This is a genomic window from Microbacterium sp. C7(2022), assembly GCF_028823665.1.
GTDB lineage: Bacteria > Actinomycetota > Actinomycetes > Actinomycetales > Microbacteriaceae > Microbacterium.
The window spans coordinates 285,848-397,829 of sequence record NZ_JAPEHV010000006.1; the positions used below are offsets into that span (position 1 = coordinate 285,848).

The 111,982-nt window shown below is 66.3% G+C and carries 97 protein-coding genes and 3 pseudogenes (1 of these 100 only partly in view); 54 read left to right on the plus strand and 46 right to left on the minus strand.

What is annotated here, in order from left to right:
- Positions 1 to 1,427: the 3' portion of an acyltransferase family protein gene (locus tag ON062_RS11715; protein ID WP_274647318.1), read on the plus strand. It extends 616 nt beyond the left edge of the window; 1,427 of the gene's 2,043 nt are visible here — the last part of the coding sequence; its start codon lies beyond the left edge, outside the window; it ends in the stop codon at positions 1,425 to 1,427.
- Between the two features lie 9 nt (positions 1,428 to 1,436).
- On the opposite strand, the gene ON062_RS11720 is transcribed toward ON062_RS11715, so the two are convergent.
- Positions 1,437 to 2,231 (minus strand): acyltransferase, encoded by a 795-nt coding sequence (locus tag ON062_RS11720; protein WP_274647319.1) that lies wholly within the window; start codon positions 2,229 to 2,231, stop codon positions 1,437 to 1,439.
- A 10-nt stretch (positions 2,232 to 2,241) separates the two neighbouring features.
- The gene (locus ON062_RS11725) at positions 2,242 to 4,950 is read right to left on the minus strand and encodes a CDP-glycerol glycerophosphotransferase family protein (RefSeq protein WP_274647423.1); all 2,709 of its coding nucleotides are present in this window, start codon (positions 4,948 to 4,950) and stop codon (positions 2,242 to 2,244) included.
- 147 nt (positions 4,951 to 5,097) lie between these two features.
- Between ON062_RS11725 and ON062_RS11730 the strand changes: the two genes are divergently transcribed.
- Complete coding sequence (locus tag ON062_RS11730) at positions 5,098 to 7,479, plus strand: CDP-glycerol glycerophosphotransferase family protein (RefSeq protein ID WP_274647320.1); 2,382 nt, start codon at positions 5,098 to 5,100, stop codon at positions 7,477 to 7,479.
- Here the strand turns inward: ON062_RS11730 and ON062_RS11735 are convergent, their stop codons facing one another.
- Positions 7,480 to 8,940 carry a glycosyltransferase family 2 protein gene (locus ON062_RS11735; protein WP_274647321.1) on the minus strand — a complete coding sequence of 487 codons (1,461 nt, stop codon included), beginning with the start codon at positions 8,938 to 8,940 and terminating at the stop codon, positions 7,480 to 7,482.
- A 116-nt stretch (positions 8,941 to 9,056) separates the two neighbouring features.
- On the opposite strand from ON062_RS11735, the gene ON062_RS11740 reads away from it, so the two are divergent.
- Positions 9,057 to 10,454, plus strand: a complete 1,398-nt coding sequence (locus tag ON062_RS11740; RefSeq protein WP_274647322.1) for a bifunctional cytidylyltransferase/SDR family oxidoreductase — start codon at positions 9,057 to 9,059, stop codon at positions 10,452 to 10,454.
- 8 nt (positions 10,455 to 10,462) lie between these two features.
- Here the strand turns inward: ON062_RS11740 and ON062_RS11745 are convergent, their stop codons facing one another.
- From ON062_RS11745 to ON062_RS11785, 9 genes are all read right to left on the minus strand, one after another.
- Complete coding sequence (locus tag ON062_RS11745; protein ID WP_274647323.1) at positions 10,463 to 11,206, minus strand: ABC transporter ATP-binding protein; 744 nt, start codon at positions 11,204 to 11,206, stop codon at positions 10,463 to 10,465.
- Positions 11,206 to 12,096: an ABC transporter permease gene (locus ON062_RS11750; RefSeq protein WP_274647324.1), complete on the minus strand. Its 891-nt coding sequence runs from the start codon at positions 12,094 to 12,096 to the stop codon at positions 11,206 to 11,208. Before ON062_RS11750 ends, ON062_RS11745 begins: the two co-directional genes overlap by 1 nt.
- Positions 12,097 to 12,219: 123 nt before the next feature.
- On the minus strand, positions 12,220 to 14,262 hold the full coding sequence (locus tag ON062_RS11755) for an SH3 domain-containing protein (RefSeq protein ID WP_274647325.1): 2,043 nt from the start codon (positions 14,260 to 14,262) through the stop codon (positions 12,220 to 12,222).
- A gap of 86 nt (positions 14,263 to 14,348) precedes the next feature.
- Complete coding sequence (locus tag ON062_RS11760) at positions 14,349 to 15,470, minus strand: glycosyltransferase (protein ID WP_274647326.1); 1,122 nt, start codon at positions 15,468 to 15,470, stop codon at positions 14,349 to 14,351.
- Between the two features lie 2 nt (positions 15,471 to 15,472).
- Positions 15,473 to 16,918, minus strand: coding sequence for an LCP family protein (locus tag ON062_RS11765; RefSeq protein ID WP_274647327.1), 1,446 nt, complete (start codon positions 16,916 to 16,918; stop codon positions 15,473 to 15,475).
- Complete coding sequence (gene purE, locus ON062_RS11770; protein ID WP_274647424.1) at positions 16,915 to 17,382, minus strand: 5-(carboxyamino)imidazole ribonucleotide mutase; 468 nt, start codon at positions 17,380 to 17,382, stop codon at positions 16,915 to 16,917. Before purE ends, ON062_RS11765 begins: the two co-directional genes overlap by 4 nt.
- Before the next feature lie 112 nt (positions 17,383 to 17,494).
- Positions 17,495 to 18,631, minus strand: a complete 1,137-nt coding sequence (locus ON062_RS11775) for a 5-(carboxyamino)imidazole ribonucleotide synthase (RefSeq protein ID WP_274647328.1) — start codon at positions 18,629 to 18,631, stop codon at positions 17,495 to 17,497.
- Positions 18,632 to 18,678: 47 nt separating this feature from the next.
- On the minus strand, positions 18,679 to 19,269 hold the full coding sequence (locus ON062_RS11780; RefSeq protein ID WP_274647329.1) for a PH domain-containing protein: 591 nt from the start codon (positions 19,267 to 19,269) through the stop codon (positions 18,679 to 18,681).
- Between the two features lie 77 nt (positions 19,270 to 19,346).
- On the minus strand, positions 19,347 to 20,135 hold the full coding sequence (locus ON062_RS11785) for a biotin--[acetyl-CoA-carboxylase] ligase (protein WP_274647330.1): 789 nt from the start codon (positions 20,133 to 20,135) through the stop codon (positions 19,347 to 19,349).
- Between the two features lie 100 nt (positions 20,136 to 20,235).
- Between ON062_RS11785 and ON062_RS11790 the strand changes: the two genes are divergently transcribed.
- A complete protein-coding gene (locus ON062_RS11790) occupies positions 20,236 to 21,825 on the plus strand; it encodes an acyl-CoA carboxylase subunit beta (RefSeq protein ID WP_274647331.1) in 1,590 nt (529 codons plus the stop codon).
- Positions 21,822 to 22,040 (plus strand): acyl-CoA carboxylase subunit epsilon, encoded by a 219-nt coding sequence (locus ON062_RS11795; protein WP_274647332.1) that lies wholly within the window; start codon positions 21,822 to 21,824, stop codon positions 22,038 to 22,040. The genes ON062_RS11790 and ON062_RS11795 overlap by 4 nt, the downstream gene beginning before the upstream one ends.
- Positions 22,041 to 22,297: 257 nt before the next feature.
- Here the strand turns inward: ON062_RS11795 and ON062_RS11800 are convergent, their stop codons facing one another.
- Genes ON062_RS11800 through ON062_RS11815 form a run of 4 tightly spaced genes read right to left on the minus strand, consistent with a single transcriptional unit; the run spans position 22,298 to position 26,565 of the window.
- Entirely contained in the window at positions 22,298 to 23,338 is a 1,041-nt protein-coding gene (locus tag ON062_RS11800; protein WP_274647333.1) for a hypothetical protein, read from the minus strand.
- Complete coding sequence (locus ON062_RS11805) at positions 23,335 to 24,576, minus strand: sensor histidine kinase (protein WP_274647334.1); 1,242 nt, start codon at positions 24,574 to 24,576, stop codon at positions 23,335 to 23,337. Before ON062_RS11805 ends, ON062_RS11800 begins: the two co-directional genes overlap by 4 nt.
- Positions 24,566 to 25,243: a response regulator transcription factor gene (locus ON062_RS11810; RefSeq protein ID WP_274647335.1), complete on the minus strand. Its 678-nt coding sequence runs from the start codon at positions 25,241 to 25,243 to the stop codon at positions 24,566 to 24,568. The genes ON062_RS11805 and ON062_RS11810 overlap by 11 nt, the downstream gene beginning before the upstream one ends.
- Positions 25,240 to 26,565, minus strand: coding sequence for a class I SAM-dependent RNA methyltransferase (locus tag ON062_RS11815; RefSeq protein ID WP_274647425.1), 1,326 nt, complete (start codon positions 26,563 to 26,565; stop codon positions 25,240 to 25,242). The genes ON062_RS11810 and ON062_RS11815 overlap by 4 nt, the downstream gene beginning before the upstream one ends.
- 35 nt (positions 26,566 to 26,600) lie before the next feature.
- On the opposite strand from ON062_RS11815, the gene ON062_RS11820 reads away from it, so the two are divergent.
- Both ON062_RS11820 and ON062_RS11825 read left to right on the plus strand, forming a co-directional pair.
- Positions 26,601 to 27,287: a nucleoside triphosphate pyrophosphatase gene (locus tag ON062_RS11820; protein WP_274647336.1), complete on the plus strand. Its 687-nt coding sequence runs from the start codon at positions 26,601 to 26,603 to the stop codon at positions 27,285 to 27,287.
- A 78-nt stretch (positions 27,288 to 27,365) separates the two neighbouring features.
- Positions 27,366 to 29,132, plus strand: a complete 1,767-nt coding sequence (locus ON062_RS11825; RefSeq protein ID WP_274647337.1) for a biotin carboxylase N-terminal domain-containing protein — start codon at positions 27,366 to 27,368, stop codon at positions 29,130 to 29,132.
- 48 nt (positions 29,133 to 29,180) lie between these two features.
- Here the strand turns inward: ON062_RS11825 and ON062_RS11830 are convergent, their stop codons facing one another.
- Positions 29,181 to 30,629, minus strand: coding sequence for an NAD(P)H-quinone dehydrogenase (locus ON062_RS11830; protein ID WP_274647338.1), 1,449 nt, complete (start codon positions 30,627 to 30,629; stop codon positions 29,181 to 29,183).
- Positions 30,630 to 30,684: 55 nt separating this feature from the next.
- Between ON062_RS11830 and ON062_RS11835 the strand changes: the two genes are divergently transcribed.
- Genes ON062_RS11835 through ON062_RS11850 form a run of 4 tightly spaced genes read left to right on the plus strand, consistent with a single transcriptional unit; the run spans position 30,685 to position 35,293 of the window.
- Complete coding sequence (locus ON062_RS11835; RefSeq protein WP_274647339.1) at positions 30,685 to 31,518, plus strand: purine-nucleoside phosphorylase; 834 nt, start codon at positions 30,685 to 30,687, stop codon at positions 31,516 to 31,518.
- Positions 31,515 to 33,236, plus strand: a complete 1,722-nt coding sequence (locus ON062_RS11840) for a phospho-sugar mutase (protein WP_274647340.1) — start codon at positions 31,515 to 31,517, stop codon at positions 33,234 to 33,236. Before ON062_RS11835 ends, ON062_RS11840 begins: the two co-directional genes overlap by 4 nt.
- Before the next feature lie 56 nt (positions 33,237 to 33,292).
- On the plus strand, positions 33,293 to 34,699 hold the full coding sequence (locus tag ON062_RS11845; RefSeq protein ID WP_274647341.1) for an MFS transporter: 1,407 nt from the start codon (positions 33,293 to 33,295) through the stop codon (positions 34,697 to 34,699).
- Positions 34,700 to 34,708: 9 nt separating this feature from the next.
- A complete protein-coding gene (locus ON062_RS11850; RefSeq protein ID WP_274647342.1) occupies positions 34,709 to 35,293 on the plus strand; it encodes a GNAT family N-acetyltransferase in 585 nt (194 codons plus the stop codon).
- A gap of 9 nt (positions 35,294 to 35,302) precedes the next feature.
- On the opposite strand, the gene ON062_RS11855 is transcribed toward ON062_RS11850, so the two are convergent.
- Complete coding sequence (locus ON062_RS11855) at positions 35,303 to 37,225, minus strand: transcription antiterminator (protein ID WP_274647343.1); 1,923 nt, start codon at positions 37,223 to 37,225, stop codon at positions 35,303 to 35,305.
- 147 nt (positions 37,226 to 37,372) lie between these two features.
- Between ON062_RS11855 and ON062_RS11860 the strand changes: the two genes are divergently transcribed.
- From ON062_RS11860 to ON062_RS11910, 11 genes are all read left to right on the plus strand, one after another.
- The gene (locus ON062_RS11860; RefSeq protein WP_274647344.1) at positions 37,373 to 37,723 is read left to right on the plus strand and encodes a PTS sugar transporter subunit IIB; all 351 of its coding nucleotides are present in this window, start codon (positions 37,373 to 37,375) and stop codon (positions 37,721 to 37,723) included.
- Positions 37,724 to 37,763: 40 nt separating this feature from the next.
- A complete protein-coding gene (locus ON062_RS11865) occupies positions 37,764 to 38,039 on the plus strand; it encodes an HPr family phosphocarrier protein (protein WP_274647345.1) in 276 nt (91 codons plus the stop codon).
- A gap of 4 nt (positions 38,040 to 38,043) precedes the next feature.
- Positions 38,044 to 39,717 (plus strand): phosphoenolpyruvate--protein phosphotransferase, encoded by a 1,674-nt coding sequence (gene ptsP, locus ON062_RS11870; RefSeq protein WP_274647346.1) that lies wholly within the window; start codon positions 38,044 to 38,046, stop codon positions 39,715 to 39,717.
- Positions 39,714 to 41,267, plus strand: a complete 1,554-nt coding sequence (locus ON062_RS11875) for a PTS mannitol transporter subunit IICB (RefSeq protein ID WP_274647347.1) — start codon at positions 39,714 to 39,716, stop codon at positions 41,265 to 41,267. Before ptsP ends, ON062_RS11875 begins: the two co-directional genes overlap by 4 nt.
- Positions 41,268 to 41,342: 75 nt before the next feature.
- Positions 41,343 to 41,780 (plus strand): PTS sugar transporter subunit IIA, encoded by a 438-nt coding sequence (locus ON062_RS11880; RefSeq protein ID WP_274647348.1) that lies wholly within the window; start codon positions 41,343 to 41,345, stop codon positions 41,778 to 41,780.
- Positions 41,780 to 42,934: a mannitol-1-phosphate 5-dehydrogenase gene (locus ON062_RS11885; RefSeq protein WP_274647426.1), complete on the plus strand. Its 1,155-nt coding sequence runs from the start codon at positions 41,780 to 41,782 to the stop codon at positions 42,932 to 42,934. Before ON062_RS11880 ends, ON062_RS11885 begins: the two co-directional genes overlap by 1 nt.
- A 58-nt stretch (positions 42,935 to 42,992) precedes the next feature.
- On the plus strand, positions 42,993 to 43,715 hold the full coding sequence (locus ON062_RS11890; protein ID WP_274647349.1) for a sulfite exporter TauE/SafE family protein: 723 nt from the start codon (positions 42,993 to 42,995) through the stop codon (positions 43,713 to 43,715).
- Between the two features lie 109 nt (positions 43,716 to 43,824).
- Positions 43,825 to 45,216, plus strand: a complete 1,392-nt coding sequence (locus ON062_RS11895) for an NAD(P)/FAD-dependent oxidoreductase (RefSeq protein WP_274647350.1) — start codon at positions 43,825 to 43,827, stop codon at positions 45,214 to 45,216.
- Positions 45,213 to 46,187: a bile acid:sodium symporter family protein gene (locus ON062_RS11900; RefSeq protein ID WP_274647351.1), complete on the plus strand. Its 975-nt coding sequence runs from the start codon at positions 45,213 to 45,215 to the stop codon at positions 46,185 to 46,187. Before ON062_RS11895 ends, ON062_RS11900 begins: the two co-directional genes overlap by 4 nt.
- Positions 46,184 to 47,143, plus strand: a complete 960-nt coding sequence (locus ON062_RS11905; protein ID WP_274647352.1) for an SDR family oxidoreductase — start codon at positions 46,184 to 46,186, stop codon at positions 47,141 to 47,143. The genes ON062_RS11900 and ON062_RS11905 overlap by 4 nt, the downstream gene beginning before the upstream one ends.
- 586 nt (positions 47,144 to 47,729) lie before the next feature.
- The gene (locus ON062_RS11910; protein WP_274647353.1) at positions 47,730 to 48,365 is read left to right on the plus strand and encodes an endonuclease domain-containing protein; all 636 of its coding nucleotides are present in this window, start codon (positions 47,730 to 47,732) and stop codon (positions 48,363 to 48,365) included.
- A gap of 369 nt (positions 48,366 to 48,734) precedes the next feature.
- Here ON062_RS11910 and ON062_RS11915 read toward each other — a convergent pair whose 3' ends face one another.
- From ON062_RS11915 to ON062_RS11950, 8 genes are all read right to left on the minus strand, one after another.
- Positions 48,735 to 49,850 (minus strand): adenosine deaminase, encoded by a 1,116-nt coding sequence (locus ON062_RS11915; RefSeq protein ID WP_274647354.1) that lies wholly within the window; start codon positions 49,848 to 49,850, stop codon positions 48,735 to 48,737.
- A 50-nt stretch (positions 49,851 to 49,900) separates the two neighbouring features.
- Positions 49,901 to 51,190, minus strand: a complete 1,290-nt coding sequence (locus ON062_RS11920; protein WP_274647355.1) for a thymidine phosphorylase — start codon at positions 51,188 to 51,190, stop codon at positions 49,901 to 49,903.
- The gene (locus tag ON062_RS11925; protein ID WP_368859985.1) at positions 51,187 to 51,627 is read right to left on the minus strand and encodes a cytidine deaminase; all 441 of its coding nucleotides are present in this window, start codon (positions 51,625 to 51,627) and stop codon (positions 51,187 to 51,189) included. The genes ON062_RS11920 and ON062_RS11925 overlap by 4 nt, the downstream gene beginning before the upstream one ends.
- 6 nt (positions 51,628 to 51,633) lie before the next feature.
- Complete coding sequence (locus tag ON062_RS11930) at positions 51,634 to 52,920, minus strand: ABC transporter permease (RefSeq protein WP_274647357.1); 1,287 nt, start codon at positions 52,918 to 52,920, stop codon at positions 51,634 to 51,636.
- Complete coding sequence (locus ON062_RS11935; RefSeq protein WP_274647427.1) at positions 52,917 to 54,200, minus strand: ABC transporter permease; 1,284 nt, start codon at positions 54,198 to 54,200, stop codon at positions 52,917 to 52,919. The genes ON062_RS11930 and ON062_RS11935 overlap by 4 nt, the downstream gene beginning before the upstream one ends.
- Before the next feature lie 23 nt (positions 54,201 to 54,223).
- A complete protein-coding gene (locus ON062_RS11940) occupies positions 54,224 to 55,741 on the minus strand; it encodes an ABC transporter ATP-binding protein (protein ID WP_274647358.1) in 1,518 nt (505 codons plus the stop codon).
- 103 nt (positions 55,742 to 55,844) lie between these two features.
- The gene (locus ON062_RS11945) at positions 55,845 to 56,951 is read right to left on the minus strand and encodes a BMP family protein (protein ID WP_274647359.1); all 1,107 of its coding nucleotides are present in this window, start codon (positions 56,949 to 56,951) and stop codon (positions 55,845 to 55,847) included.
- A 142-nt stretch (positions 56,952 to 57,093) separates the two neighbouring features.
- On the minus strand, positions 57,094 to 58,209 hold the full coding sequence (locus ON062_RS11950; protein ID WP_274647360.1) for a mannose-1-phosphate guanylyltransferase: 1,116 nt from the start codon (positions 58,207 to 58,209) through the stop codon (positions 57,094 to 57,096).
- A 237-nt stretch (positions 58,210 to 58,446) separates the two neighbouring features.
- On the opposite strand from ON062_RS11950, the gene sdhC reads away from it, so the two are divergent.
- The 10 genes from sdhC to ON062_RS12000 all read left to right on the plus strand — a co-directional run bounded on the left by sdhC (position 58,447) and on the right by ON062_RS12000 (position 67,924).
- The gene (gene sdhC, locus ON062_RS11955) at positions 58,447 to 58,881 is read left to right on the plus strand and encodes a succinate dehydrogenase, cytochrome b556 subunit (RefSeq protein ID WP_274647361.1); all 435 of its coding nucleotides are present in this window, start codon (positions 58,447 to 58,449) and stop codon (positions 58,879 to 58,881) included.
- A complete protein-coding gene (locus ON062_RS11960) occupies positions 58,881 to 59,330 on the plus strand; it encodes a succinate dehydrogenase hydrophobic membrane anchor subunit (protein ID WP_274647362.1) in 450 nt (149 codons plus the stop codon). The genes sdhC and ON062_RS11960 overlap by 1 nt, the downstream gene beginning before the upstream one ends.
- A 49-nt stretch (positions 59,331 to 59,379) precedes the next feature.
- The gene (gene sdhA / locus ON062_RS11965; RefSeq protein ID WP_274647363.1) at positions 59,380 to 61,206 is read left to right on the plus strand and encodes a succinate dehydrogenase flavoprotein subunit; all 1,827 of its coding nucleotides are present in this window, start codon (positions 59,380 to 59,382) and stop codon (positions 61,204 to 61,206) included.
- Positions 61,206 to 61,994 carry a succinate dehydrogenase iron-sulfur subunit gene (locus ON062_RS11970; RefSeq protein ID WP_274647364.1) on the plus strand — a complete coding sequence of 263 codons (789 nt, stop codon included), beginning with the start codon at positions 61,206 to 61,208 and terminating at the stop codon, positions 61,992 to 61,994. Before sdhA ends, ON062_RS11970 begins: the two co-directional genes overlap by 1 nt.
- 11 nt (positions 61,995 to 62,005) lie before the next feature.
- A complete protein-coding gene (locus ON062_RS11975; protein ID WP_274647365.1) occupies positions 62,006 to 63,235 on the plus strand; it encodes an MFS transporter in 1,230 nt (409 codons plus the stop codon).
- A 9-nt stretch (positions 63,236 to 63,244) separates the two neighbouring features.
- The gene (locus ON062_RS11980) at positions 63,245 to 64,471 is read left to right on the plus strand and encodes a YihY/virulence factor BrkB family protein (RefSeq protein ID WP_274647366.1); all 1,227 of its coding nucleotides are present in this window, start codon (positions 63,245 to 63,247) and stop codon (positions 64,469 to 64,471) included.
- A gap of 51 nt (positions 64,472 to 64,522) precedes the next feature.
- Positions 64,523 to 65,365: an exodeoxyribonuclease III gene (locus ON062_RS11985; protein ID WP_274647367.1), complete on the plus strand. Its 843-nt coding sequence runs from the start codon at positions 64,523 to 64,525 to the stop codon at positions 65,363 to 65,365.
- Positions 65,366 to 65,435: 70 nt separating this feature from the next.
- Positions 65,436 to 66,440 carry a tryptophan--tRNA ligase gene (trpS, locus tag ON062_RS11990; protein WP_274647368.1) on the plus strand — a complete coding sequence of 335 codons (1,005 nt, stop codon included), beginning with the start codon at positions 65,436 to 65,438 and terminating at the stop codon, positions 66,438 to 66,440.
- Positions 66,441 to 66,456: 16 nt separating this feature from the next.
- The gene (locus ON062_RS11995; RefSeq protein ID WP_274647369.1) at positions 66,457 to 67,020 is read left to right on the plus strand and encodes a GNAT family N-acetyltransferase; all 564 of its coding nucleotides are present in this window, start codon (positions 66,457 to 66,459) and stop codon (positions 67,018 to 67,020) included.
- A 31-nt stretch (positions 67,021 to 67,051) separates the two neighbouring features.
- Entirely contained in the window at positions 67,052 to 67,924 is an 873-nt protein-coding gene (locus ON062_RS12000; protein WP_274647370.1) for an Fpg/Nei family DNA glycosylase, read from the plus strand.
- Here the strand turns inward: ON062_RS12000 and glpK are convergent, their stop codons facing one another.
- Together glpK and ON062_RS12010 are read right to left on the minus strand one after the other, a co-directional pair.
- On the minus strand, positions 67,925 to 69,472 hold the full coding sequence (gene glpK, locus ON062_RS12005) for a glycerol kinase GlpK (protein ID WP_274647371.1): 1,548 nt from the start codon (positions 69,470 to 69,472) through the stop codon (positions 67,925 to 67,927).
- Positions 69,473 to 69,538: 66 nt separating this feature from the next.
- Positions 69,539 to 71,326: a glycerol-3-phosphate dehydrogenase/oxidase gene (locus ON062_RS12010; RefSeq protein WP_274647372.1), complete on the minus strand. Its 1,788-nt coding sequence runs from the start codon at positions 71,324 to 71,326 to the stop codon at positions 69,539 to 69,541.
- Positions 71,327 to 71,434: 108 nt separating this feature from the next.
- On the opposite strand from ON062_RS12010, the gene ON062_RS12015 reads away from it, so the two are divergent.
- The 6 genes from ON062_RS12015 to ON062_RS12040 all read left to right on the plus strand — a co-directional run bounded on the left by ON062_RS12015 (position 71,435) and on the right by ON062_RS12040 (position 76,604).
- Positions 71,435 to 72,394 carry a sugar-binding transcriptional regulator gene (locus tag ON062_RS12015; protein WP_274647373.1) on the plus strand — a complete coding sequence of 320 codons (960 nt, stop codon included), beginning with the start codon at positions 71,435 to 71,437 and terminating at the stop codon, positions 72,392 to 72,394.
- A gap of 287 nt (positions 72,395 to 72,681) precedes the next feature.
- Positions 72,682 to 73,707 carry a bifunctional diaminohydroxyphosphoribosylaminopyrimidine deaminase/5-amino-6-(5-phosphoribosylamino)uracil reductase RibD gene (gene ribD, locus ON062_RS12020; RefSeq protein ID WP_274647374.1) on the plus strand — a complete coding sequence of 342 codons (1,026 nt, stop codon included), beginning with the start codon at positions 72,682 to 72,684 and terminating at the stop codon, positions 73,705 to 73,707.
- Positions 73,707 to 74,357: a riboflavin synthase gene (locus tag ON062_RS12025; RefSeq protein WP_274647375.1), complete on the plus strand. Its 651-nt coding sequence runs from the start codon at positions 73,707 to 73,709 to the stop codon at positions 74,355 to 74,357. Before ribD ends, ON062_RS12025 begins: the two co-directional genes overlap by 1 nt.
- On the plus strand, positions 74,354 to 75,631 hold the full coding sequence (gene ribA, locus ON062_RS12030; protein WP_274647376.1) for a GTP cyclohydrolase II: 1,278 nt from the start codon (positions 74,354 to 74,356) through the stop codon (positions 75,629 to 75,631). The genes ON062_RS12025 and ribA overlap by 4 nt, the downstream gene beginning before the upstream one ends.
- Entirely contained in the window at positions 75,628 to 76,104 is a 477-nt protein-coding gene (gene ribH, locus ON062_RS12035) for a 6,7-dimethyl-8-ribityllumazine synthase (RefSeq protein WP_274647377.1), read from the plus strand. Before ribA ends, ribH begins: the two co-directional genes overlap by 4 nt.
- A 146-nt stretch (positions 76,105 to 76,250) precedes the next feature.
- Positions 76,251 to 76,604 (plus strand): Fe-S protein, encoded by a 354-nt coding sequence (locus ON062_RS12040; RefSeq protein ID WP_274647378.1) that lies wholly within the window; start codon positions 76,251 to 76,253, stop codon positions 76,602 to 76,604.
- Positions 76,605 to 76,665: 61 nt separating this feature from the next.
- On the opposite strand, the gene ON062_RS12045 is transcribed toward ON062_RS12040, so the two are convergent.
- The 3 genes from ON062_RS12045 to ON062_RS12055 are packed head-to-tail and all read right to left on the minus strand — an operon-like array spanning position 76,666 to position 79,288.
- Entirely contained in the window at positions 76,666 to 77,493 is an 828-nt protein-coding gene (locus tag ON062_RS12045) for an ABC transporter permease (RefSeq protein WP_274647379.1), read from the minus strand.
- The gene (locus ON062_RS12050; protein ID WP_274647380.1) at positions 77,490 to 78,350 is read right to left on the minus strand and encodes an ABC transporter permease; all 861 of its coding nucleotides are present in this window, start codon (positions 78,348 to 78,350) and stop codon (positions 77,490 to 77,492) included. The genes ON062_RS12045 and ON062_RS12050 overlap by 4 nt, the downstream gene beginning before the upstream one ends.
- Positions 78,347 to 79,288, minus strand: a complete 942-nt coding sequence (locus ON062_RS12055) for an ABC transporter ATP-binding protein (protein WP_274647381.1) — start codon at positions 79,286 to 79,288, stop codon at positions 78,347 to 78,349. Before ON062_RS12055 ends, ON062_RS12050 begins: the two co-directional genes overlap by 4 nt.
- 77 nt (positions 79,289 to 79,365) lie before the next feature.
- Between ON062_RS12055 and ON062_RS12060 the strand changes: the two genes are divergently transcribed.
- Both ON062_RS12060 and ON062_RS12065 read left to right on the plus strand, forming a co-directional pair.
- Positions 79,366 to 80,775, plus strand: coding sequence for an ion channel protein (locus ON062_RS12060; RefSeq protein ID WP_274647382.1), 1,410 nt, complete (start codon positions 79,366 to 79,368; stop codon positions 80,773 to 80,775).
- A gap of 89 nt (positions 80,776 to 80,864) precedes the next feature.
- Complete coding sequence (locus tag ON062_RS12065; protein ID WP_274647383.1) at positions 80,865 to 82,937, plus strand: ABC transporter ATP-binding protein; 2,073 nt, start codon at positions 80,865 to 80,867, stop codon at positions 82,935 to 82,937.
- A 539-nt stretch (positions 82,938 to 83,476) separates the two neighbouring features.
- On the opposite strand, the gene ON062_RS12070 is transcribed toward ON062_RS12065, so the two are convergent.
- Positions 83,477 to 85,348 carry a phosphoenolpyruvate carboxykinase (GTP) gene (locus tag ON062_RS12070; protein WP_274647384.1) on the minus strand — a complete coding sequence of 624 codons (1,872 nt, stop codon included), beginning with the start codon at positions 85,346 to 85,348 and terminating at the stop codon, positions 83,477 to 83,479.
- Between the two features lie 116 nt (positions 85,349 to 85,464).
- On the opposite strand from ON062_RS12070, the gene ON062_RS12075 reads away from it, so the two are divergent.
- On the plus strand, positions 85,465 to 86,901 hold the full coding sequence (locus ON062_RS12075) for an XRE family transcriptional regulator (RefSeq protein ID WP_274647385.1): 1,437 nt from the start codon (positions 85,465 to 85,467) through the stop codon (positions 86,899 to 86,901).
- Positions 86,902 to 87,094: 193 nt separating this feature from the next.
- Here ON062_RS12075 and ON062_RS12080 read toward each other — a convergent pair whose 3' ends face one another.
- The 3 genes from ON062_RS12080 to ON062_RS12090 form a co-directional block, all read right to left on the minus strand.
- A complete protein-coding gene (locus tag ON062_RS12080; RefSeq protein ID WP_274647428.1) occupies positions 87,095 to 88,579 on the minus strand; it encodes an NAD-dependent succinate-semialdehyde dehydrogenase in 1,485 nt (494 codons plus the stop codon).
- 166 nt (positions 88,580 to 88,745) lie between these two features.
- Positions 88,746 to 90,644, minus strand: coding sequence for an FAD-binding monooxygenase (locus ON062_RS12085; RefSeq protein ID WP_274647386.1), 1,899 nt, complete (start codon positions 90,642 to 90,644; stop codon positions 88,746 to 88,748).
- 11 nt (positions 90,645 to 90,655) lie between these two features.
- Entirely contained in the window at positions 90,656 to 92,047 is a 1,392-nt protein-coding gene (locus ON062_RS12090; protein ID WP_274647387.1) for an MFS transporter, read from the minus strand.
- A 116-nt stretch (positions 92,048 to 92,163) separates the two neighbouring features.
- Here ON062_RS12090 and ON062_RS12095 point away from each other — a divergent pair, with 116 nt between their 5' ends.
- From ON062_RS12095 to ON062_RS12120, 6 genes are read left to right on the plus strand one after another with little or no spacing between them, the layout of a single operon-like run.
- On the plus strand, positions 92,164 to 93,663 hold the full coding sequence (locus ON062_RS12095; protein ID WP_274647388.1) for a fumarylacetoacetate hydrolase family protein: 1,500 nt from the start codon (positions 92,164 to 92,166) through the stop codon (positions 93,661 to 93,663).
- On the plus strand, positions 93,660 to 94,358 hold the full coding sequence (locus ON062_RS12100) for a GntR family transcriptional regulator (RefSeq protein WP_274647389.1): 699 nt from the start codon (positions 93,660 to 93,662) through the stop codon (positions 94,356 to 94,358). Before ON062_RS12095 ends, ON062_RS12100 begins: the two co-directional genes overlap by 4 nt.
- 32 nt (positions 94,359 to 94,390) lie before the next feature.
- Complete coding sequence (gene hpaE, locus ON062_RS12105) at positions 94,391 to 95,923, plus strand: 5-carboxymethyl-2-hydroxymuconate semialdehyde dehydrogenase (protein ID WP_274647390.1); 1,533 nt, start codon at positions 94,391 to 94,393, stop codon at positions 95,921 to 95,923.
- A gap of 57 nt (positions 95,924 to 95,980) precedes the next feature.
- Positions 95,981 to 97,144, plus strand: a complete 1,164-nt coding sequence (gene hpaD / locus ON062_RS12110; protein WP_274647391.1) for a 3,4-dihydroxyphenylacetate 2,3-dioxygenase — start codon at positions 95,981 to 95,983, stop codon at positions 97,142 to 97,144.
- Positions 97,145 to 97,180: 36 nt separating this feature from the next.
- Complete coding sequence (locus ON062_RS12115; RefSeq protein ID WP_274647392.1) at positions 97,181 to 97,966, plus strand: fumarylacetoacetate hydrolase family protein; 786 nt, start codon at positions 97,181 to 97,183, stop codon at positions 97,964 to 97,966.
- Positions 97,951 to 98,763 carry an HpcH/HpaI aldolase/citrate lyase family protein gene (locus ON062_RS12120; protein WP_274647393.1) on the plus strand — a complete coding sequence of 271 codons (813 nt, stop codon included), beginning with the start codon at positions 97,951 to 97,953 and terminating at the stop codon, positions 98,761 to 98,763. Before ON062_RS12115 ends, ON062_RS12120 begins: the two co-directional genes overlap by 16 nt.
- A 23-nt stretch (positions 98,764 to 98,786) precedes the next feature.
- On the opposite strand, the gene ON062_RS12125 is transcribed toward ON062_RS12120, so the two are convergent.
- Complete coding sequence (locus tag ON062_RS12125) at positions 98,787 to 99,089, minus strand: hypothetical protein (RefSeq protein WP_274647394.1); 303 nt, start codon at positions 99,087 to 99,089, stop codon at positions 98,787 to 98,789.
- 161 nt (positions 99,090 to 99,250) lie between these two features.
- Here ON062_RS12125 and ON062_RS12130 point away from each other — a divergent pair, with 161 nt between their 5' ends.
- The 4 genes from ON062_RS12130 to ON062_RS12145 are packed head-to-tail and all read left to right on the plus strand — an operon-like array spanning position 99,251 to position 102,665.
- Entirely contained in the window at positions 99,251 to 100,903 is a 1,653-nt protein-coding gene (locus tag ON062_RS12130; RefSeq protein WP_274647395.1) for a thiamine pyrophosphate-binding protein, read from the plus strand.
- Between the two features lie 53 nt (positions 100,904 to 100,956).
- On the plus strand, positions 100,957 to 101,403 hold the full coding sequence (locus ON062_RS12135; RefSeq protein ID WP_274647396.1) for a MarR family winged helix-turn-helix transcriptional regulator: 447 nt from the start codon (positions 100,957 to 100,959) through the stop codon (positions 101,401 to 101,403).
- Positions 101,400 to 102,050 (plus strand): NAD(P)H-dependent oxidoreductase, encoded by a 651-nt coding sequence (locus tag ON062_RS12140; RefSeq protein WP_274647397.1) that lies wholly within the window; start codon positions 101,400 to 101,402, stop codon positions 102,048 to 102,050. Before ON062_RS12135 ends, ON062_RS12140 begins: the two co-directional genes overlap by 4 nt.
- A 39-nt stretch (positions 102,051 to 102,089) precedes the next feature.
- The gene (locus ON062_RS12145) at positions 102,090 to 102,665 is read left to right on the plus strand and encodes a hypothetical protein (RefSeq protein WP_274647398.1); all 576 of its coding nucleotides are present in this window, start codon (positions 102,090 to 102,092) and stop codon (positions 102,663 to 102,665) included.
- A gap of 354 nt (positions 102,666 to 103,019) precedes the next feature.
- Here the strand turns inward: ON062_RS12145 and ON062_RS12150 are convergent.
- Positions 103,020 to 103,279, minus strand: a pseudogene (locus tag ON062_RS12150) (transposase); the annotation flags it as partial.
- Between the two features lie 276 nt (positions 103,280 to 103,555).
- Between ON062_RS12150 and ON062_RS12155 the strand changes: the two are divergent.
- A pseudogene (locus ON062_RS12155) lies at positions 103,556 to 104,961 on the plus strand (IS1380 family transposase).
- 144 nt (positions 104,962 to 105,105) lie between these two features.
- Positions 105,106 to 105,249 (plus strand): annotated as a pseudogene (locus ON062_RS13880) (RstR family transcriptional regulator); the annotation flags it as partial.
- A 5-nt stretch (positions 105,250 to 105,254) separates the two neighbouring features.
- Here the strand turns inward: ON062_RS13880 and ON062_RS12160 are convergent.
- From ON062_RS12160 to ON062_RS12190, 7 genes are all read right to left on the minus strand, one after another.
- On the minus strand, positions 105,255 to 105,857 hold the full coding sequence (locus ON062_RS12160) for a hypothetical protein (RefSeq protein ID WP_274647399.1): 603 nt from the start codon (positions 105,855 to 105,857) through the stop codon (positions 105,255 to 105,257).
- 109 nt (positions 105,858 to 105,966) lie between these two features.
- Complete coding sequence (locus ON062_RS12165; RefSeq protein WP_274647400.1) at positions 105,967 to 106,263, minus strand: hypothetical protein; 297 nt, start codon at positions 106,261 to 106,263, stop codon at positions 105,967 to 105,969.
- Between the two features lie 214 nt (positions 106,264 to 106,477).
- The gene (locus tag ON062_RS12170) at positions 106,478 to 106,930 is read right to left on the minus strand and encodes a hypothetical protein (protein ID WP_274647401.1); all 453 of its coding nucleotides are present in this window, start codon (positions 106,928 to 106,930) and stop codon (positions 106,478 to 106,480) included.
- A complete protein-coding gene (locus ON062_RS12175; RefSeq protein WP_274647402.1) occupies positions 106,927 to 107,244 on the minus strand; it encodes a hypothetical protein in 318 nt (105 codons plus the stop codon). The genes ON062_RS12170 and ON062_RS12175 overlap by 4 nt, the downstream gene beginning before the upstream one ends.
- 30 nt (positions 107,245 to 107,274) lie before the next feature.
- Positions 107,275 to 107,499 carry a hypothetical protein gene (locus tag ON062_RS12180; RefSeq protein ID WP_274647403.1) on the minus strand — a complete coding sequence of 75 codons (225 nt, stop codon included), beginning with the start codon at positions 107,497 to 107,499 and terminating at the stop codon, positions 107,275 to 107,277.
- A gap of 249 nt (positions 107,500 to 107,748) precedes the next feature.
- On the minus strand, positions 107,749 to 108,198 hold the full coding sequence (locus ON062_RS12185) for a hypothetical protein (protein ID WP_274647404.1): 450 nt from the start codon (positions 108,196 to 108,198) through the stop codon (positions 107,749 to 107,751).
- A gap of 1 nt (position 108,199) precedes the next feature.
- On the minus strand, positions 108,200 to 109,978 hold the full coding sequence (locus tag ON062_RS12190; protein WP_274647405.1) for an RHS repeat-associated core domain-containing protein: 1,779 nt from the start codon (positions 109,976 to 109,978) through the stop codon (positions 108,200 to 108,202).
- Between ON062_RS12190 and ON062_RS12195 the strand changes: the two genes are divergently transcribed.
- Positions 109,978 to 110,604: a transposase gene (locus tag ON062_RS12195; protein WP_274647406.1), complete on the plus strand. Its 627-nt coding sequence runs from the start codon at positions 109,978 to 109,980 to the stop codon at positions 110,602 to 110,604. The two genes, ON062_RS12190 and ON062_RS12195, sit on opposite strands and share 1 nt — an antisense overlap.
- A gap of 145 nt (positions 110,605 to 110,749) precedes the next feature.
- Here the strand turns inward: ON062_RS12195 and ON062_RS12200 are convergent, their stop codons facing one another.
- Both ON062_RS12200 and ON062_RS12205 read right to left on the minus strand, forming a co-directional pair.
- Positions 110,750 to 111,019, minus strand: a complete 270-nt coding sequence (locus ON062_RS12200) for a hypothetical protein (RefSeq protein ID WP_274647407.1) — start codon at positions 111,017 to 111,019, stop codon at positions 110,750 to 110,752.
- The coding region (locus tag ON062_RS12205; RefSeq protein WP_274647408.1) for a hypothetical protein at positions 111,009 to 111,982 on the minus strand (974 nt) is incomplete at its 5' end. The genes ON062_RS12200 and ON062_RS12205, both read right to left, overlap by 11 nt.

Sequence of the window (111,982 nt, forward strand, 5' to 3'; positions counted from 1 at the left end):
ACTTCAGTTCCTTCAGCCGCTTTTGGGAGCTCGGCGCGGGCGCCCTCCTCGCGCTAATGCCGGCTCTCGCACTCCCCGCCCTCGCGCGAATGGTACTGGGCTGGGTTGGGTTGCTCCTCATCGTCAGTTGCGGGTTCGTGATAGACGGAGCCCACGCGTTCCCCGGTCCCTGGACGTTGTGGCCACTCATCGGTATTGCGCTCATCATTCTCGGTTCAGGCGCCGCTACTCGGTGGGGGCCGGACCGAGTATTGCAGTGGCGACCCCTCACCTTCCTCGCGCGGGTGTCCTATCCGCTGTACCTTTGGCACTGGCCGATTCTCATTTTCTACATTCAGTTCAGGCATCAGGAAAAGGTGGGCATCGCCGGCGCGACCGTCGTCTTCCTCACCTCCTTGGCGGCAGCCTGGCTGACGCAGCGCTGGGTGGCGGAGCCTGTCCTCACCCGTGGACTGAAGTACCCCAGCCCGCGGGTCATCGCCGTGACGTGTAGCGCGCTCCTCGTTGTTTCACTCACAACAGCGGCTGCCGTGTGGCGAATCGATGAGGCGCAAGCGGAGGCACTCGCGGCGGCCAACGCGCCGTCCCCGGATCATCCGGGTGCACTTGCGCTCACGACGCCGGCGATGACCTGGGATGAGTCAGTGCCTTTCCGGCCCTCAGCAGAGACGGCGAACGCCGACCTCCCACCGATCTACGATCAAGGTTGCGTTCAGAACTGGCGAAGCGAACCTGGCATGGACGAGGTCCTCATCTGTCCCGACGAGTCGACGGATTCGCCCGCGAAGACGATCGTGATGTCGGGTGGATCGCACGTTCTCCACTGGTATCCGGCCCTGCGCGCGATCGCGGATGAATTGAACTGGGCCGTCGTCGTGGTCGACAAGGACGGCTGCCGCCTCACTACGCGCACAGAAGACGCGGATGGCCTGTCTGAGACATGCCACCGATGGAATGATGAGGCGATTCCCACGATCATCGATCTTCACCCCGATGCCGTCTTCACCGTGGCAACGAAAACGCCCGAAGAACCCGGAGCGGTAGAAATCGCCTACCCCGGCCAAGTGGCGGCCTGGGCTGAGCTTCAAGCGGCGGGCGTGCCGGTCATCGCGGTACGCGACACGCCCCGGTTCTTCGACCGCGTTCCCGAGTGCATAGAACTCAGCGGCGGCGATCCCGCGGAGTGCGGCCGAAACCGAGACGACATTTTCGCGCCAGTCTCGCCTGTCGAGTTCGAGTCCGTTCCCGACGGTACGGCACTGCCCGACCTAACGGACGCGTTCTGCACACCGCAAGTGTGCGAGGCGGTGGTCGGCAACGTGCTGGTCTACCGCGACCAAGACCACATGACTGCGACGTACTCCGCTACCCTCGCCACCCCTCTCAGGGACGCACTGGAGAGCACCGCCGCTTGGCTGTTTGAGTAGGCGGGCGTTTCAGCGGCGCCACCAGGTGCGAGCGGAGGTTGACTTCGACTTCGCTCGCTCCTCTTCCAGTCGAGGAGAATCACTTTCGACCGTGCGGCTCGAAACCCCGCGGGCTACGGGAACAGCCTCGTCGTCGCTCATTGCCCACCAGCGCGTTTTCTCCACCGTGGAAGCATCCGGCTTGTAGTACGGCTCCACCAAGGAAAGGTGCGGTCGCTCCCAGGCAATGTCTCGCCGCACGATGCGCGCCGGGTTGCCAGCTGCGACGGAGTTGTTTGGCACCGCCTTGGTGACAATGGACCCAAACCCAATCACGGCGCCCGAACCAATCGATACGCCTCCGAGCACCGTGCTGTTGTACCCGAGCCATACGTGATCTCCCACAACGATGTCTCGCGAGACGTTGACACGATGGCCAGTCGCGACGTCGAAAATGGGATGCCCGTCGTCCGCTCGGAGCTGGACTCCAATCGCAAACATGCAGTCCTCGCCGATCGAAACGGTGGTTCCTTCGGTCGCTGAGATACCGAGCGATCCGGTCGTCGAAACGTTCGGACCGATCACCACAGTTGAGTCCTGTCCGACCCGAATCGTCGCGATGAACGCGGGCACACCCACGCTCGAAGAGATCTCGACCACACCGTTGTCACAATCGAACTGAATCGCAACTCGGCCGAACTTGACGGGCGAATGAACGACCAGGCGGTTACCGCTTCCGCGAAAAGTCACCTCGGTGTTCGCGATGGGCTCACCGGACCACTCGATCCGATTCCCGCGTGAGTCGCTGTATTGCTCGATCTGCATGCACCGCAGTCTATGGGTGAGCGGCCGTCAACGACTCCCAAGAATCCAGCGCGGCTCGTGTCGATCGTTGTGCGACGGTGTGCACACTCCGAGCCTCGATCATCGCCTCGAACACACGTTTAGAGTTCGCGCCATCCCTGACAGGAAAAGTCTCCCTGGCGCGCTCGCGATACTTGAATGCAACTGCTTCGTCCGCGAGCAGTGCTTTGACCGCGGATTCTGCCTGTTCCACAGTCGTTGCTACCGGCCCGAAGCCATGCTCGCGGTAGTCGAAGTACCCCGGCCGCTCCGTGTGGTTCTGGTAGAACTCCTCTTGATCAAACTGGAAGTAGACGGTCGGGCGGTACAGATAAGCAAAGTTGAAGGCCACCGAGGAGTAGTCGGTGATCAGCATCTGCGCCCGCGCGATCAGACTTCGAACATCGACATCCGCGTAACTCTGCACTGTGATCCAATCTGGAACGTCGAAGTCATCCAGATAAATCCGCATGTTCGGATGCGGCATAAACACAGGCTCCAGGCCATGAGTGTCGCAGAGCTCGCGGAGTCGGGCAGATGCGAGCAGGCCCTGTATGTTCCGCCGATACGGAGAATCAAAGAACGCTTCGCTCTTGTTTCGGTCGGCGGATGTCGACTGCATGTCGCCCATCAAATAGTCCCGCCACGTGGGCATTATCAACAGTATCCGGCGCTGTTCGGCGCTCACAGCCTCCGACTGCGCCAGCAGGTCGTCAAATCGCGGCAATCCCGTCAGTCGCACCTCCTTCGCGCCGAAACGATAGGGCGACGGGCCACTCAAATAGTCGTACTCAGCTTGCGTTGATGCGACGAACACGTCGATCTGCTTTGAGTTGAGCCAGTTCGAGATGTCACTCTTGATCACCCCGTGTTGCAGAAAGGTAAATGTGAACTGAGGTTTGCCGAAGACTTTCGGAAGCGGGTTGCTGACGAATCGGTCAGCGTGACTCGAAGCGACATGTATCGCGCTCAAGAAAAGTAGATTTGCCTGGATCGTTCCGTATCCGACGACGCGCACCCCCTCCTTCCGCAATCTGCGCCAGTCATCCGTACCTCTTCGCACGACGAAGAACGCGTTTACCTCCGGGCGGTTTCGTGCTACCCATTTGTAGAGAACTTCAGCGCTGTCGTTCGCGTCGACGTCCCGGTCGAGGAATACCCACGCGTCGCGGTAGTGGCGCGAGATGAAGGGCACGTGCTGCAGAAGATACGTAATGAGCTTTCGGAGTCCATCCGGGTTCGCGTTCCGCTTCCAGAAACGTTGTCGCTTTCGGACGCGTAGTGTGCGCTTGTCGACGCGTTCGCGTGTGGTGTCGCTGGACGATGCCGGCGTTCGGGGCACCGGGATCCGATGGGCGTTGGGAAGCTCCGCCGCCTCCTGCTGCGTATTGGGGATGATGCCGCTCGATGGCGCTTCCGCAACGACACCAGGCGTTGGACGTTCCGCGCGCCAGCCGAAGATGCCTTGCTCCACGTCGTCGAACCACACGCGGACGTCCTGGTCGGTTGGCACCCAGATGGACCTCAGCCAGGCGATCACCAGGCCCGCGTACTCGAGCGCATACTCCTTGTCGTACCGTGGGCGCCCGACGTGACCGTTGATGCGAAGACGTTCGGTGGGCGGCTGCGCGCCATGGACATACGCCAGGCGAGTAAGTCCACGATCATGATCGATCGCGCGCTGCTCGAGGCGTCCGTAGCCAGAGCCGTTCTTGAACACGCATAGCGCTTCGCGCATCCACCGAGAGGTCCGCATGACGCTGAACTCGAGGATCGCTTCGTCGTCCATCTCGCTCAGGATCTGAGGTAGCAACTCTCGCAGTTCTGCGTGCATCTCAGGCGAGAACACCGCGGCGCGGGTCGGCTTTCTCTGCGAAGAACGAAGGATCCAGAAGATGTCATACAAGATCAGGTTCTGCGCCCAACGCGGGAGGTCAGTTCCGTGGGCGTGTGAGAACTTCGCGATCTCGAGATATCCGTACCGGATCGTGTCCGTGTATTTGCGACTGTCGGCCACGCTGGACTGAATCGTCGATGAGCCATCCTTCCGCTGCCGGTATCGATAGATCGCGCTGGCCACCATCCCAACCTGCCTGCGTTCCTGCCCCAGCAGGTAACTCGTGACGAATTTACCGTCCTCAAAACGCAGTCGAAGTCGCTCATCGAAAGCAATTCCTTCGTCACGGATGACGGCAGTACGCATGAAGCCTGTGGTGACGTGCGCCTGGACGTAGTCCGGCCACTCATCGAGATCGATCACGCGCGTGCCCTGCCAGAATCGGAAAGCGAGAGCGTGCCGGTCGGTAATCCGGTCTTCAGCCTCCCACCACATCTCGATTCGTGCGGTCACCATGGCCAAGGAGGCGCCTTGATCGGATTCGATCAGAGCCGCCACATCCGCGAGGTAGGTCTTCCCGAGAGTGTCGTCGGGATCGGGAAACGTTACCCAGTCGCCGTGCGCATGCGAAAGGCCCTCATTTCGAGCGCTCGCCTGCCCACCGTTCTGCTTCGAGATGACGACGACGTTCTGGGGATGACGACTCGCGAACCGTTTCGCCCGATTGAGCGTGTCATCGGTCGAGCCATCGTCGACCAACACGATTTGGACGCGGTCGAGACCGAACGTCTGCGCTTCCAGCGATGCAAAGTAGTCGTCGAGATACTCTCCCACGTTGTACATCGGAGACACGACAGAAAACATGAACGCCAAGAGATCCTCCAGAGTCGCACGCAGACGGTGCACCGATGATCAGTTTACGTGCGGACGCTTGCGCCACTCACAGGCAGCGCTCATCTCGGTGGCGCGCCCTACGACTCGCGTAGAATGCAACGTTCCGGTGTTTCCTAGATGTCTGCGAGCCACATGTTGCGCGAGTTCCTCCGGCGAAGCCGAGTGCTTCGAGCACTACGGTTCCTTCCTTACGCGATCCCCTACCGGCTGTGGTCACTCTTGCTGCCTGTCCGCCGCGACCGATTCCTCTTCCTCTCCGACTCGCACGACGGCTACTCCGGGAATTTCCGTTTCTTGCGCACGGAACTCCTCCGCCAGATGCCGCACGCGGACGTACGCGGCATCTTCAAGCCGTCGCTCCGGGCTCCCCGCCGAGTCCGAGACATGGTGCGGCTACCGCACCTACTCGCGACGAGCGGCACGATCATCCTCGACGACTTCTATCCCCTGATCTACCCTCTCCGGATCCGCAAGAAGAGTCGCCTCGTGCAGGTATGGCACGCTGCCGGGGCGTTCAAGCAAGTCGGCCACAGCCGGTCCGGGTTACCCGGGGGTCCCACGCCGTCGAGCAACATCCACCGAAACTACACAGACGCGGTCGTCAGCGCAGAAAGCATTCGCGCTGACTACGCCGAGGCGTTCGGTATTGATGTGGCGAACGTGCGCGCCTTGGGCGTGCCCCGTACCGATTCGTTCTTCGACACGGGCCATGCGGATCGCGTTCGCACCCGCGTTCGTTCGGAGCTCGGCATCGGACCCGGACAACGGCTCGTCCTATTCGCCCCGACATTTCGCGGCAACGGGCAGCTGAGTGCCTCGGTCGACCAAAGCGCAGACTGGGCTCGAATCGCGGACGAGCTCGGCGACGACTATCGCGTTGTCATCCGCATGCATCCGTTCACAGCCAAGAGCGCTCCCCCGCTGCCGTCGAATGTGCTGAGCGGCTCTGAACCCGATATGAATGACCTGCTCATGGCGGCCGACGTGTTAATCACGGACTACTCTTCGTCGATCTTCGAGTTCGCGCTGCTCCGGCGCCCCATCGTCTTCTTTGTCCCCGACTTGGAAGAGTACACAGCCGCTCGATCCTTCTACCGGGAGTTCGACCATTACGCCGTCGGACCCGTCGTTCAGAATGAAGCCGAACTGGCCACAGCAATCCAGACAGCCGCGGTAGATGACGACCGACTCAACGGCTTTCTGGATGAGTTCTGCGGCGCACTCGATGGGCGATCGTCAGAAAGAATCGTGCGTGAGCTGTTTCTGACGCCTCCTCGACCCTCTCGCAGTGCCAGGCTGACGACATCGGTCGCCCCCGGCGGGCCGGATCCTGCACCCACCCAGGCGTCTGGCGCTATGGTCCTGCGCCTGGTCGCCGCGCACACTGCGCGGACAGCGTTACGACTTGTCTACGCTCCACTCAAACTGCTCCCCCAGCGACGCAAAGTCGTAATGATCAGTCGGGAGCATCGTGATGTGCCCGCTGACTTCATCGACCTACGGGCGGCGATCAAGCGGGCAGATGAAGCCGTTGAGGTCGTGATACTCGTTCGAATGGTGCCGCCGGGGCTGGTGGGAAAGATCGGCTACGCTGCGCACCTACTACGCCAGCTGTACGAGGTAGCGACTGCACAGGTGCTGATTGTCGACACCTACTCGATGGTGGCGAGCATGCTGACGCACAAGCCATCGCTGAGCGTTATCCAAATGTGGCATGCCCTCGGCGCGTTCAAGAAGTTTGGAATGAGCATCTTGGGCCAACAGGAGGGCCGCGACCGACGTCTCGCACGCGCCATGCGCATGCACGAGGGCTACGACCTCGTACTCGCTAGCGGCCCGTCAGCCCAGGCGCCCTTCGCCGAGGCGTTGAACACAGATGTTTCGCGCGTGGTCGTTGCACCATTGCCTCGAGTGGATCGGCTCAGGGACCGCGCGGCGCGAGGGTCCATTCGGGAGCGCTTCTTTGAGGAGTACCCGCATCTCGAGGGCACCCGGATCGCACTTTTCGCGCCCACGTTCAGGCTCGACGGACGCGTCGCGATTTCAGCAGAAGATTTGCACTCGGCTCTTGCCGACCAGGGCATCGTCACTTTGGTGAAAGTTCACCCGCTGATGAGTTCAACATTCGGCCAGGCAGTGCTGACCGCACCCGGTTACAGCACCCAGGACCTGATGCATGTGGCCGACATGTTCATCACCGACTACTCATCAGCGTTGTTCGAAGCCGCCGTTGTCGGACTGGACACGTACTTCCTCGCCCCGGACCTCGAAGAGTATTTGGCGCACCGCGATCTGTACGTGAATTACCGCGCAGATCTCCCGGGCCCCGTCGTGGAGAGCATCGAAGAACTTGCCTCGCACATCACGGCGGCGCACTCGGCCAGCGAACAAGTACGCCGATTCGCTGAGCAATGGGTGGCCACTCCCGACGACGACCAGTCTTCCGCGCCCTGCGCCGATCACATCGCGGCGCTGGTTATCGCACGCCTCACGCGCTGATTAGGGTCCGCCACGACGCCAACGTTTCCACCGGCGGCGCGCGAGCCGCACCTCTCTCATCACCCGAGTCCGGATCGATGCGTTCGGACCGACAACCGGCTTCCACACTCGCACCTCTCCGGTCTTCGCTGGGAGGGCGCGTGGAGTACTGCTCGTCGCCGCACGGCGATGTTCGTCCAACAACTGGCTCTCCGTGTATCGCCCCCGCCCTTTGAATTCGCGGCGGCGCACTCCGTCGACAACGAGATCCGGCTCTCCGGCTACACCTACGAACACCTTCGACAAGACGCGTTGACCAAAGTAGTCCGGATAGTCGGCATTCCAATCACGCGAGGATATCGGCCTTCCTCGCGCGTCCGAGATCACCGATGGCTCTCCCAGCGAGTAGGTGAATCGCTTCCCCCCAGCATGGTTCGCTGCGCGATAGGCTCCGAGCCACTCTGGAAGCGCGCGCCCCGTGATCGCAAGGAGCAGCAGTCGGGACTCCATCGGCAAGGCCGTCGCATCGTACTCGAACAGACGCGTACGTGTGACGTGCCGGGCACACATCGCGAGCGCTCCCAGCGCCTCCTTCTGAAGTGCTTCGGTGAGGACGACAGCGCGACGGGACTCGTCCAATTGAACGGGAAGAATCCACTGCGTTTCGTACAAGAACATCGATTGGAGCCAGTCAGGCACCGTTCCACTTCGAGCTGTGCGCTCGAGCAGGGGCGCATACCCGTCACGGAAACGGTCGATGTAGGTACGAGGGTTCTCCCGAAATTGGTCTACCGCTGAGTCTGCGGCCGCCCGTCGTCGGTATACGTAGGACGTACTCGCGACCAGACCCAAAGACGGCTCACGTTGCGTCAGGAGAAACGCTGCCGTGAACAGGGCATCCTCTGACGCGTGAAGCCCTGCCGCGAAGCGGAGCCCATAGCGGCGCACTTCCGCTGTGCGGAAGAACGCTGACGCCACGTTGAGCTGAAAGAAGTCCGGGTACTTCTCCATCGGCACCACACGATTTCCCCCGGCGAATCGAAAGCTCAGCGCGTGCACATTCTGTGGCGTGGGCGCAGGCTCCATCAGTCGCAGCAACCGAGCCGACACGATGGTTGCCTTCTCGCCGTGGACGCGAATGAACTGAGCAATCTCGAAGAAATAGTCATCCGCGAGATAGTCATCAGAATCCGGGAACGTCACCCACTCCTCGTGCGCAGCGTCGATTCCTGCGTTCCTCGCGGCGCTCACGCCCGCGTTTTCTTGCACGATGACCGTGCCAGCATGATCGGACGCGGCAAGCCAATCACGCGCGAGGGCCGCGCAGTCATCCGGTGAGCCGTCGTCGACAAACACAATCTGGAGACGGTAGCCACCGACCCGCTGGCGGCTCATCGAACGCAAGAGGTCGGGAAGATACTCGGCGACACGGTACATCGGGATGACGACGCTGATTCCGATGTCAATGAAGTCAGAGCGCACGGGCGCAGTCTACGCGCCGACTTTGAGGAGCGCGTCCCGGTAGTCCGAAGCTCGGCGGATAACATAGTGACGCACTCGGGCATCGCTCGCCGGAGTTTTGCGGGAGGAACACCGACTTGAGTAGCAACACCCATACCGTCGCCGTGGTGCTCGCCGGAGGCATCGGCGTGCGCGTCGGGCTCGGCATCCCCAAACAGCTCATCAAGATCGCTGGCAAGGCGATCGTGGAGCACACGCTGGAAGCCCTCAACGACAGCGCGCACATCGACGAAGTCATCATCATGATGAACGAGGCTTCAATCTCCGAACTCGATCATCTACGAACGAGTGGACGTTTTCACAAGCTCAGTCGCATCCTCCCCGGCGGCGACACGCGCAACGAGACGACGCAGAAGGCCATTGCCGCGATCGAAGGGGAGGACACCAAGGTCCTCTTTCATGACGCCGTCCGCCCGTTCATCGACGAGAGAATCATCAAGGAGTGCGTCGACGCCCTCGATCGATTCGACGCCGTTGATACAGCGATACCCTCTGCGGACACGATCATCCAGATCAACGAAGAACGCCACATTACGGGAATACCGGATCGCTCGACGTTACGCCGCGGCCAGACCCCCCAGGGCTTTCGATTGGCCACGATTCGTCGGGCATACGAGATCGCCAAAGGGGACCCCGCGTTCAAGGCGACTGATGACTGCGGCGTCGTGTTCACCTACCTGCCAGAGGTGCCCATCTACGTCGTGGAGGGCACCCCTGAGAACATGAAGGTCACGGAGCCCATCGATGTGCACATCGCTGACAAGCTCTTTCAATTGCAGTCGGCGAGCCTCACTTTGAGTGCCGCCTCAGGTCGCGTAGATCTCACTGGCAAGACAGTGGTCGTCTTCGGCGGCAGCTACGGCATCGGGCACAGCATCGCGCGACAGGCGGCGGACGCTGGTGCTCACGTCCGCGAGTTCAGCCGATCGACCACCGGCACGGATGTGCGTTCACACAAAGCGGTGCGCGCCGCACTCGCAGAAGTGGCGGCTGACACGGGGCGAATCGACGCTGTGATCGTCACCGCGGGGATACTGCGCATCGCTCCGCTCATGGAGACCACGAAACGCGAACTCAAGGACACAATTCACACGAACTTGATTGCCCCTGCGGCCATTGCGCGGGAATCGTATCCCTACTTGCAGCGAACCGGAGGCCAAGTCGTCCTCTTCACCTCAAGTTCCTACACCCGGGGTCGAGCGAACTACAGCACCTACTCTGCGACAAAGGCTGGGGTGGTGAATCTGACGCAGGCCCTTTCGGAGGAGTGGGCAGACTCAGGAGTGCGTATCAACTGCATCAATCCCCAGCGCACCGCAACTCCGATGCGAACCTCCGCATTTGGAGATGAACCCCCAGAAACGTTGCTCGATCCCGAGGATGTCGCCCAGGTGACCCTGGAAGTTGTGGGGTCGGATTTCACGGGCCAAATCGTCACCGTGAATGTCGAAGCCATGCGCTCCGGACGTCCGTAGCGGGCGCGTTAGCCTTCCAACACCTTCAGCGCATCATCGATGGGCCCGTCGAAGACGACGTTACCCTTCTTGATGACGATGCCACGGCTGCAGAGCTCCTTAACCTGACCCTTGCTGTGGCTCACCACCATCATCGTGACGCCCCGAGCCGATAGCTCTTTCAGCTTCGCGTTGCACTTGGCGCGGAAAGGCGCATCTCCCACAGCGAGCACCTCGTCAACCAAGAGAACGTCGAGCTCGACATGGATAGCGACACTGAACGCCAGGCGCATGAACATACCCGATGAGTAGTGTTTGACCTCTTGCTCGATGAAGTCGCCGATCTCGCTGAACGCGACGATTTCGTCGAATCGTTCTTTCGTCTCCTTCTCACTCATCCCGAGGATCGCGGCATTGAGGAACACGTTCTCACGTCCTGTCAGGTCGGGGTGAAAGCCCGCGCCCACCTCGATCAGGCCCGCCACTCTGCCGCGTGTCAGTACGCGTCCTTCGTCAGGCTCGAGCACACCAGAAACGAGCTTGAGCGTCGTCGACTTTCCGGAACCGTTCAATCCCATGACGGCAACCGACTCACCCTCGGCGATGGTGAAAGATACGTCGTTCAGTGCTTGAAACTGACGTGATCTCACCGGCTTGCGGCGCACCCCGTTGATGAGAGCATCCTTCATCGATCGAGTCGTGCGCTTGTTGAACCATTTGGACACGTGGTCCACGACGATCCGAGGGGTAGCGATCACTGTATCGGTAGACATCACAGGTCCTGAGCGAAAGAGCGTTCGAGGCGGCGGAAGACGTACTGACCAATGGCCAAGATGCACGCACACAACGCGACCGCGACCGTCGCGTAGATGCCGAAGTACTCCGGCCACGCCAAATTCTCGGGGGCCGGGCTCGCTGCGGCAACATCAGGCAAGCGCGCCCAGAAGGCGTGGTGGAAGAGTTCAACGGCCACGGCCAAAGGGTTGGACATGTACACGTGGAACAGCCAAGGAATGTTCTCGGTGACGTCCTTGACCATCACCCACGTATAGAGAATCGGCACCGACCACGTTGCAATGGTTCTGACAATCTCAACGAGGTTCTGAGCATCTCGGAACCGGACATTCACTGCGGAGAAGAATAGCCCGGCAGCAAGCACAGAAACCAACACAATCGCCATGCCCGCGAGCATCAATCCGATCGATGCGAGGTCAGGCAGCCATCCGAACAGGAGGCTGGCAACCACGAGGATCGCCAGTTGTGGCAGGAAGTGGATGAACGAGCCCACGACTGCAGCGATCGGGAAGAGTTCGCGTGGGAGGTAGATCTTTCGCACAAGTGCCTTGTTGTCCACGACGGAACGCGTGGCCGCACCGAACGCCTCGTTGAAGAGATTCACGAGAACAATGCCGCTAAACAAGTACAGGGGAAACGACGGCACGTTCTTGTGCATCCCGAGAACCTGACCAACAACCAGGTAGTACACGAGGAACTGCACCGCCGGCCGCACGTACGACCAGAACCAACCGAGCACCGAGTTGCGGTAGCGCAGCGATGTACTCTTCCCGATGAGCAGCCTCAGCAGATAGCGATACCGGAAGACATCGAGCAGTCCGCGCCCGCGCCCTGGCGTGTCGAAGGCGCTGTAGTCGATCGTGGTCACAGAGAGATCCTTGCGGCCGCCGGATTCCCTACCCGTGACTGGCCATCGGCAATCCTAACGGACTCTGTCCTGCGAACCGGCTGAGCAACGCGGAAGTTCAATGCCCGTTTCCTTCGGCGCGCATCACTTGAGGTACGCGGAGTGCAGCCACCCCGTGCGAGAGCCGAACGTCACCTTGCGCCACACGCCGGCGGACGACACCACCTTGACCTTCGATCCCTTGGGCACCACGGTGATAATCCAGCTCTTGGTCGACGCAGCCGATCGTAAATTCACGGCGGCCGTCGTTGTCTTCGTGGTTGACGACGTCGATGTGGTGGTCGCCTTCTTCAGGTAGTCCCCGTGAATGTATCCGGTACGAGAGCCGACCGTGGCCTTCTTCCACGCACCGGAACTTCCAATCACCGTGACCTTCGTGCCCTTGGCGAGGAGTGCCAGCGGCGAGCTCGACGTCGTCGCCTTCGAGCGGAAGTAGACCGCAGCAGTCGTCACCATCGACGTCTTCGTCGGCGTACTTGTGGACGGCGCACTCGTCGACGGCTTGGTGAGATACGCACCGTGGATGTACCCGGTACGGGTGCCGACCACCGCCTTCTTCCAGTCTCCTGAAGTGCCAATCACCGACACCTTGGTCCCCTTTGCGAGTAGCTTGATCGCCGAGCTCGACGTCGATGGGGAGGTGCGGAAGTACACGGCAACGGTGGTCACCATGGCGGTCGCCGTCACCTCCGGCTCGGGCGTCGGCGCGGGCTCCGGTTCCGGCTCGGGCTCGGGCTCGGGCTCGGGCTCCGGCTCAGGAGTGGGTTCCGGCTCGGGCGCGGGCTCCGGAGCCTTCACCTCTGCCACATAGTCGCCGTGCACCCAATAGGTCGTCCCCGAGCGCGTCACGCGCACCCAGTCGCCGTAGATTCCGGTTCGGGTCACCTCGGTGCCCTGCGTGAACTGGATGACGCCCGAACTGCACGAGGTCGCCGGTGCCTGCCGCGCATTAAGCAACGCAGTAGTGACCGTGAGCGTTCCCCCGGCCGACGCAATGCTCGACTCTGCGGGCTGCGCACACGCGCTCACACTGCCAGCCGGAGCACCCGTAGTGGGCACATCAAGGTAGGTCGAGTACATCCACACGGTCTTGCCGCTCACGCTCGCGCGCGTCCACGCACCATAGGCGCCGGTAACGGTCACCTTCGCGCCTTTGTCGAGCTGTGTGATTCCCGCGCTGCACTTCAGTGTCGGCGCCGTCCGGACATTGAGGTTGTCGATCTTGACGGTCGCCGTGCCCGCGCGGCTGGCCACATCCGCGGTCAGCGGTAGCTGGCACGCCGCCGTTTGCGCGGGCGCACCCGACGACGACGACGCCGAAGGCTCGAACCAGTCGACGTAGTAGTTGTAGAAGTTGCGGTTGCCGTAGCTCGAGCACGCATCGCCCGTCCCGTAGCCGGCAGCCAGAGCCGCGACGTTCGGGCGATACGGCGTGTAGATGTAGAGGTTCGCCGTCGCACGGTTCTGGATGTAGACCTTCGACGTGCCGCACGAGCTCTTGGGGTGCCACTTGATGGTGTTCACCTGGCCCGGCTTGTAGCTGAATGAGCTCGGGTTCAGCGTGTACACCTGCATCTGTCGTGCCGCGCCGTACATCTGGTTGAAGAAGCCGGCGTAGCGCGGGTCGCACGCGGCCGTGTCAGGGCACGATTGCCCCATAGCCTTGCCGTAGCGCGACTCCGATGGAGAGGTCGAGGTCACGAGCCCCTGCTCCTTCTGCAACATCACCAGCAGCACTTTCGGGCTGATTCCGCACGCCCGCGCGACCTGATTGATGATGGATGCCGCGCTCACGCTCTTCTGAGCGGAGAGGGCCGAGCAGTAGCGATCAGCCGACTTCGCCGCGATGTCGGCCTTGTAGGACTTCAGGCACGTATACCCCGTCGTGCATGTCTTCACACGCTCGTTCAAAAACGACTGGATCTGTGCCGTCGTCATCGCGTCGCCGTCGAAGAACGCTTCGTCACTAATGATGTAGCCGCCCTCGAGAATCGATGGCGGGAGTTCCGCGGCATCCGCACGGGAGACCGGAACCACCGCGAGCATGGCCACCGTGAGGACCCCGACCAACACGAGGGCAAGGGCCCGGAAACGAGATGGGCGCGCGCCTGCGGTGGGGGAACTCATGTGGCCATTGTGGCGGATGTGACTGGCGATTACCACACGTGTGTCGATTCAGTCGTCACGACGCGCGTGTCGCGGCGAACCAGAAGCTACAGGTCAGCGTGCAATTGCCACACGCGCTCGGCAGCCTCGTTCCACGAGAACGCCCGCCCTCGGTCAGCCGCAAGCACGGCCGCGCGATCGGCCGACTGCGTTGACTCCAGCACTGCCGAGAGTGCATCGCCGAGACCATCGCGCAAGGTCGTGGCATCCTGCCCTTCGACCACCGCTCCGCCGTCTGCGATCACTTCCGCGTGACCGGCGGAACTCGCGGCAACCACGGGCACGCCGAGGGTGAGCGCGTCGACGACGCGCCACGGGAAAGCGGCCCGCCTCGACGGCGCGACAAAGGCGAGCGCCGCACCGTACACAGCGGCGCGATCATGGGCCTCGAGGGCACCGCGCACGTGCAGGCGATGCTCGGGCACACCTGCCGACGAAGCAAGGTCGGCGACGGCAGGCTCGAGGCCTTCCTCGCAACCGATGACAACGACCGGAAGGTCGACGCCGGATGCCGCGATCGCACCGAATCCGGTCTCGAGCGCGTGGGACGGCATCGGCCCGCCAGCGAGCAGTACAAAGCCTTCGGGAAGCCCCAGTTCGCGCCGGCGCCCGATCTCGTCGGACGGCACGCGGAACCCCTGCGGCGATGCCCCCGAGATCACCCGGATTCGACGCCCGAACGCTGCGATGTCACCGAGTCGCGCGGCGAGCGCGTGAGTGGGCACCACCACGGCATCCGCATGCTTCACGGCCCGTTTGAGCATAGCCCGGTGCCATGAGACGGTACTGCGCGAGTACTCGTCGGGTGATTCCCACGGGCCCAGGTCCCATACCGTGACCACCGTCTGGTCGTTGTCGTGCACGCGATCATGCTTGACCAAGGGGGCGAACAGGCTCGGCGAGTGGATCATCCCCCCGCCGATGCCAGTGCCCACACCCAATTGCAGGGCTGCGGCCAACTCGCGCCGCGCCAGTGCCGTGCGCCGCACACCGCCCAACCCCGCGATCGCGTCGAGGTCTCCCCCGCCAGCCGGCGCAATGCCTTCGACGACGCAATGCTCGGGTGCGCGGCGGATCAGCGCCCGCGCGAGTTCTGACGAGGCCTCGGCAAGGTCGGCATCGATCGGCGAGACCACCTGATCGAGCATCACGCGCAGCGTGGCAACCATGTTTACTCCTCCGCGGACGGTGACGGTGTCGGCGGATGCAACGACTGATTCACCAGTTCACGTACGTACTCGTAGTCAGGGTTCGTCTCGTCGATGCCACCCTCGGGGGTGAGTTCGATCGTGTCCACCGGCTGCTCCTGGGCTTTCAGCGCCAGATCGGCCAGGAAGGGAATGAGCGACTGCGGCAGGTCGGTCTCGACGATGTCGGCACCGGCCGCAGCGACGTCCTGGAACCGCGTCAGCACCGTCTGCGGCGTGAACTGCGCAAGAATCGCTTCTTGCAGCTGACGCTGACGCTTCATGCGGTCGAAGTCACTTGTCGTATACCGCGAGCGGGCGTACCACTGGGCCGTCTCGCCGTCCATGTGCTGCTCGCCGGCTTCGATCCATCCCGTTGCCCATTCTGAGGCGGGCTGGCCGTCGTAGCTCGGGCCGCCTCCTTCGGGCAAACGCTCCGCGACAGTGATGTCGACGCCGCCGAGCGCATCGATGAGCGAGGCGAACCCGTGCATGTCGATGAACACGTAGTACGGGATCTCGATCCCCATGATGCCTTCTGCGGCATCCTTTGTCGCCTCAATGCCCGGGGCAGAGCCGTTCGCGACAGCGTCGGGGTACAAAAGATCGCCGTCCTGGCAGACTTCGACTTCGGTACGCAGTTGGTTGATGCCGCTCCCCCATCCGCAGTTCGGGTCGGCGTGGCCGGCGTGTCCGTCCGGGTACTTCTCCTGCATCGGGCCTTCCGAGAACGGGAAGTGCGGCATGTCTCGAGGGATGCCGGTGATCGTCGTCGCCCCGGTTTCGGCGTTCACCGAGACCACCGAAATGCTGTCGAAGCGCATCGAGTCGCGACCCTCGCCGCTGTCGGCACCCAAGAGCAGGATGTTGTAGTAACCGTCTGAGGGAGGAACAGACGGACCACTCGCACCGAAGATGGCTCCCAACGTGTCGCGCGTGGTTCCTGCGACGGATGCCGCGTAGACCGCGCCACCACTCGACAGAACCAGCAACGCGGTGGCGAGCACGGCGGTGCCGATGCGAGCGAACGGACGCATCTTCACCAGCCGCGAGAGGCGCAGGGTGTCGACCGTCAACACGATCCACAGCCCGGCATAGGCGAGAAAGACGCCCTGCGCGAGAAGCAGCACGAACCAGTTCGTGGCGATGGCGAAGAAGACCTGTTGCCACAGCAGCGCGGTCACGCCCGCGAGGATGACGATCACCCACATTGCGAGGGTCGCGCCGAGTCCGATGCGGCCCAGGCGCCGGTTACCCGCCAGTACTTGCGCAGACCCGGGAACCAAGAAGTTCATGAGGACCAGCCACCACCCGCGCTTACTCATGAAGTCCGGGGACGACGCATCCGGGTACCGGAGCGGCCGCTCTTCGACGATGCCCCGGCGGGCCGCAGCAGACGCGGTGGTGCGGGGCGGGCTGAGGACGCTCACAGCGACTCCTTGAGCCGCCGGTTCTTTTCTTCGACCTGGCTCTCCAGCGAGCGAGCGTACGCTTCCACAGCGTCACCGATCGCGGGGTCGGCGGCACCCAGCATCCGCACCGCCAGCAACCCGGCGTTCTTCGCACCATTAATCGATACGGTGGCCACGGGAATGCCGGCGGGCATCTGCACGATACTCAGCAGCGAGTCCATTCCGTCCAGGGTCGCCAGCTGCACCGGCACCCCGATCACAGGTAGAGCGGTGAGAGAAGCCAGCATTCCCGGCAGGTGTGCGGCGCCTCCCGCTCCGGCGATGATCGCTCGCAGTCCGCGCCCGCGCGCCTCACGCCCGTACTGCAGCAGCTTGTCCGGCGTGCGGTGGGCCGAGACGACCTCAACCTCGTGCGGGATGCCGAAGTCTGTCAGCGCCTGCGACGCGTCGCTCATCACGCGCCAGTCGGAGTCCGAGCCCATGACCACGCCCACGAGCGGGGCGTCAGAAGAATGCAGTGGCGTTGTCACTCGTCAAGGGTAGGGCGAGAGACTGGAAGAACCCCGCAACGGCGCGCTCGGGCAGCGCCCACAATCAGTCTTCGAAGTGGGATGCAGCCGCCCGCGCCTGGTAGGCGACGTCGTCGAGATCCGAACCCGAAACGTTGATGTGGCCGACCTTGCGGCCTGGCCGGGGCGCCTTGCCGTAGGTGTGCACCTTGGCCGCGGGGTGCTCGTCCATCACCGAAGCGAAGCGGGATTCGAGGGATGCCTCGGCCGGCCCGCCGAGGATGTTGACCATCATCGACCACGGCGCGCGCGGCGACGTGTCACCCAGCGGAAGGTCGAGCACCGCGCGCAGGTGCTGCTCGAACTGGCTCGTGACCGCGCCATCCTGCGACCAGTGTCCGCTGTTGTGGGGGCGCATGGCGAGTTCGTTGATGAGAAGGCGCTCGTCGGTGGTTTCGAAGAGCTCAACAGCAAGCATGCCCGTGACGCCCAAGCCCTCCGCGACGGCGGTGCCGATGGAGGCGGCGACCTCGGCGAGCCGTTCACCCGCGCGCGGCGCGGGCGCGATGACCTCGGCGCACACTCCGCCGCGCTGGACGGTCTCGACCACCGGGTACACCGCCATCTGCCCCGAGGGCCGGCGAGCAACCTGCTGGGCGAGTTCGCGCGAGAAGTCGACGAGTTCTTCCACGAGAAGCGCACCGCCGTTGCCATCCTCGGCGAGGGTCGTGAACCAGTCGTCCGCCTCGGTGGCTGCCGACACGACGCGCACGCCCTTGCCGTCGTAGCCGCCGCGCGGAGTCTTCACGACCGCCCGTCCGCCGTGGTCGTCGAGAAACGCCTGCAGCTCGTCGCGCCCGGTCACGGCAGCCCAGTCCGGTTGCGGCATCCCAAGTTCCTCCATGCGGGCGCGCATGACGAGCTTGTCCTGCGCGACGCCGAGCGCATGCGGCCCGGGGTGCACGGAAACTCCGGCATCGACGAGGGCTGCGAGCACGTCCTGCGGCACGTGCTCGTGGTCGAATGTGATGACATCGACGTCGCGCGCGAAGGCGAGCACCGTTTCGGCGTCGCGATAGTCACCGACGGCGCTGGCGGCAAGCGAGGCCGACATGCCCTCGGCTTCGGCCAGCACGCGAATGTGAGCACCCAGCTCGACGGCGGGTGCGATCATCATGCGGGCGAGCTGGCCGCCCCCGACAACTCCGACTTTCAGCGACATGCCTCCATCTTCCCCTACCGACGAGGGAGGGCGAATCACGAGCCTCGTCAGACCACCGGAGCTGGCGGCGCGGGCGGACGCGGCGGGATTTCAGGTTCGTCGGGTGCGGACTGCGCATCACGATGGGCGAGAATCTGGCTCACCTCGACCTGATCGACCAACGTCTCGTGCACGAGCATCACGTGCGGGATGTTGGTCATGCGCAGCGGCTCGTCGACGCCGTTCGAGAGTGTGAGGGTCCCCGCGCCCCACATCCGCTGCAGAAGGCCGCGGCGCACCGCGATCGTGTAGCCGCGTACGTGACGCAGCTCGCGGCGCCGCACACGCAAGACGCCGGATCGGGCGAGCACGCGCTCGGTGGTGACCGTCCACGACTTTGATCGCCAACGCACGAACGGGATGACGACGAGGAGCAGCACGACGGCGCCTGCGGCGGAGAACAGCATCCAATCCTCGAGACCGGCGGGCAGATTGTCATAGAAGTAGCCGCACGCGCCGGCGACAGCGATCAGGATCAGCGCCGACCAGAACAGGCGGCGCGCGTGCGCACGAATCGTCGCGATGCGCATCTCAGCCGCGGCGGGCATGCCGGGCGCCGGTAGCAGCGGCCTGCCCCCTACGCCCACCGGTTCGGTCATGGTCCCATTCTGGCGCGAGGTGACGACATCGACGGATGCCACGCCCCGGCGCGCTGACTCGGGTGTGCGCGGCCGCGTCAGCGCACGTGCACCACGTCACCCGCTGAGACAGCAACCTCGCGGTCGCCGGTTGCGACCACCAGGCGCCCGTCTGTTTCGATCCGCTGCCCGACTCCGCGCAATACCGTGCCGTCAGGAAGGGAGACGGTGAGGTCGCGCCCGAGGGTGGCGCACAACGACTCGATATCTCGCACGAGTGCCTCGACGTTGCCGTCTGCCCCGCGCAGTGCGCCGATCTGCGCACGGAGGTGTGTCAGATATGACGCCACGAGAGCATCGACGTCGCAGGTCACGCCGAGGACGGCGAACGACGTCGCTGTCGGGACCGGCAACTGGTCGCGCGTCATTGCGGTGTTGACGCCCGAGCCCACCACGACGACATCCGGATTCCCGGGGACCACTTCGGCGAGGATTCCGCACAGCTTCGCGCCATCGACGAGTACGTCGTTGGGCCACTTCAGCCGGACCCGCTCCCCTTCGCCGGGCAGTTGCTCAGATACCGCGCGGGTCATCGCGGCGCCAGCAAGAAGTGGCACCCACCCTCGCACCGCCATCGGGATCCCGGTGCAGTCGACGACGACGGATGCCGCAAGAGCCGTCCCGGCCGGGGCCGTCCACACGCGGTCGAGCCTTCCCCGCCCCGCACGCTGATCTGTCGTGAGGATCACCGACAGATCCGGCCACGTGCCCGGATCTCCCGCGACAGCCCGCAGCAGGTCAGCGTTCGTTGATGCGGTCGAGGCGAGGGTTTCCAGGCGCGGGCTGAGCGCCGACGCACGAGGGAAGCTCTGCAGAGGATCTGACACACCACAGAACCTACTGGTTGGACGATTCCACAGCACAGCCTCGAAGCCCTTGTGCGTTCTCTCCAACGAACCGAACCTCACCGCCGATAGTGTGGAACGCGTGACCGACCAGCCCGATCTCTCCACCACCGCCGGCAAGATCGCCGACCTCCGCGCCCGATACCAAGAGGCCGTCGTCGACGCCGAGAAGACGGCCCTCGAGAAGCAGCACGCCAAGGGCAAGCTCACCGCCCGCGAGCGCATCGAACTCCTCGTCGATCCGGGCAGCTTCGTCGAACTCGACGAGTACGTGCGTCACCGCACGACCGCGTTCGGAATGGACCGCTCGCGCCCCTATGGCGACTCCGTCGTCAGCGGCGTCGGGACCATCCACGGTCGCACCGTCGCCGTCTACTCGCAGGATTTCTCCACCTTCGGCGGCTCGCTCGGCGAGGTCGCTGGCGAGAAGATCATCAAGGTCATGGAATTCGCACTGCGTAGCGGCATCCCGATCATCGGGATCCTCGATTCGGGTGGCGCGCGCATCCAGGAGGGCGTCGTTGCCCTCGGCAAGTACGGCGAGATCTTCCGGCTGAACACGCAGGCCTCGGGTGTGATCCCGCAGATCTCGATCATCATGGGCCCGGCCGCGGGCGGCGCCGTGTACTCCCCCGCCCTCACCGACTTCGTCGTAATGGTCGACAAGACCAGCCAGATGTTCGTCACCGGCCCCGACGTCATCAAGACCGTCACCGGTGAAGACGTCGGGATGGAAGAGCTCGGCGGCGCGTACACGCACAACACCCGGTCGGGTGTCGCGCACTACCTCGCCGACGACGAAGACGACGCGATCGACTACGTGCGCACGATGCTCGGCTTCTTGCCCGACAACAACATGGCCGAACTTCCGATCTACGAGAGCGGCTTCGAGTTCGAGACCACCGACGCCGACCGCGCGCTGAACACGATCATTCCCGACTCCCCCAACCAGCCGTATGACATCCACACCGTCATCCGCGGCATCGTGGACGCCGAGGAATTCCTCGAGGTCCAGCCGCTGTTCGCCCCGAACATCGTGATCGGCTTCGGCCGCATCGAAGGGCGCAGCGTGGGCATCATCGCCAACCAGCCCTCTCAGATGGCCGGAACCCTCAACATCGAGGCCGGCGAGAAGGCCAGCCGATTCGTGCGGTTCTGCGACGCCTTCTCGATTCCCATCGTGACGCTCGTCGATGTGCCGGGCTATCTTCCCGGCACCGACCAGGAATGGACCGGCGTGATTCGTCGCGGCGCCAAGCTGCTGTACGCGTACGCCGAAGCCACGGTCCCCCTGGTGACCGTCATTCTGCGCAAGGCCTACGGCGGCGCCTACATCGTCATGGGTTCGAAGCAGCTGGGCGCAGACATCAACCTGGCGTGGCCCACGGCCGAGATCGCGGTGATGGGCGGACAGGGCGCGGTGAACATCCTGTACCGCGGCGAGATCAAGCGCGCCGAAGCCGCCGGCGAGGACGTCGCTGCCGTTCGCACTCGGTTGGCGAACGAGTACACCTACAACGTCGCTTCCCCCTTCCTGGCGGCCGAGCGCGGCGAGCTGGACGGAATCATCGAGCCCGCGCAGACGCGCGTCTCGATCGCCAAGGCGCTGCGAGCACTACGTGGCAAGCGCGCGAGCCTGCCGCCGAAGAAGCATGGGAACATCCCACTGTGAGTGACGACCAGCCTGCTCCGGTGCACATCGAGGTCCTCCGCGGCGCACCGACCGAGGAAGAACTCGCCGCGCTCATCGCTGTCGTGCGCGAAGCCTATGTCGCCGAGGCAGAGTCGGCCGTTGTGGAGGACACCCCCGCCCGCAGCGCGTGGTCGCACGCACAGCGCGGGCTGCGTCAGCCGCTCCGCCGCGAACGCGGCTGGGTGCACGGCTGACATCGAGACTCGGGGAGGAAATTTGTCCCCCAAAATACCTACATACAAACCCGTTGACGCCCGGCAGACTACTTATTGCTGGAACGCTTCTGCGTTCGGCTGACCTGCTTTCTCGCACTGACGAAAGCTCAGGTTCGGCCCCGCGGACGGTTTTCGGGTAACCGTCCGCATGGCGAGGGGCGGGCGGCTTCGCCGCCCCTCGCCTCTCTCACCCCTCGCGTCTTCCCACGCTGGGTGATTCCCGTCTCCGCGATACGTCAGCTGGTGGCGTGAGGAATCTCGTGCCAGAGGTCCACTGAGTCCTCGTCGCTGAGCCCCGCCGATGCGCCCGAACGACCCACCACTGTGACGGCCACGGCCGGATTGGTGGACGTGCGAATGTACAGTCGGTCGGAGGTGGCGCGTTGCAGAACAGTCGCGAGCTGGCCGCGGATCGCCCTCAAGGATGCATCATCGAGACCATCAAGGCCGCCCTCGTCGAGCACCGTCACGGTCGCCCCGCGGCGGCGCGCCTTCTCGAGTTCCGCCTGCACCGCGTCATCGATCAGCCGCGGTCCGCGCATCTCGTCCCGCAGCCGCCCCTCGGCGACACGCGCTTCTAGACGGTCCGCTTCGTCGAGGTTGCCACCATTGGCTACCGTGCGAGAAAGCACGGGCCCGGCGACGGCGAGCGCGCGCTGCACCTGCACACGCCGTTCGCGCTGGCGCACGACATGCGTGGTTTGCCATGCCGTGGCGGCGCGCTGCAGTTGTGTGAGCCTGTCGGTGTCGCGCGCCGCGCGATCGATCGAACGAACGAGTAGCTGCGCGACAAGCACCCACACCATGGAGCCGAGCAGGCCCAGGGCGAAGGCACGGGTGAGGCCCAGCCACGCGATGGACGAGACGGCGAGCAGCCCGATTCCCGTCCATGCGGTGGCCGGGCGGTGACGAATCATCACCACGACCATGAGCGCGCCGATGCCCCCGAGGTACCAGGTGGCGAACGACGCGGCGCGCAGATCCGGCCCGGCGGCGATCTCAACGGCGGACGGCACAACCGCGGCGCTGCCGAGCGCCATGACCTGGGCGGTCAGAGGCAGTCGGTCCGGCGAAATGGGGCGCCCATCCCGCGAGAGCGTCGGCGCCGTGCGCGGAGTCCACAGAATGCACATGAGCACCGTGGTCAGGTACAGCGCCAGTGCGCACAGGCTGAGCCACGGCAGAGCGGGTTGCTCGGTCCACCAGAGTCCGCGAACAGCCAGGTACACCGAGAACGCCAGCCCGAGGGCGATGAGCACGTTTCTTACGCTGATCACGAGGCATCCTCTCCCCACGACAGCACGACGAGCGTGCCGTGCGGCCCTGAGTCGACAGAGGCACGACCACCGACGGCCGCGACGCGGGCGATGATGGATGCCTTGATTCCCAAGCGATCATCCGGAACCGCGTGCACGTCGAAGCCACTTCCGGCATCCGACACCGTGATCTCGATCCTCGTCGGTGTCGTCGACACGGCGACGCGCAATCCCTCTCCCCCGGCGTGTTGCAGAGAGTTGGCGATCGCCTGCGTCGCGGCGAGCGTCAGCGCGCGTCCGATTCGACCGGGCAGAATCAGTCCGCTCGATGCCCCGCCCTCGACCTCGACAGGGCGCCCCAGGTCGCGTGCGGCGGCTTCGAGGTCGTGCGCCACGGTCGCGGCATCCGAGGGGTCATCGCTGCCCTCGCGCGGATCGTTCTCCGCGTTCGCAAGCCGGGTGAGCGCATCCCGCGCCATCGCGGTGGCGAGGGTACGCTCGCGGTCGGTACGCGCGCGCTCTGCGGCGATCAGCGCGGCGAGAACACTGTCGTGCATGAGGGCGGCAACCTCAGCGCGCTCGTGTTCGGCGGCATCGGCGGCAGCCGCGTCGCCATAGGACGTCACCGCCCGGGCGCGGGTCCCGTCGACGTTCGCTGCCATGGAGCGAAACAGCCACCCGAGCGTGAGAATGACCCCACCCAGGATGAGCGCGAATGACACATCGAGCGCGGTGGCGAAGATCGTCTCCCGAGCGAACTCGCCCTGGATCACGCGCACGATTCCGTACCAGAGCGGAACGATGATCGTCCACACCACCTGCAGAGGCATCGGGAATGCCAGCACCGCGGCGAGCGTGGCGATGTTGACGAGGAACCAGATCCATGGCTGGTGGGTGCTCGTCGGGATGAGCCCCTGGGTGGCGATCGGCCACACGGTGAGCACGAGCACATAGGACACGGCGAACGCGCCTGCTCCGAGCCGGACGCCACGGCCCACGAAACACGCCAACACCATCACCGCCAGCGTGCCGAACGCGACGAGCATCAGCGGAAGCTGCCAGGCCGGCAACGCATCGGTGGAGCCGATCGCTTCGACGAATGCCTGCGTGCCCAGCGCGAGCGAACCGAGCCCTGCGGCGAGCGAGATGATGCGCTCCACGCGCGTTCTCGTGAACGAACCGATCCCCTGGGTCGATTCCCTCGTGGAGGGAATGTGATCCCACGCCCTCTCGAGCAGGGTCTGCTCGTCAGCGCTCACGAGCCGCCTCCGCCGAGTTCGTACCGGCTTCCGCCAGGATTCCGTCCTCCAGCGCGCGTCGCATGAGATCGACCTTGGTCGGGGCTGGTCGCCCGACCTCGACGTACTTCACGCGCACGCGGGTGATGTTCTCCTTCGCCGTCGAGTAGGCAATCCCGAGCCGATCGGCGACAGCCTTCAACGGCAAACCAGCCGCATACAGACGCAGAACGTCGCGCTCCCTCGCCGAAAGCTGCGCATCCGCGAAGTCGCGGTCGCCATCGATCGCGCTCGCCCATTCGACGTTGTTGAGCAGCTCCCCCCGCGCGACGGCGCGGATCGCGCCGATCACATCGTCGATCGGCGATGCTTTGCTCACCACTCCGGCAGCACCTGAGGTGAGCGCTTCGCGCACAGCCGCGGGGCGATCAGCGACGCTATGGATGATCACGCTCGAACCATCCGACACGAGGCGCGTGACGTTCTCCGACACGGTCGTTCCGTCGCCCAGCGTGAGATCGAGCACGACAACATCGGCCGGTGCGCCCCCGCCAGTTCGACGCCAGCGCAGATACTCGATCACAGAGCTGCCCGAAAAGACGACCTGCTTTCCGTCGCTGCGCGCGCAGGCCGCCTCGAGTCCGAGCCGCACGGACTCGTGGTCATCGATCAGCGCAATACGGGTCATCGCGCCGGGCCCTCGCCGTCGCCGACTCGGGTGAGGGCGGCGACCGCTTCAACATGGTGCGAATTCGGGAAGAGATCGAATGCGTCCACGCGCGCCGGCTCGTACCCCCGGGCACGAAAGGTTGCGAGGTCCCGCGCGAGGGCGACGGGGTCGCATGCGACATAGACGACGGCCGATGGCGCAAGCGATGCGACGGCGTCGACGACTCGCTGCCCCGCGCCCGCCCGGGGCGGATCCAGCAGCACTACTCCGCGGGCCAGCCGCTCGCGCTCACGGGCGGTCGCATCACTGGCGAGTGTTTCGAGCCAACGATCGACCCGAGCCGTCTCGGCGCGCGCTCCCACCCATTCGGCGAGGTTTTCACCGGCGTGTTCGGTCGCTCGTGGATCGCTCTCGACACTGGTCACCCGGGTGGACGGCCCGCCGAGCTCACCGAGCGTGGCGGCGAAGAGCCCGACACCCCCATACAGATCCAGGTGCCAGCCGTCGGGATCGACGCCTGGCAAATCAGAGCGGATGCCGCGCAGCGCGTCGCGCACTGCGCCGGTCAGAGTGTGCGCCGCGAGGCGATGAACCTGCCAGAAGCCCGTGGCATCCACTCTGAAGTCGCGCCCAGCGACAGACTCGATCACGACCTCGGGAGTACGCGAGCGCATTCCGGGCTTCGATCGCGGTCGTTCTTCAGGTCGCGCGAGCACGCGGACACGTCCATCGGACGGTTGAACCAAATCGATGCGTCCGGGCGCACCGGAGCGAATCTCGCGGGCGACGGCAGCGATCTCAGAAGTCGCGAGGGGCAGATCATCGACTTCGATGACGCGGTGGCTGCGCGCCGCGTAGGGCCCCACGCGCCCGTCGGGGTCGACGTGGAGGCTCACGCGCGTGCGCCACCGAGTTCCCTCGGCGTTCTCTGAGTCGATCGTGCCGCCCTCGCCCGAGGCAGAGGTGACCGGGGAGATGTCCACCGGCACGTCGAGCCCACCAAAGCGTCGCAGCGCGTCGATGACTACCTCGCGCTTGAGCGCACGCTGGTGCCCGAGCTCGATGTGCCCGAAGTCTGCCCCGCCCGGGCGATCTTCCGGAGCGACATGCACGTCAGCGGCAGACCACACGTGTGGGCGACGGTGCGGCGAGGCATCGAGGATCTCGACGGTGTCTGCGCGCCAGAACGACTTCTTGCGCGTATCGGTTAGGCGGACGCGCACCCGTTCGCCGGGGATCGCGTCCGAGACGAACACGACGCGGCCCTCGTGCCGTGCGACGAAGATGCCGCCGTGCGCCACCGCCGACACATCGAGTTCGACGCTGTCGCCCGGGTTCATCGAATCATCCACGCATAGAGCCTACGGTGGGAGGCATGCGCGTGTGCCTCGCTTCGACATCCCCCGCCCGCCTCATGCTGCTCGACCAGTTCGGGATCCGCCCACTGACTCTCGCCCCGGATGTCGATGAAGAAGCGGTCGTCGCGGCGGTGGAGGCCGCGGAACAGCGCACTCTGTCGCCAGAAGAGCACGTGCTCCTGCTTGCTCGGCGCAAGGCCGGAGATGTGGCTGCCCGATTGGTGGACGACATCCCCGATTTCGACGGCATCGTCATCGGCGGCGACTCGATGTTCGCCATCGACCGTCAGGTGCTCGGCAAGCCCCACACTCCCGAGAACGCCCGGCGCCGGTGGCTCGAGATGCGCGGCGAGACCGGAGTGCTTCACTCGGGCCACGCCGTCGTCAGGCTCATCCCCGGGCAACCGCCGCGTGAGGTGCACGCCGTCGCCGCGGCATCCGTCACCTTTGCCTCCGACATCACCGACGACGAGATCGATGCGTACGTCGCCACCGGCGAACCGCTGCACGTCGCGGGGGCGTTCACCGTCGACAGTTTGGGCGGGGCGTTCATCACCCGCATCGACGGCGACCCCTCGACCGTGGTGGGGATGTCGCTGTCGACCCTGCGGACGCTGATCCGCGAACTCGGGGTCGAATGGACGGGACTGTGGGGCAGTGTCGATCCCTCACTTACCGAGCACGGCACGACCGCCGCGTTGTAGGCGGTGGCAGATGTTTTCGCGAGGTTCTTGTAGGGAGCGCTCAAAAGCGCGCGCGGGGTGCTCGATAGGCTGACAACCATGCCTCAGATCGCCAAGGTGCTCATCGCAAACCGCGGCGAGATCGCCGTCCGTGTCATCCGCGCCGCTCGCGACGCGGGAAAGTCGTCCGTCGCGGTCTATGCCGATCAGGATCGGGATGCCATGCATGCCCGCCTCGCCGACGAGGCGTACGCGCTCGAAGGCTCGACGAGCGCCGAGACGTACCTGTCGATCGAGAAGATCCTCTCGGTCGCCCGCCGCTCGGGCGCCGACGCGGTGCACCCCGGGTACGGGTTCTTGGCCGAGAACGCCGACTTCGCGCGCGCGGTCATCGCTGCGGGCCTGGTCTGGATCGGCCCCTCGCCCGAGGCGATCGAAGCCCTGGGTGACAAGGTCACCGCGCGGCACGTCGCTGAAAAGGTCGGCGCGCCCCTCGCCCCGGGCACTCCCGGGCCAGTGGACGGCACCGACGATGTCTTGGCCTTCGTCGCAGAGCACGGCCTGCCAATCGCCATCAAGGCCGCCTACGGTGGCGGCGGACGCGGCCTGAAGGTCGCTCGCACCATCGAAGAGGTGCCCGAACTGTTCGAGTCCGCGACGCGCGAGGCGATCACCGCTTTCGGGCGCGGCGAATGCTTCGTGGAGAAGTACCTCGACAAGCCGCGTCACGTCGAGACTCAGTGCTTGGCGGATGCCGCCGGCAACGTCGTGGTGATCTCCACGCGCGACTGCTCACTGCAGCGTCGGCACCAGAAGCTCGTCGAAGAGGCACCCGCTCCGTTCCTCACCGACGAGCAGAACGCCCTGCTGTACTCCTCGTCGAAGGCGATCTTGCGCGAAGTGGGCTACGTCGGTGCGGGCACGTGCGAGTTCCTGATCGGCGCTGATGGCACCGTGTCGTTCCTCGAGGTGAACACGCGCCTGCAGGTGGAGCACCCGGTCTCCGAAGAAGTCACCGGCATCGATCTGGTTCGCGAGCAGTTCCGCATCGCCGAAGGCGAAGAGATCGGCTACGACGACCCTCAGCCCGACGGCCACTCGATCGAGTTCCGCATCAACGGCGAAGACCCCGGTCGCGGATTCCTCCCGCAGCCCGGCCCCATTCACGTGTTCAAGACGTTCGGCGGCCCCGGCATCCGACTCGACTCCGGCGTGACCGCAGGCGACTCGGTCAGTGGCGCGTTCGACTCACTGCTGGGCAAGATCATCGTCACCGGTCGCACACGCGACGAAGCGCTCGAACGGTCGCGGCGGGCTCTGGACGAGTTCGAAGTCGCCGGAATGCCGACGGTGCTGCCCTTCCACCGCAAGGTGGTGCGCGACCCGGCCTTCGCCGCAGAAGACGGCACGTTCGGCGTGTACACGCGGTGGATCGAGACCGAGTTCGTCAACGACATTCCCGCGTGGGATGGCGAGGCCGAGGCTCCCAAGCCCACCGAGTCGCGGCACACAGTAGTCGTCGAGGTGAGCGGAAAGCGCCTCGAGGTGAGCCTGCCCGATCGCGTCGTCACCACGACCCCCACGCAGGGTCGCCCTGTCGCTGTTCCCCCGTCGCGTCGATCGCACGCCACCACCGTGGTCGCCGGCGCGTCGGGTGACGCGGTGAAGTCGCCGATGCAGGCCACCATCGTCAAGGTCGCCGTCGCCGAGGGCCAGCAGGTCGTCAAGGGCGACCTGGTCGTCGTGCTCGAGGCGATGAAGATGGAGCAGCCCATCCAGGCTCATAAGGACGGCATCATCGGCAGCATCAACGCTGACCCCGGCACCACGGTGTCAGCCGGTCACCAGCTGCTCACCATCTCGTGATCTGCGGTTGCGGCATCCCCTCATCGGTGCCGCAACCGCCACCGGGGGTCAGGCCCCGTAGATCTGGTGGTCTACGACGTGCATCGCGCGTGCCGCGTCGGTGATGCTGCCCGCCAGCGACGGATACACCGCGAACACGCGTGAGACCTGGTCGACGGTCAGGCGACGCTCGACGGCGATCGCGATCGGGTAGATCAACTCGGAGGCACGTGGCCCCACGATCACACCTCCCACGACACTTCCCGATCCGCGGCGAGCGATCAGCTTGACGAAGCCGTCTTTGATGCCCATCATCTTCGCGCGTGGGTTGGCCGCCAGTGGCAGCTTGTGGACCACAGCATTGATCAGCCCGTCCTCGATGTCCTTCTCCTGCCATCCGACAGTGGCGATCTCGGGGGCGGTGAAGATGTTCGAGGTGATGCGCCGACGTTCGAGGGGGATGACAGTGTCGCCCAGCGCATGGAAGACCGCGGTGCGGCCCTGCATCGACGCGACGGAAGCGAGCGGCACGAACGTCGTACAGTCACCGGCGGCGTAGATGTTCGGGACCGACGTGCGCGCGACGCGGTTGACCTGAATGTGTCCGGAATCCGTCATCTGGACGCCCGCCTCCTCGAGACCGATGCCGGCGGTGTTCGGGATCGAGCCGACCGCCATGAGGCAGTGGCTGCCTTCGATCTCGCGGCCATCGCTGAGGGTGACGACCACGCCGTCGCCGACGCGCTCGACTTTGTCGGCGCGGGCCTTCGACAGCAGTTGCATACCGCCGCGCTTGAACACACGCTCGAGCACGGCCGCGGCATCCTTGTCTTCACCGGGAAGCACCTGATCGCGGCTAGAAACCAGCGTGACCTTCGCCCCCAGGTTCATGTACGCGCCGGCGAACTCGGCGCCGGTGACACCCGACCCGACGACGATGAGGTGCTCGGGGAGCGACTTCATGTCGTAGAGCTGAGTCCAGGTGAGGATGCGTTCACCATCGGGCTTCGCGCTGGCGAGCTCGCGCGGGGACGCTCCCACCGAAATGACGAACGTGTCCGCCTCGATGCGGTCGAAGTCGGTGCCGCCGGGCTCAGTCGAGACCACCACGGCGTTCTCCCCCTCCAGACGCCCATAACCCGAGACGATGCGCACTCCCGCTTCAGCAAGCGAGGCGCGCATATCGTCCGACTGCTGGCGAGCGAGCGAAAGCAGACGCTTGTTGATCGCCGACAGGTTGATGGCGATCTCGGGCTTGAGGGGCTTGCCGTCCTTGCCCTTCGCGAACAACTGCACGCCCAAGTCGCTCGCACCCGCGATCGCCACCGCCGCGTCGGCTGTGGCGATGAGCGTCTTCGACGGCACCACATCGGTGATCACCGCCGATCCACCGATACCGGCGCGTTCGACGACAGTCACCTCCGCGCCGAGCTGTGCGGCGGCCAACGCCGCCTCGTAGCCGCCGGGTCCGCCGCCGATGATGGCGACGCTCTGAGTGCGCTCGAAGCTCAAGGACATGATGTCTATTCTCCCCCTACTGGCCCCCGCGTCGTGCAGTTCCTAAAGTGGGGGTATGTCCGACACCTCATCACACCCCCTCGACGACCCTCGCACTGACCCGTTCGGGGTCGCTGCGACGGCCGCCGCCGATATCGCCCGCATCACCGGAGTAGAGCGCCACGACATCGCGCTGACCCTCGGTAGCGGCTGGGGAAAGGCCGCCGACCTCATCGGCGAGACCACCGCATCGTTCCCTGCGACTGAGGTCACCGGCTTCAGTGCGCCCGCGCTCGCCGGGCACGTCGGCACGCTGCGCAGCGTGAAGACTCCGAAGGGGAAGAACGTCCTGGTGATCGGGGCGCGCACTCACTATTACGAAGGTCACGGCGTGCGCCGCGTCGTCCACAGTGTGCGCACGGCCGCGGCATCCGGAGCGCGAACGATGGTGCTCACCAACGGCGCCGGGGGCATCAAGGCCCAGTGGAACCCGGGGCAGCCGGTGCTGATCAGCGACCACATCAACTTGACCGGCGACTCACCCCTCGAGGGCGCCACGTTCATCGATCTGACCGATCTGTACTCGACTCGGCTTCGCGATATCGCCCGGCGTGTCGACCCGACCCTCGACGAGGGTGTGTACTGCCAGTTCCGCGGGCCGCAGTACGAGACCCCGGCCGAGGTACGCATGGCGAAGACGATCGGCGGGCACATCGTCGGCATGTCGACCGCGCTGGAGGCAATCGCGGCGCGGCAGGCCGGCATGGAGATTCTCGGGTTCTCGCTCATCACGAACATGGCCGCGGGCATCCAGACCACACCGCTCAGCCACCAGGAAGTGATCGACGCTGGCCGCGAGGCCGAGCCCGTGATCTCGTCGCTGCTGGCCCGAGTGATCGGCGAACTGTGAGCGACGAGGAAGCCCAGGGAGCGGATGCCACCCCCGGCGTGATCGCCGAGGCTCAGGCGTGGCTGGCGCAAGACCCCGACGGGCAGACGCGGGCGGAACTGCGCGAGCTCATTGCCGCAGCGGAATCCGGTGACGTTGCGGCGATTGCCGACCTGACGGACCGCTTCGACGGCCGCCTGGCGTTCGGTACCGCCGGACTGCGCGGGGAACTCGGGGCGGGCAGCAACCGCATGAATCGGGTGCTGGTCGCGCAGGCAGCGGCGGGCCTGGCCGCCTACGTGCTCGACCACGCCTCCACGGAGACAGATGACGACGCACCCCTGGTGGTGATCGGCTACGACGGACGGCGCAACTCCGACGTGTTCGCGCGGGATTCCGCCGAACTGTTCGCCGGTGCCGGGCTACGCGCGGTGCTGCTGCCCCGACTGTTGCCGACGCCGGTGCTCGCCTTTGCCGTCCGCCATCTGGGCGCGGCGGCGGGCGTCATGGTGACCGCCAGCCACAACCCGCCGAACGACAACGGCTACAAGGTCTACCTCGGCGGGTCAGACGGCGGCTCGCAGATCGTTTCTCCGGCGGATGCCGAGATCGCCTCGCACATCCAGCGCGTGGCCGACCAGGGTGATGTCACGACGCTCCCCCGTTCGCTTGCCTTCTCGGTCGCACCGGAATCCGTCGTTGATGCCTACGTCGCCGCCACCGCGGCCGTCGCTCCGGCGCCCGAGGGCGCCGAGGGCCTGCGCTGGGTGTACACGGCGATGCACGGCGTCGGCGGGGAGACCTTCTCGCGCGTGCTCGACGAGGCGGGGTATCCCGCACCGACGCCCGTGAGCGCCCAGATCGCGCCGGACGGCGCGTTCCCCACCGTGGCGTTCCCGAACCCGGAAGAACCCGGTGCGATGGATCTCGCGTTCGAGACCGCGCGCGAAAGCGACGCCGAGATCATCATCGCCCACGACCCCGACGCCGACCGACTGGCTGTCGCCATTCCCGACTCCGAGAGCGCTCAAGGATGGCGTCGGCTCACGGGAAACCAGATCGGGTTGCTCCTGGGCTGGCGCGCAGCGCAGCTCGTGGCCGCGCGCGGCGACGCCGACAGTGCGTCGTTGGCGTGCTCGCTCGTATCGTCGCCGGGGCTTGCTGCCGTGGCATCCCACTACGGACTGCACTTTCACGCGACCCTTACGGGGTTCAAGTGGATCTCGCGCGCACCCAACCTCGCGTTCGGTTTCGAAGAGGCCCTCGGCTACCTGGTGAACCCCGAGACCGTGCGCGACAAGGACGGAATCTCGGCGGCCGTCGCCATGCTCGGACTGGTCACGGAAGCGCGCGGCCGCGGGCAGACTGTCGCCGACCTGCTCACAGAGTTCGACGAAACGTTCGGCGCCTTCGCCAGCGACCAGATCTCGTTGCGTGTCGATGACGTCTCGACAATCGGACGCATCATGGCGTCACTGCGTGCCCAGCCGCCGACAGCGATCGGCGAGGTCGCGGTGGATCGCATCGACGATCTCCTCGACGGGGCCGACGGTCTTCCGCCCGGCGACGTACTGCGGGTGTGGCTCGAAGACGGGTCGCGTCTGATCGTGCGCCCCAGCGGCACGGAGCCGAAGCTCAAGCTATACCTCGACGTGCGTGGCGACTCGGCAGATCTCGCCCAGGAGCGCATTGCAGCGCTGAGCGCGGGCGCGCGGGCTCTTCTCGAGCAACACGGCTAGTCACACGGTGTCGGTCGGTCGTGCGAGAATCTGGTGGCCGATCAGAGAGAGACACCATGAGCGATAGCAGTCCGCAGCCGATGAGCGACGCGCCCTCCCCCGAGGGGTCGTCGCGCTGGCTGACGAAGGTCGTGCTCTTCTTGAGCGGCCAGACTGTCAGCCTGTTCGGCTCGATGCTCGTGCAGTACGCGGTGTTCTGGTACCTCACGATCACGTACCAGTCGGGCTGGATCATGACGCTCGCCGCCCTCTTCGGCTTCCTGCCACAGGCCGTCATCTCGATTTTCGGCGGCGTGTGGGCGGATCGTCATAACCGGAAGCTGCTGATCATGGGGGCGGATGCCGCCATCGCGGCCACGACGCTCATCTTGGCGCTCATCATGCTCACCGGGTACGACGCGGTGTGGGTCATCTTCGCCGCGCTCGCGATCCGGTCGGCGGGAGCCGGCATCCAGATGCCCGCCGTCTCGGCGCTGATCCCGCAGATCACACCGTCCGCGCACCTCATGCGCATCAACGGAATCAACGGTTCGATCCAGTCGGCGATGGCATTGCTCGCACCCGCCGCTGCCGGAGCGATCTATGCCTGGGCGTCGGCGGCGAACGGCGGATCGTCCGCCTCGCTCGTCCCGATCTTCTTCATCGATGTGGTCACCGCGCTGATCGGTATCGGGATCCTCGCTGGCATCGCGGTACCCACTATCCGCCGCGCTGCCGACGCGCACACGCCTTACTTCGCCGACCTCGTGGATGGCGTGCGCTACGTCGCGCACCACGCGTTCGTGCGGTGGCTACTGGTGCTGTTCGCGATCATCTTCCTGCTCACGGTCGCGCCGAGCAACCTCACCCCGCTGATGCTCGTCCGCTCGTTCCCCGCCGGCGAGCAGCAGGATGTCATCAACCTCGCCATCCTCGAAATCTCGTTCAGCGTGGGCATGATGCTCGGCGGAATCGTGGTGGCGTCGTTCTTCGCCTCGCGCAGCCGCATCGGCATGATCATCTCGTCCTCACTGGTCTTCGGAGTGCTGTCGATCGGCCTGGGCCTGTCCCCCAACATGTGGGTGTTCTTCGCCTTCATGTTCCTGGTGGGCCTCGCGGTACCGTTCTTCTCGACGCCGTCGATGACGCTGCTGCAAGAAACGGTCGAACCCGAGCGCCAAGGGCGCGTGTTCGGCTTCGTCGGGATCGTCATGGCCGTGGCCATGCCGATCGGCATGGTGGTGTTCGGGCCACTTGCCGACCTCGTCCCGATCGAGACGCTACTCGTGGCCGCTGGCGTGCTCACATTTGTCGTGATCGCCGGCGCAGTGTTCCTCCCGGCAGGGCGGCGGGCGTTCGCCGCCGCGCGCGCCGCGTCACAGATGACGTCGCATGATCCGGCAGTCGCGGCCGCCACGGTCGCCGCGGTCATGGACGACGATGCACCCACGCCGGACGACACGCGCGACGGCGACGCACTCTAGGCTCAAAAGATGCTGCTGACCGAGCAAGTGACGCTCGAGAACGAACACGTGCGCCTCGAGCCGCTCAGCCATGATCACGCCGAGGACCTCGCGCGCGCCTGCGTGGGTCTCGAGCACGCGTGGTACACCGCCGCGCCGTCCCCCGACACGATGTACGACGAGATCGAGACGCGAAAACGGCGACACGATGCCGGGGTCATGAACCCCTGGGCGGTGCGCCGCCTCGACACGGGCGACGCCGTCGGCATGACGACCTTCTGCAACATCGACCAAGCAAACCGCCACGTCGAGATCGGGTACACGTGGCTCGGCCCGAGTGCGCAGCGCACCGCGGTGAACACCGCGGCCAAGCTGCTTCTGCTGGGCCATGCCTTTGAGGATTGCGATGCGATCGCGGTGGAGTTCCGCACGCACTGGCACAATCGGCAGTCACGCGCGGCAATCGCACGCCTGGGCGCGAAGCAGGACGGCGTACTGCGCAACGACCGCATCGGCCCCGACGGCACGCTGCGCGACACGGTGGTGTTCTCGATCCTCCCGCACGAGTGGCCCGCAGTCCGGCTGGGCCTCACCGAGCGATTGCGCCGCGCCTGAAGGCGCCACTCAGCCGTCGATGACGGCGACGAGCTCGTCGAGGAAGCCCCCGAAGTCGGTGCTGCGGCGCACGATGCGCTGCACGCTCTCCCGCTCGGAGAACACCTCGACGAACTGCTCGAACACGGTTTGGAAAGCTTCTCGGTCGCTTTCTGAAAAAGCGACCAGGGCGACCACCTGCACACGCCCGTCACCCCAGGTCATCGACGGTTCGGCGATACCTACCGCGATCGCGGTGCGGGTCGCGGTCATCCCCATCGCATGCGGCACGGCGAGCGCGTCGGTGAACGCGGTTGACGACAGTTCCTCTCGCTCAATCGCCTGCGACACGTACTCGTCGTCGATCACGCCCTCACGCACCAAGTGACTTCCCAGTTCGCGAATGACTCCGTGCACGCCGGCTGCGGCATCCACTCCCCGCACGAATGCCTCGGGAACGAAGTAGCGCTCGAGTTCGGTGCGCAGCCTTGCCAGGCGCCGCGCGCGCCGGATGCGCCCCACGGCCGCCTGCACCCGTTCAATGTCGGCTTCGGTGAGGAACGGCTGAATCCGAACGATCCGATCGCTCGGCACAGGCGGGTCCATCGTGGTGAGCACGAGGTCGGTCTGCATGCTCGCGAAGTCGGGATCGACGCGTGTCTCGACAGACACCACGTCGATGGCCTGCCCGAGAGAGCGGTCGACGCTCGAGCGCAGCAGTTCGTGCAGTTCGTAGAACCCTGGGCACACGATCGTTGCCGTGAGGTGGTGATCGGGTCGGCGACTGCGCTCCAGGCGCCCGCCGATGTGCATCGCGATGTACGCGACCTCGTCGTCGAGAAGGGGAATCCCGAGGCGCTCGTGCAGCGCGCTGGCAATAAACACCGCGACGTCGAAGATCATCGGGAAGGTGGACTTCAGCGAACGCGTCAATGGGTTGCGCGACCACGCTTGCTCTCGCGAACGATGCAAGAGGTTCTCGATGTGGACGGTCAGCCGCCGGACGAAATCTTCGTGCGCGATGTCGACCAGGTACTGCTCGGCCGCCTGAGCGACGACATCGCGCACGGCGTCTTCGACACGGGAGTCGACGGATGCCGCGTCCGCCACATCACTCGCATGCGAGTCCGGGGCGACGACGCGCGTCAGCACGAGCGTTGCAAGGTGGTGCTGGTCGCCTGCCCCGAGTTGCACCCCGAGGTGTTGCTCGGCGAGCTCGGCGATGATGTCGGCGATCTCCTGGCGGCGCGCAGAAGGCTCTGCCACAACGGCATCGAGCGGACGACCGCGCGACACCCGGTCCGCGGCGATCGCGAAGCCGGTCACCACGTCGGTGATGCCGAATTCGTTGACGAACCAGCCGCGCCCTCCCAGGCGGTCGACGAGATCGGTCTTGAACGCTCCCAGCGACTGCGCGCCAGCAGAATCTTCGCCGAGGGTGCGGCGCAACGCGGCGATATCGAAGGAGCCGTCGTCCATCTCGTCGTGGATGAGTCTGCTGAGCAGCCGCCGTTGCGCGGCCTCGGTTCCTTGCAACCGTGCGCGTGGGCCGACGCGCTCGAGAGTGAGCTCGGTCCCACCGAGCAGAGAGCGCACGCGCGCGAGGTCTGACTCGACCGTCGCCGACGACACGAACATCTCGTCCGCGATAGCGAAGACGTCGATTCCGTCGGGTGAGTCCAACAGCGCGCGAACCACCTGGTGCAGGCGGTCTCGCGGCGTGCCGCCGTCGTTGCCGCTGCGCAGGGCGGCGGCCGCTGCCGGGCCGGCACGGTAGCCCTGCGGCCCCGATTCGACGGCGACCCCGTCCGCGACACGCGCGTTGATCGCGGTGACATACGAGCGAACGCTTCGCGGCGTCACACCAAGAACGTCGGCGAGGGCCGCGGCCGTCATCCACTCGTCGGCGCGAACGAGCAGACCGAGAACGCGGTCTTGCCTCGCCCGGGTCATGGCACTCTCCTCCGCCCGACGTCGCATTCGGGTCCACCCCCAGTCAACCACGCGTTCCGCGGGGAACGGCGGCTTTCCGCCCCTGCGGAAAGAGGACTGGTTGTCCGCCTCCCAGCCCCCGCGCACAATGAATTCTGGAGGCGATCGATGAAGATTCTCGTGGTGTGCGGTGCTGGTGCGTCCAGCACCTTCGTGGCGCAGCGTTTGCGTCATGCTGCGGCATCACACGGGTTCTCGTACACCGCCTTCGCCGGCACCGAGCAGTCGCTCCCCATCGACCTCGATGCCGCTGATGTCGTGCTGGTGGGTCCCCACCTCGTTCACGTGCTCGATCAGATCGAACACGCGGCCGAGTCCCGCGGCACGACGGTGGTGTTGTTGCCGCCCGACATCTTCACGGATCGGGACGGCTCGCGCACGCTTCGGCTCGTGCGCGATGCGGTCGGGACGACCGGGGGGCTCTCCCCGACCGCCGACACCACCCCGACGTCCGGCTGACACGAACGAATACCGCACGACACGACAGAGAGGTCACCCCATGTCCGCCATCTCCCGCACGGTCCACATCGGATCGTCACACGGTCTGCACGCGCGCCCCGCGAAGCTGTTCGCGCAAGCGGCAAAGGATTCCGGTATTCCCGTGACGATCGCCAAGGGCTCGGGCGCGCCCGTGAATGCGGCCAGCATTCTCGGTGTGATCTCACTGGGCGTCGAACACGGCGACTACGTGACTCTCACGGCCGACGGCGACGGTGCCGAGACCACGCTCGACCTTCTCAGCGAGCTGCTCACCACCGATCACGATGCGGAGTAGCACCATGCCCGAAATCCGTGGAGTAGGGATCGGCCTGGGCGTGGCCCAGGGTCCCGTCGCGCGCATGTCAGAGCCGCTCGCGGCGCCGACCGACGAGCCGTCAGAACTCTCCGTCGACGAAGAAACCTCCCGCGTCGCCGCAGCCGTCGAGGCCGTCGCGCGCGAACTCGAGCAGCGAGGCGAGCAAGCCGGCGGCGCCGCGCGCGACGTGCTCGAGGCACAGGCGATGATGGCTGAAGATCCGATGCTCGCCGACGAGGTCGCGGCCCGCATCGCACAAGGCAAGAACGGCGAATGGGCGGTGCACGACGCGTTCGCCGCGTTCCGTGACCAGCTCACGGCGATCGGCGGGTACCTCGGCGAGCGCGCCGCCGACCTCGATGATGTCGCACAGCGGGTCATCGCTCATCTGCGCGGTGTTCCCGCCCCCGGTGTGCCCGACCCGGGGCATCCGTTCGTCCTCATCGCGAAAGACCTCGCCCCGGCCGACACCGCCTTGCTCGACCTCGACAAGGTCCTGGCACTGGTCACCACCGAGGGTGGGCCCACGTCGCACACGGCCATCCTCGCGCGCGAGAAGTCGATCGTCGCCGTTGTCGGCGCCGGGGGTGCTTCACAGCTGAGCGACGGTGAGACAGTGATCGTGGATGCCGCGGCCGGCGTCGTCGTCACCTCACCGAGCGACGACGAACTCACGCGCGCCGAGCGTCGCGCTGCCGAGCGTGCCGAAGCCGCATCGGCGCCGATCACCGACGGCGCCCTGGCCGACGGCACCGCGATCCCGTTGCTGGCGAACCTCGGAAACCCCAAGGGCGCCGCCGATGCTGTCGCTCTCGGCGCCGAGGGCGTGGGCCTGTTCCGCACCGAGTTCCTCTTCCTCAGCTCGAGCCAGGCCCCGACGATCGAGCAGCAGCGTGAGGCGTACATCGAACTGTTGCAGGCGTTTCCCGGGAAAAAGGTGGTCGTGCGCGTGCTCGACGCCGGTGCTGACAAGCCTCTCGCGTTCCTCAACGACGCGCACGAAGAGAACCCGGCGCTCGGGCTACGCGGCATCCGTGCGCTTCAAGCCAGCGAAGACATCCTGCGCGAACAGCTCACGGCGTTGGCCGAGGCGGATGCCGCCACGAGCGCCGATCTGTGGGTGATGGCGCCCATGGTCGCCACGGTCGATGAAGCCGCCTACTTCACCGATCTCGCTCGCGACTACGGCATCAAGACGGCCGGCGTCATGGTCGAGGTTCCCGCGGCGGCACTCCTGGCCGACCGCGTGCTCGCCGTTTCCGACTTCGCCTCTATCGGCACGAACGACCTGACGCAGTACACGATGGCCGCCGATCGGTTGCTCGGTTCGGTCGCGGGCTTCCAAGATCCGTGGCATCCGGCTGTCCTACGGCTGATCAAGGACGTCGGGTCCGCCGGAGCGACCCTCGGCAAACCGGTCGGCATCTGCGGCGAAGCCGCAGCCGATCCCCTGCTCGCGGTCGTCCTGGTCGGCCTCGGGGCCACCAGCCTGTCGATGGCTCCCACCGCGCTCGCCGACGTGCGCGCCACTCTGCTCGATCACACCTTCGACGATGCCCGAAAGATCGCCGAAGCGGCCCTGTCCGCCGCGGACGCGGCATCCGCACGAACCGCAGCCCACCAGGCCGCGGCCCACACAAAGGAGACACAGCAATGACAACGGCGTCTACGCCCACCTCGGGCGGCAGCACGGTACGAGTCGGGGTCCAGCGCTTCGGAACGTATCTCTCCGGCATGATCATGCCGAATATCCCGGCGCTCATCGCGTGGGGTATCTTCACCGCGTTCTTCATCTCCGACGGCTTCACCCCGAACGAAGACCTGGCGACGATCGTCGGGCCGTTCATCCACTATCTGCTGCCGATCATCATCGGCTACACCGGTGGAACCATCGTCTATGGAGTCCGAGGCGGCGTCGTCGCCTCGATCGCCACGATGGGCGCGATCGCCGGGTCGGACTTGCTGATCGCGCAGGTCAATGCTGACCTGCCGGCCGACAACCAGCTCGGCCAGGTGCACATGTTCATTGGTGCGATGATCATGGCGCCGCTCGCCGCGTACACGATGAAGTGGCTCGACAGCCTGTGGGACGGCAAGATCAAGGCGGGCTTCGAGATGCTCGTCAACATGTTCTCCGCCGGCATTTGGGGCTTCGTCATGGCTGTCGTCGGGTTCTACCCGATCGCGTGGCTGGTCAACGGACTCATGGAGACGCTGAGCAACGCGGTGAACTGGCTCGTCGAGGCGAACCTGCTGCCGCTCACCAGCATCCTGATCGAGCCTGCGAAGGTGCTGTTCCTCAACAACGCCATCAACCACGGTGTGTTGACCCCGCTGGGCATTCAGCAGGCCGCGGACGAGGGCTCGTCGATCCTGTTCCTGCTCGAAGCCAACCCCGGCCCCGGCCTCGGGCTGCTGCTCGCATTCGCGATCTTCGGGATCGGCGCGGCACGGGCCTCGGCCCCCGGTGCGGCGCTCATCCAGTTCGTCGGCGGCATCCACGAGGTGTACTTCCCATACGCGCTGATGAAGCCGCTCACCATTCTGGCGCTGATCGCGGGTGGAATGACCGGTGTCACCACGAACATGCTCCTCGGCGGCGCCCTGCGCGCACCGGCCGCCCCCGGCAGCATCCTCGCGGTGCTCGCACAGACCGCGACCGGCGCGTACTTCGCCGTCATCTTGTCGGTGGTGCTGTCGGCAACCGTGACGTTCCTGATCGCGGGCGTCATCCTCCGGGCATCCCGCAAGCGCGATCTTGCCGCCATGGGCGCGACCGACGACGCCTTCGGCGCGGCGATCACGCAGACCGAGGCAGCCAAGGGTAAGTCTTCGGACGCACTGTCGGGCCTCCGCGGCGGCGCCGCGACGGCCGCAGACGGGGGCGTGGAGCCTGCCACGATGACCGAGCGCACGATCACGAACATCGTGTTCGCGTGCGACGCCGGAATGGGATCGTCGGCGATGGGTGCAAGCGTCCTACGCAACAAGATCAAGAAGGCGGGCTTCGACGACGTCTCGGTCACCAACAAGGCGATCGCGAACCTCGACTCGTCGGCCGACCTGGTCATCACACAGAACCAGCTCACCGACCGCGCGCGTCAGCAGACGCCCGAGGCGATCCACATCTCGGTCGACAACTTCATGAACTCTCCGCGATATGAAGAGGTCGTGCAGATGGTCGCCGACCAGCACGAGAACAAGTAGCATCCCACGACCGCTGCAGGGTCGGACGGCGAGAGGCCTCCGGCCCTGCAGCCCCATCGAGAGAAGGGCAAGAAGATGGCAGATGAAGTACTCACCGCCGCGCAGGTACGCATTCACGCCGACGGTGCCACCCAGCAGGAAGCGATGAAAGAAGCCGCCGACATCCTCGAGGCTGCCGGTGCTGTCACCAGCGCCTACTACGAAGCGATGCAGCTGCGCGAGCAGACCGTGTCGACGTACATGGGCATGGAACTCGCCATCCCGCACGGGACGAACGAGACGAAGGACGCGATCCTCGACTCTGCGCTCTCCGTCGTCCGCTATGACGGCGGCGTCGACTGGGACGGCGAGCACGTGACCTTCGTCGTCGGCATCGCGGGCAAGGGCGACGAGCACCTCGAGATCCTGTCGAAGATCGCGGTGCTGTTCTCTGACGAGGACGAAGTGGCCGCGCTGAAGTCGGCCACGACCGCAGACGAGCTGTTCGCCCTGGTGTCACAGGCCGGCGTGTGATGAAGGCCGTCCACTTCGGCGCCGGCAACATCGGACGCGGATTCGTCGGTCTTCTGCTGCACGAAGGCGGCTACGATCTGGTCTTCTCCGACGTTGCCGCGCCGCTCGTCGACGCGATCAACGCCGTCGACAGCTACACCGTGCACGAGGTCGGCGACGGCGGGCGCGACACTGTGGTCACCGGGTTCCGCGCGCTCAACTCCGCCACCGACCCCGATGCCGTTGTCGCCGAAGTGGCAGCGGCAGATGTCGTGACCACCGCCGTCGGCCCGACCGTGCTGAAATTCATTGCGCCGCACATCCTCGCGGGGCTCCGGAGCCGGGATGCCGCGCGCAGCCCCCTACAGGTGATGGCATGCGAGAACGCCATCGGCGCGACCGATCTGCTGCGCGATGAGATTGCCGCCGCGGCTGGCGCGGAGTGGGAGGCTCTGTCCTCACGCGCCGTGTTCGCCAACACCGCGGTGGACCGCATCGTGCCGGGGCAACCTGCCGGTGGTGGCGTGGATGTCACGGTCGAGCCGTTCTACGAGTGGGCGATCGAGAAGGGACCGTTCGGCGACGACCTGCCGTCGATCCCCGGCGCACACTTCGTCGACGACCTCGAGCCGTACATCGAGCGCAAGCTGTTTACCGTGAACACCGGTCACGCCACGACGGCCTACTTCGGCGCGCGGGCCGGCGTCGAGAAGATCTCCGACGCGCTCGCCGACGACGCCATCGCTGCCCAGGTCGAAGCGGTGCTCGAAGAGACATCGGCATTGCTCGTGCAGAAGCACGGCCTCGATCCGGCCACTCAGGCCGAGTACCGCGCGACGATCCTGCAGCGGTTCCGCAACCCCGAGCTCCCCGACACTGTCTGGCGAGTCGGGCGGCAGCCGCTGCGCAAACTCTCGCGCCACGAGCGTTTCATCGGGCCTGCCGCCGAGGCCGTCGACAGCGGCCTCCGCGCCGATGCGCTCGTCTCGGCGATCGGCGCCGCGCTCGCCTTCAATGATCCCGAAGACGTGCAATCGGTCGAGATGCAGCAGCGGTTGCGCGAAGAAGACGCCACGGAGTTCACCGCCTCGGTGACGGGCCTCTCGGCGCAGCATCCACTGTTCTCCGCCGTTGTCGACGTGGTCACCGCACGTCAGCAGACTCTGCGGACCTGACGACCCGCGCGCCGAACCGATTCGGATCGGTCACGGCGGGCACGTAGACTCTCCCGCCGTGACCGTCCTCTTCGCGTGCCTGGCCGCGTTCATCGCTGCCGTCATCCAGCGCATCACCGGCTTGGGTTTCGTGCTCGTGTTGCTCGGCCCCATCGTCCTGCTCTACGGACCGCTGGAGGGCGTGACGATCGGCGTGCTGCTGGCACTGGTCGCCTCGATGACGGCCGTGCCGCTCGTCTGGCGAGACGTCGAATGGCGACGCGCGTGGTGGCTCATCTGGCCGGGCCTTCTTGCGGCTCCCTTCGGCGCGATGCTCGTCGCGGCGTTGCCCGAAGCCGCCCTGCTCATCCTTATCGCGGCCATGGCCTACTTCGCGCTGGTCGCGGGTTGGATCCCGCTGCTTGCCGCTTCGTTGCGGGGCAAGACCGGGGCTATCGTCGCCGGGTCTGCCGCGGGATTCATGCATGTGGCGAGCGGATTGTCCGGTCCGCCGCTGGCAGCGTACGCGGTGGGCGACAAATGGGAGCAGCGCCGATTCGCGGCGAGTGTGCAAGTGATCTTCGTCGTTCTGAGCGCCGTGTCGGTCGCTCTGCGTGGTCTTCCCGCCTCTCCCGCCGGCGACGTGTGGCTGCTCGTCGCTGCGACTGCTCTCGGCATCGCGATCGGCACGCTACTCAGCCGCTTCGTCCCCGCGCGCATTGCGCGCATCGGAATGCTGTCCATTGCGTGGGCCGGCGCCACCGTCGTGCTCGTCCGGGGCATTGTCACGCTGTTCGCATAGGACCAGACTGTGTGGATGCCACACGGGATTTCAGTTAATACCAACTAACGCTTACGATTGGTCGCTGGCGGCGCCCCGCCACGTCACATCGTCGTGCAAAAGAGGAAACATGGAGCACCGTTACGCCATCATCGGCGCCGGACCGTCCGGACTATCGGCCGCCCGCGCCCTGCAGAAGGCCGGCATCGCATTCGACGGCTACGAAGCCTCTCGTGGCGTCGGGGGGCTGTGGGACATCGAGAACCCCCGCTCCACCATGTACGAGTCGGCCCACCTCATCTCGTCGCGGACGACGACACAGTTCGCCGAGTACCCGATGGCGTCCACCGCTGACTACCCCAGCCATCGCGAGTTGATCCGATACTTCCGCGACTTCGCCGATCACTTCGGGCTCACCGACCAGTTCCGGTTCGAAACCAAGGTCACCGCGGTCACCCGCGACGACGACGGTGAGTGGATGCTGCGCGCAACCGGCCCGGACGGCGAGATCAGCCAGCGCTACACCGGCGTCATCCTCGCCAACGGCACGCTCGCCGAGCCCCACATTCCCACCTTCCGCGGCGAGTTCGCCGGTGAGATCATGCACACCAGCGCCTACAAGCGGGCGACCCAGCTCACCGGCAAGCGCGTCCTCATCATCGGCGCCGGTAACTCCGGGTGCGACATCGCCGTCGACGCGGTGCACCACGCGGCATCCGTCGACATGAGCGTGCGCCGAGGCTACTACTTCGTACCTCGCTACCTCTTCGGCAAGCCGGCCGACACCCTCAACCAGGGCAAGCCGTTGCCCGCGAAGATCAAGCAGTTCATCGACAAGCGCGTTCTGCAGGCTTTCACCGGCGACCCGGTGCACTTCGGCTTCCCCCGACCTGCGTACAAGATCTACGAGTCGCACCCGATCGTGAACACCCTGATCCTGAACCACCTCGGTCAGGGGGATCTCAGCATCCGCGCCGACATCGACCGGTTTGACGGCCACACCGTACACTTCCGCGATGGCTCGCAGGGCGAATACGACCTGATCCTCCTCGCAACCGGTTACACGCTGGACTACCCGTTCGTCGAGCGCGACGCCCTGCACTGGACCGGCTGGTCACCGAAGCTGTTCCTGAACGTGTTCCCCCCGTCGTTCAACGGTCTGTACGTCATGGGCATGATCGAAGCGTCGGGGATCGGCTGGCAGGGCCGCTACGAGCAGGCGGAGCTCATCGCCGAATACCTGCGCGCGACCGAGGACGCCCCTGAGCGCGCTGAGGCCTTCCGCCAGCGCATCGCCGACGAACCGTGGCCAGACCTCACCGGCGGCTACCACTACCTCGGGCTCGAACGCATGTCGTTCTACGTCAACAAGGACGCGTACCGGTCGGCCGTGCGCGATGCGCGCACCGCACTGCGTGCCGAAGCGGCCGATGCGCCGCGTCGCGGCATCCGACTCCCCCGGCTCACCAGCCGCGGGCACGCCAGCTCGTCGCGAGCTACGCAGCAGAAAGTCGACGCATGAATCCCGATGACGTCCTGCTGAACTTCAATCCGGGTTCGCTCCTGCTACTGAACGTCGTGCTCGGCCTGATCATGTTCGGGATCGCGCTCGACACGACAGTCGACGACTTCAAGATCGTCCTGCGCAAACCCAAGCCGTTCGTCGTCGCGATTCTTGCCCAGTTGGTCGTGCTGCCCGCCGTCACGTTCGGGCTCACGTTGATCCTGCCCGTGACGCCATCTATGGCGCTCGGCATGCTGCTTGTCGCCTGCTGCCCACCCGGCAACATCTCGCAGGTACTCACCCATCGATCGGGCGGAAACGTCGCCCTGTCGGTGTCGATGACCGCCGTCGGCAACGTCATCTACATCTTCATGCTGCCGCTCTCGATCGCGTTCTGGGGATCGCTGCACCCGACCGCGAGCACTCTCCTCGAGACCGTCGCGCTCGACCCGTGGCAGATGCTTCTCGATGTCTTCCTCATCATCGGCCTGCCCTTCATCGTCGGCCTTCTGATCCGCAACCGCTTCGAGAAGTTCTCGCGCACGGTGCAGCCGTTCGTGAAGTGGTTCTCGCTGATCGCGCTCGTGGGCTTCATCGTCGCCGCACTGGCCGGCAATTGGCAGTACTTCATCGCGTTCCTCGGCGTGATCCTCCTGGTCGTTGCCGTGCACGACGCCGTGGCTCTCGCGATCGGCTACGGCACGGCCGTGGCCGGGGGCCTCGGAACCCGCGAACGGAAGGCGATGACGTTCGAGGTCGGCATCCGTAACGCCGGACTCGGGCTCGGCCTGATCTTCGCGTTCTTCGACGGGCTCGGTGGCATGGCCATCGTCGCGGGATGGTGGGGCGTGTGGGACATCATCGCCGGGCTCATCCTCGCGAGCCTGTGGGCGGCGCGCACGAAGCGCCGCACCGGATCGATCAAGGGCGACGCCAGCCGCCACGCCCGCGTCGGTGGCGCTGACAGCGCTTTTGGAGAGCCCTCGTGACCGGCGTGCGGGTGCTCATTACCGGTGGCGCAGGGTTCTTGGGCAGCCACGTCGCTCGTGCGCTGGTCGCTCACCCCGGCGTCGACCTCGTCGTCGCCGGTGACGTGCGGCGGCCCGAGCATCCGATCGAATCCGTGGCATACGAAGAATGCGACGTCACGCGCGCCGGGGCGCTGACCCCGCTGCTGACGCGCCACGCGATCGATGTCGTGGTACATCTGGCTGCGATCGTCTCGCCGGGGCGCGACCACGACATGGAGTACCGCGTCGACGTCGATGGCTCACGCAACGTGCTCGAAGCATGCATCGAAGCGGGCGTTCGTCGCATCGTGGTGTCCTCTTCGGGGGCAGCCTACGGGTACCACTCCGACAACCCCGAGTGGTTGACCGAATCTGACCCGCTGCACGGAAACGACGCCTTCCCCTACTCGAAGCACAAGCGTCTTGTCGAGCAGCTCCTCGGCGCATACCGTGAGATGCACCCCGAACTCGAGCAGGTGGTGTTCCGCATCGGGACGATCCTGGGCCCGACCGTGCAGAACCAGATCACGGCCCTGTGGGATTCGTCACGCATCCTGGCCATTCGCGGTTCGGCGTCGCCGTTCGTCTTCATCTGGGTCGACGATGTCGCCGCGGCGATGGCCCGCGCGGCCACCGACGGCCCGCCCGGAATCTACAACGTCGCCGGCGACGGGTGTCTGTCGGTGCAGCAGATCGCGCAGCGCCTCGGGAAGCCGCTACTCACACTGCCGGCCGGGCTCTTGGCTTTCGCCCTGCGTGTGGGCCAGGCCCTGCGGCTGACGGTTCACGGCCCCGAGAAGGTGGTGTTCCTGCAGCACCGGCCGGTGCTGGCGAACACCGCGTTGCGGCAGGACTTCGGGTTCACCCCCGCGATGACGAGCGCCGAGGCGTTCGAGGCCTACCTGGCATCCCACCCCGGCGTCGCGCGCGGCTGAGCCTCGCCGGGCTGCGCGCGGCCGCTGGGCCTCCTCCGCGGCTGCTGCCCTCCACCGTCACCCGACCCGGCCCACCCGCAGAACTCCACCACGAGAAGCCTGGCGGGCGGCCGCCCGCCTGTCTCCTGCCCTAACTCCGGAAGTTCGCGCCGTCCTGCAGGATTTGGCCGCCCCCTCAGCGGCTGACGACACAATTCTCAGGAGTTGCGCACGGTCGCCGCTCCCACCGACGGCGAGCCACGCCGCGCACTCCTCCCCATGTGTCCGCGTCGCGCCGACTTCCCACAGGCTGTACCAAGCCCGGGCAGAGCCAGCACCGCACCCCAAGACTGGCGTGATGCAGGTCCAGACCTCCCGCCCCGGCACGCCCGCTCCTAGACTCGCCGCCATCCCCACTCCGCCACCACAGACGCAGCGGGTCTATTGGAGCACCGCGGAACTGGCCACGAACGGGTACAACCGCTCAACTCTTCGGGCTGCGGTCATGAGCGGCGAACTCATCCGGGTTCGCCGCGGCCGATACGTCCAAACGGGCTGCGCGCCAACGCTCCTCAGTGCGGCACGACTTGGCGGTCGGTTAGACTGCGTGACACTTCTGCAGGAGTTGGGCGTCTTCGTCCAAGACGCCGCTGGACTTCACGTTCAGCTCGAGCCAGACGCGAGCCGGTTGCCCCGGCGGTCCGCTGCCGTCACCGCGCACTGGCGAGCAAGCATGGCCCCGCCCGCGTGCCTGACTGTCCCGATCGTCGAAGCGCTCGCACAGGCGGTGCGTTGCCAGGAGGCGCGAGCAGCCATCGCAACACTCGACAGTGCACTCCATCTCGGCATCATCAACAAGGCTGGACTGGCCACGATCTTTGCCAGACTGCCCCGGCGCTACGGCGTGCTGAAAGACCTCGTCGACGGGCGATGCGAGTCAGGCCCCGAAACACTTGTGCGACTGGTGCTGCGCACGTTGGAATGCCAGGTAGATCTGCAGGTGAGTATCGACGGCATCGGCCGCGTCGACTTTCTCGTCGACGGCTGGCTGATCATCGAGTGCGACAGCCAGGCGTTCCACTCCGACTGGGCGGCGCGAAAGCGCGACCTTCGACGTGATCGGATGGCGGCCGAACGCGGCTACGTCACGCTCAGGCTGCTCGCCGAGGACATCATGTGGCACCGCGACGATGTGCGCGGTGCCATCGCTGGGCTCTTGCGGCGCGGTCAATTCCAGCGCTAGCGCCATAGCGCGGCGCCCCGTAACTCCGGAAGTTCGACCGCCCACCTGCCATCCGCCCACGCGAAATCAGGCCAGCCGCAGCAGTTGTCAGGAGTTACGGCGCGGCATTGGGCGTTACGCGTTGCTCGCGTGACAGACCCAGCTCAGGCCGCCGCGGGCCGCGATTGCTGACCGCACGTGCCGCAACTCCTGAAATCTGGGCGTCCAGTGCCCCACATCGGCGCGAAACCGGCCAGCGGCGCCCGATCTCAGGAGTTACGGCCCGGCGGGGAGCGGCGGAGGACAGCGCGCCTCGGCGCGGCGGGGAGCGGCGGAGGACAGCAGCTGCGGCGCGGAGAACGCGCGCAGCGCGCGGCCACCGCGGCGCGCTCAGCGCTCGAAACCGTCGGCGATCAGCTCGATGAGCTCCTCGCGCTCCTCGGTCGGCAGGAAGGCCGCCGCCGCGGCATTCAGCTGGAAGGCCTCGAGGTCGTCGAGCCCGTACTCGAATGTCTGCGCCAACAGCGCCAGCTCACGCGTGAGCGAGGTGCTACTCATCGTCCGGTTGTCGACGTTCACCGTCACCGAGAAACCCAGCTGGTACAGCAGATCGAACGGGTGGTCCTCGAGGTTCTCGCCCCACGCCGCAATCGCACCCGTCTGCAGGTTCGACGACGGCGAAAGCTCGAGCGGAATCTCGCGGTCACGCACCCAGCGCGCCAGGTCACCGAACTGCACCAGCACGTCCTCGCCCGCGCGCGAAACAACCTCGAGGTCTTCGGCGATGCGCACACCGTGGCCGAGGCGCAGGGCGCGCCCATCGATGAGCGCCCCGCGAATCGAGTCGAGTCCGGCCGCCTCGCCGGCGTGCACGGTCACGGGGAAGAACTGCGACGCGAGGTAGTCGAACGCAGCCTTGTGCTTCGACGCGGGAAAGCCATCTTCAGGCCCAGCGATGTCGAAGCCGACGGCACCACGCTCACGCCACTGCACGGCGAGCTTGGCGATCTCAAGCGAACGGTCGGTGTGTCGCATCGCGGTGATGAGCTGCCCGACCCGAATGTCGTGCCCGGCGCTCTCGGCCGCGTCCTCCCCCTCTTCGATGCCCTCTTGCACTGCCTCGACGACGTCATCCAGCGAGAGACCGCGTCCGAGGTGCTGTTCGGGCGCCCAGCGCACCTCGCCGTAAATCACACCGTCGGCGGCGAGGTCTTCGACGAACTCCCGCGCGATACGCGTCAGGCCTTCTCGGGTCTGCATGACCGACGTCGTCAGGTCGAACGTCTTCAGGTACTCCACAAGCGAGCCCGAGTCGCTCTTATCGGCGATCCACTCGCCGAGCGCGTCGGCCTCCTGCTCGGGCACCTCAAGGTCGAGGTCATCGGCGAGTTCGATGATCGTGCCCGGGCGAACCGCACCATCCAGGTGGTCGTGCAGCGAAACCTTGGGCAGTGAGCGAATCGAGAGTCCTTCGAGAACGGCGTCGCCGTACTGATCGATGGCCATGGTGTTCTCCTCGAAGGGGTGAGTAGGAAGAAGTGAAGCGGATGCCGCGGTCAGGCGGTGATGCGTTCGCGAACGATCGACGAGGTGGCCGGCGCGGACGACCCGAGTTCCCACGCGCCGTCGAGGGCGTCGAGCGCTCGTGCGAACCGTGATCCATCATGCCCGAGAAGAGTGAACAGCGGTTGACCGGCTGCCACCTGATCGCCCGGCTTCACGTGCAGATCGATTCCTGCCTCGTGCAGCACGGGGTCCTGTGCCCGTGCACGCCCGGCACCCAGTCGCCAGGCGGCGATACCGAACGGCAACGCCTCCATCCGGGTGACGAATCCCGCCTCGGGCGCCGTCACGGTGTGCGTCTCATTCGGCGCAGGCAATGCGGCATCCGGGTCCCCACCCTGCGCGCTGATCATGGCGCGCCACGAGTCCATCGCGCGCCCATCGCGCAGCGCCGCCTCCACGTCGGCATCAGGCTGGCCAGCCAGCGCCAGCATCTCGCGCGCGAGCGCGACGGTCAGCTCGACCACGTCGGCCGGGCCGCCGCCGGCAAGCACCTCGACGGATTCGCGCACCTCGTTGGCGTTGCCGATCGCGAGGCCGAGCGGCGTGTTCATGTCGGTGAGCAAGGCGGTGGTCGACACACCCGAGTCGGTGCCGAGCGCTACCATCGCCTCTGCAAGCTCGCGCGCCTTGCCGATGTCTTGCATGAACGCGCCAGAGCCGAACTTCACGTCGAGCACGAGCGAATCGGTGCCTTCGGCGATCTTCTTCGACATGATGCTCGACGCGATCAGCGGAATAGCCTCGACCGTTCCGGTCACGTCGCGCAGGGCGTACAAACGCTTGTCAGCCGGTGCGAGACCTGAGCCCGCGGCGCAGATGACCGCACCCACGTCTCGCAGCTGCGCGAACATCTCGTCGTTCGACAGTGCCGCACGCCACCCCGGAATCGACTCCAGCTTGTCGAGCGTGCCCCCGGTGTGACCGAGCCCGCGCCCCGAAAGCTGCGGCACCGCAACCCCGAACGCGGCGACGAGTGGCGCGAGCGGCAACGTGATCTTGTCACCCACTCCACCGGTGGAGTGCTTGTCGACGGTGGCCTTGCCGAGTCCGGCGAAGCTCATGCGCTCCCCCGACGCGATCATCGCATCGGTCATCACGCGGATCTCGTCGCGCTCCATGCCGTTGAGCAGAACGGCCATCGCGAAGGCCGCCATCTGCGAGTCGGCCACGTATTCGCGGGTGTACGCGTCGATCATCCAGCGAAGCGCGTCCTCGGCGACTACGCCGCCGTCGCGCTTGGTGCGGATCACGTCAACCGCGTCGAACGGCTCCACGCTCATCGGGCGGCGTCCTCGAGGTCGCGCGGCCCGAAGGCGTCCGGCAGCACTTCGTCGATCGTCCGGATTCCCGACACCGTCTCGAGCAGCATCCCGGGCAGCGCGAATTCATAGAGCAGCTGCCGGCATCGCCCGCACGGCATGATCGTCTCGCCGAGTCCGTTGACGCAGACGAAGGCGACCAGTTGCCCGCCGCCCGACATCTGAAGCTCGCTGACAAGCCCGCATTCGGCGCACAGCCCGACCCCGTACGAGGCGTTTTCAACGTTGCATCCGGTCACGATCCGCCCGTCCGAGACGAGCGCCGCAGCCCCTACCTTGTAGCGCGAGTAGGGCGCGTACGCCCGCTCCATGGCGGCGGTAGCCCCCGCGCGCAGTTCGTCCCAATCGATGTCGGTCACGCGACTCCTCCGATAGCAAGCACAGTGATGGTGATGGATGCCACGTCAGCCCTTTACGTAGGGCAACCCGGCTGCGGCTGGCCCTCGAGAGCGCCCGACGACACCGGCGACCACAAAGATCGTGACGACGTAGGGAAGCATGAGCATGAACTCGCTGGGCACGGGCGACCCGATGACGCTGAGGGTGTTCTGCAGGCTCGAGGCGAACCCGAAAAGAAGCGCAGCGAGTGTCGCCTTGATCGGGTCCCACTGGCCGAAGATCACCGCGGCCAGCGCGATGAAGCCCGCGCCGGCAGTCATCTCTTTGTTGAAGGCGATGCCGTTTCCGATCGTGAAGACCGTGCCACCGAGGCCCGCCAGCGCCCCGGCGAGGAGCACATTCCAGAACCGGGTCGGGTTGACGCGGATGCCGACGGTGTCGGCGGCCTGCGGGTGTTCGCCGACCGCGCGCAGCCGCAGACCCCAGCGCGTACGGAACATGCCGAACCACACCAACGCCACGGCGAGGTACATCAAGTAGACGATGATCGTCTGGCGGAACAGCACCGGCCCGAGCACGGGGATGTCCGACAACAGAGGAATCGCGATGCGGTCGAAGCGAGGCGGAGTGTTGAGCGTTGCGGCGTTGGGCTGCAGCACCTGGGAGAACAAGAAGCTCGTGAGGCCCGTCACCAGAACGTTCAGCACGACACCGACGATGACCTGCTCGACGAGGTATTTGATCGAAAACGCCGCGAGCACGAAGGCCACGAGCATGCCGGCGACCATAGCCGCGAGCAGCCCGAGGATCGGGAGTCCGGTAACGGTTGCCACGACCGCCGCCGTGAATGCACCGGCGAGCAACTGTCCCTCGATCGCGATGTTGACCACGCCGACGCGTTCGCCGATGACACCGGTAAGGGCGCCGTAGATGAGCGGGATCGCGAGAGCGACAGCGCCGGCAAGGAGGCCCGTGACGGGGATCGCAGCGCCCGAGGCCGCCCATGCGAGGAAGCCGTAGACGAGGATCACGATGTACGCCGCGATCACCCACAGGGGCGTCGTTCCTCGTGCGCGGACGAACCACGCTGCCAGCGCGGTCAGCACCAGCAGCAGGACGAACACCACCCACACGGTCAGGGTGACGGGAACAACGATGTCGCCGAGCTGCACGGCGTCACTGCCCGTCGACAGGCGGAACGTGGTGTCACCGCTGCGCGGTGCAGCCACGATGAGCAGCGCGTAGAGGGCGGCGAAGATAGCCAGCGCGATCGGGGCCTTCCAGCTGCGCACGTCGGCCTTCTGCAGTTCGATGGGGGCGATGGCCCCGTCCGGAGTGGTCACCGTGCTCACTTCGACACCGCCATCATCTCGGCCTTCAACTCTTTCTCACGAGCCTTTGCACGCTTGCGCTGGTCGCGCTCCTTCGAGGGAAGGAAGAAGATCGTGCGCACCAGGGGCGGCGCCGCAATGAACAGCACGATGAGCGACTGGACGACCGTCACGATCTCGATGGGGATCTGCTCGCCAGCCTGCATGGCGAAACCACCCGCCTTGAATGCACCGAACAGGATGCCAGCCGCGAACGTTCCCCACGGGGTGGAGCGGCCGAGCAGTGCCACCGTGATCGCGTCGAAGCCGATGCCCGCGTCGATGTCGGCAGAGAAGCCGGTGGTGATCGTGCCGAGCACTTGATCGACACCGGCGAGACCCACCAGCGCTCCGGCGATGAGCATGCCGTAGACGTACATGCCCTTCACGTTGATACCCGCCACGCGCGCCGCGTGCGGGTTCTCCCCCACGGCGCGGAACTTAAACCCGAGGCTCGAGCGGCTGATGATCCACCACACCAAGATGGTCGCCGCGATGGAGAGGACGAACCCGAAGTGCAGGTTGTACTGGTCGCCCAGGATCAACGGGAAGACCGCGGTCTCCTTCATCGGGGGCGTCTTCGGGTTGGCTGAACCCGGGGCTTGCAGCAGGCCCGGTGTGCGCAGCATCCACGAGACCAAATAGAACGCGACGTAGTTGAGCATGATCGTCACGATCACCTCGTGCGCGCCCGTTCGCGCCTTCAGCACACCGGCGATACCGGCCCACAGCGCACCGGCCACGAGGCCCGCCAGCAGCGCCACGGCCATGTGGATTCCCCACGGCAGGTCGAGCGAGAACCCGACCCAGCCGGCCGCGGCGGAGGCCATCAGCATCTGGCCGCGCCCACCGATGTTGAACATTCCGATGCGGAAGGCGAGCGCCACACCGAGGCCTGCCGCGATCAGCGGCGTCGCGAAGGTGAGCGTCTCGGTGAAGGGTCGGATGCCGCGCGCGAACGAGTCTGCGCCGAAGTTGTAGATCGCGCCCTGGAACAGCGCGCTGTAGGCACCGCCCACCGCTGCGAAGATCGCGGCAAACGTGTCGCCGGGCCGGGCGAAGAAGTAGACCGAGGCTTCCCGCACCGCGGGATCGGTCCACGCGATCATGATTCCGCCGACGATCAGCGCCAGAACGACGGCGAGGACCGAGATAAGCGCGTTGCCCTGAGTGATCTGCACGAACGTGTCGTGCCACTTCGAGGGCTTCTGGGCCTCGGGGGCTTTCTGCTTCGGGAGATCAAACTGCGAGTCCGGCTGCATTCCTCCGCCGGTCAGACTCTCACTCATGCCGCTGCCTCTCCGGTCGGGGCTTCGCCGGCCATCATGAGGCCCAGCGTTCCTCGGGGGGTGTCACCCGGGACGATGCCAATGATCTTTCCCCGATACATCACGATGATTCGATCGGCCAGTGCCGTCACTTCGTCGAGTTCTGTGGAGACGACGATCACCGGGATCCCCGCGTCCCGCGTTTCGACGATGCGCTTGTGGATGAACTCGATCGATCCCACGTCGACGCCGCGCGTGGGCTGTGCGGCGACGAACAGCGACAGGTCACGGCTGAGCTCGCGTGCCAGCACGACTTTCTGCTGGTTGCCGCCCGACAGTGTGCCGACGGGGGTATCGACACCCTGGGCACGCACGTCGAACTCGTGGAACTTCTCTTCGGCGAACTCCGAGATGTAGCTCAGGCGCAACGCGCCGCCGCGCACGAACGGGGCCCCTGTGGTGCGGTCGAGCACCAGGTTCTCGGCAATGGTCATGGGAGCGACCAGGCCGTCTTCCTTGCGGTCTTCGGGCACGAAGCCCACGCCTTCGTCGAGGATGCGACGCACGGTCTTGCCGACGAGCTCGGTGTTGTTGAGGACGACAGAGCCGCTCACCCGCTCCTGCAGGCCCACGAGCGCTTCAGTGAGCTCGGTCTGGCCGTTGCCCTGCACACCAGCGATCGCGACGATCTCACCGGCGCGCACGTCGAAGTCGACGCCGTCGACGACGATCTGGTCTTTCGAGTCCACGACCGTGAGGTTCTGCACGATGAGGGACTTCTCGCCGAGTGAGGGCGGGTTCTTCTGCACGGTGAGCTCGACGGCGCGACCCACCATCAGCTCGGCGAGTTCGGCGTTAGTGGCGGTCGGCGATGCCTCGCCGACGACCTTGCCCAGACGGATCACGGTGATGCGGTCGGCGACTTCGCGCACTTCGCGCAGCTTGTGGGTGATGAAGACGATAGAGGTGCCGGCCTCTTTCAGCTGGCGCATGATCTCCATCAGCTCGTCGGTCTCCTGTGGGGTGAGCACCGCGGTGGGCTCGTCGAAGACGAGCACCTTGGCGTCACGGGAGAGCGCCTTGATGATCTCCACGCGCTGCTGAACCCCCACCGGGAGGTCTTCGACCACGGCGTCCGGGTCGAGATCGAACCCGAAGCGCGCCGAGATCTCGCGCACGCGTTCGCGCGCGGCATCCAGATCAAGAACTCCGCCCGCCTTGGTCGACTCGTGGCCGAGCATGACATTCTCGGCGACCGTGAACACGGGAATGAGCATGAAGTGCTGGTGCACCATGCCGATGCCCGCGCGCATCGCGTCACCCGGTCCTTGGAAGTACTGCACCTGGTCGTCGAGCAGGATGACGCCGTCGTCAGCCTGGTACAGACCGTAGAGCACGTTCATCAGGGTCGACTTGCCGGCACCGTTCTCACCGAGCAGGCAGTGGATTTCGCCGGGTTCGATCACGAGGTCGATGTGATCGTTGGCGACCAGGCTGCCGAACCGCTTGGTGATGCCGCGGAGTTCGAGCTTCATGTTGCAGATCCTAGTAAGAGGCGTGCACGAAAGGCACGCGATGTCCGGACGCATGTGTGGGGAGACCGGCGAACCGGCCTCCCCACACGCGATGCTGGATTTCTCAGCCCGCCAGGTACGACGTGACCGGGATCGATCCGTCGATGATGCCGGCGGTGATCTCGTCGAGCTCACCCTGCAGGTCGGGCGAAATCATGCTCTCGAAGTCGTGGAACGGAGCAAGGCCCACGCCCTCGTTCTCGAGCGTGCCGACGAACGGCGTGACATCGAAGCTGCCTTCAGCGGCTGCGGTAACAGCCTCCTCGACACCCACGTCGATGCCCTTGCGGATCGAGGTGAGGAGCAGGTCGGCGACCGACGGGTCGGTCTCGTACACGTCGGCGTCGACACCGACGAGCGCGATGTCGCGGCCCGAGTCACGGATGACGGATGCTGCGGACTGGTAGATCGGTCCGCCGACGGGCAGCAGCACGTCGACGCCCTGGTCGACCAGACCCTGAGCCGAGTTGATGGCGTCCTGGTTGGCGACGAAGCCACCGGTGAACACGCCGTCCTCGCCGTCCCAGCCGAAGACCTCGACCGAGTCGTCCTTCTGCTCGTTCCAGTACTCGACACCCTGTGCGAAGCCGTCCATGAAGATCGAGACGGTCGGGAAGTTCATTCCACCGAACGTGCCGACCTTCTTGGCCTCGGAGTACGACGCTGCGGCGTAGCCGGCGAGGAACGCGGCCTGCGCGGTGTCGAAGACGATGGGCTTGATGTTCGGAGCGTCAGTTTCGCCGTCGAAGTCGTTGTCCACGACATCGTCGATCGAGACGTACTCGATGTCGGGGTTCGCCAGAGCGGACTCGGCTGCTGCCGATGCCAGCGCGAAGCCGACCGTGACGATAACCGAGCAGTCCTGGTCGACGAGTGCGGTCAGGTTGGGGCCGTAGTCGGACTCAGAGTCGGACTGAACGGTCACCGGCTCGACACCGAACGCCTCAGCGGCACGGGTCAAACCCTCGAAACCGAGCTGGTTGAACGACTTGTCGTCGAAGCCACCGGCATCCGAAACCATGCAGGGCTTGAAGCCCTCAACGGCGGATGCGGTGCTGTCGGTCGGCTCGTCGGTGGTCTCTTCGGGTGCCGAGGCGCAACCGGCGAGGGCAACGATCATGCTTGCGCCAACAAGGCCGCCAAGCAGTCGCTTACGGGTGGAAATGGTCAACTCAGCCTCCACGTACAAAGGCCCGCGTACCTCGCGGGTGCTGGAGTGAAGTTACCCTGTGTGACGCCCTGCTTGCATGCCAGATCGGCCCTGGACGCCGAATGGTTACAAAGACGCAATCTGCTGGTACATGACGGCAACGTCAGAGCACATCGCCCCGTCCGGTGAGCTTGAGCGCATCAACCACACCTTTCACGCGCTGTGCGTGCTCGCTCGTGGTCACCAGCAGCGCGTCCGGCGTGTCGACCACGACGATGTCGCGCACGCCGACGAGGCTGATCACTCGAGACGTCTGCGAGACCACGATGCCGCTCGCGGCATCCGACAAAATCCTCGCGTTCTCGCCCAGGATCGCCAGATCGTTCTTACGCCCATGCGAGTTGAGCTTCGCCAGGCTCGCGAAGTCCCCCACGTCATCCCAATCGAAGTGACCGGGAATGACCGCCAGCCGCCCCTTCGCAGCGGCAGGCTCGGCCACTGAGTAGTCGATCGCGATCTTCTTGAGCGTCGGCCACACGCGGTCCACGACCGGTCCGCGGGCGTCGCGGTCGTCCCACGCTTCGGCCAAATCCATCAGACCGGCGTACAACTGCGGCTCTTGCTCAGCGATCTCCCCAAGCAACACATCAGCGCGCGTGATGAACATGCCGGCGTTCCACAAATACGAACGGTCGGCGAAATACTCGCGGGCAGTGTCGAGGTCGGGCTTCTCGACGAAGCTATCGACCATTGCCGCCTCGGGCGCACCGTCGATGACGAACTCCCCACCCTTGCGGATGTACCCGAATCCCACGGATGGCTCAGAAGGCTGAATGCCGATCGTGCAGATATAGCCCTCGCGCGCGACGGCGACGGCTTGACGCACCGCCCAGTCGAACAGGTGCGGCACCCGGATGACATGGTCGGCCGCGAACGACCCGATGATGACGTCGGGTTCACGTCGAGACAGAATTGCGGCGGCCAGCCCGATCGCGGCCGTCGAGTCTCGCGGCTCAGATTCGAGAATGACGTTCAGATCCGGGATGCCGGGAAGCTCGCTTTCCACCGCTGCGCGATGCGCCCGGCCCGTCACCACGGCGATCCGATCGGGGCCAGCCAGCGGCTCGAGGCGATTCCACGTGTCGCGCAGCAGAGTGTGACCAGAGCCAGTCAGATCATGCAGGAACTTGGGCGCGTCGGCACGAGAGAGCGGCCACAGCCTGCTGCCGATGCCGCCGGCGGGGATCACTGCGTAGAAGTCTTTGATCGGCTCAGGCATGCCAGCCAGCGTACCGGCCGCACCCTCGGCTGCCCGGATGCGCGAAAGAACGGGCGGATTTGTCTCGACGTCAAGAGAGCTCGACTTAGGTTGTCCTTCGTCGCCTCGCTCGCAAACCGGGGAATAGTATTGACGTCAGCGCCCGCGTGACGCAAGGACCGCATCCCTGTGGGATCGGCCCACTTTCGGGGCATCGAACCTCGCCCCCGACCATGTTTCGATCCAGGGAGGACGACCGTGTCTGCACCAGCACGCGTCACACCGTCGGTATCTGAAACCACTTCCAAGACTCCCCGCGGCACCCTGTACCGCGGGAACGAAGGAATGTGGTCATGGGTGCTTCACCGCATCACCGGCATCGCGATCTTTTTCTTCTTGCTCGTCCACGTGCTCGACACCGCACTGATCCGCGTGTCGCCCGAGGCATACAACGCCGTGATGAGCTCGTACAAGAACCCGGTGATGGGCATCGGCGAGGTCGTCCTGGTCGGCGCCGTCGCCTACCACGCGTACAACGGCCTGCGCATCATCGCCGTCGACGCCTGGACGTGGGCGACTCGCCACCAGCGCCAGTTGTGGTGGGGAGTGCTCGGGCTCTGGCTTGCGACCATGATCCCCTTCAGCGTCCGCCACCTGTCGATCGTGTTCGCCGAGATCGGAGGAGGTCACTGATGTCCGCCACCATCGCCGACCCCCGCGCCCCGCGTGAGGCTGTGCGCCGCAAGGGCCCCAACCTCGAAAAGGCCGGTTGGATCTACATGCGCGTATCGGGCGTTCTGCTCGTCGTGCTGATTTTCGGCCACCTGTTCGTCAACCTGATGCTCGGCGAAGGAATTCACGGCATCGACTTCGCCTTCGTCGCCGGCAAGCTGTCCTCGCCGTTCTGGCAGTGGTGGGACGTCCTCATGCTGTGGCTCGCGTTGATCCACGGCGGCAACGGCATGCGCACCATCGTGAACGACTACGTCACGGGCGAGACGACCCGCAAGGTGCTCGTCGGAGCGATCTGGGTGGCCGCGGCTTTCCTCATCGTCCTCGGCACGCTGGTCGTCTTCACCTTCGACCCGTGCCTGGGCCTCACCGACACGAGCGCGGACTGGCTGCTGGCGGAGTGCGCGTAACGCGCACCCTCCCCGACGACGAGACATCGAGAAACCGAGAGCACTGCTTGTGACTACCGAAACCGCGGACAGCTACGTCAAGGACGGCGTCCACTACCACCAGTTCGACATCGTGATCGTGGGCGCCGGCGGTGCCGGCATGCGCGCGGCCATCGAAGCCGGGCCAGGCGCGAGGACCGCCGTCATCTCGAAGCTGTACCCCACGCGTTCGCACACCGGCGCCGCACAGGGCGGCATGGCTGCGGCCCTGGCCAACGTCGAAGAGGACTCGTGGGAATGGCACACCTTCGACACCGTCAAGGGTGGCGACTACCTCGTCGACCAGGACGCCGCAGAGATCCTGGCAAAAGAGGCGATCGACGCGGTCATCGACCTCGAAAACATGGGTCTGCCATTCAACCGCACGCCCGAGGGAAAGATCGACCAGCGCCGCTTCGGCGGACACACCGCCGATCACGGGAAGACGCCCGTACGTCGCGCGTGTTACGCGGCCGACCGTACCGGCCACATGATCCTCCAGACGCTGTTCCAGAACTGCGTCAAGCTCGGCATCAACTTCTTCAACGAGTTTTACGTGCTCGATCTCGTGACCGTCAAAGCCGAAGACGGCAGCACCCAGATCGCCGGCGTCGTGGCGTACGACCTGGCCACCGGTGAGTTGCACGTCTTCCAGTCGAAGGCCGTCATCTTCGCGACCGGCGGTTTCGGCAAGATCTTCAAGACGACCTCGAACGCTCACACCCTCACGGGTGACGGCGTCGGGATCATCTGGCGCAAGGGCCTGCCGCTCGAGGACATGGAGTTCTTCCAGTTCCACCCGACCGGCCTGGCTGGCCTCGGCATCCTGCTCACCGAAGGCGCGCGCGGCGAAGGCGCGATCCTGCGCAACGTGTCGGGTGAGCGCTTCATGGAGCGCTACGCGCCCACGATCAAAGACCTCGCGCCGCGAGACATCGTCAGCCGCTGCATGGTGCAAGAGGTCGCCGAAGGGCGCGGTGCGGGTCCCCACAAGGACTACGTGCTGCTGGACTGCACGCACCTGGGGGCCGAAGTCCTCGAGACGAAGCTCCCTGACATCACCGAGTTCGCCCGCACCTACCTCGGTGTCGACCCGGTCGTCGAGCCTGTCCCGGTGATGCCCACCGCGCACTACGCCATGGGTGGCATCCCGACCAACAATGACGCGCAGGTGCTGAGCGACAACACCACCGTCGTGCCGGGTCTGTACGCCGCCGGTGAGTGCGCGTGCGTCTCGGTCCACGGCTCGAACCGCCTCGGCACCAACTCGCTGCTCGACATCAACGTGTTCGGCAAGCGCGCCGGCAAGAACGCCGTCGAGTACGTCAAGACGGCCGAGTTCGTGCCGCTGCCCGAAGACCCGGCTGCCGAAGTGCGCGGCCTGATCGAAGGCCTGCGCAACAACCAGGGCACCGAGCGGATCGCTGTGCTGCGCAAGAAGTTGCAGGACGAAATGGACCGCAAGGCGCAGGTGTTCCGCACCGACGAGTCGCTGGCCGAGGTCATGGACGTCATCGCCGATCTGCGCGAGCGCTACAAGAACATCCACGTCGACGACAAGGGCAAGCGGTTCAACACCGATCTCCTCGAGGCCGTCGAACTGGGCTTCCTCCTCGACATCGCCGAGGTCGTCGTCGTCACCGCCCGCAACCGCAAGGAGAGCCGCGGCGGCCACATGCGCGATGACTTCCCCACGCGCGATGACGAGAACTACATGAAGCACACGATGGCGTACCTCTCGGGCGACGCGCACTCGTCGCACCCGGAGGACCACATCCGTCTGGACTGGAAGCCTGTCGTGTTCACCAAGAACGAGGCCGGCGAGTTGCGCTACCCGCCGTTGGAGAGGAAGTACTGATGTCGACTGTCGTTGCCGCAGAGACCCCCACCGAGTCGACGCCGGACACCGCGACGCCGGCAGACACCGGCATCCAGTCCTATCTCGTCACCTTCATCATTCGGCGATTCGACCCCGAGGTAGACGACGAGCCGCGCTGGGTCGACTACGACGTCGAGCTGTACTCGACCGACCGCGTGCTGGACGCCCTCCACAAGATCAAGTGGGAGGTCGACGGCTCGCTCACCTTCCGCCGCTCGTGTGCGCACGGCATCTGTGGGTCCGACGCGATGCGCATCAACGGTCGCAACCGCCTCGCCTGCAAGACGCTGATCAAGGACCTCGACATTTCGAAGCCGATCTACGTCGAGGCGATCAAGGGTCTGCCGCTGGAAAAGGACCTCGTCGTCGACATGGAGCCGTTCTTCGCGTCGTACCGCGAGGTGCAGCCGTTCCTCATCGCGAACTCGACGCCCGAGAAGGGCAAGGAGCGCAAGCAGTCGATCGTCGACCGCGAGATCTTCGACGACACCACGAAGTGCATTCTGTGCGCGGCATGCACCTCGTCGTGCCCGGTGTTCTGGACCGACGGCCAGTACTTCGGTCCTGCCGCCATCGTCAACGCGCACCGCTTCATCTTCGACTCGCGCGACGACGCCGGTGATGTGCGCCTCGACATCCTGAACGACAAAGAGGGCGTGTGGCGGTGCCGCACCACCTTCAACTGCACCGAAGCATGCCCCCGCGGTATCGAGGTCACGAAGGCGATCGCCGAAGTCAAGCAGGCGGTTCTGCGCGGCAAGGCCTGAGGCTCCGCGGCATGAGCGCATCGCCGAGCGATGAGCGGATGCCGCACCCGCACGTCTCACAAGCGGCTCACCCCCTTCGGGTGAGCCGCTTCGCCGTCACTGCGGCGTACGCCGCGCAGGGCCTCGGGTACGCCGTGGTGGTGACCTCGCTCCCCGCGCTCAAGGAACGTCAGGGCGTGGACGACACGATGGTGTCGATCCTGGTCCTCGGTGTCGCGCTCATGGCCGCCGTCGGATCGGTGCTGGCGAACGCGGTCGCCGTGCACTGGGGTTCGCGCTCCGCGCTCTCGCTCGGCCTTCTCGTGCAGGGCATCGCCCTGCCGCTCATCGCCCTGCCAACGCCGTTCGCGGTGTTCGCGGCCGCCTTTGCCCTCTTCGGCGTGGGGCTCGGGTGCGTCGACGCCGGCGTCGCGATGCAGGGCGTTGCGGTGCAGCGACGCCACGGCCACCCGCTGCTCGGCAGGTTCTTCGCCGCGCTCACTGCTGCGGCGATCGCTGGTGCTCTGCTGGTCTCGGCCGTCGCCGCCACGGCCCTTGCCGCCGGAATCGCCCTCACTGTCGCGGGCGTCGCTGCCGCGACTGTGGGGATCGTCGGGCGGTGGTTCTTCCTGCGCGATGTGCCGGTGGACGACGCGCTGCCGGCAACCGAGCGAGCGCGGCTCCCGCGAGCAGGAATCTGGGCGTTCGGCTTCGTGATCCTCGCGGTGTTCGTCGTGGATTCGGCCGTATCGACCTGGAGCACCGTGTATCTGCATGATGACCTCGCGACGGCCGCGTGGGTCGCCCCGCTCGGCTACGCGGCATACCAGGCGGCCGTGTTGGTGACACGACTGGTCACCGATCGACTGGTGGGTGCGTGGGGGCGCGCGCGCCTCGTGGCGATCGCGGTGGTGATCTCTGCCGCCGGGCTGCTGGCGGTCGTGCTCCTCCCCTTCGCCGTCGCCGCCGTCCTCGGATTCGCCCTCGCCGGCGTCGCGACGGGCGTCCTCGTACCGGTGACCTTCGGCGCCGCGGGCGACCTTTCGCCCGAACACAGCGACCAGGTGATCGCGCGCGTCAACCTCTTCAACTACGCGGGCGCGATCCTCGGCGCGGTCGTGGTGGGCCTGCTCGCCGATGGCCCCGGGCTCGCGGTGGCGTTCGCGCTGCCCGCCCTCGCGCTGTTCGCGGTGCTGTGGGTGCTCCCCCGTTTCCGGGCGACGCCAGCGGCGATGTCGGCACGCTCTGGCTCACCCCGCTAACCTGGCGAGGTGAGTGAACGAAGCCCCCAGCACGCTCGTGCCGCGGCCGATGTCGCTCAGCGCGAAGAGGAGACGCTTCGCGCGCGGTGGGAATCGACACAAGAGTCGCTGCGCGAGCGATTCGATGAGCCCATTCATCGCGCCACCCGACTGACACAAAAGACGTTGGCGTGGTTCCCCGTGCGTGTCTGGCGCCACTTCCTACAGCACAACGGCTTCTTGCTGGCCGCGGGGGTGAGCTACCAGGCCCTCTTCGCAACGTTCGCCGCGATCTATGTCGCCTTCGCGATCGCGGGGCTCTGGCTCGGGGGCAGCCAAGACGCCATCAACGGCCTCATCGCGCTCATCAACACCTACATCCCTGGCTTGATCGCGGACGATGGCCTGTTCACTCCCGCTCAGGTGGCCGATATCGCCACGAGCAGCGCTGGGGTGCTGGGCATCACCGGTGCGATCGCCCTCGGCACCCTCATCTGGACCGCGATCGGCTTCGTGACCTTCATCCGACGCGCCATCCGTGACATCTTCGGGTTGCCGCCAGATCTGCGCAGCTACTTCATGCTGAAGGCGCGGGACTTCCTCGGTGCCGTGCTGTTCGCCATCGCCCTAGTGATCGGCTTCGCCGCGATTTCCGTGGGCACATGGGCGCTCGGCCTGGTGTTCGGGTTCTTTGGCTGGAGTGACACCTCGAGCTGGTACGGGATTTCCGTGCGTGTGGGCACAATTCTGATCTCGTTCATCGTGTTCAGCGCGGCCCTGCTGGGACTCATCCGCTTCCTCACCGGGACGAAGCTGCCCTGGCGACGCATCTGGCCGGGCGCACTCCTCGGCGGCGGGGCCATCACGGTCCTGCAGTTGTTCACGGGATGGCTGTTCATCTACACCCCGTCCAACGCCCTCCTGGCGACATTCGCGATCTTCGTGGGCCTGTTGCTGTGGTTCCGCATCATCGGGATCATCATGTTGGTGGCCGCGGCGTGGGTGGCCGTCTCGGCGCGCGATCGCGACGTGCCCCTGCTCCCGCAGACAGAGGCCGAGCGTCTCGCCGCCGAGCACCGCGCACTCCTCCTCGCGGCCCAGGTACGCCTGCGCACGGCACAAGAGGCGCGCGAGTCGGCGCCGTGGCATCGACGCTGGCGGGCCGATCTCGCCGTGCGCGACGCCGAGCGCGAACTGCAAGAGGTCGAGGAAGCAACGCCGGCCCCGCCGAAGAAGGCGTCATCCCTGTTCGAATGATCCGAGTCCATCACGGTCAGCGATGTCTGTGCCCGTCGTTAGGCTGATCAGATGTCTCGCAGGGTTCGCATCGCCTCTATCAACGTCAACGGAATCCGCGCAGCGGTCCGCAAGGGAATGCTCGACTGGCTCGAACACGCCGACGTCGACATCATGGCGCTTCAAGAAGTACGGGCGACCGAGGCCGAGTTGCGCGCTGCCGTCCCCGGATGGCAGATCGTCAACGATGAAGCCCTCGCGAAAGGTCGCGCGGGGGTGGCCGTGGCATCCCGGCTCCCGTCAGCAGACGTCCGCCGCGTCCTCTCCCCCGAACCCCTCGACAGCGCGGGCCGCTGGATCGAGGCCGACTTCGACATCGACGGCACGCGCCTCACGGTCGTCAGTGCCTACGTGCACACCGGCGAAGCCGACAGCCCTAAGCAAGACGCCAAGTGGGCCTTTCTCGACGCGATGGAGAAGCGGATGCCGCAGCTCGCCGCGCACGCAGATTTCGCCCTCATCATGGGCGACCTCAACGTCGGGCACCGCGAGCTCGACATCCGCAACTGGAAGGGCAACGTGAAAAAGTCGGGCTTCCTCCCCCGTGAGCGCGCGTACTTCGACCGCTTCCTCGGGGCGGCTGGGCAAGAGGTCGCCGCCGTGGACGGCACCACCGGCACCGGGCTCGGGTGGGTCGACGTCGGGCGCGCGGCGCACGGCGACGTCGACGGGCCCTACACGTGGTGGTCGATGCGCGGCCGCGCGTTCGACAACGACTCCGGGTGGCGCATCGACTACCACCTCGCCACTCCCGCGCTCGCCCAGCGCGCGTCCGGCTACACGGTCGTCCGCGCCGATTCGTGGGACACCCGGTGGAGTGATCACGCGCCGGTCATCGTCGACTACGACGTCTGATCGCGCGGGCCGCCGTGCGCGGCATCCGATCCGAATCGAACGGCGCAACGCGCACGCTTAGGATTGTCGAGTGACTAAACCGCGCCTGTACTCCGGAATGCAGCCCTCTGCCGACTCCCTCCAGATCGGTAACTACATCGGGGCGCTCATGCAGTGGCGCGAAATGCAGCAGTCGTACGACGCGTTCTTCTCGGTCGTCGACCTTCACGCCCTGACCGTTCCGAACGACCCGGCAGAGCTGCGCGAGAAGACCCGCCGGACGGCCGCACAGTACATCGCGGCGGGCATCGAGCCGTCGCGCTCGACGCTGTACGTGCAGTCGCACGTGAGCGCCCACGCCGAACTCGCGTGGATTCTCTCCACCGTCACCGGGTTCGGCGAGGCCGGGCGGATGACGCAGTTCAAAGACAAGTCCTCGCGGTACGGCACGGATGCCACCTCCGTCGGCCTGTTCACCTACCCGGTGCTGATGGCCGCCGACATCTTGCTCTACCAGACCGATCTTGTCCCCGTGGGCGATGACCAGAAGCAGCACGTCGAACTCACGCGTGATCTCGCCGAGCGCTTCAACAGCCGCTACGGCAAGGCGTTCACGGTGCCGATGCCTGTGATTCAGCAGGACACCGCGCGCATCTACGACCTGCAGAACCCGACGGCGAAGATGTCGAAGTCGGCCGAGACCGACGCCGGCGTGCTGTGGCTGCTCGATGACCCGTCGAAGTCGGCGAAGAAGATCATGCGCGCCGTCACCGACAGCGAGGGCTCGGTGCGGTACGACCGCCAGAACAAGCCCGGTGTGTCGAACCTTCTCGTCATCTACGCGGCCCTGAGTGGACGCCAGATCCCCTCGATCGAGGATGAGTACGCCGGTCGCGGCTACGGCGACTTCAAGAAGGGTCTCGCCGAGGTCGTGGTGAACGAGTTCGGCCCGGTGCGCGAGCGCGCTCTGGCGCTCCTCGACGACCCGGCAGAACTCGACCGTGTGCTGGCCGTCAACGCGGGCAAGGCAGAAGAAGTCGCGAACAAGACGCTCGCCGACGTCTACGACAAGGTCGGGCTTCTGCGTCGCGCGTAGACGCTCGGACCACACGATGCAGCCGGTCGACCTTCAGACGACGCGCCTGACGTTACGCGCCCCCGGGCCTGACGACATCGAGGCGATCTTCGAGGCGTGCCAGGATCCCGAGATTCCTCGCTGGACCACGGTGCCCTCCCCCTACGCACGCTCCGACGCCGAAGAGTTCGTGGCGAAGACCGCCACGTGGTGGCACGACGACGCCCAGTACGTGTGGACGATCCGCCTGGGGTCCTCCTTCGCCGGAGTGATTGGCCTACACGAAGTCACCCCGCGCGGCTCGGCCGAGATCGGGTTCTGGCTGTCGCCGGATGCCCGTGGCCAGCGCGTCCTCACCGAGGCCGGCCGAGCGGTGATCGACTTCGCGTTCTCACCCGAGATCGGCATGCGCCGCCTGTCGTGGCGGGCCGTGGTGGGCAATGTGCCGTCTGCCAAAACTGCGCGCGCCCTGGGCTTCCGCTACGAGGGAACACTGCGCCAGGCGCTGACGAGCCCGCGCGGGCGTGACGACGGCTGGGTCGCCGGCCTCTTGGCGGAGGATGATCGGATGCCCCACCCCTGGCCTGTCCTCGAAGGCTGACAGCCGCGAACCCGCGTGCCAGGATGGGCGCATGCCCGAGATGCCAGAAGTGCAGGGGCTCGTCGAGTTCCTCCGAGGCGCGATGACCGGGACCACCGTCACCAAGGTTTCGGTCGCCGCCATCGCGGCGCTCAAGACGTATGACCCGGCTGTGAACGCGCTCGAAGGTGCCGAGATCACCGGTGTCGAGCGGCGAGGCAAGTTCGTGGTGGCCGTAGCCCGCAGCACCGATCAGAGTCTGTATCTGGTCTTCCACCTCGCCAAAGCCGGCTGGTTGCGCTGGTACGACCACCTGCCGCAGACCGTCATCCGCCCCGGAAAGACGCCGATCGCGCTGCGCGTCGCCCTCTCGACCGGGGCGGGCTTCGACCTCACCGAAGCAGGGACGAAGAAGTCATCGGCGGTGCATGTTGTGCGCGACACGGGCGATGTCCCGGGGATCGCCCGCCTCGGACCCGATCCCCTCGACGCTTCGTTCACGCGTGCGACTCTCGCGGCACTGTTGTCGGGTCGGCGTACCCAGATCAAAGGCGTGCTGCGCGATCAGAGCGTGGTCGCGGGAATCGGCAATGCGTACTCGGACGAGATCCTGCATGCCGCCAAGATGTCTCCCTACGCCCTCGCTGCGACTCTCACCGATGACGAGATCGATACGCTGTTCGCCGCGATGTCAGCGACGCTCACCGAGGCTGTGACGGCCGTGACCGGGAAGCCCCCGGCAGAACTCAAGGACGCCAAGCGTCGCGGCATGCATGTGCACGGCCGACGCGGGGAAGCGTGCCCGGTGTGCGGCGACACCGTGCGCAGCGTGTTCTTCGCCGACAATTCCCTCGAGTACTGCGCCACGTGTCAGACCGGCGGCAAAATTCTCGCCGACCGCCGATTGTCGCGCCTGCTGAAGTGATCAGTCCTCTGCGCGGGTACCCATAAGTTCGCGTGCATCGTCGTCGACCCAGTCCAGCGACTTAGTGACCGCCTTCTGCCACTGTCGATAGCGGCGCTCGCGTTCGTCCTCGCTCATGCGGGGTTCGAAGCGAGCATCCTCCTGCCAGTGGGCCCGTAGCTCCGCCCGGTCTCGCCAAACGCCGGTGGCAAGGCCTGCGGCATACGCGGCGCCGAGAGCGGTGGTCTCCACGACCTTCGGTCGTACCACGGGGATGCCGAGGATGTCAGCCTGGAACTGCATCAGCGTGTCGTTGCGCGTCATTCCACCGTCCACCCGCAGCTCGTGCAGGGCCAGGTCGGCGTCCGACGAGACGGCCTCGATGACGTCACGCGTCTGGAACGCGGTGGACTCCAGCGCCGCGCGCGCAATGTGGGCCTTGTTGACGTAGCGCGTGAGTCCCACCAGAGCGCCGCGCGCATCGGGGCGCCAATACGGCGCGAACAGGCCCGAGAACGCGGGGACGAAGTACGCTCCCCCGTTGTCGGCGACGGTCGCCGCGAGGGATTCCACCTGCTCAGATCGATCGATGATGCCCAGATTGTCGCGCAGCCATTGCACGAGAGAGCCTGTCACGGCGATCGAGCCCTCCAGCGCATAGTGCGCCGGCTCGTCACCGCAGCGGTACGCCACGGTCGTGATCAGTCCGCTGTTGGAGCGCACGATCTCGGTACCCGTTCCCACCAGCAAGAAGTTGCCCGTGCCGTACGTGTTCTTCGATTCGCCGGCGTCGAACGCCGCCTGCCCGAACGTCGCCGCCTGCTGGTCGCCCAGGATCCCGGCGATCGGCACGCCCGTTGCGACACCCGGCAGTTGCGTCTCGCCAACGACGCCACTGGATGAGGTGATCGTCGGCATCATCGCCCTCGGAATGTTCCACACGCCGAGCAGTTCGTCATCCCAGTCCAGCGTTTGCAAGTCCATCAACAGCGTCCGGCTGGCATTGGTGACGTCGGTGATGTGGATGCCACCACGACTGCCACCGGTCAGGTTCCAGATCACCCAGGTGTCGGGTGTTCCGAACAGCAGGTCGCCGCGCTCAGCGGCATCCCGAGCCCCCGGCGTGTGCTCGAGGATCCATGCCACCTTCGAGGCCGAGAAGTAGGTGGCCAGGGGCAGCCCCGTCTGCTCAGAGAAGCGGAACGTGCCCTCGCGCGTGCCGCCCGACAACTCGTCAATCCGCGGCTGGGTGCGGGTGTCCTGCCAGACGATGGCGTTGTGCACCGGCCGACCTGTCCGCTTGTCCCACACGATCGCCGTCTCACGCTGATTCGTCACGCCGATTCCGGCGAGGTCGCCCGCGCCGAGTTTCGCCTGCGTGAGCGCCGAGGCGATGACCCATTCGGTGTTGGTCCAGATCTCGACGGCGTCGTGCTCGACCCAGCCTGCACGCGGCAGGATCTGCTCGTGCTCGCGCTGCGCGACCGACACGATCGCCCCGCCCGCGTTGAAGACGATGGCGCGGGTCGATGTCGTCCCTTGGTCGATGGCCAACACGTGGTCTGCCACGGGGATCTCCTTTCTCGCGAGCATCCTCGTCTCGCACAGTGCCGCGCGAGCGCGGCCGCGGTCAGACTATCGCTCGCTGTTTCCGGCCGACTCTTCGGCGCTCTCGACGCCGCCGTGCGCCACAGCCGTTGCGGCGGCGTCCAGATTCCGCTCATCCAGCCACGTGGGATCGGCCGCGTGAACCCGTGCGAGCCCCCGCTCGACCTCAGCGTCGATGCGAGCGGCATCCCAGCCGAGCACGTCGGCGACGGATTCGGCCACTTCGATCGCGGTCGCGCGGGTCGCGTGGCCGACGAAAGCGAGGCTCGTGCGGCGCATGAGCAGGTCGTCCAGATGCGCGACGTCCTCCGTGAGGGCGAGGTGCCGCAGCTCGGCCGTGCTGTAGGTCGGCGCGTTCTCGAGGGGCGTGTCGACATCGTCGTTCAGAATCGCGTCGATGACGGATGCCGCCACCGTGCCGTATCGGTCGAGCAACGTGGCCACGCGCGTGTGCGCCATCTCTTCGCTGTAGCGCGCGATCCACTGATGGCGAGCGCGTTCGGTGGTGGGGAACCCGCGCCCGCCCCCGATCGCGACACCCTTCGTGCTCGAGCGTCGCGGGTGATTCAGCACGGCCATCGCGCGGTCGGCGAGGTGCTCGGCCGAGGCGCGGAAGGTCGTCCACTTGCCACCGACCAGGCTCAGCACGGTCGCGTCGCCTCCGGTGAGTGGCTCCGCCTCGATGCGGTAGTCCCTCGAGACAAAGCCCGGCGCAAGATCGCCATGACCGGGCAGCGGACGCACACCGGCGAACCGGTAGACGATCTGCGAGCGATCGACCGCGATAGCCGGCAGCACCTGCGAGATCAGACCGATGAAGTAGTCCACTTCGTCTTCGGTGCACACCGCGCGCGTGGCCATGTCGTGTTCAAGATCGCTGGTGCCCACGAGCACGCGACCCTTGAGCGGGTAGATCAGCACGATGCGGCCGTCTTTGTTCTCGAAGAACAGTTCGCGCCCGCCCGTTGCCGCAAGCAGCTCGGGGTGATCCAGCACGATGTGCGAGCCCTTGGTGCCGCCCATGTAGCGTGTCGGGTCGCCCAGCGCCTGATTGGTGAGATCCGTCCAGGGCCCCGACGCGTTGATAATCACGGATGCCGCAAACGGGCGCTCTTCACCGGTCACCATGTCGCGCAGCAGCACGCGGCCGCCCTCCGTCCCGACGGCCGCGAGGTAGTTCGCGGCCCGCGCACGGTCGCCACCGGCCCTGCGCCCGTCGTCAAGGATGTCGATGGCGAGGCGCTCAGGGTCGTGTAGCGAAGCATCCCAGTAGGTCGCGGTGTACTTCACATCCGGGTGCAGGTCGGGCAGCTCGCGCTTGGTCCGGGTGCGCCCATGGAATGTGTGCCGAGGAACCGAGCCGCCGCCCCGCGAGAAGGAGTCGTAGATCACCAGGCCGATCTTGATCAGCGCGGCCCCGCGCTCGCGGTGCGCTCCGGCGCCGTGCCGCAGGAATCGTAGCGGCGCGCTCAAGATCCCGGAGAACGTGGAGAAGATCGGGATGGTCGTCTGAAGCGGCCGCACGAAGTGCGGCGCGATCTTCAGCAGTGAGTTGCGTTCGGTGACCGCCTCGTGCACGAGACGAAACTCGCCGTTTTCGAGGTAGCGGATGCCGCCGTGGATCATGTGCGACGACGCAGCGGACGCGCCGCTGATGAAATCGTCACGCTCCACGAGGGCTACGTCGATGCCTTGCATCGCCAGGTCGCGGAAGGTCGCGAGTCCGTTGATCCCCCCACCCACGATGAGGACGTCCGCGTAGGGCCGGGCGACGATTGCCTCGCGGTCGTTGCGGCGGTCTTCTGCGTCGGTCATGATGCTCCCCTCGTCGCCCTGGCGCACCGTGCGCACCGTGGCGTGCACCCATCATGACATCGCTGGGTAATGTTGCAGACCGTCTGCACATATGTGCACACTAACCCCATGGATGAGTCATCCGACAGCCCGAGCATCGAACGAACGCTCACCGCATCGCACCTCTACTACGTGCAGAACCGGACCATGGATGCCATCGCCCGCGAACTCGGAACCTCGCGCTCCACGGTGTCGCGCCTGCTGTCTCATGCCCGCGCGACGGGGATCGTCGACATCCGCATTCGCTCTCCGTTCGAGGGCCCGCGGCTGCTCGAGGAACGCCTTGCGGCGCGCTTCGGCATCGTGGGGCACGTCGTGCCGGTCCCCGACGACGCCCACGAGGTCGAACGGCTGGAGCGCGTTGCCGTCGCCGCCGCCCACCTGCTGCACGATCTCGTGCACTCCAACCTCACCATCGGCGTGGCGTGGGGTTCCACAACCGCCGAAGTGAGTCGTCGCCTGGCACCGAAGCAGGTGCACAACACGACATTCGTGCAACTCAACGGGTCGGGGAACACCCACACCACGGGCCTTCTGTATGCCAGCGAGATCCTGAGCCGGTTCGCGCGAGCCTATGGCGGGAGCGCTCAGCAGTTTCCCGTGCCGGCGTTCTTCGATGACCCGCTGACCAAGCAGGCGATGTGGCGCGAGCGCAGCACGCGCCGGATCCTCTCGATGCAGGCAGCGATGGATCTGGTTGTTTTCAGCACCGGATCTGCCGGTTCTCGCGTTCCCTCGCACGTCTACTCGGGCGGCTACCTCGAGCCGAGCGACCTGGCGGCCCTCGATGCGGAGGGTGTCGTGGGCGATGTTGCGACCGTCTTCTTCCGCGCCGATGGATCCAGCGACGGGATAGCCCTGAACGAACGCGCGACCGGCCCGCACTTCGACGTCTTGCGCCGTGCCGCGCGGCGGGTATGCGTCGTCTCGGGGGTGTCGAAGCTCGTCAGCCTCCGTGGCGCTCTGGCCGCGAATCTCGCGACCGACCTCGTCATCGACGAAGCCACAGCACGCGCGCTGGTCGACTGATCACGCCCGGCGACTTGGGAATGAAAACGCCCAAGTGTCGTTGAGTAGACTCGTGAGCAGAAATACGTGCTCCGGGGTCGGTGAGAATCCGAACCGGCGGTGACAGTCCGCGAACCACAGCATCCGCATCCGATCGATGCCGCTGTGGCCGATCCGGTGGAATTCCGGAACCGACGGTGATGCGAGGGAAGCCTCGCGAGTCCGGAAGGGAGGCAGCACGGCGGTGCTTCGCGCATCGCGTGTGGTGTCATTCCCTACCTTGGAGCAACAGGTAGACGGGAAAGAGAATGGCGATCACCGACATCGAGCGCGACGCGATGCGTCGCGCGGTGCGTGTCGCGCACAACGGTCCGCGGGGTGTCAACCCGCAGGTCGGTGCGGTGATCCTGTCCCCCGCAGGCGACGTCCTGGCCGAAGGCTGGCATCGCGGCGCCGGAACTCCTCACGCAGAAGTCGATGCCCTGTCGAAGCTCACGGGCGACGCCGCACGCGGCGCTACCGCCGTGGTGACCCTCGAGCCCTGCAACCACACCGGCCGCACCGGCCCGTGCGCCGAGGCGCTGATCGATGCCGGTGTCGCGCGCGTCGTGTACGCGATCGCCGACCCGGGCGAGCGTTCCGCTGGCGGCGGCGAGCGCCTGCGCGCGGCCGGCGTCGATGTCGTCGCAGAAACCAACGACCCCGGCGCACGGGACCTTCTGGAATCGTGGCTCACCGTCCAGCAACTGGGACGCCCACACGTCACCGTCAAGTGGGCTCAGAGCCTGGATGGCCGTGCCGCGGCATCCGATGGAACGAGCCAGTGGATCACCGGCCCGCACGCCCGCGCCGATGTGCATCACCGTCGTGCGCTCGCCGATGCGATCGTCGCCGGCACGGGCACGATCCTTGCCGACGACCCGGCGCTCACCGCACGCCTCTCCGACGGCTCGCTGGCCACCGACCAGCCGATCCCCGTCGTGATCGGCGAGCGCGAGGTGCCCGAGAACGCACAGGTGCGTACCCACCCTTGCGCGATGCTGCAGTACGGCCGCGACCTGCACGCCGCTCTGACCGATCTGCGCGAGCGTGGGGTCCACCGAGTGTTCGTCGAGGGTGGGCCGACGGTCGCCAGCGCCTTCCTTGCCGCCGACCTCGCCGACGAGGTCCTCGTGTACATCGCGCCCATGCTTCTCGGGGGCGACCGAGTGGCGATCGGCGACCTCGGCGTGTCGACGATCACCGAAGCACGGCGCCTGCACCTGGCATCCATCGAACGACTCGGCGACGACGCCCTAATCGTGTTGCACCCCCTCGACGAAAGCGAGACGTGATGTTCACCGGAATCGTGGAAGAAATCGGCACCGTGACGGAGGTCACCCCGTCCGGCGACGGCGTACGCGTGACCGTGCGCGCCCCGCGGGCGGTGTCGGATGCCGCGCACGGCGACTCTATTTCGGTGAGCGGCGTCTGCCTCACCGTTGTCGCACAAGATGAGATCAGCTTCACCGCCGACGTCATGCGCCAGACGCTCGAGATGTCGACGCTCGTGGGAGTCGCCGCGGGCCGTCCCGTCAACATCGAGCGTGCGACGGCGGCGCACGGCCGCCTCGGCGGACACATCGTGCAGGGCCACATCGATGGCACCGGCGAGGTGCTCGAGGTGCGGCCGGGCGCACAGTGGCGAGTGATCCGCATCGGATTGTCGGCCTCGCTCGCACCGCTCGTGGTCGACAAGGGTTCCATCGCCGTCGATGGCGTGTCGCTCACGGTGAGCGCCGCCAGTGCTCCCGACGCCGCCGAACACTGGTTCGAGGTGTCCCTCATCCCCGAGACCTTGGAAGCCACCACTCTCGGGGCACGCGTCGTCGGCGACGCGGTGAACCTCGAGACCGACATCTTGGCGCGCCATGTGCAGCGCCTGATCGCATTCGCGCCCGCCGAGAGCATTCCCGGCACTCTGAAAGAAGGGGGCTCACGATGAGCCTTGCCCGTATCCCCGACGCCCTCGACGCCCTGCGCGCCGGGCGTCCCATCATCGTCGCCGACGATGAGAACCGCGAGAACGAGGGCGACGTCATCCTGTCGGCCCAGCTCGCCACCCCCGAGTGGATCGCGTGGACAGTCCGGTGGTCGAGCGGCTTCATCTGCGCGCCGATGCCGGCCGACTGGGCAGACCGGCTCGACCTGCCGCCGATGGTCGAGACGAACCAAGACGCGCGCGGCACGGCGTACACCGTCAGCGTCGACGCCGCCGACCGCGTGTCGACGGGAATCAGCGCATCTGACCGCGCGCACACCCTGAATGTGCTCGCGAACCCGGCGTCGACCCCCACAAGCGTGATCCGCCCGGGCCACATCCTGCCCCTGCGTGCGGTCGACGGCGGCGTGCGCGAGCGCGGCGGGCACACCGAAGCTGCGGTTGAGCTCATGCGTCTGGCAGGGCTCGAGCCCGTCGGCGCGATCGCCGAGGTCGTGGCCGAAGACGGATCGATGATGCGGATGCCGGGGCTCCTCGAACTCGGAGAACGTGACGACGTCCCGGTCATCACGATCGAGCAGCTGATCGCCTATCTCAACGAGGTCGACCCCGTCGAAAGCACGCCCGCCGCGGCACACCGGCGTCGTGTCAGCCTGCGCGCCGAAGCCAACGTGCCGACGTCGCACGGCGAGTTCCGCTTTTTGGCGTACAAGGATCGCATCACCGGTACTGACCACCTCGCCATCGTCGCGGGCGAGCTGGACGACAACCCGCCGCTCGTGCGCGTGCACTCCGAGTGCCTCACGGGCGAAGCGTTCGACTCGCTCAAGTGCGAGTGCGGCCCCCAGTTGGATGCCGCGCTCGACGCCATCGCCACCCAGGGCGGCGTTGTGATCTACATGCGCGGCCACGAGGGCCGCGGTATCGGCCTCATCAACAAGCTGCGCGCCTACAGCCTGCAAGAACGAGGCCTCGACACCGTCGATGCGAACCTGGCTCTAGGGCTGCCGGCAGACGCGCGCGACTACGCCGCCGCAGCCGGCATCCTCGCTGACCTGGGCGTGGACGAACTGCGCCTGCTCACCAACAACACCGACAAGGTCGCGCAGCTGCGCGAGTTCGGCATCGGCATCGTCGAGCAGGTTCCGCTGCTGGTCGGGGTCGGCCCCAACAACCACCAGTACCTCGCGACCAAGCGTGATCGAATGGGACACATCATCGACGAAGGCGATCTCGCCGACGCCGTGGCACAGATGCACGAAGGAGCAGACAAGTGAGCGGTACCGGAGCCCCGCGCCCCGACGAAACACCCGATGCCCGCGGCCTCAACGTGATCGTGATCGCGGGAACGTGGCACGACGTCATCACCGACGGACTGATCGCCGGGGCCGAGCGTGCCTTGTCGCAGTTCGGCGCGACCTATCGGGTCGAGCGCGTTCCCGGTTCGTTCGAGCTCCCCGTTGCGGCGAAGGCGGCGCTCGAGGCCGGTGCCGACGCCGTCGTGGCGCTCGGCGTCATCATCCGCGGTGGCACGCCCCACTTCGAGTTCGTCTCCTCCGCGGCCACCGACGGCCTCACGCGCGTCGCGCTCGACACCGGCAAGCCTGTCGGGTTCGGCGTGCTCACTCTCGACGACGAGCAGCAGGGCCTCGATCGCGCAGGCCTGGAGCACTCGAAAGAAGACAAGGGGTTCGAAGCAGCGGATGCCGCGGTGCGCACCGCACTGCTCCTTCGCGCGCTGCGCTCCTGAACCTGATTCGTATCAGTCACGTTCGACAGGGACCCCACGGGGTACCAGACCAATCGCGCGCAGATCGAGCTTTCCGATGCATCGGGCAATCGGTGTGAGGCAGACCTTGCTGGCGCACCGGGAGAATTCCGCCTACCGTGACGATCATGGAGATCCTGCGTCACGTCGTGCTGTTCATTCACCTCATCGGCTTCGCCGTGCTGTTCGGCGCATGGGCCGTCGAACTATTCAACGGCCGTCGCGGAATCACCCGCCTGATGAGCTATGGCCTGCTCATCGCCGGTGTCGCCGGTCTCGCCCTCGCCGCCCCGTGGGGCATCGAGTACGACCTGAACTACGCCAAGATCGGCACCAAACTCGTCATCCTGGTGGCGATCGGCGCACTCCTCGGCATCGGAAGCGGCCGCCAGCGCAAGTCGGGCGCCGTTCCGCCCGCGATCTTCTGGCTGATCGGCATCCTCACCGCCGCCAACGCCGCAATCGCCACAATCTGGCGCTAACGTCCTCTCGTTTTCGATCGGATGCCACGCCCGCGCAGTCTGCGGGGCGTGGCATCCGTCATTATCCGAGGAAGAGGGCGCGCAGGCGCTTGGTCGTGAAGACCAGCCCGACCGCGATCATGACGACGTAGTAGAGGACGTGCCACAGCATGTCGGGGCTGAGCGCCCCGGTCGTGAGGCCCCGCACCAGTTCGACGCCGTGCCACAGCGGGAAGGCTTGCACGAGCCACTGGATCGGCTCGGGGTACACGGTGATCGGGTACAGCGTGGCCGAGAAGAGGAACATCGGCAGGAGCACGAAGTTGATCCAGTCCATGTGCTGGAACGCCTTCATGTAACTCGTCACCGCCATCCCCACGCTGGCGAAGCCGAACGCGATGAGCATGACCGCGGGAAGGGCGAGGATCGCGGTCCACGCCAGGTTGAGGCCGGCGAACTGCATGATCACCATGAAACCGGTCGCATAGAGCAGGCCGCGCAGAAGCGCGTAGAGGATCTCGCCGAGCGCCACATCGAGCGGGCCGAGCGAGGTCGCGAGCATCCCCTCGTAGAGCTTGCCGTAGTTGAGCTTGAAGAACACGTTCCACGTCGAGTCGTAGATCGCACCGTTCATCGCTGAGACGGCGAGCAACGCCGGAGCGATGAAGGCGGCGTACGACACCTCCAAGCCAGACGAGGTTTCGACGTCGCCGATGAGCGCGCCCAGGCCAATGCCCATCGAGGCGAGGTAGAACACCGGCTCGAAGAAGCCCGAGAGCACGACGACCCAGCTCGACGAGCGCGCCGCGATGAGCCCGCGTTGCACGACAGCCCATGGGTTCCCCGCCCACAGCGCACGCACGCCACCGGCGCGGCGAGGGGTGTCGATGACGACAGCTTCGGCGCTCATTTGGCCAGCCTCCGCTCGAACAGACGGCGCCCGATCAGGTAGCCGGCGACCGTGAGCACGATGAGGTACCCCAGATGGATCGCAATCATGAGGGGGCTGAGCGGCCGCCCATAAGTCAGCATCCGCCCGAGTTCACTCGCGTGCCACAGCGGCGAGATCCAGCCGATCCACTGCAGCCACAGCGGCAGCGTGACCAGCGGGTAGAACGTGCCCGAAAACAGGAACATCGGCATGAAGATGAAGCGCTGCACGAGAGCGAACTGGCCCTTGTCGTCTTCGATCGATGCGGCGTATGCCATGAGCGGCACGCCGAATGCCAGGCCCGCGAGCATCGCGACGAGGATCGTGAGCAGCCCGGACGCCCCCTGCGGGATGGCACCGAACAGGTACAGGAAGGCGGTGTACGCGACGGCGACGACCGCCATGCGCGCCGCCGCGCCAAACGTCACGCCCGTCGCGATCTGCCCGCTCGACAGCGGCGACGCACTGAACCCGAAGAAGTAGCGGCGCCATTTGAACCCCGACATCACCGGGTAGGTGAACTCCTCACTGGCGACGGAGATCGTTGCCGTCATGAGGAGTGCAGGTGCGACGAACACGAGGTACGACACCTCCATGCCGCCGTCCGACACCGGCGCATCGATAAGCGCAGCAAGCCCCACCGCCAAGCCGAGCAAGTAGAGGATCGGCTGACCGAGCGCGCCGACGATGATCGTCCACCCGTAGGCGCGCATCGCGCGCACCATGTGTTCGGTGACGTACCAGGCGCCGCGTCGCCGCGGGGCACGTCCCCATTCGAGGGCTTCCTGACGAAGCTGATCGAGGGACGGGTGCTCGATGACTGTGGGCTCGCTCATTCGATCAGCGACCTTCCGGTGAGCCGGAGGAACACGTCTTCCAGGCTCGAGCGGCGGACCAGACTCGTGATCGGCGTAAGACCGCGAGCCGTCAGCTCTTCGAGCGCGTGCTCGCCGTCCTGGGTATACACCAGGACCCGGTCGGGCAAGACCTCGACGCGGTCGCCGAGCCCCTGCAACTGCTCTGCCGCCTGGCTGTTGCGATCCGAGCCGAAGCGCACCTCGAGCACCTCACGGCTCGAGTGCTCACGGATGAGCGAGGATGGCGTGCCCTCGGCCATGATCTTGCCCTTGTCGACCACGATGAGGCGGTCGCACAGTTGCTCGGCCTCATCCATGTAGTGGGTCGTGAGCACAAGCGTCGTCCCCCGCTCCTTGAGCCGGAACAGCCTGTCCCACAGCACGTGGCGCGCTTGCGGATCAAGCCCGGTCGTTGGCTCATCGAGCAACAGGATGCGCGGGTCGTTGATGAGGCCGCGCGCGATCGTGAGGCGTCGCTTCATGCCGCCCGAGAGCTGGTCGACCTTGTTTTTCGCCTTGTCTTCGAGCTGCGCAAACGCCAGCAGCTCGTCCGCCTTCTCGGCGCAAACCTTGCCGGGCAACCCGAAATAGCGGCCGTAGATGTAGAGGTTCTCTCGGGCGTTGAGTTCACCGTCGAGGTTGTCTTGCTGCGGCACGACCCCCAGGCGCGACCGGATCTCGGGGCCGTAGGCGTCGGGGTCGAGGCCGAGGATGCTGAGATTCCCGCTCGTGCGCGTCGACACCGCGCCGATCATCTTCATCGTCGTCGACTTACCGGCGCCGTTGGGCCCGAGGAGGCCGAACGACTCCCCCGGGGCTACCTCGAACGAAAGGTCGTCAACCGCGACGAAGTCGGGCTTGCCCTTGACCGGATAGGTCTTGACGAGATGATGGGCGGCGATCACAGGTTCAGGCACCGCACTACTGTAATTCCCCGCTCCGACATCCGCGCCATATTCTGGATGCCGGAGCGAGGACCCGACGAGAGGCGACCATGAGCGACGAGACCACACCGGCGCGCCCCGTACCCGAGTTCGGCCGCAAGAACGATCGCGCCATGCCGGCCGATCCCAGCCCCACACGCCGCCTGCTGATGATGTCAGTCCCGGCGCTGCTCGTCGGAATCGGCAGCGCACTGAGCTTGGTCATCCTCGACCTCCTCGCCGAGGGCCTCGATCATGTGCTGTGGGATCTGCTGCCCGAATCGATCGGCTTCGAACCGATGGTGTGGTGGTGGGTGATCGCCGTCCTCACGGTGGCCGGCTTCGCAACGGGTCTGCTCGTGCGCTTCGCACCCGGCCACGCGGGCCCCGACCCCGCCACAGAGTCTTTCTTCCCCCACCCCGAAAAGCTCTCGGTGGTGCCCGGCCTCGCCGCTGCGGCGATCATCACCCTGGCCACCGGTGTCAGCCTCGGCCCCGAAGCCCCGATCATCACCATCAACGTCGCGCTGGCCGTGTGGGTGTTCACCAAGGTTCTCCCCCAGGTACCCACGCAACTGGTCGTGCTGATGGTCGTCACCGGAACCTTCGGAGCACTCTTCGGCTCGCCGATCGGCGCTGCCCTGCTCGCGACGTCGGTCGCGGCATCCGTCGCCAGTAAAGAGTTGCTGTGGGACCGCCTGTTCCTGCCGTTGGCGTCCGCTGCATCTGGGTCGATTGTCATGATGCTGCTGAGCAGTCACTCGATGTCGTTGGACGTGCCCGAGTCCGAGATGAACGTCTTGGTGCACCTCGGTGTCGGTGTCGTCGTGCTTGCGCTGGGAATCGGTGTCGGTCTCGTGTTGCTGGGCATCTTCCCCACTGTGCACCGCCTGTTCCACCGCTGGCGCGGGCCCGTTCTTCCGCTCACGATCGCCGGCCTCATGTTGGGTGTGCTCGGCGCGATCGGCGGCGAAGTGACCATGTTCAAAGGCCTGTCGCAGATGCAGGAGCTCGTGGCCGAGGCTGACAACCTCACGCCGTGGCAACTCGCCGGCATCGTGTTGATCAAGGTCGCCGCGCTCGCGATCGCCGGTGCCGCCGGGTTCCGTGGTGGCCGCGTGTTCCCCACCGTCTTCATCGGCGCCGCGATCGGCATTCTTGCGTACGCCGTCTTCCCCGAGATCCCGCTCGCGACGGCGATCGGTGCCGGCGTGCTCGGCATCTGTTTGGTCGTCGTGCGCGACGGGTGGCTGTCACTGTTCATCGCGGGGGTCGTCGTCGGCGACGCGACTCTCATTCCCATCCTCTGCATGCTGGTGCTGCCGGGATGGCTGGCGGTCGCTCGCCTTCCGCAGATGCGGATCACGCCGCCGGCTGTGGCTGCCGCGGCATCCTCTGAGCCCTCCAAGCCTTCTGCGCCGCCTGCGCCATCTGGGCCCACCGAGCCTTCGGCGCCCTCGGGCCCCTCGAACCCCGCATGAGCACCGGGTAGGCCTGCTCGCGCCTCTCGCTTGTGCGCCCCGGGCTACCCCACCCCACTCCCTCACTCCTCCACGAAGCAGGTCTTGCAGTGTCCTCCCCCGCCCCCTCGTCGTCACTCTCGTCTTCGGCCACGCGCCCCGCACGCCCGGCGCGCGGCCGCCGCCGCACGCCCGAGGGGCCCCGGGCGAAGTTCCGGCAACTCCTGCCGTATTTGAGCGAACACCGCGGAGTCCTCGTGGCGGTCGCGATCCTCAGCGTCATCGGCGCCGTCGCGACGCTGGCGCAGCCCCTGCTCGTGGGCCAGGTGATCACGCTCGTGCAAGAAGGCGAGCCGCTCGGAGCACTCGCGTGGGGAATCGCGGCGCTCGTCGTCATCGCCTCGCTCATCTCGGGGTACCAGCACTACCTGTTGCAGCGCACGGGTACGGCCGTCGTTCTCTCGAGCCGCCGGCGACTCATCGCCCGCATCCTGCACTTGCCGATCCGCGAGTTCGACTCGCGCCGCACCGGCGATCTCGTCTCACGCGTCGGGACGGACACCACCCTGCTCTACGCCGTGCTGACGCAAGGACTCGCGGATGCCGTCGGCAACGGCCTCATCTTCCTCGGCGCTCTGGTGGCGATGCTGCTGATCGACCCGTTGCTCTTGCTGTTGATCACCGTTGTGATCGCCGTGTCGGTGGGGGTTGTCGTCATCATTAGTGGCGGCATCCGGCGCGCCACCGAGGTGCAGCAGACAAAGGTCGGCGAACTCGCCTCCAGCGTCGAGCGTGCCGTCGGTTCGATTCGGACGATCCGCGCCTCCGGCGCCGGCGAGCGTGAGCGCGAGGCGATCACCGCCACGGCGACCGAGGCGTACGACGCCGGCGTGAAGGTCGCCAAGGCATCGGCGCTTGTCGTGCCCATCGCGGGCGTCGCGCTTCAACTTTCGTTGTTGGCGGTGCTCGGAATCGGCGGGTTCCGCGTAGCATCCGGAGCCATCACCATCGCGAGCCTCGTCACGTTCGTGATGTTCTTGTTCTTCCTCATCCAGCCCCTGGCCACATTCTTCGGCGCTATCACGTCGGTGAACCAAGCCCTCGGCGCGCTGGGACGCATTCAAGAGATCCTCGATCTGCCCACCGAAACGCAAGACGATGCAGCGATCGCGGCGGCGGTGCTGGCCGGCAACGCTGGTACGGGTGACGCCGCTGGTGCGAGTGACATGGCTGGTGCGAGCGACGCGGCTGGTGCGGGTGCGCCGGGCCCTGTGGCCGCCGATACCTCCGATACCGCGGATGCAGAGCCCGCCGTCGCGCTGGAGTTCCGCGACGTGCGCTTCGCCTACCCGTCGTCCGTCGTCGACGCGCGCGCTCGGGCCACCTCTGAGGCACTCGCTCTGCTCGAGAGCGCTCACGTGCCACCCTCCACGCTCACAGCGAGCGCCGAGGCCGGTGATGTCCGCCCCGACGAGACCACCCGCCCCGAGGCCGCCGACGCCGACGAGGTCCTGCGTGGTGTCTCGTTCCGCGTGCCTCGCGGCGCCCGAGTCGCCCTGGTGGGGCCGTCCGGCGCGGGGAAGAGCACGACGCTCTCCCTGATCGAGCGCTTTTACGATCCCACGGGTGGCGCAATCCTCCTCAACGGAGCCGACGTTCGCACGATCGACCGCGACAACCTGCGCGCACAGCTCGGCTACGTCGAGCAGGATGCCCCCACGCTCGCGGGTACCCTCGCCGACAATCTGCGGCTGGCTTCGCCAGGGGCATCCGATCACGAGTGCGAGCAGGTGCTGCGAGCCGTGAATCTCGGCGATGTGCTCGACCGCAGTGAGCTCGGGCTGGATGCTCCGGTCGGCGAATCGGGCGTGAGGCTGTCGGGCGGCGAGCGTCAGCGGTTGGCGATCGCCCGCGCGCTGCTGGCAGCGCCCCCGATCCTGCTGCTCGACGAGTCGACGTCGTCACTCGATGGCCTGAACGAGCAGCGTATGCGCGAAGCGATCGACGCCGTCGCCGCCGGCCGGACGTTGATCGTGATCGCTCACCGCCTGTCGACGGTCGTCGACAGCGACCTGATCGTCGTGCTCGACCGTGGCCGTGTGGTGGGCCAAGGCACGCACTCCGAGCTGGTGGCATCGACGCCGCTGTACCGCGACCTGGCGAAGCACCAGCTGCTCGTCTGAGCGCCGCGCTGGCGGCGCCATCCCGGCCCCGCCAGCGCCTGGGCCACCCGGCCGCAGCTCGCTCCGTGCGCCCGCTCCGCCCCCTCTGCCCCGCCCGCTCCGCCCGCCCGCTCCGCCCGCTCCGCCCCCAAAATCTGCACCCCACCGGCGCACGTCCTGGGGGGCGGAACAACTCGTCGGCGCGCTCCGCCCCCAAAATCTGTCACCTTCCGGTGCAGATTCTGGGGGCGGAGCAACTCGCCGGCGCGGATTCTGGGGGCGGAGTATCAGGCGCTCGCAAATCTTGGGGGCGGAACCCCGCTGGGAAGTCTGCGACCACCTCCTCGTCCGCAATCACCTCCACCCCCAGAAACTGCTCCCCGCAAAAGCACATCCTGGGGGCGGAACCACGAGCCAACGAGCTCCGCCCCCAGGATCTGTCACCTACGGGTGCAGATCTTGGGGGCGGAGCGAAAGGGGTGGTGGCGGGCGGAGCGAAAAGGGGTGGTGGCGGGCGAAGCGAGGCAGGCGAAGCGCAGCGACGCCACACCCGCAACGCGTCAGACGCGCTGCAGGCGGTAGCGCAGCGCGGCGAGCTCGGCCCAGAGTGCCGCGGGAACCTTGCCGTCGAAGGTCTGGTAGAACTCCTCGGTCAGTTGGGTCTCGCGCATCCATGACTCGGTGTTGATCGAGAACAGCTCGTCGAGGTCGGCCTCGGGAACCGAAATGCCCTCGAGGTTCAGGTCGCTCGTGCGCGGCAGACGGCCGACCGCACTCTCGACGGCTCCGACCGAGCCTTCGACGCGGCGGATGATCCAGTCGATCACGCGCGCGTTGTCGCCGAAGCCGGGCCACAGGAAGCGCCCGTCGTCGCCCTTGCGGAACCAGTTGACCTGGAAGATGCGCGGCGCGCGATCGAAGCGCAACTTCTGCCCGACCTTCAGCCAGTGCCCGAAGTAGTCGGCCATGTTGTAGCCGCAGAACGGCAGCATCGCGAACGGGTCACGGCGAAGCTCGCCGACCGTCCCCTCCGCCGCAGCAGTCCGCTCGGACGAGATGTTCGAGCCCATGAACACGCCGTGGGTCCAGTCGGTCGCCTCGACCACGAGCGGCACATTGGTCGCGCGCCGACCGCCGAAGAGGATGGCATCCAGCGGCACGCCCTCGGGCGCATCCCAGTCGGGAGCGATCTGCGGGCACTGCGCGGCGGCCACGGTGAAACGCGAATTCGGGTGAGCGGCGGGGCGCCCCGACGCGGGGGTCCAGGGGTTGCCCTCCCAGTCGGTCAGCTGCGCCGGCGGCGTGTCGGTCAGACCCTCCCACCACACGTCGCCGTCGGGCCGCAGCGCGACGTTCGTGAAGATGGTGTTGCCCCACAGGGTCTCGACGGCCGCGACGTTGGTCGATTCCCCGGTTCCCGGCGCCACGCCGAAGAAGCCTGCCTCGGGGTTGATGGCCCACAGCCGGCCGTCCTCTCCCGGGCGTAGCCACGCGATGTCATCGCCGAGCGTCTCGACGCGCCACCCGGGAATCGTCGGGCGCAGCATCGCGAGGTTCGTCTTGCCGCACGCCGACGGGAACGCCGCAGCGACATGGTACGCCTTGCCCTCGGGCGAGATCACGCGAATAAGCAGCATGTGCTCGGCGAGCCAGCCCTCGTCGCGGCCGATCACCGAGGCGATGCGCAGCGCGAAGCACTTCTTCGCGAGGATCGCATTGCCGCCGTAGCCCGATCCGTAAGACCACACTTCGAGCGTGTCGGGGAAGTGCACGATGTACTTCTCGTCGTTGCACGGCCACGCGACGTCCTCCTGGCCTGGCGCGAGCGGCGCACCGACCGAGTGAACAGTCTTCACCCACGGCGCGCCCTGTGCGATCTCGCCGAGCACGTCGGATCCAACGCGCGTCATGATTCCAATGGATGCCACGGCGTACGCACTGTCGGTGATCTGCACTCCGATGTGCGACAGCGGCCCCCCGACGGCGCCCATCGAGAAAGGCACGACGTACATCGTGCGCCCCTTCATCGATCCGGCGAACAGCGGGGTGATCGTCGCCCGGATGGCGTCTGGCGCCGCCCAATTGTTGGTGGGGCCGGCATCCTCTTCCTTCTCCGACGCGATGAACGTGCGGCCTTCGGTGCGGGCGACGTCGCTGGGGTGCGATCGGGCGAGGTACGACCCGGGTCGCCACTCGGGGTTGAGCTTGATCAGCTTGCCCTCGGCGACCATCTCGCGCAGCAGCGCGTCGTTCTCGGCGCGCGAGCCGTCGATCCAGTGGATGCGGTCGGGCGTGGTGAGCGCCGCGATCTCGTCGACCCACTCCATCAGTTCGGCCATTCCTTCGCCGTAGACCGCGGGCAGTCCACCGAACGTCGATACGGGCGCCGCGGTGGGCTCGGCGGGTCGTGTAGAGATGTCGGCGATCGCCATGGTGCGCTCCTCTGCGTCAGCGTGGGGAAGGTTCTCCTCCAGAATGAGGTAATTCGGATGCCATTTCTTGCCGTAATCCGCGTCAAGAATGGCGAATCTTTCGCTATCCTCAAGGAATGCCCCCCACAGCGATCGAACTGTCGACCCTCGGTCACCGCATTCGCCATCAGCGCACGTCCCACGGATTCACCCTCGACGAGCTGGGCGCGCTCGTCGGTGTCGCCGGCAGTCAGCTGAGTCTGATCGAGAACGGCAAGCGCGAGCCCAAGCTCTCGCTGCTGCAGGCGATCGCCTCGGCGACCGGCGTCGACGTCGCCGAACTGCTGTCGACCGAGCCACCCAACCGGCGAGCGGCGCTCGAGATCGAACTCGAACGGGCACAAAGCAGCCCGGTGTTCCGACAGCTGGGCGCACCCGCCATCAAGGTCACCAAGTCCACCCCTGACGAGACCATCGAGTCGGTGCTCGCTCTGCATCGCGAACTCCAGCGCCGCGAGCGCGAGGCGATCGCGACACCCGAAGAGGCACGGCGCGCAAACACCGACCTTCGCCTGCGCATGAGGGAGCAAGACAATTACCTCGGCGACATCGAGAAGTTGGCCGAGAAGCAGCTCAAGTCAGCCGGACACGCCACTGGAGCACTGACACACCGGACAGTCAGCATCATGGCTCAACAGCTCGGCTTCGAGCTGATCTACGCCAACGACCTCCCCCATTCCGCACGCTCGGTGACCGATCTCGAGAACGGCCGCATCTACCTCCCGCCAGCCTCGATCCCCGGCGGACACGGCCTGCGCTCCATGGCCCTGCAGGCGATGGCCCACCGACTCCTCGGGCACACGCGGCCGACCGACTACGCGGACTTCCTCCAGCAGCGGCTCGAGATCAACTACTACGCCGCATGCTGTTTGATGCCGGAGACAGCATCCGTTGCCTTCCTCTCGCAGGCGAAGAAGGATCGAAACCTCGCGGTCGAAGACTTCCGCGATGCGTTCGGCGTCACGCATGAGGCCGCCGCGATGCGCCTGACGAATCTGTCGACCGTGCACCTCGGCATCCGTCTGCACTTCTTGAGGGTCGACGGATCGGGCGCGATCTCGCGGGTGTACGAGAACGACGGCCTGCCGCTGCCGTCGGATGTGACCGGCGCCGTCGATGGCCAGGTCGCGTGCCGCAAGTTCTCGGCGCGCGCGGCGTTCGCCGAGCAGAACCGCACGACCGAGCACTACCAGTACACCGACACGCCCGCCGGCACCTTCTGGTGCTCGACGCAGACCGGGTCGACCGCCGATGGCGAGTTCTCGATCACCGTGGGCGTGCCCTTCGACGATGCGCGGTGGTTCCGCGGGCGCGAGACACAGAAGCGCGCGACGTCGACCTGCCCCGACGAGTCATGCTGCCGCCGCGCGCCTGCCGAGGTGGCCGCGCGGTGGGCGGGCAAGGCGTGGCCGAGCGCACGCGTGCACATGCAGATGTTCTCGCCGCTGCCGCGCGGGTCGTTCCCCGGTGTCGACGACAACGAGGTGTACGCCTTCCTCGATCGCCACGCGTAGCGCGCGGCGCCCGCCGCCCCGCCCAGCGCCCGGCACGCGTAGCGCGCGGCGCCCGCCGCCCCGCCCAGCGCCCGAAACACAGCGCGTGCGCCGAGACACGGCGGCAGCCACCGTGTTTCGGCGCGCGAACCGTGTCTCAGCTGCCGGCCCCGCCAGCCCCGCCGGCCCCGCCAGCCGCGCCGGCCCCGCCGAATCAGAACGGGTTCGGCGTCAGCGTGTACTTGGTCTGCAGGTACTCGTGGATGCCCTCGGCGCCGCCTTCGCGGCCGAGCCCCGACATCTTCCATCCGCCGAACGGCGCCGCGGCGTTCGACACCACGCCGACATTGAGGCCCATCATGCCGGTCTCGAGCTTGTCGATCATGCGCTGCCCGCGGGCGAGGTTCTCGGTGAAGACGTACGACACCAGGCCGTACTCGGTGTCGTTCGCGAGGCGCACGGCGTCGTCCTCGTCGTCGAACGGGATGATCGCCAGCACCGGCCCGAAGATCTCCTCGCGCAGGATGTCGCTGCCGGGCTTTACGTCGGTGACAACCGTGGGCTCGTAGAACGTTCCCGCACCCTCGACCGCCTTCCCGCCCGTTTGCACGGATGCGCCGCGTTCGACGGCATCGGTGACCAGAGCGGATGCTTTCGCCACCGCGCGATCATCGATCAGCGGTCCGATCTGCACACCGTCTTCCGTTCCGCGACCGATCTTCATACCCTGCACGCGCTCGGTGACGCGGCGGGCGAATTCGTCGGCGACCGAGCGGTGCACGATGAAGCGGTTCGCCGCCGTGCAGGCCTGACCGATGTTGCGGAACTTCGCGAGCATTGCCCCATCGACCGCCTTATCGAGGTCGGCATCGTCGAACACGACGAACGGCGCGTTTCCGCCGAGCTCCATCGAGGTGCGCAGAACGCCCTGCGCCGCCTGTTCGAGGAGCTTCTGCCCGACGGGCGTCGATCCGGTGAACGACAGTTTGCGCAGGCGCGGGTCGCGGATGATCGGCTCTGACACAGCACCCGACGTCGAGGTGGTGATCACGTTCACCACGCCCTTCGGCACTCCCGCATCTTCGAGTAGCTGCGCGAAATACAGGGTGGTGAGCGGGGTGAGTTCGGCCGGCTTGATGACGACCGTGCACCCGGCAGCGAGCGCCGGCGCGATCTTGCGAGTCGCCATCGCGAGCGGGAAGTTCCAGGGCGTAATGAGGAAGCACGGCCCGACGGCGTGCTGCGACACGATCATGCGGCCGGTGCCCTCGGGGTTCGCCCCGTAGCGGCCTTGCACGCGCGTGGTCTCTTCGCTGAACCAGCGCAAGAACTCGCCGCCGTAGGCGACTTCGCCACGCGCCTCGGCGAGGGGCTTGCCCATCTCGACCGTCATGAGAAGGGCGAAGTCTTCCTTGCGCTCCTGCAGAAGATCGAACGCGCGGCGCAGAATCTCCGCACGCTCACGGGCAGGCGTCGCGGCCCACGCGGGGAATGCCTCGACAGCGGCATCCAACGCAGCCTTCCCGTCTTCCGGTGACGCGTCGGCAATCTCCTTGACGACGTTGCCGTTCGACGGGTCGTACACCTTCAGCGTCTTGGCACCGGCGGCCGCCCGCCATTCACCGGCGATGTACAGCCCTTCGGGGACGGAAGCGAGCAGATCGGTCTCACGGTTGTCGGTCACGCCGGACTCCTTCATCGAGCGGATGCCGCGGGGCGACATCGTGCGGGGTGTGATCCTCATCCATCTCACCGCAGCCGCGCGCGGGAGTGCCGAGGGGTTCGGGCCCATTGTGCCGCGCTCCCCCGACGGCGCCGATATACGCGTCGTACAGTGCGATGGCAGGAATGGACACGATGTCGGTTCAGCCGACGGCGACCGACTGGTCAACGAGTGCCCGCGCGAAGAAGTTCGCGAGCTCGTCCGTCGCGTCGAGGGGCAGAACGGCCGCGACATACTGGTCGGGCCGGACGACCACGACCGCGCCGCCGCGCGACACGGAGCGCTCTTCGAAGATGTCGGTGCTGGTCCATGCGCTCGGCGCAGCGGCGTACACCTTCTCCCAATCGGTGAGGGCGAGCGGACCGGTGCGCGGCAGGAAGAGCGACGGCACACGCGTGATGTCCACGTCGGTGTGGGACTGCTGGTAGATCACCTTCACGTCGAATACGGCATCCACGTCCGCGCCGGCAGGCGTATGACGGGCAAGAGGCGAATCGTCGGTCGACATGAATTCTGCCCACGCCGCCAGCGACGAATCCGCACCAGCCTCCGAAGCATCCGCGAACGCATAGATGCGCCAGCGACCGTCCGCGCGCGCGTGGTGCCCGAGGTGGACCGCGTTCCCATCGCACACGCGTACGACCTCGCTGCTCTTGAAGCGCTTGCCCAGGGGGAATCCCGCGGCCAGCTGCTGGTGATCGTCCGGTCCCACGATCATCGACGGCGAGTACTGCGTCATGAAGCCCGAGGGGAATTCTGCGGTCCCCAGGTAGAACGTGGCGAGCTCCTGCGAGTCGGTGATGTCCTCGGGCTTGCGCGCCATCAGCGACGACCACTCTCGGTCGAAGTCGATGAGTTGCTGTGCGACCGGTTGACGCTCCGCGGAGTAGGTCTCGAGCAGGCTCTCGGGCGCGATGCCCGAGAGCACGTGGCCGAGCTTCCAGCCGATGTTGAAGCCGTCCTGCATCGACACGTTCATGCCCTGGCCTGCCTTCGCGCTGTGCGTGTGGCAGGCGTCCCCGGTAAGGAACACCCGGGGCGCGCGCCCGCGATCACCGTCGTCGAACCGGTCGGTCACGCGATGCCCCACCTCGTACACGCTGTGCCACGCGACCTGCTTGACGTCGAGAGTGTAGGGATTCAGGATCTCGTTCGCACGCCGGATGATCTCGTCGATCGGTGTGTGCCGCACCCGATGGTTGTCATCTGCCGCGACCTCGCCCAGGTCGATGTACATGCGGCTGAGGTAGCCACCTTCGCGCGGGATGTGCAGGATGTTTCCCGCGCGCGAGTTGATGGCGCACTTGGTCCGCCAGTCGGGGAAGTCGGTGTTCACCAAGACGTCCATGACGCCCCACGCGTGGGCAGCGTGGTCGCCGACGTGGGTGCGCCCGATGGCCTCACGCACGCCGCTGCGCGCACCGTCGCACCCCACCACGTACTTCGCGCGCACCGTGCGCTCCTCGCCCGATCGCGGGCCAGCGGTGTAGCGCACGCGCACCTCGACCGGATGCGTATCGCTCTCGAGCACGCGCAGGGAGACGAACTCGAGACCGTAGTCCGGCTCGATGCGCCCCGGGCCGAAGCGCGCGGCCTCGGCGAAGTAGTCGAGCACTCGCGCCTGGTTCACGATCAGATGGGGGAACTCGCTGATCTTGAACGCGTAGTCCTCGGTGCGCGCGGTGCGCACGATCTGATCGGGATTGTCCGGGTCGGGGTTCCAGAAGTTCATGTAGGCGATGTTGTACGCCTCTGCAACGATGCGCTCGGCGAACCCGAACGCCTGGAACGTCTCGACACTGCGAGGTTGGATGCCGTCTGCCTGGCCCAGTTCGAGGCGGCCGTCCCGACGTTCGATGATCCGGGTCGACACCGTGGGGAACTGCGACAGTTGCGCCGCGAGGAGCATGCCCGCCGGCCCCGAGCCGACGATGAGCACGTCCATGGCATCGGGCAACTCGGCCGGGCGGTCAATGCCGACCCCTGCCGCCTGCTGCGCGCGGGGTTCGCCCGAAACGTAGCCGTGGTGATGGAACTGCATGCGCGTCTCCGTCAGGCCTTCGCGAGCCCGTAGATCGGGCTCCGTGACTGCTCGGCTTCGTGATCGGGGCCGAGCGGGATGCCGCTGCGGTCACGCAGCAGGAGCGTGGCCACGAGCCCGAGACCGGTCATGCCGGCGAGGTACCACGTGACGGCATCCGTCGAACCGGTCGCTTGCACGAGCGCCTGGGCGATGGTGGGCGCGAACGCGCCACCGAGGATCGCGCCGATCGCGTACGAGATCGATACGCCCGAGAAGCGGATGCTGGCGGGGAACAGCTCCGAGTACAGTGCCGCCTGCGGCCCGTACGTGAACCCGAGGCCGACGGTGAGAACGACGAGGCCAACGGTGAGCAGCGCGATGCTGCCACTGTTCACGAGCGGGAACAGCAAGAACACTCCGGCGAGCTGGAGCACCCAGCCCAGGATGTAGGTCGTGCGGCGCCCGATGCGGTCAGAGATCCAGCCCCCGATCCACGTGAAGACCAGCCACGACACCGCCGAGAGCGTCACGGCGCCGAGCACGTCGGCCGTGGTGAACCCCAGCGGGCCTGCCGGGTCGGTGGCGTAGCGCTGAATGTAGCCGCCGGTGGTCATGTAGCCCACGGCGTTGTTGCCGGCGAAGACCAGCGCCGCGATGATCACGAGCAGCGCATGCTTGCGGAACAACTGCACGATCGGCATCTGCGCCTTCTCTTTGCGCTGCGCAAGCTCGGTGAACACGGGGCTCTCCTCGACGCGACGGCGCACGTAGTAGCCGACGATGATGAGCACGAAGCTCAGCAGGAACGGCACGCGCCACCCCCACTCGAGGAACGCGTCGCCGGGGGCGATGAGCGCCATGAGTCCCATCACACCCGAGGCGAGCAGCAGTCCGAGCGGGACGCCGATCTGGGGCGAGGCCCCGAACATGCCGCGCCGCGACTTCGGCGCGTGCTCGACCGCCATCAAGACGGCGCCGCCCCACTCACCGCCAGCCGAGATCCCCTGAAGGACACGGAGCACGATGAGAAGGATCGGGGCCGCTATGCCGATCGCGGCATACGTCGGCAAGAGGCCGACCATCGTCGTTGCCGCGCCCATGAGAACGAGGGTGAGCATGAGGACGAGGCGCCGGCCGTACTTGTCGCCGAAGTGCCCCGCGAGGAAGGCGCCGAGCGGGCGGAACAAGAAGCTGATGCCGACGGTGATGAACGACAGAATCTGTGCGAACTGCTCGCCCGCGGGGGCGAAGAACAACTGCGCGAAGACGAGGCCGGCCGCGAAGGCGTAGATGAAGAAGTCGTACCACTCGACGGTGGTGCCGACGATCGTCGCGAAGACGACCCGTCGTCGATCGGTGGTGGACGCGATCGTGCCGGTCGGAGTGAATCCGGCCGGTGAGGCTGCAGGGGATGTGCTCATCTTCGTGCTCCCAGTGGTGCGGTGTGACGTCAGTGTCGGGGCGGTCGGCCGAAGCGCTTGCCCTCTGCCGACCGATCATATACGATTTCGGATACGACGCAAGAGCGAGGGAGCTCATGACCATCGACAGCCCATCCCCCAGCACCGCAGACCCGCGATTTGCGGCACTGCCCTGCCGCCCCGGCAAGGTCATCGCGGTGCATCTGGCCTATGCGTCGCGTGCCGACCAGCGCGGGCGGCGGCCGCAGCATCCGTCGTACTTCTTCAAGCCCTCGAGCTCGATTGCCGCCTCCGGCGCAACCGTCGAGCGCCCCGCTGGCACCGAACTCCTCGCCTTCGAAGGCGAGATCGCACTCATCATCGGTCGCGCAGCGCACCGCATCGGGGTCGAGGACGCGTGGAGCCACGTCGGCTGGGTCACCGCATCGAACGACTTCGGGGTGTACGACCTGCGGGCAGCAGACAAGGGCTCGAACGTCCGCTCGAAGGGCCGCGACGGGTTCACTCCGCTCGGTCCGGCGCTCATCGACGCACGCGCCGTGAATCCCGCGGCCCTGCGGGTGCGCACGTGGGTCGATGGGCAGCTCGTACAAGACGACACCACGGGCGACCTGCTGTTCCCGTTCGCCCAGATCGTCGCCGATCTCGCGCAACACGCCACCCTCGAGGTCGGCGATGTGATTCTCACGGGCACGCCCGCGGGGTCATCGGTGGTTGTCCCGGGGCAGAAAGTCGAGGTCGAAGTGGATGCCCCGACCGCGGCAGGCGCGCCCTCGAGCGGCCGACTGCTGAGCGTCGTGACCGACGGCGCGCATACGTTCGACGCATCGCTCGGCGCCCTGCCCGCTGTCGATGATGCCCAGAGGATCGATGCGTGGGGCGACGAGGAGTCCGCCGGCATCCAGAGCACTCCCCGCGATTCCGGCCCGTCGGACGACCTGCGAACCAAACTCGAGGCCGCACCGGTTGCCGGGCTGTCCGCGCAGTTGCGCAAGCGCGGGCTGAACGACGTGAGCATCGACGGCGTCACGCCCCTCACCCCGGGGACTCGGATCATCGGCACGGCACGCACACTGCGATTTGTGCCGGCGCGTGAAGACCTGTTCGCCTCGCACGGGGGCGGATACAACGCACAGAAGCGCCTGTTCGACACCGTGGGCCCGGGTGAGGTCATCGTCATCGAAGCGCGCGGCGAGACCGGCTCGGGCACACTCGGCGACGTCCTTGCTCTGCGTGCCCTCACGCGGGGAGCCGCGGGCGTGGTCACCGACGGCGGCGTCCGCGACAGCGACGCCGTGTCGCAGATCGGGCTGCCGGTGTTTTCGGCCTCACGTCATCCGGCGGTGCTCGGCCGCAAGCACGTGCCGTGGGACACCGACATCACCATCGCGTGCGGCGGGGCGAGCGTCCAGCCCGGAGATGTGATCGTCGGCGATGCCGACGGCGTCATCGTCATCCCGGCATCGATGGTCGAAGACGTCGTCGATGCCGCCCTGGAGCAAGAGGCTGAGGATGCGTGGATCGCCGATCGGGTAAAAGAAGGCCACGGCGTCGACGGGCTCTTTCCGATGAACGCCGAATGGCGCAGCCGCTACCGCGAGGAGACCGGCCAATGACTGACCTGACCCGCGTGCCCGACGAGACGCAGAGCAAGTCGCAGCGCGCGTACCACTGGCTGAAAGAGCGCATCGCGTCGCAGGAATACACCCCGGGCTACCGACTCGTGCTCGGGACGATCGCCGGCGAACTCGACATGAGCGTGGTGCCCGTGCGCGAGGCCGTGCGACAGCTCGAAGCCGAGGGCCTCGTCACCTTCGAGCGCAATGTCGGCGCGCGCGTCTCGATGGTCGACGACTCGCAGTATCGCTTCAGCATGCAAGCGCTGTCGATCCTCGAAGGCACCGCGACCGCACTCGCCGCGCGGCGCATCACGGCAGATGACGTTCGTCGCGCCCGCCAGATCAATGCCCTGATGATCGAGACACTCGATCACTTCGATCCCCGCGCCTTCACCCGCCTCAATCACGAGTTCCACTCGACCCTCTATGCCCCGTGCGCCAACCCGCGCGTGCTCGAACTCGTCGAGGCAGAGTGGGCGCGCCTCGGACACTTGCGCGACTCGACGTTCAGTTTCGTGCCGGGTCGCGCCGCCGAGTCGGTGCGCGAGCACGAAAGCATCCTGCAACTCATCGAGAACTCCGCACCGCTCGGCGAGATCGAGAAGGCCGCCCGCCGACACCGCGCGGCGACGCTCGATGCGTACATGATCCACGAGCACCCCGACGAGACTCTCGGCCTTCCGGCCTTCTGATTCCGGCATCCGCCTCTTCCGAAAGGGACCCCATGTCTGACACCGCCACGCTCACCGGCGAGCGCCACACCCCGGCAGACCTGCCCGACCACATTCAGCACTACATCGACGGTGCGTTCGTCGACTCGATCGACGGGGGCACGTTCGACGTGCTCGACCCCGTCTCGAACGAGACCTATCTGACGGCGGCGTCGGGGACGAAAGCCGATATCGACCGTGCCGTCTCGGCCGCGCGGCGTGCCTTCACCGAGGGACCGTGGCCCCGGATGCTGCCCCGTGAGCGCAGCCGCGTGCTGCACCGCATCGCCGACATCGTCGAGTCGCGCGACGCACGGCTGGCAGAACTCGAATCGTTCGACTCGGGGCTGCCCATCACCCAGGCTCTCGGTCAGGCCCGTCGCGCTGCGGAGAACTTCCGCTTCTTCGCGGATCTGATCGTCGCGCAGGCCGACGACACGTACAAAGTGCCGGGTCGCCAGATCAACTACGTCAATCGAAAGCCGATCGGTGTCGCCGGGCTCATCACGCCGTGGAACACGCCCTTCATGCTCGAGTCGTGGAAGCTTGCCCCTGCCCTCGCAACGGGCAACACGGTGGTACTCAAGCCCGCCGAGTTCACTCCCCTGTCGGCGTCACTGTGGGCCGGCATCTTCGAGGAGGCAGGCCTTCCGCAGGGCGTCTTCAATCTGGTCAACGGGCTCGGCGAATCCGCCGGAGACGCCCTGGTGAAGCATCCGGATGTGCCCTTGATCTCGTTCACGGGCGAGAGCAGCACCGGGCAGCTCATTTTCGGAAATGCGGCCCCGTACCTCAAGGGCCTGTCGATGGAACTCGGCGGCAAGTCCCCCGCCATCGTCTTCGCCGACGCGGATCTGGATGCCGCGATCGACGCCACGATCTTCGGGGTGTTCTCCCTCAATGGCGAGCGCTGCACCGCGGGCAGTCGCATCCTCGTGCAGCGCGAGGTATACGACGAGTTCGTCGAACGCTACGCAGCTCAAGCCGAGCGCGTCGTCGTCGGCTACCCGCACGACCCCGCGACCGAAGTCGGGGCGCTGGTGCACCCCGAGCACTACGACAAGGTGATGAGCTACATCGAGATCGGAAAGTCCGAGGCACGCCTGGTGGCAGGCGGTGATCGACCCGAGGGCTTCGCCACCGGAAACTTCGTGCGGCCGACCGTCTTCGCCGATGTCTCCCCCGATGCCCGCATCTTCCAGGAGGAGATCTTCGGGCCGGTCGTGGCGATCACCCCGTTCGACACCGACGACGAGGCCCTCGCTCTCGCCAACGGTGTCAAGTACGGACTCGCCGCATATGTGTGGACCAACGATCTGAAGCGTGCGCATAACTTCTCGCAGTCGATCGAAGCGGGAATGGTCTGGCTCAATTCGAACAACGTGCGTGACCTGCGCACCCCGTTCGGCGGTGTCAAGGCGTCGGGCCTCGGGCACGAGGGCGGCTACCGCTCGATCGACTTCTACACCGACCAGCAGGCCGTGCACATCACGCTCGGCAAGGTTCACAATCCCACGTTCGGCAAGGCCGATCACGCACAGCCCTGACCCGCACTACGCGCAGGCACCACACTCCCCATACGCACCGTAAGCAAGGACGCTGACATGACCGACCGCAAAGACATGACCCGCACCTCCTCCGGCTACTTCGTGAGCCAGGAAGCACCGATCCGCACCGACAACCCCGTGCCGACCCCGACGAGCCCCGCTCCCGACATCCTGCGCTGCGCGTACATGGAACTCGTTGTCACCGACCTCGCCGCGTCGCGGGAGTTCTATGTCGACGTGCTCGGCCTCTACGTCACCGAAGAGGACGGCGACGCGATCTACCTGCGTTCGACCGAGGAGTTCATCCACCACAACCTGGTGCTGCGCCAGGGAGAGGTCGCCGCCGTCGCCGCGTTCAGCTACCGCGTCCGGTCGGCGGAAGACCTCGACAAGGCCGTCGCCTTCTATTCGGAACTCGGATGCCGCGTCGAACGCCGCACGGGCGGATGGACCAAGGGCATCGGCGACTCGGTGCGGGTCACCGACCCGCTCGGGTTCCCCTACGAGTTCTTCTTCCAGACCGAGCACGTCGAGCGCTTGTCGTGGCGCTACGATCTGCACACGCCCGGCGAGTTGGTGCGCCTGGACCACTTCAACCAGGTCACCCCCGACGTGCCTCGCGCGGTGAAGTTCATGCAGGATCTCGGGTTCCGGGTCACCGAAGACATCCAGGATGACGCCGGCACCGTGTATGCCGCGTGGATGCGCCGCAAGCCCACCGTGCACGACACCGCGATGACCGGTGGCGACGGCCCCCGCATGCACCACGTGGCCTTCGCCACGCACGAGAAGCACAACATTCTGGCGATCTGCGACAAGCTCGGGGCGCTCCGCCGCTCGGACGCGATCGAGCGCGGCCCCGGCCGCCACGGGGTGTCCAACGCGTTCTACCTGTATCTGCGCGACCCCGACGGACACCGCGTTGAGATCTACACGCAGGATTACTACACCGGTGACCCCGACAACCCGGTGGTCACATGGGACGTGCACGACAATCAGCGACGCGACTGGTGGGGCAACCCCGTCGTGCCGAGCTGGTACACCGAGGCCTCGCTCGTGCTCGACCTCGACGGCAACCCGCAGCCGGTGGTGGCGCGCACCGACGACAGCGAGATGGCGGTGACGATCGGCGCCGACGGGTTCAGCTACACCCGCCCGGGCGACGAGCATGCGATGCCCGAGTACAAGCAGGGCGAATACAAGCTCGGCCACCAGTTGTAGCATCCCGAATCACTGAGTCGCGCCTGAGGAGAACCCATGCTGTCGCCCGAGACCATCGAGCAGCTTGCCGCTGAGCTTGCCGAAGCCGACCGCTCGCACGGCGTGATTCCGCGTATCACCGCCCGTCACCCCGAAGCGACCGTCGAGGACTCCTACGCGATCCAGGGCGTGTGGCGCGACCGCATGATCGCTGACGGTCGTCGCCTGGTCGGGCGCAAGATCGGTCTGACCTCCAAGGCGATGCAGCAGGCGACGGGCATCACCGAGCCCGACTACGGGGTGATGTTCGACGACACCGTATACGCCAGCGGGTCGACGATCCCGTTCGACGCCTTCTCGAACGTGCGCATCGAGGTCGAACTCGCCTTCGTGCTGCGCTCGCCCCTCGAGGGCGGCGACTGCACGCTCGAGCGGGCGCTCGACGCGATCGACTACGTCACGCCCGCGCTCGAGGTGCTGAACTCCCACATCGAACTCGCTGGCCGCACGATCGTCGACACGATCGCCGACAACGCCGCCTACGGGGCGATGGTGCTGGGTGACGTGCGTATGAAGCCCGACGAGATCGACCTGCGGTGGGTTCCCGGCGTGCTCTCGCGCAACGGCGAGATCGAAGAGACGGGTGTCGCTGCCGGAGTGCTGGGTCACCCGGCGCGCGGCGTCGCGTGGCTCGCCGACAAGTTCCACCAGCACGGTGCCAGACTCGAGGCGGGCGAGATCATTCTCGCCGGGTCGTTCACGCGGCCCATGTGGGTGCAGCGCGGCGACGAGGTGCTGTGCGACTACCGAGAGATGGGAACCATCGCATGCCGCTTCGATTGACGCCGACCTTCCGCGACGCGCTCTCGCGCGCTGATCGTCCCCTGGCCGGCATGTGGGTGTGCTCGAACTCCCCGCTCGTGGCAGAGATCTGCGCGGGCGCAGGGCTCGATTGGCTTCTCATCGATATGGAACATGCACCTAACGGCCTCGAATCGGTACTCGCGCAACTGCAGGCGGTGGCCGCGTACCCGGTGACCCCGGTGGTGCGCGTGCCCGCGAACGACGCGGTCACCATCAAGCAGGTTCTCGATCTCGGAGCGCAGAACATCCTGGTGCCGATGGTGGAGTCCGAGTCGGATGCCGCGTCCGCCGTGGCAGCGGTGCGATACCCGCCTCGGGGCAGGCGAGGTGTGGGCTCGGCGCTGGGGCGCTCTGCCCGGTGGAACCGCGTCGATGGCTACCTCGTGGATGCGGATGCCCACGTGTCGTTGTTCGTGCAGATCGAATCCGCGGATGCTGTCGCTCACGCGGCGCAGATCGCAGCCGTCGACGGCGTGGACGGCGTGTTCGTGGGGCCGAGCGATCTGTCCGCGTCGATGGGGCTGCTGGGTCAGCAGACGCACCCCGATGTCGTCGGCGCCGTCCGAGCGACCTTCGAGGCGGTGCACGCCAACGGAAAGCCGGTCGGGGTCAACGCGTTCGATCCGGCGGTCGCAGACGAGTATCTCCGCGCGGGCGCGGAATTCATTCTGGTGGGCGCAGACGTTGCCCTGCTTGCGCGCGGTTCAGAAGCACTTGCGGCGCGCTTTGTGGCGGCATCCGACGACGAGACCCCCGGCGAGCGCGCGTCATACTGACGGGCCCGCTCCCCCGCCCCGCCTCAGGCGCAGACGTCGGTGACGAGACTCACGTTGTAGTCCGCGACGCGCTGCGGGATGCCCGCGAAGGCCTCCGCGCGCGCTGCCGAGGCCATGTAGGTCTCTTCGAGCGCGATGAACGCATCGGCGTCACCTTCGGCCGACACAGCCCACACGAACTCGTTCGTCTCGGGCAACCCGTACGCGAAGTCGATGGCGAACCCTGCGGCCGGGCGCACTTTCGGCATCCATTCGTTCCACCACGCGACGAACGCGTCGTATTCTCCCTCGACCAGCGTGTATCGGCGCAGCTGCACGGTTCTCATGCACCCATCATGCCCGTCCGTCGGGCAGAGCCGGGCGACATATAATTGCCCTGTCCGGCGCATCTGCCGCCGGTGCTCGAAAAATGGGCACGCAGCCGCGCACGGTGGCGCGAGCGAGACACATACGGCCTTCACATCCGTTTCATCTCGCAGGAGCTGTCATGCCTACCGTCTCTGCGCACGTCGCGCTCACCCTCGCCCGCCACATCGATCACGTCTTCGGCGTGATGGGGAACGGCAACGCCTACTTTCTCGACGCGCTCGAACGCGCGACCGACGTGCACTTCACCGCGGTGCGCCACGAAGCGGGCGGTGTCGTGGCCGCCGACGCGTTCCACCGCGCATCGGGCCAGCTGGCCGCCGCGACCTCAACATACGGCGCCGGTTTCACCAACACGCTCACCGCGCTCGCCGAAGCCGTGCAGGCCCACGTTCCGCTCATCCTCGTCGTCGGCGACGAACCGACGTCGGGCCCGCGCCCGTGGGACGTCGACCAGATCGCCATGGCTTCGGCGGTGGGCGCTCGCACGTACACGGTCGGTCGCACGGATGCCGCGGCCACCACGGTGATTGCGATCGAGCACGCGCTCACGTACCGCGTACCCACGGTGTTGGCGATTCCGTATGACGTCGCTTCCCTTGACGCCGGCGACGTCCCCGCCGCCCCCGATCCGGTGCTGCCCGCGCCGCTGATCGCCCGCGGCCCGTTCGCCGAAGCTTCCCTTCGCGAGGTGGCATCGGCTCTCGCTACGGCGAGCCGCCCCTTCCTGCTGGCCGGGCGCGGAGCGTGGATCGCCGGGGCCGGTGACGCGCTCGGCGACGTCGCCGACCTCACCGGTGCCGTCACCGCGTCGACCGCTCTTGCGCGCGGCATCTTTCCGCGCGGCGAATACGACCTGGGCGTCACCGGAGGCTTCGGCGCCGAGGGCGCGATGGACCTCGTGCGCGAGGCCGATGTCGCGGTGGTGTTCGGCGCGTCGCTGAACCAATTCACGATGCGATTCGGCGACCTGTTCGCGCCGGGAACGCGCGTGTTCCAGATCGACGTGGCACCGACGGCGACGCACCCGCACGTCGCCGGATTCGTTCGAGCGGATGCCGCCACAGCCGCGGCCGAAATTGTCACCGAGCTGAGTGAAATGGGCGCAGAACCCAGCGGCTGGCGAGAGAGCATCGACATCGCGGCGCTGCGGCAGTATCCGGCGGGCGACGCGCTCGCCGCCGACGGCAGGCTCGACCCGAGATCGGTCGCGGCGCGCATTGGCGAACTGCTGCCGGCCGACCGCGTCGTCGTCTCGGACGGCGGGCACTTCATCGGGTGGGCGAACATGTATTGGCCGGTCGCGTCCCCGGATCGCATGATGATGGTCGGCACGGCGTTCCAGTCGATCGGGCTCGGGTGGCCGTCGGTCGCGGGCGCTGCTCTCGCCCAACCGGATGCCACGGTGGTGCTCACCACGGGCGACGGCGGCGGGCTCATGGCCCTGTCGGATCTTGAGACGGCCGTGCGCACGGCTGCCGGTCGCGGTCTGGCCGTCGTATGGAACGACGCCGCGTACGGCGCCGAGGTGAACCTGTACGGGCTCAAGGGGCTTGCGAAGGCGCCGATGATGATCCCCCAAGTGGACTTCGCGGCACTGGCGACCGGCGTGGGTGCCGAGGGCGTGGTGGTTCGCGACCTGTCGGATCTCGATCGCCTGGAGTCGTGGGCCGCCGAGGATGCGGCATCCCGATCCTTCCTCGTGCTCGACTGCCGCATCTCGGGAGACGTGATCGCTCCGTACCAACAGGAGATCATTCGCGTGAACTCGTGAGCGCAAGTGTCAACCTGTTGACATTCGCGGTGTCAACAGGTTGACTACTTGGTGTGAATGAACGCCTCACCGTCACTCTCCACCACTTGGTGTCCGAACTCGACGCGTACGCCGACGATTATTTACAACGCCATCACGGCGTCAGCTTCAACACGTTTCAGGTGCTCGCCGTCGTCGCCGACGTCGAACCGGTCGACATCACGCACTTGGCTCGCTGCCTGGGCGTCACCAAGGCGGCGGTGAGCAAGCGCGTGCCGGCGCTCGTCGAGGGCGGGTGGCTCACGACGAGCGCCGATCCCACGCACAAGCGCCGCGTCATGGTCTCGCTCACGCCGCGCGCCGCTGACCTCGTTCAGGTGGCGGGTGGCGAACTCGAAGCCGAGTTCACGGCGTTGTTCACCGACTCACGCCTGTCCGCGACCGGTATCGAAGCGACAGCCCTCAACACCCACCTGCATCTGCTCACCACGATTCTGCTCGAGAAAGGCTCCTCCTCGTGACTCGCATCCTCGTCGTGATCGGCACCCCGATCGCCGATTCACTGACCCACTCGCTCGCGCAGTCGTATGCCACGGCGGCGCGCGAGGCCGGCGCACAGGTCGACGTGATCGATCTGGCGACCGATCCGATCCCCGCCCACCCCACGTCGCGCAACGAGCTACGGGCACCGCGCACCGACGACGACCGCCCGCTCGATCCCGACGTCGCCGACTATGTGGCACGTGTGGCCAACGCCGATCACCTCGCGCTGTTCTTTCCGCAGTGGTGGGGCACGTACCCCGCCGCACTCAAGGCGTTCGTCGACCGCGTCTTCCTGTCGGGATTCGCGTTCCGGTATCGCCCCACCGGGAAGCTGTGGGACCCGTTGCTGACTGGCCGCACCGCGCGCATCGTGATGACGATGGACTCGCCACGCCTGTGGAACGCGCTGCGCTACCGCCATGCCGCCGAAATCAGCCTCAAGAACGCGATCCTCTCCTACTGCGGCATCCGCACGGCCGGCATCACTCGCCTCGCCGAGGTACGTCATGTCTCCGCGGCGACACGCGAGCGCTGGGTGGACAGTATGGGGGGCCTCGCACGGCGCGACGCAGCGGCATCCCGGAGCACTCGCGAACGCGAGCGAGCGGTCAGCCCCGCGGCGTGATGCGTGACGCGCACGCCACGGCCGTGCCACGCTAGAGCGATGAAGACCTGGATCGTCCGCTTCGCGACCTTGTACGTGTTCAACGTCGTCGTCCTGCTCGTCATCGGCTTGCTCACGCCCGCGAGCGTGGGGTGGGCGGTCTTCTGGGCCGCCGCGCTGATGGCGCTGCTCGAGCTGTTCGTGAAGCCGCTCGTACTGAAGATGTTCCGCTCGTCCGCATCGAAGGGCGTGCACCGCCGGACGCGCGCCGGCGAGGCGATCGTGCAGGGCCTTCTCGTGCTGGCCGTTGCGGCGATCGTGTGGGTGCTCACCCTGCTGCTGAGCGGCGTGAGCGCGGGTGGCAGTTGGTTTTGGGCGTGGGTACTCCCGCCCATCCTGATCACGATCGGCTGGGCGATCTACGCCAAGGTCAGCGGCTCTCTCGAGCAGCGCGCCGGCGAACTCTACGACCGCGCGGGTGGTGGCCCCGCGGTGCGACCCGCGAGTGAAACGGCAACGAACACCGTGGCGAACACGGCGGCGGAGTCCGCCGAGAAGGCCGCGGCCCGCAAGGAACTGCGCGACGGCCTCACGCCCGAGCAGCGCAAGATGTTCGACGACCTCGACAAGAGCTGAACCCGGGCGGCGTACGAGCGGCTGTTCTCAACACCTGAAGTGCGCAGATCGCGCGGCACTGAGGTAGGACGGGCAGTGCTCGCAGATGTTCGCGTAGCTGCATGCGCCTTGCGCTGGGGTGCGGAGGCAGAATCCGCCAGCCATCCGGGACTTCAGCAGCGGGGTGTCTTTCCAGTCGCGTCCGCCGGTGATGATGGTGAGCGGCAGCTGGGTGCGCCCGCCTGTGTCTCCCGCAGCGACGACAGGGGTGTTCTGTTTCGCAAGGTCGAGGGCGCGTTCGTATTCGGTACGGACGGTGTGGTCGAACAGACGCCCGTAGCGGAGGCTCATCTCCGTGTTCGCGAAGAAGGCCGCGGCTTTTTTCAAGAACGCGTTCTCCTCTGCCAGCCGCCGCACGTCGGCCTCCAATGCCGCGATGCGCGCCGCTTCGACTGGCAACGGCGCGGTCGAAGGATCGGGGTGCTGTTGGCGGTACGTCTTCACCCAATAGCCCAGCGAGCTCTCATTGATCTCGAGCTCGCGAGCGACCTGCGCGATCGGCCGATTCCGACCACCACGAGCTGGACCGCGTCAGCTTTGAACTCCGGAGTGAACTTCCTGCGATTCGTAGACATCGACTCCCGTCGACCCTTCCTGGTAACGACTGTCTACGAAAAGTGTCACACCCCACACCCCTCGCGCACTCCTGAGAAGATGCCGTGACGCGAGCCGGTCGATGCCAGTCACGGTCGCTCTGCACTTGACGAACTACACAGGGGCACCCCCTAAGCCTCGATCCACCGATGGGGAGGCGTGCTGAGTTGGCGTCGTGACAGTGAAATGCCTCTCTGACCGGGAAGAATAGAGCTTGTCTAAGGTCCTATTCACCGAGTCGGAGAGGCATCTCGTAGATGCAATTCAAGCACGCTCCTGCCGCTGTGTCTGCGGTGTTTGATGACCCGAATCCTGTGTCGGCTGCGGGGTTGGTGCCGATACTCCGCCTTGCGCAGCATTCCGGGCTGGCAGGGCTTGCTCAAGATCGGTTGACCGTCGCGACGGACAAGGGCGCGAATGCTGGGGCGAAGGTGATGGCGCTGGTCGCGGGGATGCTCGGGGGGCGGACTCGATCGACGACATGAACGTGCTGCGTCATGGCGGGATGGGCCGGTTGTTCGACCGGACGTATGCGCCGTCGACGCTGGGATCGTTCCTGCGTGAGTTCCGGTTCGGTCACGCCCGTCAACTCGACGCCGTCGCCTCCCGGACGCTGGTGAATCTCGCCTCTTCCGCGCCGCTGCTGCAGGCCCGAGGCGGTGAGCGGGTGATGGTGGATCTGGACGACACGATCATCGAGGTCCACGGATACAAGAAGCAGGGCGCGTCGTTCGGGTACTCCGGCGTGCGTGGCCTGAACGCGCTGATCGCGACGGCGTCGACATCGATCTCGGCGCCGGTGATTCTCGCCCAGCGGTTGCGGCAGGGAAAGACCGGTTCCCCGAAGGGTGCCACGAGGATCGTCGCCGACACCCTCGCAACCCTCCGCCGCACGAACTCCGGAAGCACCCTCCGCCCGTTGCTGCGAGCGGACTCCGCGTTCTACGGCCACGCCACCATCGGCACGGCGATCAAGGCCGGCGCGGACGTGTCCGTCACCGTTCGGATGGACCCCGCAGTGAAGGCAGCAATCGCGACGATTCCCGAGGATGCGTGGGAGACGATCGAGTACACCGACGCGATCCGCGACGAGGCCCCGGGCCGGTGGATCTCGAAGGCAGAGGTCGCCGAAGTGCCCTTCACCGCGTTCCGGTCGCGGAAGTTCGCCGAACGCGTCGAAGGACGTTTGGTGGTGCGGCGGATCCCGGACCTGAACCCGAACAAGGTGGAGCAGCCGACCCTGTTCGACGTGTTCCGGCATCGCGCGTTCTTCACCACCACCGACAAGCAGTCGATGGGCACCGTCGTCGCGGACAAGACCCACCGCGGTCACGCGATCATCGAGCAAGTCCACGCCGACCTCAAAGCCGGCCCGCTCGCTCACCTACCATCCGGGGTGTTCACCGCGAACAGTGCCTGGCTCGTCCTCGCCGTGATCGCGTTCAACCTCACCCGGAGCGCCGGGCTGATCGCCGACCGAGCCGGACGACTCGCCAGAGCGACGACCGCGACGATCCGCCGCACCCTCGTCACAGTGCCCGCCCGCCTCGCCCGGTCCGCACGTCGGATCACGATGCACTTGCCGGAGGCTTGGCCCTGGCAGGCCGCGTTCGACCGTCTCTTCACAGCAACGCATGCACCACCGCAGGCCGTGACCACCTGACCACCGCCGCAACAACGGCACGACCGAGAACCCCGTGGACGACCGGGATGCGACGCCCGGGACTCACCCCTGCCCGCGGTCCATCACGTCACATCGATCACGCCAGCGTCACCCGCCGAAGACTCATCGGTGGATCGAGGCTAAGACGAACGCGGCCCCCAAGACGACAGCCTGCGACTCCACCTCGCCGCACTCGACCAACTCGACCCCGACGAACGCAACAGCATCCGCGCCCTCATCGAAGGCGCCCTCCTACGCCACCAAGCACGCCGACTCGCCAAACCAGCTGACGGCTACTTCCGACGACGCTTCAGCAACGCCGTCGCTTCCTTCCCAAGAACCGGGTCGTTGCGAAGCGCCTCGATGACCTGGCGCCCACGATCGCCGCCCAGGATGAGGATCGGTCGGATGAAGTAGATCCGCGACTGCCCGCGCTCCGCGACAGACAGAAACCCGATCAGATCGTCGACCTGAGCCTTGGTCGCACACGCCGCCAGTGCGACGGCAGCGCCGTCCTCTTCGCCCAAGCCTCGGGCGTAAAGCCAGCGCGTCTTGAGCCGCTCCCAGAAAGCAACAGACGGTTTGACTGCGAGTGCTCGGCCGAGGCTTTCCATCACCCGCTCGGGATAGCCGCCGCGTTCCAGATGCTCCATCAGCACCGGTAGCGCTGCGGGGTATGGATCCGATGTGTTCACCAGATCCCAGACCGAGTTGACCTCGACGCCAGCCGCGCGCAGGTCAGCAACAATTGGCTGCTCGGCTTCACGGAGTAGTTGGGCTCGCGTCTGACGCTCGGCCTCTGCCGCCTGAACCTTGCGTTGATAATCCGGATCGTTCTGTAGCTCTGCGATCAGATCGATAGCACTTGTCCCCGACCGCTTGCTCCGGCCGGTCATGGGATGAGCCTCAGGCCGATGTCACCGTCGTCGGTCATGGCTTGATCGAGACTCCGTTGATCGTCCATCCGGGGACGAAGAACACGTGGGCGACCGAGGCCCCCGGGACTTACTTGTAGTCATAGGTGTAGCACCAGGCCAGTGCTTGGACGGCATCTTCGGTCACCTCGGGATGAGCGGAACGGAATTCATCGGCGGCCTGCCCGCCCATGGACTGTAGATCCGGTGCCGTGATGTGAGCGTTCGACCGGAAGAAATCCTCCTCCAGCTCGTGTACTTGCGGCAACAGGTCGATAGCCCGGGCAAAGCCAAAGGTCGCAGTCAGGAGATCGTCATCTCGGGCGGGGAAGCTGGCACGTCCCCAGCCGGTCCAGGTCACCACAGCGAAGCTCAGCTCTTCATCCACCACTATCATCGTCTCCAAATCACGGATGTGCCCCCATTTGACGGGTTGATCGCGGTGATCGACGTGACGTTAGTATTGGCCGGACGCACAGAACATATGCCGCGAAGAGCGCGGCGACGGTACGAACCGGGCTCCGTCCCCCAACGCCTCGTGCAGCCCGGATCGCTCGAGTCATGCAGACCAACTCCGCCATCCTCGCCCGTGCGCCGCGCATTCAACTCTCGGCCCGCGTGATCAGTCGGCGGACATGATCGACAACCTGCGAAGTCACGTCCTCCTCCGATAGGAGACGGTCATCGTAGTCGTCGAGAATCCCGATGAACACTGCGACCGACTGCTGCACGTCGGGGAACCGTCGCCCGATCGCAGCAAGTGACCTCGAACCCGCAATCGGAGTCACGGCGCCGTCGCGAATCTGCCGACAACGCGCAAGGATGGCAAGAAGTGCGACCATCGATTCGGCGGGCAGGGCAACGGACATTGCTGCTGCTACTTGCTCGATGGCCGCGTCGACTTCGTGCTGGAGTGCGGACGCTGAGAGAATAGCGATCGGCATGACCCGATCATCATCGGTCACCCGCAGCTCGCCCCACTCGACGACCTCGCGTTCGGACACCTCGCCGACCTGGCGCAATGCATAGAGGTCGATAAATTCGTCTGCCCTCACCCTGCGCTCACCTGCCACCAGAACTTGGTCTTGGGCTCAACCCGGAGACCGTTCGACAGGTTCTCGTACCAGTGAGTTTCGATGGTGAGTCCGTTGCGCGCCGTGAAGCTCGAAGACGTCATCTTCGCCCAATCATCGGCAACCCCGCCGTATTGGCTCGTCAAGCGCGTGGTGGTCTGGGAAAGGAGGGCGCGCCCGGTGCCGGCTCCGATGATTCGCGTACCAGCCTCGCCCAATTGTTGCTCGGACGCGAGCCGAAGACTGAGTTGGGTTCCTGAGACAACACTCTGCGCTCCGCCGTTTGCGGCGTTCACGCCGGACGCCTGTCCGGGTTTCGCGGCGCCCTACGAGACCGGGCGCGTCAAAGACGCTGTCCACGACTTCGCCGACGACGCGGCCTTCTGCACGACGCTGGCGGCGGGTTTGAAGGCGTTTCCGACGACTCCTGCCAGTCGTGACGCGGCCGGTGCGATCACCTTCCCCACCGCACCCACGGCCGGACCGAGCGCACCCAACGCGCCCCCAATAGGAGTAGGCGAGACGCTCAAGGAACTGGGCGAGCCCGTCACGGGTGAGACCTCTAGCACTGCCAGACTCCAGGGTCATTGGCCACCTCCACGGATCTTGATCGAAAGTCCACCGTTCCTGGTGGTGAACTTCCACCTCCAGGTGCATCGGCGCCCATACGGACAGCGCGCTCACGAAACTCGCGCGGATACTTACTGGGACGTCCCATGAGGCAGATCCTTCCAAGGAATCATGTCTCCGGACACGCCGGGGCGCTACATCAGTAGCTCCGCGCGGCGGCGCTGGATGCCTCAAACCAAAGTCACCACCGCAATAAGGTCATCGAAGTCGGGCGGTCCTTCGCCGTCCGAGCACCTGAGCGTGAGACGGCCCGGCTCATCCTCAGAAACGCGCATGCCCGCATTTCCAATCCAAGCCTGTGTGACCTCGCCTACTCGCCAGGCGTTCCAGATCCGCAGGCTGCGCGCTCCGCGCGCCCTCCACCTAATCGGGATCGTGAAGCGATCCGGCGCGGTATCGCACCAAAGTGACAAATCGGTGTGCGTCACATCGCCGAATTGAAATGCTCCTCCGCGCACCCTCAGTCGCAACCCCTGGGGGCGACCGCTCGCCGCCGCCACGAACTGTATGTGGACACCAGCAGCGGTCGCAGGCAGATCGTAGAGGCTGTAAAGGGGACCATGCCAGTCGATCACGTTGGTCTGCTGCTCGGCAAAGAGAGTCGATAAGTCGGTGCTCATGCTAGTACCCCGGTCTCCGGTAAGGATCGACGGCCGCATGGTCTTGTGGCCATCGCGGAACTACAGCATTGCCTCCATCGCGGAATGGAATCGGCTCGTGGCTCAATTCCATCGACTCTATACCGCCCTTATCCGGGTTGTAGCGCTGCGGTGCTCCACCCGTACTCATCCGAGAAAGCTGACCTTCACTCCAGTTGCCGTACTGAGGACTGGCGGCTTCGTTCTTCCAGAACCGCGCTCGCACGGTTGACCACGCGGGCGAATTGCCGCCCCTCGTGGCGGAGTAGATATCGCCGCCTACGCTCCAGCCGCGCGGCCCGCTATTTACGGCCCCGGCCCCGCAATTGTGGGTAAGCACCGCTTCGTCGCCTGCGTATGCGTAGAACGTGTGCGTGGTCGCCACCGTGAGGTTGTGGACCGTCTGTTCACGGTGGTCATGCTCGATCGCTGACACCTGCACCCAGATACCGGACGATGCTCGGAGCCAGTTCCCCGGTAGCAGGTCACCAGCGTCGACCCATTCGGCGCGGTCGGGAATCCAGAAGGGGTGACCCGCGGTGGCGATCACAGTCCCGTGGCCGTCCGGGCCGGCCACGGTGATCGTGACGAGATCCTTCTCCCCAGTACCGGTGATCGTCGCGATCACCGGCTCGGCGGTCGTTTCGCCCGATTCCGGGTCGGTCGCCGTGACGAGATCTCCGACCTGGATGTCCTCGATCGGTGCCTTGCTGCCGTTCGCGAGGAGGACCAGGGTTCCCGGCACGAAGCTGTTGGTCAGACAGGAAGACGCCTGTGCCGGTTTCGCTGCGCCCTGCGAGATCGGGCGTGTGAGCGACGATGTCCACGACTTTGTCGATGAAGCGGCTTTCTGCACGACGCTGGCGGCGGGTTTGAATGCGTTTCCGACGACTCCTGCCAGTCGTGACGCGGCGGGAGCGATCACCTTCCCGGCGGCGCCGACGGCCGGGCCGAGTGCGCCGCCAATGAGGGTGTCGGTTACGAAGCTGCGAACATCGAACTTCTTCCCTGATTGGGACTGTTTCCACACGTTCGTGACGGCGCCCGCGACCGCGCCACCGGCGATGAAACAGCCGACGCTTCCGGCTCCTGCCGTGATCGCCATGCACCCGGCAGTGACAAGGGCACCGGCGACGAATCCGCCGATCTCTGCCTGGTGCTTCTTCACGAACCCGGTGACGTTGTTCCACGCGTCACCGAACCAGCTCATCCCGGACGGGTCCGCCCACGTCATCGGGTTGTTCCCCGAATACACGTACGCATTGAACTGTGCCGGTGTCCCCGCGTCGAGGAGCGGGTCGGGGCTGACGAACGTGCCCGTGCCGGGGTCGTAATACCTGGTGCCGAGGAGCGCGAGACCGGTCGGGTCGGCGGGTGCACCAAGGAACCCGTGCCCCTGCAACGCGGCGGTATGTTCGCTACGCGCGACACCGAACGGGTCGGTGCGGATCCGTTCGATCGGGGCGGTCCATTCCAGGTTGTCGATGTATGCGACCGGGGTGCCGTGCGCGTCGGTGACGACGCTCGACACTCCCGCGAACCCGATCCCGGTGCGGACGGCGACGGTCTTGCCCGCGAATGTGTACCACCGGGTCGCGGTCACCCCGTCCGGGTCTGCGTGGACTTCCTGCCCGCCGGGGAGGTACACCGTCGCCCCGGTGCTGTCGACGCGTGCGAGACGGGAACCATCCGCGTCGTACACGTTGGTGAGGGTGTCGCCACCTCCGGTGACGGAGGCGAGTTCGCCTTCCGCGTCCCACAATGTTCGCGCTGCGGTCCCTCGCCCGCCGCTACCTCACGCTCGGCGAGGAGATCAGCTCCCTCGAGGAACACATGCGCGCGCGGGCGACGGCGACGAACCCGGCGCTCATGGCGATCAAGGGTGTTGGACCCGTCATTGGCGCGCAGCTGCTGATCACCACTGGCGACAACCCCGACCGGCTGCGTTCGTCCGCATCATTCGCGGCGCTCTGCGGCACCGCACCCATCCCGGTCTCGTCCGGGCGCACCGATCGTCACCGGCTCTCGCGCGGCGGCGACCGACAAGCGAACGCGGCCCTGCATCACATCGTGAAGGTTCGCATGTCGTATGACCCCACCACACGCGACTACCGGGACCGGCATCTCGAGAAGGGCTGGACGATCAGCGCAGTATTCCGCGCCCTCAAACGCGCCATCGCACGAGAGATCTTCCAAGCGCTCAACGGGCATTGCGTCGTCCCCGACTACAGCCACCTCCGACCGGCCCGCCGAGCCAAGAACCTCACCCTCACCGCAGCCGCCCAACACCTCGGTGTCTGGCCATCACGGATCGGCGAACTCGAGCTCGGCAGACGACCCAACGACGATCTCGCCCACCGCTACCGCGAATGGCTCATCGCCGCTTGACACGCAATAGGAGCATCAGACCCAGCCCCTTCCGAATCTGCGCGAGCACGTCCATGCCGCGCGCGTATTGGTCAGCGAGATGTCCGGGTGCTTCCCCTCGTGCCACCCAGCACATCCTCGATGCTGAGAGCCGGCCGCACGTGAGTCATCCGAGATATCTCGGCGATATACGCGCGAGCCTTTCATTCAGCTCGAGATCGTCGAGGGGCGTCGTGGGATCAGACCAAGGCGCGCCGGCGGCGACCCATCGCTCGCGGTACTTTCTGACTCCCGCAGCGGAGGCGTCCTCATAGCCGAATTCGACTCCACAACAGGGGCAGATCTCCCACGACGGTTCGGTGCCGTCGGCACCCCACGGGGCGTCCGCGGGTTCATAGCCGCAGACGCGGCAGTAGGCGTTCTCGTCACTGTGCATTGAAGTAGTCCAGGTTGGTCGGGAAACCGTGTGACGCAGGATCGGGGCGGAAGAAGGTGCGTGGGGCTCCCGACCTATCCATGACGCCAAACACGTCCGTCACTGGGTCGTAGCGAACAATATCTCCACTACCGCGCACCTTCGTGAGCGTTGAGGCCGTCGGGCTTCGCAGGAAGCTCTGAGCCTCTGCGACGTACTCGAGCGAATTGTTCAGTTGCGGGAAATCCGCACCATGCTTGTTGAAGTGACTCAATGCGTTCTGCGCCGCCGACTTCGACTTCGTAGCAGTCCAAAGCGGCGTTGAGACTCGCGACGCGGTTGTTCCGGTGTTTGCGGCGTTCACGCCCGACGCCTGCGCCGGCTTCGACGCCGACACGATGTCCGCCCCCGCCAGCCTCTGCAACCACGCCGCCAACCCATCCGTGCCCGTGCTGTCCCGGAACTCCCACACCAGCCGCGACGTGAACGTCGTCACACACGCGCTCGTCCACGACAACGAGCAATGCCCCATCGACTCACCCTGACGGGCCGTCGTATCCGTCCACTTGTACAACGGACTAGTGAACCCACCCGTCCGAATCGCCACCCACTCCGCCGGCGTACGAGTCCCCAACGACGGATCCACCCGCACCGGCCACACCGTATCCGGGCTGGTCAACATGTCCTCATCGGGAGAGACCACCGCGACACCATCGCCACCGTCGGCATCCTCGATCGTGACATCCATCGTCGCCGTCCGATCCCCCGGCAACGGAAACTCAATCCGCTCCTCCCGCGGCCCACCCGCAACATCCGCCGAAGAATCCCACATCAACGACACCGGACTCCAGAACACCGACACGCCCTTGGGATCAACAAGATCGAACCCAACCCCGTCAATGCCCTGCAACATCAAACCATCCGACGCGTCGAGCCGGTACGGAATATCCAACCCCTCGCCGAGAAGACCCCCCTCGTCACGAG

Bases quoted from the DNA above. Each gene is read 5' to 3' on its own strand.
- ON062_RS11720 (WP_274647319.1), bottom strand. From the start codon at position 2,231: ATGCAGATCGAGCAATACAGCGACTCACGCGGGAATCGGATCGAGTGG.
- ON062_RS11725 (WP_274647423.1), bottom strand. From the start codon at position 4,950: ATGTTTTCTGTCGTGTCTCCGATGTACAACGTGGGAGAGTATCTCGAC.
- ON062_RS11730 (WP_274647320.1), top strand. From the start codon at position 5,098: ATGTCTGCGAGCCACATGTTGCGCGAGTTCCTCCGGCGAAGCCGAGTG.
- ON062_RS11745 (WP_274647323.1), bottom strand. From the start codon at position 11,206: ATGTCTACCGATACAGTGATCGCTACCCCTCGGATCGTCGTGGACCAC.
- ON062_RS11755 (WP_274647325.1), bottom strand. From the start codon at position 14,262: ATGAGTTCCCCCACCGCAGGCGCGCGCCCATCTCGTTTCCGGGCCCTT.
- ON062_RS11760 (WP_274647326.1), bottom strand. From the start codon at position 15,470: ATGGTTGCCACGCTGCGCGTGATGCTCGATCAGGTGGTCTCGCCGATC.
- purE (WP_274647424.1), bottom strand. From the start codon at position 17,382: ATGGGCTCGGACTCCGACTGGCGCGTGATGAGCGACGCGTCGCAGGCG.
- ON062_RS11775 (WP_274647328.1), bottom strand. From the start codon at position 18,631: ATGTCGCTGAAAGTCGGAGTTGTCGGGGGCGGCCAGCTCGCCCGCATG.
- ON062_RS11780 (WP_274647329.1), bottom strand. From the start codon at position 19,269: ATGACCGAACCGGTGGGCGTAGGGGGCAGGCCGCTGCTACCGGCGCCC.
- ON062_RS11810 (WP_274647335.1), bottom strand. From the start codon at position 25,243: ATGACCCGTATTGCGCTGATCGATGACCACGAGTCCGTGCGGCTCGGA.
- ON062_RS11815 (WP_274647425.1), bottom strand. From the start codon at position 26,565: ATGAACCCGGGCGACAGCGTCGAACTCGATGTGTCGGCGGTGGCGCAC.
- ON062_RS11820 (WP_274647336.1), top strand. From the start codon at position 26,601: ATGCGCGTGTGCCTCGCTTCGACATCCCCCGCCCGCCTCATGCTGCTC.
- ON062_RS11825 (WP_274647337.1), top strand. From the start codon at position 27,366: ATGCCTCAGATCGCCAAGGTGCTCATCGCAAACCGCGGCGAGATCGCC.
- ON062_RS11830 (WP_274647338.1), bottom strand. From the start codon at position 30,629: ATGTCCTTGAGCTTCGAGCGCACTCAGAGCGTCGCCATCATCGGCGGC.
- ON062_RS11835 (WP_274647339.1), top strand. From the start codon at position 30,685: ATGTCCGACACCTCATCACACCCCCTCGACGACCCTCGCACTGACCCG.
- ON062_RS11845 (WP_274647341.1), top strand. From the start codon at position 33,293: ATGAGCGATAGCAGTCCGCAGCCGATGAGCGACGCGCCCTCCCCCGAG.
- ON062_RS11850 (WP_274647342.1), top strand. From the start codon at position 34,709: ATGCTGCTGACCGAGCAAGTGACGCTCGAGAACGAACACGTGCGCCTC.
- ON062_RS11855 (WP_274647343.1), bottom strand. From the start codon at position 37,225: ATGACCCGGGCGAGGCAAGACCGCGTTCTCGGTCTGCTCGTTCGCGCC.
- ON062_RS11860 (WP_274647344.1), top strand. From the start codon at position 37,373: ATGAAGATTCTCGTGGTGTGCGGTGCTGGTGCGTCCAGCACCTTCGTG.
- ON062_RS11865 (WP_274647345.1), top strand. From the start codon at position 37,764: ATGTCCGCCATCTCCCGCACGGTCCACATCGGATCGTCACACGGTCTG.
- ptsP (WP_274647346.1), top strand. From the start codon at position 38,044: ATGCCCGAAATCCGTGGAGTAGGGATCGGCCTGGGCGTGGCCCAGGGT.
- ON062_RS11875 (WP_274647347.1), top strand. From the start codon at position 39,714: ATGACAACGGCGTCTACGCCCACCTCGGGCGGCAGCACGGTACGAGTC.
- ON062_RS11880 (WP_274647348.1), top strand. From the start codon at position 41,343: ATGGCAGATGAAGTACTCACCGCCGCGCAGGTACGCATTCACGCCGAC.
- ON062_RS11885 (WP_274647426.1), top strand. From the start codon at position 41,780: ATGAAGGCCGTCCACTTCGGCGCCGGCAACATCGGACGCGGATTCGTC.
- ON062_RS11895 (WP_274647350.1), top strand. From the start codon at position 43,825: ATGGAGCACCGTTACGCCATCATCGGCGCCGGACCGTCCGGACTATCG.
- ON062_RS11900 (WP_274647351.1), top strand. From the start codon at position 45,213: ATGAATCCCGATGACGTCCTGCTGAACTTCAATCCGGGTTCGCTCCTG.
- ON062_RS11915 (WP_274647354.1), bottom strand. From the start codon at position 49,850: ATGGCCATCGATCAGTACGGCGACGCCGTTCTCGAAGGACTCTCGATT.
- ON062_RS11920 (WP_274647355.1), bottom strand. From the start codon at position 51,190: ATGAGCGTGGAGCCGTTCGACGCGGTTGACGTGATCCGCACCAAGCGC.
- ON062_RS11935 (WP_274647427.1), bottom strand. From the start codon at position 54,200: ATGCAGCCGGACTCGCAGTTTGATCTCCCGAAGCAGAAAGCCCCCGAG.
- ON062_RS11940 (WP_274647358.1), bottom strand. From the start codon at position 55,741: ATGAAGCTCGAACTCCGCGGCATCACCAAGCGGTTCGGCAGCCTGGTC.
- ON062_RS11950 (WP_274647360.1), bottom strand. From the start codon at position 58,209: ATGCCTGAGCCGATCAAAGACTTCTACGCAGTGATCCCCGCCGGCGGC.
- ON062_RS11960 (WP_274647362.1), top strand. From the start codon at position 58,881: ATGTCCGCCACCATCGCCGACCCCCGCGCCCCGCGTGAGGCTGTGCGC.
- ON062_RS11970 (WP_274647364.1), top strand. From the start codon at position 61,206: ATGTCGACTGTCGTTGCCGCAGAGACCCCCACCGAGTCGACGCCGGAC.
- ON062_RS11975 (WP_274647365.1), top strand. From the start codon at position 62,006: ATGAGCGCATCGCCGAGCGATGAGCGGATGCCGCACCCGCACGTCTCA.
- ON062_RS11985 (WP_274647367.1), top strand. From the start codon at position 64,523: ATGTCTCGCAGGGTTCGCATCGCCTCTATCAACGTCAACGGAATCCGC.
- ON062_RS11995 (WP_274647369.1), top strand. From the start codon at position 66,457: ATGCAGCCGGTCGACCTTCAGACGACGCGCCTGACGTTACGCGCCCCC.
- ON062_RS12000 (WP_274647370.1), top strand. From the start codon at position 67,052: ATGCCCGAGATGCCAGAAGTGCAGGGGCTCGTCGAGTTCCTCCGAGGC.
- ON062_RS12010 (WP_274647372.1), bottom strand. From the start codon at position 71,326: ATGACCGACGCAGAAGACCGCCGCAACGACCGCGAGGCAATCGTCGCC.
- ON062_RS12015 (WP_274647373.1), top strand. From the start codon at position 71,435: ATGGATGAGTCATCCGACAGCCCGAGCATCGAACGAACGCTCACCGCA.
- ribD (WP_274647374.1), top strand. From the start codon at position 72,682: ATGGCGATCACCGACATCGAGCGCGACGCGATGCGTCGCGCGGTGCGT.
- ON062_RS12025 (WP_274647375.1), top strand. From the start codon at position 73,707: ATGTTCACCGGAATCGTGGAAGAAATCGGCACCGTGACGGAGGTCACC.
- ribA (WP_274647376.1), top strand. From the start codon at position 74,354: ATGAGCCTTGCCCGTATCCCCGACGCCCTCGACGCCCTGCGCGCCGGG.
- ON062_RS12040 (WP_274647378.1), top strand. From the start codon at position 76,251: ATGGAGATCCTGCGTCACGTCGTGCTGTTCATTCACCTCATCGGCTTC.
- ON062_RS12045 (WP_274647379.1), bottom strand. From the start codon at position 77,493: ATGAGCGCCGAAGCTGTCGTCATCGACACCCCTCGCCGCGCCGGTGGC.
- ON062_RS12050 (WP_274647380.1), bottom strand. From the start codon at position 78,350: ATGAGCGAGCCCACAGTCATCGAGCACCCGTCCCTCGATCAGCTTCGT.
- ON062_RS12060 (WP_274647382.1), top strand. From the start codon at position 79,366: ATGAGCGACGAGACCACACCGGCGCGCCCCGTACCCGAGTTCGGCCGC.
- ON062_RS12070 (WP_274647384.1), bottom strand. From the start codon at position 85,348: ATGGCGATCGCCGACATCTCTACACGACCCGCCGAGCCCACCGCGGCG.
- ON062_RS12075 (WP_274647385.1), top strand. From the start codon at position 85,465: ATGCCCCCCACAGCGATCGAACTGTCGACCCTCGGTCACCGCATTCGC.
- ON062_RS12080 (WP_274647428.1), bottom strand. From the start codon at position 88,579: ATGAAGGAGTCCGGCGTGACCGACAACCGTGAGACCGATCTGCTCGCT.
- ON062_RS12085 (WP_274647386.1), bottom strand. From the start codon at position 90,644: ATGCAGTTCCATCACCACGGCTACGTTTCGGGCGAACCCCGCGCGCAG.
- ON062_RS12090 (WP_274647387.1), bottom strand. From the start codon at position 92,047: ATGAGCACATCCCCTGCAGCCTCACCGGCCGGATTCACTCCGACCGGC.
- ON062_RS12095 (WP_274647388.1), top strand. From the start codon at position 92,164: ATGACCATCGACAGCCCATCCCCCAGCACCGCAGACCCGCGATTTGCG.
- ON062_RS12100 (WP_274647389.1), top strand. From the start codon at position 93,660: ATGACTGACCTGACCCGCGTGCCCGACGAGACGCAGAGCAAGTCGCAG.
- hpaE (WP_274647390.1), top strand. From the start codon at position 94,391: ATGTCTGACACCGCCACGCTCACCGGCGAGCGCCACACCCCGGCAGAC.
- hpaD (WP_274647391.1), top strand. From the start codon at position 95,981: ATGACCGACCGCAAAGACATGACCCGCACCTCCTCCGGCTACTTCGTG.
- ON062_RS12115 (WP_274647392.1), top strand. From the start codon at position 97,181: ATGCTGTCGCCCGAGACCATCGAGCAGCTTGCCGCTGAGCTTGCCGAA.
- ON062_RS12120 (WP_274647393.1), top strand. From the start codon at position 97,951: ATGCCGCTTCGATTGACGCCGACCTTCCGCGACGCGCTCTCGCGCGCT.
- ON062_RS12125 (WP_274647394.1), bottom strand. From the start codon at position 99,089: ATGAGAACCGTGCAGCTGCGCCGATACACGCTGGTCGAGGGAGAATAC.
- ON062_RS12130 (WP_274647395.1), top strand. From the start codon at position 99,251: ATGCCTACCGTCTCTGCGCACGTCGCGCTCACCCTCGCCCGCCACATC.
- ON062_RS12145 (WP_274647398.1), top strand. From the start codon at position 102,090: ATGAAGACCTGGATCGTCCGCTTCGCGACCTTGTACGTGTTCAACGTC.
- ON062_RS12160 (WP_274647399.1), bottom strand. From the start codon at position 105,857: ATGACCGGCCGGAGCAAGCGGTCGGGGACAAGTGCTATCGATCTGATC.
- ON062_RS12185 (WP_274647404.1), bottom strand. From the start codon at position 108,198: ATGAGCACCGACTTATCGACTCTCTTTGCCGAGCAGCAGACCAACGTG.
- ON062_RS12195 (WP_274647406.1), top strand. From the start codon at position 109,978: ATGTTCGCGCTGCGGTCCCTCGCCCGCCGCTACCTCACGCTCGGCGAG.
- ON062_RS12200 (WP_274647407.1), bottom strand. From the start codon at position 111,019: ATGCACAGTGACGAGAACGCCTACTGCCGCGTCTGCGGCTATGAACCC.